The sequence below is a fragment of the Pseudomonas sp. 14P_8.1_Bac3 genome (assembly GCF_025466085.1).
Lineage (GTDB): Bacteria > Pseudomonadota > Gammaproteobacteria > Pseudomonadales > Pseudomonadaceae > Aquipseudomonas.
The window spans coordinates 1-115,343 of the sequence record NZ_JANLOD010000074.1 but is presented as its reverse complement, the minus strand read 5'-3'; the positions used below and the strand labels follow the sequence as shown (position 1 = coordinate 115,343).

The 115,343-nt window shown below is 60.8% G+C and carries 104 protein-coding genes (1 of these 104 running past the window's edge); 55 read left to right on the top strand and 49 right to left on the bottom strand.

The window, feature by feature from the left end; translation table 11 throughout:
- Nucleotides 1-877 carry the 5' portion of an iron-sulfur cluster carrier protein ApbC gene (gene apbC / locus NTD84_RS27125; protein ID WP_262172147.1) on the bottom strand. Its footprint begins 218 nt before the window's first position, so 877 of the gene's 1,095 nt are visible here — the first part of the coding sequence; it begins with the start codon at nt 875-877; its stop codon lies off the left edge, out of view.
- A 181-nt stretch (nt 878-1,058) separates the two neighbouring features.
- Between apbC and metG the strand changes: the two genes are divergently transcribed.
- The 8 genes from metG (at nt 1,059) to NTD84_RS27085 (ending at nt 7,873) form a co-directional block, all read left to right on the top strand.
- A complete protein-coding gene (metG, locus tag NTD84_RS27120) occupies nt 1,059-3,110 on the top strand; it encodes a methionine--tRNA ligase (protein WP_262172146.1) in 2,052 nt (683 codons plus the stop codon).
- Between the two features lie 128 nt (nt 3,111-3,238).
- Nucleotides 3,239-3,808: an Rnf-Nqr domain containing protein gene (locus NTD84_RS27115; protein ID WP_262172145.1), complete on the top strand. Its 570-nt coding sequence runs from the start codon at nt 3,239-3,241 to the stop codon at nt 3,806-3,808.
- The gene (gene rsxB, locus NTD84_RS27110) at nt 3,805-4,836 is read left to right on the top strand and encodes an electron transport complex subunit RsxB (RefSeq protein ID WP_262172144.1); all 1,032 of its coding nucleotides are present in this window, start codon (nt 3,805-3,807) and stop codon (nt 4,834-4,836) included. The genes NTD84_RS27115 and rsxB overlap by 4 nt, the downstream gene beginning before the upstream one ends.
- Nucleotides 4,823-5,812 carry an RnfABCDGE type electron transport complex subunit D gene (locus tag NTD84_RS27105; protein WP_262172143.1) on the top strand — a complete coding sequence of 330 codons (990 nt, stop codon included), beginning with the start codon at nt 4,823-4,825 and terminating at the stop codon, nt 5,810-5,812. Before rsxB ends, NTD84_RS27105 begins: the two co-directional genes overlap by 14 nt.
- On the top strand, nt 5,809-6,420 hold the full coding sequence (locus NTD84_RS27100; RefSeq protein ID WP_262172142.1) for an RnfABCDGE type electron transport complex subunit G: 612 nt from the start codon (nt 5,809-5,811) through the stop codon (nt 6,418-6,420). The genes NTD84_RS27105 and NTD84_RS27100 overlap by 4 nt, the downstream gene beginning before the upstream one ends.
- Nucleotides 6,413-6,922: an Rnf-Nqr domain containing protein gene (locus NTD84_RS27095; RefSeq protein WP_262172141.1), complete on the top strand. Its 510-nt coding sequence runs from the start codon at nt 6,413-6,415 to the stop codon at nt 6,920-6,922. The genes NTD84_RS27100 and NTD84_RS27095 overlap by 8 nt, the downstream gene beginning before the upstream one ends.
- A 25-nt stretch (nt 6,923-6,947) precedes the next feature.
- A complete protein-coding gene (nth, locus tag NTD84_RS27090) occupies nt 6,948-7,586 on the top strand; it encodes an endonuclease III (RefSeq protein WP_262172140.1) in 639 nt (212 codons plus the stop codon).
- A gap of 107 nt (nt 7,587-7,693) precedes the next feature.
- Nucleotides 7,694-7,873: a PA3496 family putative envelope integrity protein gene (locus NTD84_RS27085; protein ID WP_145318955.1), complete on the top strand. Its 180-nt coding sequence runs from the start codon at nt 7,694-7,696 to the stop codon at nt 7,871-7,873.
- A 90-nt stretch (nt 7,874-7,963) separates the two neighbouring features.
- Here NTD84_RS27085 and NTD84_RS27080 read toward each other — a convergent pair whose 3' ends face one another.
- Entirely contained in the window at nt 7,964-8,590 is a 627-nt protein-coding gene (locus tag NTD84_RS27080; protein ID WP_150709826.1) for a response regulator transcription factor, read from the bottom strand.
- A 481-nt stretch (nt 8,591-9,071) separates the two neighbouring features.
- Between NTD84_RS27080 and NTD84_RS27075 the strand changes: the two genes are divergently transcribed.
- Entirely contained in the window at nt 9,072-9,707 is a 636-nt protein-coding gene (locus NTD84_RS27075; RefSeq protein WP_262172139.1) for a hypothetical protein, read from the top strand.
- A 144-nt stretch (nt 9,708-9,851) separates the two neighbouring features.
- Here NTD84_RS27075 and NTD84_RS27070 read toward each other — a convergent pair whose 3' ends face one another.
- Both NTD84_RS27070 and NTD84_RS27065 read right to left on the bottom strand, forming a co-directional pair.
- Nucleotides 9,852-11,069 carry an argininosuccinate synthase gene (locus NTD84_RS27070; RefSeq protein WP_262172138.1) on the bottom strand — a complete coding sequence of 406 codons (1,218 nt, stop codon included), beginning with the start codon at nt 11,067-11,069 and terminating at the stop codon, nt 9,852-9,854.
- Nucleotides 11,070-11,198: 129 nt separating this feature from the next.
- Complete coding sequence (locus NTD84_RS27065) at nt 11,199-12,107, bottom strand: flagellar protein MotY (protein ID WP_262172137.1); 909 nt, start codon at nt 12,105-12,107, stop codon at nt 11,199-11,201.
- A gap of 159 nt (nt 12,108-12,266) precedes the next feature.
- Here NTD84_RS27065 and pyrC point away from each other — a divergent pair, with 159 nt between their 5' ends.
- Nucleotides 12,267-13,313 carry a dihydroorotase gene (pyrC, locus tag NTD84_RS27060; protein WP_262172134.1) on the top strand — a complete coding sequence of 349 codons (1,047 nt, stop codon included), beginning with the start codon at nt 12,267-12,269 and terminating at the stop codon, nt 13,311-13,313.
- Nucleotides 13,310-13,987: a ribonuclease T gene (gene rnt / locus NTD84_RS27055; RefSeq protein WP_262172131.1), complete on the top strand. Its 678-nt coding sequence runs from the start codon at nt 13,310-13,312 to the stop codon at nt 13,985-13,987. The genes pyrC and rnt overlap by 4 nt, the downstream gene beginning before the upstream one ends.
- A gap of 160 nt (nt 13,988-14,147) precedes the next feature.
- Here the strand turns inward: rnt and NTD84_RS27050 are convergent, their stop codons facing one another.
- The gene (locus tag NTD84_RS27050) at nt 14,148-14,750 is read right to left on the bottom strand and encodes a peroxiredoxin (protein ID WP_128605461.1); all 603 of its coding nucleotides are present in this window, start codon (nt 14,748-14,750) and stop codon (nt 14,148-14,150) included.
- Nucleotides 14,751-15,065: 315 nt separating this feature from the next.
- On the opposite strand from NTD84_RS27050, the gene NTD84_RS27045 reads away from it, so the two are divergent.
- Nucleotides 15,066-15,284, top strand: coding sequence for a bacterioferritin-associated ferredoxin (locus NTD84_RS27045; protein ID WP_008057530.1), 219 nt, complete (start codon nt 15,066-15,068; stop codon nt 15,282-15,284).
- Nucleotides 15,285-15,483: 199 nt separating this feature from the next.
- Complete coding sequence (bfr, locus tag NTD84_RS27040; RefSeq protein ID WP_262172125.1) at nt 15,484-15,960, top strand: bacterioferritin; 477 nt, start codon at nt 15,484-15,486, stop codon at nt 15,958-15,960.
- A gap of 94 nt (nt 15,961-16,054) precedes the next feature.
- On the opposite strand, the gene grxD is transcribed toward bfr, so the two are convergent.
- The 3 genes from grxD to NTD84_RS27025 form a co-directional block, all read right to left on the bottom strand.
- Nucleotides 16,055-16,396: a Grx4 family monothiol glutaredoxin gene (grxD, locus tag NTD84_RS27035; RefSeq protein ID WP_016773402.1), complete on the bottom strand. Its 342-nt coding sequence runs from the start codon at nt 16,394-16,396 to the stop codon at nt 16,055-16,057.
- A 97-nt stretch (nt 16,397-16,493) separates the two neighbouring features.
- Nucleotides 16,494-18,599 carry a molybdopterin oxidoreductase family protein gene (locus NTD84_RS27030; RefSeq protein ID WP_262172122.1) on the bottom strand — a complete coding sequence of 702 codons (2,106 nt, stop codon included), beginning with the start codon at nt 18,597-18,599 and terminating at the stop codon, nt 16,494-16,496.
- A 133-nt stretch (nt 18,600-18,732) separates the two neighbouring features.
- The gene (locus tag NTD84_RS27025) at nt 18,733-19,023 is read right to left on the bottom strand and encodes a hypothetical protein (RefSeq protein ID WP_262172120.1); all 291 of its coding nucleotides are present in this window, start codon (nt 19,021-19,023) and stop codon (nt 18,733-18,735) included.
- Nucleotides 19,024-19,428: 405 nt separating this feature from the next.
- Between NTD84_RS27025 and argF the strand changes: the two genes are divergently transcribed.
- Together argF and NTD84_RS27015 are read left to right on the top strand one after the other, a co-directional pair.
- Entirely contained in the window at nt 19,429-20,349 is a 921-nt protein-coding gene (gene argF, locus NTD84_RS27020; protein ID WP_262172117.1) for an ornithine carbamoyltransferase, read from the top strand.
- A complete protein-coding gene (locus NTD84_RS27015; RefSeq protein WP_262172114.1) occupies nt 20,346-21,455 on the top strand; it encodes an ABC transporter ATP-binding protein in 1,110 nt (369 codons plus the stop codon). The genes argF and NTD84_RS27015 overlap by 4 nt, the downstream gene beginning before the upstream one ends.
- A gap of 98 nt (nt 21,456-21,553) precedes the next feature.
- Here the strand turns inward: NTD84_RS27015 and NTD84_RS27010 are convergent, their stop codons facing one another.
- Nucleotides 21,554-22,336, bottom strand: coding sequence for a PhzF family phenazine biosynthesis protein (locus NTD84_RS27010; RefSeq protein ID WP_262172111.1), 783 nt, complete (start codon nt 22,334-22,336; stop codon nt 21,554-21,556).
- 15 nt (nt 22,337-22,351) lie between these two features.
- Nucleotides 22,352-22,822 (bottom strand): Cys-tRNA(Pro) deacylase, encoded by a 471-nt coding sequence (gene ybaK / locus NTD84_RS27005; RefSeq protein WP_262172108.1) that lies wholly within the window; start codon nt 22,820-22,822, stop codon nt 22,352-22,354.
- A 367-nt stretch (nt 22,823-23,189) separates the two neighbouring features.
- On the opposite strand from ybaK, the gene NTD84_RS27000 reads away from it, so the two are divergent.
- The 14 genes from NTD84_RS27000 (at nt 23,190) to NTD84_RS26935 (ending at nt 37,454) form a co-directional block, all read left to right on the top strand.
- Nucleotides 23,190-24,041, top strand: coding sequence for an MIP/aquaporin family protein (locus tag NTD84_RS27000; RefSeq protein WP_262172105.1), 852 nt, complete (start codon nt 23,190-23,192; stop codon nt 24,039-24,041).
- 76 nt (nt 24,042-24,117) lie between these two features.
- A complete protein-coding gene (glpK, locus tag NTD84_RS26995; protein WP_262172102.1) occupies nt 24,118-25,623 on the top strand; it encodes a glycerol kinase GlpK in 1,506 nt (501 codons plus the stop codon).
- Nucleotides 25,624-25,718: 95 nt separating this feature from the next.
- Entirely contained in the window at nt 25,719-26,474 is a 756-nt protein-coding gene (locus NTD84_RS26990) for a DeoR family transcriptional regulator (RefSeq protein WP_262172099.1), read from the top strand.
- A 267-nt stretch (nt 26,475-26,741) separates the two neighbouring features.
- Nucleotides 26,742-28,280, top strand: a complete 1,539-nt coding sequence (glpD, locus tag NTD84_RS26985; protein ID WP_262172096.1) for a glycerol-3-phosphate dehydrogenase — start codon at nt 26,742-26,744, stop codon at nt 28,278-28,280.
- A 360-nt stretch (nt 28,281-28,640) separates the two neighbouring features.
- The gene (locus NTD84_RS26980) at nt 28,641-29,555 is read left to right on the top strand and encodes a glutamate/aspartate ABC transporter substrate-binding protein (protein ID WP_262172093.1); all 915 of its coding nucleotides are present in this window, start codon (nt 28,641-28,643) and stop codon (nt 29,553-29,555) included.
- 192 nt (nt 29,556-29,747) lie between these two features.
- On the top strand, nt 29,748-30,494 hold the full coding sequence (locus tag NTD84_RS26975) for an amino acid ABC transporter permease (protein ID WP_262172090.1): 747 nt from the start codon (nt 29,748-29,750) through the stop codon (nt 30,492-30,494).
- Complete coding sequence (locus NTD84_RS26970; protein WP_262172087.1) at nt 30,494-31,165, top strand: amino acid ABC transporter permease; 672 nt, start codon at nt 30,494-30,496, stop codon at nt 31,163-31,165. The genes NTD84_RS26975 and NTD84_RS26970 overlap by 1 nt, the downstream gene beginning before the upstream one ends.
- Nucleotides 31,162-31,896: an amino acid ABC transporter ATP-binding protein gene (locus NTD84_RS26965; RefSeq protein WP_262172084.1), complete on the top strand. Its 735-nt coding sequence runs from the start codon at nt 31,162-31,164 to the stop codon at nt 31,894-31,896. Before NTD84_RS26970 ends, NTD84_RS26965 begins: the two co-directional genes overlap by 4 nt.
- A 159-nt stretch (nt 31,897-32,055) precedes the next feature.
- Nucleotides 32,056-33,957 carry a sensor histidine kinase gene (locus NTD84_RS26960; protein WP_262172081.1) on the top strand — a complete coding sequence of 634 codons (1,902 nt, stop codon included), beginning with the start codon at nt 32,056-32,058 and terminating at the stop codon, nt 33,955-33,957.
- Complete coding sequence (locus NTD84_RS26955) at nt 33,954-35,282, top strand: sigma-54-dependent transcriptional regulator (RefSeq protein ID WP_262172080.1); 1,329 nt, start codon at nt 33,954-33,956, stop codon at nt 35,280-35,282. The genes NTD84_RS26960 and NTD84_RS26955 overlap by 4 nt, the downstream gene beginning before the upstream one ends.
- An 8-nt stretch (nt 35,283-35,290) precedes the next feature.
- The gene (locus NTD84_RS26950) at nt 35,291-35,620 is read left to right on the top strand and encodes a GlpM family protein (protein ID WP_262172285.1); all 330 of its coding nucleotides are present in this window, start codon (nt 35,291-35,293) and stop codon (nt 35,618-35,620) included.
- A gap of 133 nt (nt 35,621-35,753) precedes the next feature.
- Nucleotides 35,754-36,674, top strand: coding sequence for an arginase (locus NTD84_RS26945; protein WP_262172077.1), 921 nt, complete (start codon nt 35,754-35,756; stop codon nt 36,672-36,674).
- Nucleotides 36,671-37,045, top strand: coding sequence for an EamA family transporter (locus NTD84_RS26940; RefSeq protein WP_262172074.1), 375 nt, complete (start codon nt 36,671-36,673; stop codon nt 37,043-37,045). Before NTD84_RS26945 ends, NTD84_RS26940 begins: the two co-directional genes overlap by 4 nt.
- 10 nt (nt 37,046-37,055) lie before the next feature.
- The gene (locus tag NTD84_RS26935) at nt 37,056-37,454 is read left to right on the top strand and encodes an EamA family transporter (protein WP_410017382.1); all 399 of its coding nucleotides are present in this window, start codon (nt 37,056-37,058) and stop codon (nt 37,452-37,454) included.
- Nucleotides 37,455-37,524: 70 nt separating this feature from the next.
- On the opposite strand, the gene NTD84_RS26930 is transcribed toward NTD84_RS26935, so the two are convergent.
- Entirely contained in the window at nt 37,525-38,286 is a 762-nt protein-coding gene (locus tag NTD84_RS26930; RefSeq protein WP_262172069.1) for a MipA/OmpV family protein, read from the bottom strand.
- Between the two features lie 218 nt (nt 38,287-38,504).
- Here NTD84_RS26930 and NTD84_RS26925 point away from each other — a divergent pair, with 218 nt between their 5' ends.
- The 6 genes from NTD84_RS26925 to NTD84_RS26900 all read left to right on the top strand — a co-directional run bounded on the left by NTD84_RS26925 (nt 38,505) and on the right by NTD84_RS26900 (nt 45,843).
- Complete coding sequence (locus tag NTD84_RS26925) at nt 38,505-39,212, top strand: HAD-IB family phosphatase (RefSeq protein ID WP_262172067.1); 708 nt, start codon at nt 38,505-38,507, stop codon at nt 39,210-39,212.
- A complete protein-coding gene (locus NTD84_RS26920; RefSeq protein WP_262172064.1) occupies nt 39,205-40,599 on the top strand; it encodes an aspartate aminotransferase family protein in 1,395 nt (464 codons plus the stop codon). Before NTD84_RS26925 ends, NTD84_RS26920 begins: the two co-directional genes overlap by 8 nt.
- Nucleotides 40,596-41,474: an alpha/beta hydrolase gene (locus NTD84_RS26915; RefSeq protein WP_262172061.1), complete on the top strand. Its 879-nt coding sequence runs from the start codon at nt 40,596-40,598 to the stop codon at nt 41,472-41,474. Before NTD84_RS26920 ends, NTD84_RS26915 begins: the two co-directional genes overlap by 4 nt.
- Nucleotides 41,475-41,568: 94 nt before the next feature.
- A complete protein-coding gene (locus NTD84_RS26910) occupies nt 41,569-42,696 on the top strand; it encodes a GNAT family N-acetyltransferase (protein ID WP_262172060.1) in 1,128 nt (375 codons plus the stop codon).
- Nucleotides 42,693-44,465 (top strand): ATP-binding protein, encoded by a 1,773-nt coding sequence (locus NTD84_RS26905; protein ID WP_262172057.1) that lies wholly within the window; start codon nt 42,693-42,695, stop codon nt 44,463-44,465. The genes NTD84_RS26910 and NTD84_RS26905 overlap by 4 nt, the downstream gene beginning before the upstream one ends.
- Nucleotides 44,455-45,843: a sigma-54-dependent transcriptional regulator gene (locus tag NTD84_RS26900; protein WP_262172054.1), complete on the top strand. Its 1,389-nt coding sequence runs from the start codon at nt 44,455-44,457 to the stop codon at nt 45,841-45,843. Before NTD84_RS26905 ends, NTD84_RS26900 begins: the two co-directional genes overlap by 11 nt.
- 49 nt (nt 45,844-45,892) lie before the next feature.
- Here NTD84_RS26900 and NTD84_RS26895 read toward each other — a convergent pair whose 3' ends face one another.
- The 4 genes from NTD84_RS26895 to NTD84_RS26880 form a co-directional block, all read right to left on the bottom strand.
- Nucleotides 45,893-46,801: a hypothetical protein gene (locus NTD84_RS26895; RefSeq protein ID WP_262172051.1), complete on the bottom strand. Its 909-nt coding sequence runs from the start codon at nt 46,799-46,801 to the stop codon at nt 45,893-45,895.
- The gene (locus tag NTD84_RS26890; protein ID WP_262172048.1) at nt 46,798-47,493 is read right to left on the bottom strand and encodes a hypothetical protein; all 696 of its coding nucleotides are present in this window, start codon (nt 47,491-47,493) and stop codon (nt 46,798-46,800) included. The genes NTD84_RS26895 and NTD84_RS26890 overlap by 4 nt, the downstream gene beginning before the upstream one ends.
- Before the next feature lie 100 nt (nt 47,494-47,593).
- On the bottom strand, nt 47,594-48,259 hold the full coding sequence (locus NTD84_RS26885) for a DsbA family oxidoreductase (RefSeq protein ID WP_262172044.1): 666 nt from the start codon (nt 48,257-48,259) through the stop codon (nt 47,594-47,596).
- A 759-nt stretch (nt 48,260-49,018) separates the two neighbouring features.
- Nucleotides 49,019-50,053, bottom strand: coding sequence for an alpha/beta fold hydrolase (locus NTD84_RS26880; protein WP_262172042.1), 1,035 nt, complete (start codon nt 50,051-50,053; stop codon nt 49,019-49,021).
- A 206-nt stretch (nt 50,054-50,259) separates the two neighbouring features.
- On the opposite strand from NTD84_RS26880, the gene NTD84_RS26875 reads away from it, so the two are divergent.
- Together NTD84_RS26875 and metR are read left to right on the top strand one after the other, a co-directional pair.
- Nucleotides 50,260-55,821: a dermonecrotic toxin domain-containing protein gene (locus tag NTD84_RS26875; protein ID WP_262172039.1), complete on the top strand. Its 5,562-nt coding sequence runs from the start codon at nt 50,260-50,262 to the stop codon at nt 55,819-55,821.
- A gap of 213 nt (nt 55,822-56,034) precedes the next feature.
- Nucleotides 56,035-56,952 carry a transcriptional regulator MetR gene (gene metR / locus NTD84_RS26870; protein WP_262172036.1) on the top strand — a complete coding sequence of 306 codons (918 nt, stop codon included), beginning with the start codon at nt 56,035-56,037 and terminating at the stop codon, nt 56,950-56,952.
- A 19-nt stretch (nt 56,953-56,971) separates the two neighbouring features.
- On the opposite strand, the gene NTD84_RS26865 is transcribed toward metR, so the two are convergent.
- Nucleotides 56,972-57,469 carry a GNAT family N-acetyltransferase gene (locus NTD84_RS26865; protein ID WP_262172033.1) on the bottom strand — a complete coding sequence of 166 codons (498 nt, stop codon included), beginning with the start codon at nt 57,467-57,469 and terminating at the stop codon, nt 56,972-56,974.
- Nucleotides 57,470-57,493: 24 nt separating this feature from the next.
- On the bottom strand, nt 57,494-57,910 hold the full coding sequence (locus tag NTD84_RS26860) for an NUDIX hydrolase (RefSeq protein ID WP_262172030.1): 417 nt from the start codon (nt 57,908-57,910) through the stop codon (nt 57,494-57,496).
- 349 nt (nt 57,911-58,259) lie between these two features.
- Between NTD84_RS26860 and NTD84_RS26855 the strand changes: the two genes are divergently transcribed.
- The 4 genes from NTD84_RS26855 to NTD84_RS26840 are packed head-to-tail and all read left to right on the top strand — an operon-like array spanning nt 58,260 to nt 65,249.
- A complete protein-coding gene (locus NTD84_RS26855) occupies nt 58,260-60,566 on the top strand; it encodes an EAL domain-containing protein (RefSeq protein ID WP_262172028.1) in 2,307 nt (768 codons plus the stop codon).
- A complete protein-coding gene (locus NTD84_RS26850) occupies nt 60,563-62,437 on the top strand; it encodes an EAL domain-containing protein (protein ID WP_262172025.1) in 1,875 nt (624 codons plus the stop codon). The genes NTD84_RS26855 and NTD84_RS26850 overlap by 4 nt, the downstream gene beginning before the upstream one ends.
- 44 nt (nt 62,438-62,481) lie before the next feature.
- A complete protein-coding gene (locus tag NTD84_RS26845; RefSeq protein ID WP_262172022.1) occupies nt 62,482-63,441 on the top strand; it encodes a cytochrome-c peroxidase in 960 nt (319 codons plus the stop codon).
- Nucleotides 63,438-65,249, top strand: coding sequence for a DAHL domain-containing protein (locus tag NTD84_RS26840; protein WP_262172019.1), 1,812 nt, complete (start codon nt 63,438-63,440; stop codon nt 65,247-65,249). Before NTD84_RS26845 ends, NTD84_RS26840 begins: the two co-directional genes overlap by 4 nt.
- Before the next feature lie 111 nt (nt 65,250-65,360).
- Here NTD84_RS26840 and NTD84_RS26835 read toward each other — a convergent pair whose 3' ends face one another.
- On the bottom strand, nt 65,361-66,686 hold the full coding sequence (locus NTD84_RS26835; RefSeq protein WP_262172016.1) for an APC family permease: 1,326 nt from the start codon (nt 66,684-66,686) through the stop codon (nt 65,361-65,363).
- A gap of 215 nt (nt 66,687-66,901) precedes the next feature.
- The gene (locus NTD84_RS26830) at nt 66,902-67,723 is read right to left on the bottom strand and encodes a carbon-nitrogen hydrolase family protein (protein ID WP_262172012.1); all 822 of its coding nucleotides are present in this window, start codon (nt 67,721-67,723) and stop codon (nt 66,902-66,904) included.
- Between the two features lie 125 nt (nt 67,724-67,848).
- Between NTD84_RS26830 and NTD84_RS26825 the strand changes: the two genes are divergently transcribed.
- Together NTD84_RS26825 and NTD84_RS26820 are read left to right on the top strand one after the other, a co-directional pair.
- The gene (locus NTD84_RS26825; RefSeq protein ID WP_262172010.1) at nt 67,849-68,649 is read left to right on the top strand and encodes a helix-turn-helix transcriptional regulator; all 801 of its coding nucleotides are present in this window, start codon (nt 67,849-67,851) and stop codon (nt 68,647-68,649) included.
- A 146-nt stretch (nt 68,650-68,795) separates the two neighbouring features.
- The gene (locus NTD84_RS26820) at nt 68,796-70,415 is read left to right on the top strand and encodes an FMN-binding glutamate synthase family protein (RefSeq protein WP_262172007.1); all 1,620 of its coding nucleotides are present in this window, start codon (nt 68,796-68,798) and stop codon (nt 70,413-70,415) included.
- A gap of 4 nt (nt 70,416-70,419) precedes the next feature.
- Here NTD84_RS26820 and NTD84_RS26815 read toward each other — a convergent pair whose 3' ends face one another.
- Nucleotides 70,420-71,928 carry a glucosyltransferase domain-containing protein gene (locus tag NTD84_RS26815; RefSeq protein WP_262172004.1) on the bottom strand — a complete coding sequence of 503 codons (1,509 nt, stop codon included), beginning with the start codon at nt 71,926-71,928 and terminating at the stop codon, nt 70,420-70,422.
- A gap of 1 nt (nt 71,929) precedes the next feature.
- Nucleotides 71,930-72,871: a glycosyltransferase family 2 protein gene (locus NTD84_RS26810; RefSeq protein ID WP_262172001.1), complete on the bottom strand. Its 942-nt coding sequence runs from the start codon at nt 72,869-72,871 to the stop codon at nt 71,930-71,932.
- Between the two features lie 240 nt (nt 72,872-73,111).
- On the opposite strand from NTD84_RS26810, the gene NTD84_RS26805 reads away from it, so the two are divergent.
- Nucleotides 73,112-74,248 carry an OpgC family protein gene (locus NTD84_RS26805; RefSeq protein WP_262171998.1) on the top strand — a complete coding sequence of 379 codons (1,137 nt, stop codon included), beginning with the start codon at nt 73,112-73,114 and terminating at the stop codon, nt 74,246-74,248.
- A 95-nt stretch (nt 74,249-74,343) separates the two neighbouring features.
- Here the strand turns inward: NTD84_RS26805 and NTD84_RS26800 are convergent, their stop codons facing one another.
- The 3 genes from NTD84_RS26800 to NTD84_RS26790 form a co-directional block, all read right to left on the bottom strand.
- Nucleotides 74,344-75,450, bottom strand: a complete 1,107-nt coding sequence (locus tag NTD84_RS26800) for an NADH:flavin oxidoreductase/NADH oxidase (RefSeq protein ID WP_262171995.1) — start codon at nt 75,448-75,450, stop codon at nt 74,344-74,346.
- Nucleotides 75,451-75,732: 282 nt separating this feature from the next.
- A complete protein-coding gene (recJ, locus tag NTD84_RS26795; protein ID WP_262171992.1) occupies nt 75,733-77,442 on the bottom strand; it encodes a single-stranded-DNA-specific exonuclease RecJ in 1,710 nt (569 codons plus the stop codon).
- Between the two features lie 48 nt (nt 77,443-77,490).
- Complete coding sequence (locus NTD84_RS26790; RefSeq protein ID WP_007944886.1) at nt 77,491-78,033, bottom strand: YaeQ family protein; 543 nt, start codon at nt 78,031-78,033, stop codon at nt 77,491-77,493.
- A 136-nt stretch (nt 78,034-78,169) separates the two neighbouring features.
- On the opposite strand from NTD84_RS26790, the gene NTD84_RS26785 reads away from it, so the two are divergent.
- Nucleotides 78,170-79,369: a CaiB/BaiF CoA transferase family protein gene (locus tag NTD84_RS26785; RefSeq protein ID WP_262171987.1), complete on the top strand. Its 1,200-nt coding sequence runs from the start codon at nt 78,170-78,172 to the stop codon at nt 79,367-79,369.
- The gene (locus tag NTD84_RS26780) at nt 79,323-80,282 is read left to right on the top strand and encodes a TIGR02285 family protein (protein WP_262171984.1); all 960 of its coding nucleotides are present in this window, start codon (nt 79,323-79,325) and stop codon (nt 80,280-80,282) included. The genes NTD84_RS26785 and NTD84_RS26780 overlap by 47 nt, the downstream gene beginning before the upstream one ends.
- Nucleotides 80,283-80,456: 174 nt before the next feature.
- Here the strand turns inward: NTD84_RS26780 and NTD84_RS26775 are convergent, their stop codons facing one another.
- The 10 genes from NTD84_RS26775 to ffh all read right to left on the bottom strand — a co-directional run bounded on the left by NTD84_RS26775 (nt 80,457) and on the right by ffh (nt 89,539).
- Nucleotides 80,457-80,741: a DUF3509 domain-containing protein gene (locus tag NTD84_RS26775; protein WP_262171983.1), complete on the bottom strand. Its 285-nt coding sequence runs from the start codon at nt 80,739-80,741 to the stop codon at nt 80,457-80,459.
- Between the two features lie 310 nt (nt 80,742-81,051).
- Nucleotides 81,052-82,461, bottom strand: coding sequence for a threonine synthase (gene thrC / locus NTD84_RS26770; RefSeq protein ID WP_262171982.1), 1,410 nt, complete (start codon nt 82,459-82,461; stop codon nt 81,052-81,054).
- A 66-nt stretch (nt 82,462-82,527) separates the two neighbouring features.
- Nucleotides 82,528-83,832, bottom strand: coding sequence for a homoserine dehydrogenase (locus tag NTD84_RS26765; protein WP_262171979.1), 1,305 nt, complete (start codon nt 83,830-83,832; stop codon nt 82,528-82,530).
- Between the two features lie 133 nt (nt 83,833-83,965).
- Nucleotides 83,966-84,697, bottom strand: coding sequence for a bifunctional protein-disulfide isomerase/oxidoreductase DsbC (dsbC, locus tag NTD84_RS26760; RefSeq protein ID WP_262171977.1), 732 nt, complete (start codon nt 84,695-84,697; stop codon nt 83,966-83,968).
- 254 nt (nt 84,698-84,951) lie between these two features.
- Nucleotides 84,952-85,848: a site-specific tyrosine recombinase XerD gene (gene xerD / locus NTD84_RS26755; RefSeq protein ID WP_084321881.1), complete on the bottom strand. Its 897-nt coding sequence runs from the start codon at nt 85,846-85,848 to the stop codon at nt 84,952-84,954.
- 100 nt (nt 85,849-85,948) lie between these two features.
- Nucleotides 85,949-86,299: a 50S ribosomal protein L19 gene (rplS, locus tag NTD84_RS26750; RefSeq protein WP_003175895.1), complete on the bottom strand. Its 351-nt coding sequence runs from the start codon at nt 86,297-86,299 to the stop codon at nt 85,949-85,951.
- Nucleotides 86,300-86,344: 45 nt separating this feature from the next.
- On the bottom strand, nt 86,345-87,097 hold the full coding sequence (trmD, locus tag NTD84_RS26745; protein ID WP_262171973.1) for a tRNA (guanosine(37)-N1)-methyltransferase TrmD: 753 nt from the start codon (nt 87,095-87,097) through the stop codon (nt 86,345-86,347).
- 2 nt (nt 87,098-87,099) lie between these two features.
- On the bottom strand, nt 87,100-87,636 hold the full coding sequence (gene rimM / locus NTD84_RS26740) for a ribosome maturation factor RimM (RefSeq protein WP_253437012.1): 537 nt from the start codon (nt 87,634-87,636) through the stop codon (nt 87,100-87,102).
- A 5-nt stretch (nt 87,637-87,641) separates the two neighbouring features.
- Nucleotides 87,642-87,893: a 30S ribosomal protein S16 gene (rpsP, locus tag NTD84_RS26735; RefSeq protein ID WP_003198088.1), complete on the bottom strand. Its 252-nt coding sequence runs from the start codon at nt 87,891-87,893 to the stop codon at nt 87,642-87,644.
- 269 nt (nt 87,894-88,162) lie between these two features.
- On the bottom strand, nt 88,163-89,539 hold the full coding sequence (gene ffh, locus NTD84_RS26730; protein WP_017340267.1) for a signal recognition particle protein: 1,377 nt from the start codon (nt 89,537-89,539) through the stop codon (nt 88,163-88,165).
- A 195-nt stretch (nt 89,540-89,734) separates the two neighbouring features.
- Here ffh and NTD84_RS26725 point away from each other — a divergent pair, with 195 nt between their 5' ends.
- From NTD84_RS26725 to NTD84_RS26715, 3 genes are all read left to right on the top strand, one after another.
- Nucleotides 89,735-90,547, top strand: a complete 813-nt coding sequence (locus NTD84_RS26725; protein ID WP_262171965.1) for an inner membrane protein YpjD — start codon at nt 89,735-89,737, stop codon at nt 90,545-90,547.
- A 12-nt stretch (nt 90,548-90,559) separates the two neighbouring features.
- On the top strand, nt 90,560-91,795 hold the full coding sequence (locus tag NTD84_RS26720) for a transporter associated domain-containing protein (RefSeq protein ID WP_262171962.1): 1,236 nt from the start codon (nt 90,560-90,562) through the stop codon (nt 91,793-91,795).
- 221 nt (nt 91,796-92,016) lie between these two features.
- On the top strand, nt 92,017-93,333 hold the full coding sequence (locus NTD84_RS26715; RefSeq protein WP_262171959.1) for an MFS transporter: 1,317 nt from the start codon (nt 92,017-92,019) through the stop codon (nt 93,331-93,333).
- 160 nt (nt 93,334-93,493) lie between these two features.
- On the opposite strand, the gene purT is transcribed toward NTD84_RS26715, so the two are convergent.
- The 5 genes from purT to NTD84_RS26690 all read right to left on the bottom strand — a co-directional run bounded on the left by purT (nt 93,494) and on the right by NTD84_RS26690 (nt 96,695).
- A complete protein-coding gene (gene purT, locus NTD84_RS26710; RefSeq protein WP_262171956.1) occupies nt 93,494-94,675 on the bottom strand; it encodes a formate-dependent phosphoribosylglycinamide formyltransferase in 1,182 nt (393 codons plus the stop codon).
- A gap of 100 nt (nt 94,676-94,775) precedes the next feature.
- A complete protein-coding gene (locus tag NTD84_RS26705) occupies nt 94,776-95,243 on the bottom strand; it encodes a VUT family protein (RefSeq protein ID WP_262171954.1) in 468 nt (155 codons plus the stop codon).
- 59 nt (nt 95,244-95,302) lie between these two features.
- Nucleotides 95,303-95,515, bottom strand: coding sequence for a DUF1289 domain-containing protein (locus NTD84_RS26700; RefSeq protein ID WP_262171951.1), 213 nt, complete (start codon nt 95,513-95,515; stop codon nt 95,303-95,305).
- The gene (locus NTD84_RS26695; protein ID WP_262171948.1) at nt 95,512-96,036 is read right to left on the bottom strand and encodes a gamma carbonic anhydrase family protein; all 525 of its coding nucleotides are present in this window, start codon (nt 96,034-96,036) and stop codon (nt 95,512-95,514) included. The genes NTD84_RS26700 and NTD84_RS26695 overlap by 4 nt, the downstream gene beginning before the upstream one ends.
- 59 nt (nt 96,037-96,095) lie before the next feature.
- Entirely contained in the window at nt 96,096-96,695 is a 600-nt protein-coding gene (locus NTD84_RS26690) for a CoA pyrophosphatase (protein ID WP_007944856.1), read from the bottom strand.
- A 158-nt stretch (nt 96,696-96,853) separates the two neighbouring features.
- Here NTD84_RS26690 and NTD84_RS26685 point away from each other — a divergent pair, with 158 nt between their 5' ends.
- A complete protein-coding gene (locus NTD84_RS26685; RefSeq protein ID WP_262171944.1) occupies nt 96,854-97,405 on the top strand; it encodes an NUDIX hydrolase in 552 nt (183 codons plus the stop codon).
- A gap of 90 nt (nt 97,406-97,495) precedes the next feature.
- The gene (locus NTD84_RS26680; RefSeq protein ID WP_262171942.1) at nt 97,496-98,002 is read left to right on the top strand and encodes a murein L,D-transpeptidase family protein; all 507 of its coding nucleotides are present in this window, start codon (nt 97,496-97,498) and stop codon (nt 98,000-98,002) included.
- 181 nt (nt 98,003-98,183) lie between these two features.
- Here NTD84_RS26680 and NTD84_RS26675 read toward each other — a convergent pair whose 3' ends face one another.
- Together NTD84_RS26675 and purL are read right to left on the bottom strand one after the other, a co-directional pair.
- Complete coding sequence (locus NTD84_RS26675) at nt 98,184-98,495, bottom strand: NGG1p interacting factor NIF3 (protein ID WP_262171940.1); 312 nt, start codon at nt 98,493-98,495, stop codon at nt 98,184-98,186.
- A 4-nt stretch (nt 98,496-98,499) separates the two neighbouring features.
- Nucleotides 98,500-102,396, bottom strand: coding sequence for a phosphoribosylformylglycinamidine synthase (purL, locus tag NTD84_RS26670; RefSeq protein ID WP_262171938.1), 3,897 nt, complete (start codon nt 102,394-102,396; stop codon nt 98,500-98,502).
- 274 nt (nt 102,397-102,670) lie between these two features.
- Here purL and mltF point away from each other — a divergent pair, with 274 nt between their 5' ends.
- On the top strand, nt 102,671-104,131 hold the full coding sequence (gene mltF, locus NTD84_RS26665; protein ID WP_262171936.1) for a membrane-bound lytic murein transglycosylase MltF: 1,461 nt from the start codon (nt 102,671-102,673) through the stop codon (nt 104,129-104,131).
- 120 nt (nt 104,132-104,251) lie between these two features.
- Here mltF and pdxJ read toward each other — a convergent pair whose 3' ends face one another.
- The 8 genes from pdxJ to lptF all read right to left on the bottom strand — a co-directional run bounded on the left by pdxJ (nt 104,252) and on the right by lptF (nt 112,651).
- Entirely contained in the window at nt 104,252-104,995 is a 744-nt protein-coding gene (gene pdxJ / locus NTD84_RS26660; RefSeq protein WP_262171933.1) for a pyridoxine 5'-phosphate synthase, read from the bottom strand.
- 47 nt (nt 104,996-105,042) lie between these two features.
- Nucleotides 105,043-105,726 (bottom strand): DNA repair protein RecO, encoded by a 684-nt coding sequence (recO, locus tag NTD84_RS26655; protein WP_262171931.1) that lies wholly within the window; start codon nt 105,724-105,726, stop codon nt 105,043-105,045.
- A 152-nt stretch (nt 105,727-105,878) separates the two neighbouring features.
- Nucleotides 105,879-106,781 (bottom strand): GTPase Era, encoded by a 903-nt coding sequence (gene era, locus NTD84_RS26650; protein ID WP_262171928.1) that lies wholly within the window; start codon nt 106,779-106,781, stop codon nt 105,879-105,881.
- Nucleotides 106,774-107,463 carry a ribonuclease III gene (gene rnc / locus NTD84_RS26645; protein ID WP_032828632.1) on the bottom strand — a complete coding sequence of 230 codons (690 nt, stop codon included), beginning with the start codon at nt 107,461-107,463 and terminating at the stop codon, nt 106,774-106,776. The genes era and rnc overlap by 8 nt, the downstream gene beginning before the upstream one ends.
- A 184-nt stretch (nt 107,464-107,647) precedes the next feature.
- A complete protein-coding gene (gene lepB / locus NTD84_RS26640; protein ID WP_262171924.1) occupies nt 107,648-108,502 on the bottom strand; it encodes a signal peptidase I in 855 nt (284 codons plus the stop codon).
- Between the two features lie 5 nt (nt 108,503-108,507).
- Nucleotides 108,508-110,307, bottom strand: a complete 1,800-nt coding sequence (lepA, locus tag NTD84_RS26635) for a translation elongation factor 4 (protein ID WP_262171921.1) — start codon at nt 110,305-110,307, stop codon at nt 108,508-108,510.
- Nucleotides 110,308-110,478: 171 nt separating this feature from the next.
- Nucleotides 110,479-111,540, bottom strand: a complete 1,062-nt coding sequence (gene lptG / locus NTD84_RS26630) for an LPS export ABC transporter permease LptG (protein ID WP_262171918.1) — start codon at nt 111,538-111,540, stop codon at nt 110,479-110,481.
- Nucleotides 111,533-112,651, bottom strand: a complete 1,119-nt coding sequence (gene lptF, locus NTD84_RS26625; RefSeq protein ID WP_262171915.1) for an LPS export ABC transporter permease LptF — start codon at nt 112,649-112,651, stop codon at nt 111,533-111,535. The genes lptG and lptF overlap by 8 nt, the downstream gene beginning before the upstream one ends.
- Before the next feature lie 294 nt (nt 112,652-112,945).
- Here lptF and NTD84_RS26620 point away from each other — a divergent pair, with 294 nt between their 5' ends.
- From NTD84_RS26620 to NTD84_RS26610, 3 genes are read left to right on the top strand one after another with little or no spacing between them, the layout of a single operon-like run.
- Nucleotides 112,946-114,436 (top strand): leucyl aminopeptidase, encoded by a 1,491-nt coding sequence (locus NTD84_RS26620; RefSeq protein WP_262171912.1) that lies wholly within the window; start codon nt 112,946-112,948, stop codon nt 114,434-114,436.
- A gap of 60 nt (nt 114,437-114,496) precedes the next feature.
- Nucleotides 114,497-114,925, top strand: coding sequence for a DNA polymerase III subunit chi (locus NTD84_RS26615; RefSeq protein ID WP_262171909.1), 429 nt, complete (start codon nt 114,497-114,499; stop codon nt 114,923-114,925).
- An 8-nt stretch (nt 114,926-114,933) separates the two neighbouring features.
- Nucleotides 114,934-115,323 (top strand): DNA polymerase III subunit chi, encoded by a 390-nt coding sequence (locus NTD84_RS26610; protein ID WP_262171906.1) that lies wholly within the window; start codon nt 114,934-114,936, stop codon nt 115,321-115,323.
- Nucleotides 115,324-115,343 lie beyond the last annotated feature (20 nt).

The window sequence follows — 115,343 nt, the reverse complement described above, 5'->3', positions numbered from 1 at the left end:
TCACACCGCCGCCCTCCCCGAACAGATGCTCGGCATGCCCGCAGTTGGAGCAAATGTGCACGGCCATGTTTTCCACCACGCCCAGCACCGGAATGTTGACCTTGCGGAACATCTCCACGCCTTTGCGCGCGTCCAGCAACGCCAGGTCTTGCGGGGTGGTCACGATCACCGCGCCGGCCACCGGGACTTTCTGCGCCAGGGTCAGCTGGATGTCGCCGGTGCCTGGCGGCATGTCGATGACCAGGTAATCCAGGTCGCCCCAGGCGGTTTGTGTCACCAGTTGCAACAGCGCACCGGAGACCATCGGCCCGCGCCAGACCATCGGCGTGTTGTCGTCGGTCAGGAAGGCCATGGACATCACTTCGACGCCGTGGGACTCGAGCGGCACGAACCATTTCTGATCCTTGACCTGCGGTCGGGTGCCCTCAGGAATGCCGAACATGATGCCCTGGCTTGGGCCATAGATGTCCGCATCCAGAATCCCGACCTTGGCGCCTTCACGGGCCAGGGCCAGCGCGAGGTTAGCGGCGGTGGTGGATTTGCCCACGCCGCCCTTGCCGGACGCCACGGCCACCACGTTCTTGACGTTGGCCAGGCCCGGAATCTGTGCCTGGGCCTTGTGCGCGGCGATCACGCTGGTGATGTCGACACGGGCACCAGAGACGCCGTCGAGGCCTTCGATGGCCATTTGCAGCATCTGCGCCCAGCCACTCTTGAACAGACCGGCGGCGTAACCCAGCTCCAGCTGGACGCTGACGCGGTCGCCCTGGATGTCGATGTTGCGCACGCACCCGGCGCTGACCGGGTCCTGGTTCAGGTAAGGGTCGGTGTATTGGCGAAGGACGGCTTCCACCGCTGCGCGATTGACGGCGCTCATGGGCAACTCCGATAGCAAGACTGGAAAATCAGGCGGGTATCCTACGCCGGACGCTCATTCGTGGCGAGGGAGCCCGATGCCGACCGGCGGTTGTCGTAACGCGAAACAGGCTCACGGGGTGAAAAATGTGCGCCGGCGCTTTATAGTGGCCGACCTCCGTTTCATCAAGTAGCCGAGCCCCATGTCCGAGCCACGCCAGATCCTCGTCACCAGCGCCCTGCCCTATGCCAATGGTTCGATCCATCTTGGCCACATGCTGGAATACATCCAGACCGATATGTGGGTGCGCTTCCAGAAGCACCGCGGCAATCAATGCATTTATGTCTGCGCCGACGACGCCCACGGTTCGGCCATCATGTTGCGTGCGGAAAAGGAAGGCATCACCCCGGAACAACTGATCGCCAACGTCCAGGCTGAACACAGCGCCGACTTTGCCGACTTCCTGGTGGACTTCGATAACTTCCACTCCACTCACGCCGAAGAAAACCGTGAGCTGTCGAGCCAGATCTACCTGAAGCTGCGCGACGCCGGGCACATCGCCACGCGTTCGATCACTCAGTATTTCGACCCGGAAAAGAAAATGTTCCTGGCCGACCGCTTCATCAAGGGCACCTGCCCGAAATGCGGCACCGAAGACCAGTACGGCGACAACTGCGAAAAATGCGGTGCGACCTACGCACCGACCGACCTGAAGGATCCGAAGTCGGCGATCTCCGGCGCCACCCCGGTGCTCAAGGATTCCCAGCACTTCTTCTTCAAACTGCCGGACTTCCAGGAGATGCTGCAAACCTGGACCCGCAGCGGCACCCTGCAAGACGCCGTGGCCAACAAGATCGCCGAGTGGCTGGATGCCGGGCTGCAGCAGTGGGACATTTCCCGTGATGCGCCGTATTTCGGCTTCGAGATTCCGGACGAGCCGGGCAAGTATTTCTACGTCTGGCTGGACGCGCCGATCGGCTACATGGCCAGCTTCAAGAACCTCTGCGACCGCACGCCTGAGCTGGATTTCGACGCGTTCTGGAACAAGGACTCCACCGCCGAGCTGTATCACTTCATCGGCAAGGACATCGTCAACTTCCACGCCCTGTTCTGGCCAGCGATGCTCGAAGGTGCCGGTTTCCGTAAACCAACCGGCATCAATGTGCACGGCTACCTGACCGTCAACGGTCAGAAAATGTCCAAGTCCCGTGGCACCTTCATCAAGGCCCGGACCTACCTGGATCACCTGTCGCCGGAATACCTGCGCTACTACTATGCGGCCAAACTGAGCCGTGGCGTTGACGACCTCGACCTGAACCTCGAAGACTTCGTGCAGAAGGTCAACTCTGACCTCGTCGGCAAAGTCGTCAACATCGCCAGCCGTTGCGCCGGGTTCATCCACAAGGGCAACGCCGGCGTGCTGGTGGCGGGTAATGCCGCGCCGGAGCTGACTGAAGCCTTCCTCGCTGCAGCGCCAGGCATCGCCGAAGCCTACGAGGCACGCGACTTCGCCCGTGCCATGCGCGAAATCATGGGCCTGGCCGACCGCGCCAACGCCTGGATCGCCGACAAGGCGCCGTGGTCGCTGAACAAACAGGAAGGCAAGCAGGACGAAGTCCAGGCAATCTGCGCACTGGGCATCAACCTGTTCCGCCAACTGGTGATCTTCCTCAAGCCGGTGCTGCCGCTGCTGGCCGCCGATGCCGAGGCGTTCCTCAACGTCGCGCCGCTGAGCTGGGACGACCACGCGACCTTGCTCAGCAACCATCAGCTGAACGAGTTCAAGCCGCTGATGACCCGTATCGACCCGGTGAAAGTGCAAGCCATGACCGACGCCTCGAAAGAAGACCTGACCGCCAGCCAGACCGACACCGGCAAAACCGCAGCGACCGGCAACGGCGAACTGGCCAAGGATCCGCTGTCGCCGGAGATCGACTTCGATGCGTTTGCCGCCATCGACCTGCGCGTCGCGCTGATCGTCAAGGCTGAACACGTGGAAGGTGCCGACAAGCTGCTGCGCCTGACGCTGGATATCGGCGACGAACAACGTAACGTGTTCTCCGGAATCAAGAGCGCTTATCCCGACCCGTCCAAGCTCGATGGTCGCCTGACCATGATGATCGCCAACCTCAAGCCACGGAAAATGAAGTTCGGCATCTCCGAGGGCATGGTGATGGCGGCCGGGCCTGGCGGTGAAGAAATCTACCTGCTGAGCCCCGACAGCGGCGCCAAGCCAGGTCAGCGCATCAAGTAAGGTTCTGCGGCAAACCGGTCCCACAGTCGTGCCTGGCGCGCCTGTGGGATTTTCATGTCTGGCCCACCCTCCGTCCTTGCCGGATAATGCCTAACCTTGTTAGACACGCCACTTTTCCCGGCACGACCATGACTCCGATTGTCCTCACGCTCATCAGCGCCGCCCTGATCAACAACTTCGTGTTGCACTGGCCGCTGGGCGTCGATCCGCTGTTAGGCACCGAGCGGCGTCAGGTTCATGCGCTGGGCATCGCGACGACGTGCCTGATGCTGATCGTCGGCCTGCTCGGCCACGCGCTCTACTATTGGCTGCTGGTGCCGCTGGGCCTGAACTCGCTGCGCCTGTTTGTGTTCTTGCCGCTGAGCGTGTTGTTGATCACGCCGCTGCTGAAGGTAGTGGCGAAGGTATTCTCGACGCTTTCGTTCGAGGGCCTCTGGCCGCTGCTGCTCGGGAATGCCGGTGTTCTGGGGTTGGTCTTGATCGACACCCAGGCAGACAAAGGTTTTTTCTACGCCATGGCCCTGAGTGTCGGTGCCGGGCTCGGTTTCTGGCTGGTGCTCGGTCTGTTCTGCGACTTGCGCCAGCGCACACTTGATAATGATGTTCCCCTGCCCTTTCGTGGCCTGCCGATCGACCTGATCGGCGCCGGATTGATTGCAGTGGCTTTTCTCGGATTCAGCGGACTGATCAAAACATGAGTCTGATTCAACGCATCGACGCCCTGTTGCCGCAGACCCAGTGCGGCAAATGCGGCCACCCCGGATGCAAGCCCTACGCCGAGGGCATCGCAAGCGGCGAGCCGATTAACAAATGCCCGCCGGGCGGCAGCGAAACCATCGCGCAGCTGGCTGAGTTATTGAAAGTACCCGTGCTGGAACTGGACGTCAGTCGCGGCTCGGCCCCGGCGCAAATCGCCTACATCCGCGAGGCCGAATGCATCGGCTGTACCAAGTGCATTCAGGCCTGTCCGGTGGACGCCATCGTCGGCGCGGCAAAATTGATGCACACGGTGATCATCGACGAATGCACCGGTTGTGACCTCTGCGTGGCGCCGTGCCCGGTGGACTGCATCGAAATGCGCCCGTTGCCCCTGGCCAAGGTGCTGCCGATCGTCGGCGGCCTGGCGCCTGGTCCCGAAGCGCAACAGGCACGCGCCGCCAAACGCAATCATGCACGGCTCCGTTTCGAACAACGCAATGCGCGCCTGCATCGAGAAGAACAACAAAAACTCGCCGAGCGTCAGGCCCGGGCCCATCGTGCGGCGCAGCAAAGCGAAGTGACGACGCTCGACCCGGTTCAGGCCGCGCTTGAAAGAGTCCGCGCGCAGAAAGCGGCGAATGCGGATGCCGCGCTAAAAAAAGCCAAGATCGATGTCGCCATGAGCCGCGCGCAACTGAACAAGTCGCTCAAGGCGTTCGGCCATCCGCCGACGTTCGAACAGCAATCGCAACTGATCATCCTGCAACAGCAATTCGAGGCGGCCGAGCACGTGCTGGCGCAGTTGGAAAGCAGCGCAGCGCCAGCCCCGACGCCCGCCGCGCCGGTCAAGGATGCCGACCTGAAACGGGCGAAGATCCAGTTGGCCATGCGCCGTGCCGAGCTCAAGAAAGCGCACAGCAGCGAGGCGCCCGCCGAGCAGATCGAAGCGCTGGAACGTGCACTCGACGACGCCGAAAAAGCGCTGCAGGCCGCCGAGCGTCAGGTGGATGCCCATGTCGCCCGTTGAACTGGTCGACGAGCGCCTGCAACAGGCGATGAAGCTGGTATTGCTGGCCACCGTGCCGGGCATGCTGGTGTTGTTCGGGTTGTATGGCTGGGGGGTGTTGATCAACCTGTTTCTCGCTGGCGCGACCGCGCTGGCCGTTGAAGCGGCGATGTTGAAGCTGCGCAGGCGCGAGCTTCAAGCGACCTTGACCGATGGCAGCGCGCTGGTCAGTGCGACGCTGCTGGCCCTGGCCTTGCCGCCGTATTGCCCATGGTGGCTGACAGTCTGCGCCGCGGCGTTCGCGCTGCTCGGAAAACAGCTGTACGGCGGCGTCGGGAAAAACCCGTTCAACCCGGCGATGCTCGGTTTCGCGTTGGTGCTGGTGACGTTTCCCCAACAAATGACCCACTGGCCGTCGTCCCACGGCATGGACCTGCTCGGCGGCTTGCAACAGGTGTTCGGTTTCAATCTCGGCCCGACGCCGGATGCCTGGGTCCAGGCCACCGCGCTGGACAGCTTGCGCATCAACAAAAGCCTGACCATGGACGAGCTTTTCGCTGGCAATCCGGCATTCGGTCACTTCGGCGCGCGCGGCATTGAATGGGTCAACCTGGCGTTTCTCGCTGGCGGCGTGTTTCTGCTGCAGCGGCGGGTGTTCAGTTGGCATGCGCCGGTCGGCATGCTGGCCAGCCTGTTTGTCATCAGCCTGCTGTGCTGGAACGGGTCGGGGTCCGATTCCCATGGCTCGCCCGTGTTTCATCTGCTCACTGGCGCGAGCATGCTGGGTGCGTTCTTTATCGTCACGGAGCCTGTGTCCGGCGCAAAAAGCCCCGGCGCCCGCCTATTGTTCGGTGTGGGGGTAGGGTTGCTGACTTACCTCATTCGCACATGGGGCGGTTATCCCGACGGCGTGGCGTTTGCGGTGTTGTTGATGAACCTCTGCGTGCCGATGCTGGACCGGTTTATCGCATCGAGGCAGGAGCGTGTTGCGCCATGAATCGAGCCTCGAGCGTGGTCATTCTGCTGGTATTGGCAGGCCTGGGTATTGGCGCGACTTACCTTGTGCAGCAGCGTAGCGCGCCGCGTATTGCCACCGAACAACGGGCGATCGACAGCCGCAATCTGCTGGATCTGCTGCCCGCCGACAGTTACGACAATCAGCCGCTGGACCAACCGCTGCGCCTCGACAATGTCGTGCTGAGCAACAGCACCTTGCTGGGCGGCTACCTGGCCACCAAGGCCGGCCAACCTGCTGGCGTTTTATTGCGCAGCCAGACCGTGGGCTACGCGGGCAGCATCGAGTTGCTGGTCGCCATCGGCGCCAACGGCAAGTTACTGGGGGTGAAAACCCTGAGGCAATCGGAGACTCAAGGATTAGGCGCGCGGATCGCCGACTGGCCCAATGCCTGGCTCGGCGGCTTTACCGGCAAGTCACGAAACGAACCGGCGGACAATGGCTGGGCGTTGAAACAGGATCAAGGCCAGTTCGACCAGATCGCCGGGGCGACGATCACTTCACGCGCGGTGATCAATGCCATCCACGATGCCTTGCGCTATTTCGATGAACACCGGCAACAGTTGATCGGGGACAACCCCCATGAATAGATCGTCGACCCTGCAGCACTCTCTGATGCTTACTCCGCTGATCGGTGCCACCGACTCATGGCTGACGGCGCTGGGCGTTTGGGTGATGTTTATCGTGGTGATCAGTGCCTATGGCGTCGGCATGGCCGTGTTGCGACCGAAGCTGGTTCCGAACGCACGATTGATTGCCGGTATTCTGCTCGCCGCCACACTGACCAGTTGCGCGGAAATGGCTGCACAAGTCTGGGCGCTTCAGTGGCATCAGCATGCGGGCATCTTTGCCGGATTGATCGCCTTGCAATGTGTCGTCCTGGACCACACCGGTTTTTTCCAGTCAGCATGGCGTGAGCGCCTGCGCCTGTGTGGGCTGTTTGGCGCACTGATGCTGGCGTTGGGCCTGCTGCGCGAATTCATCGGTTATAGCGGTCTGCACCTGGCGACATTGGTCCCGGGTGGCTTCATTCTGTTGGGGCTGCTGATCGCCGCCTGGCAGGCCTGGGCTCGCCCGAATCCCCCACACTGAACGCTTTCGAGGAAACGCACTGTCCATGAATGCTGCAAAACGTCTGGAAATTTTCCGCAGGCTGCATGAAGACAACCCTGAACCGAAGACCGAACTGGCTTATTCCACGCCGTTCGAATTGCTGATCTCGGTGATTCTGTCGGCGCAATCGACCGATGTCGGCGTGAACAAGGCAACGGCGAAGCTCTATCCGGTTGCGAATACTCCAGCGGCTATTTATGCCCTGGGTGTGGCAGGGTTGTCGGAGTACATCAAGACCATCGGCCTGTTTAACAGCAAGGCAAAAAATGTCATCGAGACCTGCCGCTTGCTGGTGGAGCGGCATGGCGGCGAAGTACCGCAGACCCGTGAAGAACTGGAAGCGCTGCCAGGTGTTGGCCGCAAGACCGCAAATGTGGTGCTCAATACGGCTTTCCGCCAGCTGACCATGGCCGTGGACACGCACATTTTTCGGGTCAGTAACCGCACCGGTATTGCGCCAGGCAAGAATGTGGTCGAGGTGGAAAATAAACTGATGAAGTTTGTGCCCAAGGAATACCTGCTCGATTCCCATCACTGGCTGATTCTGCATGGGCGCTACGTCTGCCTGGCCCGAAAGCCCCGGTGCGGCAGTTGCCGCATCGAAGACCTGTGCGAATACAAGCACAAGACTTCGGACGATTGAGGCGCTATTAGGTTTATTGATTTATCGATTGAAAAAATCTTTTTTACCCGCAGAGAGATTGTCGATATAAGGGGCGCCAAAGGCAGTCTTAGCCTGGAGTTAACCTTATGAGCACTGGCAAAGAGCAATTGGACGTAGAAGAGGACTTCATACCCGTTGAAGCCGATGACGCGGAACCGGTGGTTGAAGTGGCAAAGACCAACCTGAGCAAACGCCGCACAATCGACAACCTGCTGGAGGAGCGCCGACTGCAAAAGCAATTGGCCGATTACGATTTTGACCTATGACACCTGAAAGCCTCCCTGACCGGAGGCTTTTTTTTAAGTGCGAAACCCTGGTACCCGCCACTCACCCAGCGCCGTAAATCGTCGGTGCTGTCACACCAGCCCATTGCGTTGAGCCAGTTCGATCAGGTCCACCAGGGATCGCGCATTGAGCTTCAACAAGAGACGGGTTTTGTAAGTGCTGACGGTTTTATTGCTGAGGAACATGCCATCGGCAATTTCCTTATTGGTCTTGCCCCGGGCCAACTGTTGCAAAACCATCATTTCCCGCCCGGACAAACGATCCACCATATCGGCTTCACTGGCATTCCCTAGACTGGAACGCACGGTATGCAATGCTTGATTGGGAAAATAACTGTAGCCCGATAATACGGCCTTTATTGCACTGAGCAACTCAGTGAGGTCCTGCTGCTTGCAAACATATCCAGCAGCGCCTGATTGCATGCAACGCATCGAAAAATGCCCCGGTGCCTGGGAAGTCAATATCAGCACTTTCATTGGCATTGCTGCCGATACCAGGCGTGCTATGACTTCCAGTCCATCCAGCTTCGGTATTCCTATATCCAGGATGACAATATCCGGCATATGTTCACGAGCCAGTTGCAATGCATCCACGCCATTATCTGTTTCTGCAACGACTTCGTAGCCATGACGCTCCATTAGCATACGTACCGCAAGACGAATGACGGGGTGATCATCCACGATCAGCACTTTATTCATGGGCAAGTCCAATTTCGCTGTTCGAATTTTTAGAGCCCGCACAATAGCCTAGTCGTTTCACCCATGGCATGCCGCCCCCCCCGGCCACCCGCAGCGAGAGACATTCCCTACAAATAACGCGGAAACTTCCTACAGGAAATCTTGGAACCTTTGGCAATGGAAACGTTATGTGCCTTATGCCGCCCCACTCTTCAACAATTTTGTGTATCAATTTATAAAAAAGAAAAGCTCATAATAAATCGATAATCGAGACCCGACGTCATTCGCCAGTTGAGCTACCCTTCACAGTAACCGGCATTTGAGCCTTGCACTTCTATCCTTTCATCACACACATAAACGCTTACAGCAAAACACACCGGTTAACTCGCTCACAACAGAAACACTTAGGCCAACTATAAATACATCGTTAATATAAATACCGCACAACTAACCACCCCCACTAACCCAATGAGAAAAAGATCAACTTATATGAGTAAAAAACATGATGAAACCAAAACAAGGCATCACCAACCCCATGACAGTCATCGCAATATTCGCAACACTGTCTGAAACATCGGCCGCCGTTTCCCTGCCCTTTCTCGACGATGAGGAACGGGAGATCTATATCTGGTTCCTGATCAGCTTTCCCTTTTATTTGCTGCTGCTGTTTTTCGCCACGCTCAACTTCAATCACCGATCGCTTTACGCACCGTCCGACTTTGAGAAGGGCAAGCATTTCATCAAAGCCATGGACATCGCTGAACGGCCGGCTGCCGCGCAAGGCCCGCCCAGTGAGGACCTCGTTCGGGAAAGCGGCTCGGTCCAGCACCACATCGAGTTTCCGGAGCGATTGAAGGACCTGCACATCATCGATGCGCGCGGCATGCACGGGAAGATCGGGTTTCGCGAACTGCTGGATCGGATTCACCCCGCCAGGGGCGACACCGCACGAGTGGTCGTGTTTCTCATCACTACCGAATCAGAGAATTTGCTGAAGGAAAGCGCCCTGAAATTTTTCAGGCACGTGAAGAAACGCAGCGGCGTACCGTTTTGCATTACTTACAATTTGAGCTCACAGGACGTGACGTTCATCGATCAATCTCGCCAACCTGACACACAGCGGTCGGTCGCGTTTTAAGATCGAAAGGAGAGCAGCAGGCGGGAATGGCGTTAACAAAACAAGAAAAAAGATGAATCGCAATGTCAGAAAGAAAACCCCTATTTTCAAATTTGTGGCCTTGCCGAAAACAAGGCCACAAATTCCACTAGCGAGTCAGAACCTTCAGAACAGCTTGCGACCCTTGTTCGCTGCGATCCGCATGCGCAAGGCGTTGAGCTTGATGAAGCCCGCCGCGTCGGCCTGGTTGTAGGCGCCGCCATCTTCTTCAAATGTCGCAATGTTGGCGTCGAACAGCGATTCGTCGGACTTGCGGCCAGTGACGATCACATTACCCTTGTACAGCTTCAGGCGCACGACGCCATTTACGTGTGCCTGGGACGCATCGATCATCTGTTGCAGCATCAGACGTTCAGGACTCCACCAGTACCCGGTGTAGATCAGGCTGGCGTACTTAGGCATCAGCTCGTCTTTGAGGTGAGCCACTTCGCGGTCCAGAGTGATCGATTCGATCGCACGGTGAGCGCGCAGCATGATGGTGCCGCCCGGGGTTTCATAGCAGCCACGGGACTTCATGCCCACGTAACGGTTCTCGACGATGTCGAGACGGCCGATACCGTGTTCACCACCGATGCGGTTCAGGGTCGCCAGCACGGTGGCCGGGGACATTTCAACGCCGTCCAGTGCAACGATGTCGCCGTTACGGTAGGTCAGTTCCAGGTACTGCGGCTTGTCGGGCGCGTTCTCCGGGGAGACGGTCCAGCGCCACATGTCTTCTTCGTGTTCGGTCCAGGTGTCTTCCAGCACGCCGCCTTCATAAGAGATGTGCAGCAGGTTGGCATCCATCGAATACGGGGATTTTTTCTTGCCGTGACGCTCGATCGGGATGTTGTGCTTTTCAGCGTAATCCATCAGCTTTTCACGGGACAGCAGGTCCCATTCGCGCCACGGTGCGATCACTTTCACACCTGGCTTCAACGCGTACGCACCCAGTTCGAAACGGACCTGGTCGTTGCCCTTGCCGGTGGCGCCGTGGGAAATGGCGTCAGCGCCGGTTTCGTTGGCAATTTCGATCAGGCGCTTGGCGATCAACGGACGAGCGATGGAAGTACCCAGCAGGTACTCGCCTTCGTAAACGGTGTTGGCGCGGAACATCGGGAATACGAAGTCACGTACGAATTCTTCGCGCAGATCGTCGATGTAGATTTCTTTCACGCCCATGGCCTGTGCCTTGGCGCGGGCCGGCTCGACCTCTTCGCCCTGCCCCAGGTCAGCGGTGAAAGTCACCACTTCACAGTTATAAGTATCCTGCAGCCACTTGAGGATCACCGAAGTGTCCAGGCCGCCGGAATACGCCAGAACGACCTTGTTTACGTCCGCCATGCCATCACTCCACGGGGTTCTACGGAAAGCCGTCGAGTCTACCGGGCATGCAGAATAATTTACAGAGGCGCGACAGCTTATGACGACGAAGCGACAGATTATGTCGAGCGAGCGACGATCATCCCGATATCAGGAGGTCTTCGCCGCGCTCGCCGATACGGTGGCCTGAGGCGCTGGCGCCTCGGTGGGCGCGACCCGCGCGAGGTGCACATTGACCCGACGATTCTTCGCCCGATTGGCCGCCGTGGTGTTGGGGGCCAGCGGATAACGCTCGCCGTGAAAGCGCAGGGTGATCTGCGATTCCTGGACACCATTGGCCTTGAAGAAGTCCATGACCGCCAGGGCCCGACGTCGCGACAGATCACGATTGGTCAGGCGATTGCCGCTGTTGTCGGAGTGCCCGTCGAGCTCGATGTGATTGACCGTTGGGTCGGCCTTCATGAACTCCAGCATCACCTGCAACTGCGCCTTGGCCTGCGCATCGAGTTCGATGCCTTCGCCCGGGAAACCGATCTGCGATTGTTTGACCTGCTCGAAGTTCTTCGGCAGCAGCTTCGCCACGCAGCCCTGGTAATCGTTGAACGCTTTGCTGAACTTCACCGGCAACAGCCGCACTTCCGACACCCGGCCATCGCCGGAATAATGCCGAATGACCGGGCTGCGCCCATCCATCAGGCCACTGATCAAGCGGCCGGCCTGAACCTGTGAACTGTTGAACAGTACATTGCCGCTGCCAATCTGCACCGAACCGAGGTTGATATCACCGCGCCCCGGCTGCCACGGTGCAGCGGCCGCCAACAAGGTCGCCGAACCGCCGCCGACCATGGAGTTGTAGGCTTTCAGACGAAACGTCGCCTGCTCACCGGCGCGGCGCACGAATTCGCCCGAACCGAAATCGGTGATCGGTTGCGTCAGGCGGCATTCGAACTTGTCCCCTTCGACCGTCCACTCAATGTTCTCCAGTCGGGTCTGGAAAGTGAGCGCCATCGCGGGAAGGCTGGCAAACACACTGAACAAGGCTAAATAACGCTGGCGCACGGGAGGCTCCACTGGCTTCGACTGCAAAAAGACCGACATACACCTGATTACGGCGTACCTGTTGGATATCGGACGCTGGCGGCAAAACTTGATAGCGAGTGCCTGAGAGAGTCTTTTCCGGTAGCATTCCCCTCAGTTTGACCCGCCTGGAATCCCCTCATGTCCGACCGCCTGACCCTGCTGCGTCCCGACGACTGGCACATTCATCTTCGCGATGGTGCCGTGTTGACCAATACCGTCGCGGATGTCGCGCGCACCTTTGGTCGCGCCATCATCATGCCCAACCTGGTACCGCCGGTGCGCAACGCCGCTGAAGCCGACGGCTATCGCCAGCGGATTCTCGCTGCACGGCCGGCCGGCAGCCGCTTTGAGCCGTTGATGGTCCTTTACCTCACCGATCGCACCCAGCCCGAAGAAATTCGTGAGGCCAAGGCCAGCGGATTCGTGCACGCCGCCAAGTTGTATCCGGCCGGCGCGACCACCAACTCGGACTCTGGTGTCACCAGCATCGACAAGATTTTCCCTGCACTGGAGGCCATGGCCGAAGTCGGGATGCCCTTGCTGATTCATGGTGAAGTCACCCGCGGCGATGTCGATGTGTTCGACCGCGAAAAAATCTTCATCGATGAGCACATGCGGCGTGTGGTCGAGCGTTTCCCGACGCTCAAGGTGGTGTTCGAACACATCACCACCGCGGACGCCGTGCAGTTCGTCAACGAAGCTTCGGCCAACGTCGGCGCGACCATCACCGCGCATCACTTGCTGTACAACCGCAACCACATGCTGGTCGGCGGGATTCGGCCGCACTTCTATTGCCTGCCTATCCTCAAGCGCAATACACACCAGGAAGCCCTGCTCGACGCCGCCACCAGCGGCAGCGAGAAGTTCTTCCTCGGCACCGACTCGGCACCGCACGCCCAGCACGCCAAGGAAGCCGCCTGCGGTTGCGCCGGTTGCTACACCGCTTATGCGGCGATCGAGCTGTACGCCGAAGCGTTCGAACACCGTAACGCGCTGGACAAGCTCGAAGCCTTCGCCAGCCTCAACGGCCCGCGTTTCTACGGCCTGCCGGTGAACGCCGATCGCATCACCCTGGTCCGCGACGAGTGGACCGCCCCAACCAGCCTGCCATTTGGCGAGCTGACCGTCATCCCGCTGCGCGCCGGTGAAAAACTGCGCTGGCGCCTGCTGGAGGAACACGCGTGAGTGAAGACCATTTCGACGACGAACAGGACGGTCAAGGCGGCGGAGGGGGTTCGCGCCACCCAATGGCCGCTCGCTTCCGTGGATACCTGCCGGTTGTCGTCGACGTTGAAACCGGCGGTTTCAACTCTGCCACTGACGCTTTGCTGGAAATCGCCGCGACCACCATCGGCATGGACGAAAAAGGGTTTGTGTACCCCGATCACACCTATTTTTTCCGTGTCGAGCCTTTTGAAGGCGCCAACATCGAAGCGGCTGCGCTGGAATTCACCGGGATCAAACTCGATCACCCGCTGCGCATGGCCGTCAGCGAAGAAGCGGCACTGACCGATATTTTCCGTGGCATCCGCAAGGCCTTGAAAGCCAACGGTTGCAAACGGGCGATCCTGGTCGGGCACAACAGCAGCTTCGATCTGGGCTTCCTGAATGCGGCAGTCGCGCGCCTGGATATGAAGCGCAACCCGTTTCATCCGTTCTCCAGTTTCGACACCGCGACCCTGGCCGGTCTTGCCTACGGTCAAACCGTGCTGGCGAAGGCCTGTCAGGCGGCGGATATCGACTTCGACGGCCGTGAGGCCCACTCGGCCCGCTACGACACCGAGAAGACCGCCGAGCTGTTCTGCGGCATCGTCAATCGCTGGAAGCAGATGGGGGGTTGGGAAGATTTCGACGACTGATGTGGGAGCGAGCTGCTCGCGATGCAGGCGACGCGGTTTAACATGAAGATCGCGTCATCGTGCATCGCCAGCAAGCCGGCTCCTACAGGGACCTGCGTTTCTCCCGCGCATAAAAAAACCGGCCGCCAGGGCCGGTTTTTTTATGCCTCGAACGCGCGCCTTACAGGGCAGCAGCGTGCTCGGTCAGGTAAGCCGCGACGCCTTCGGTCGAAGCGGTCATGCCTTTGTCGCCTTTTTTCCAGTTGGCCGGGCAAACTTCGCCGTGCTCTTCGTGGAATTGCAGTGCGTCGACCAGACGAACCAGTTCTTCGATGTTACGGCCCAGCGGCAGGTCGTTGATGATCTGCGAGCGGACAACGCCCTTGTCGTCGATCAGGAACGCGCCACGGAAAGCGACGCCGCCTTCGGACTCAACGTCGTAGGCCTTGGCGATTTCGTGCTTGATGTCGGCCGCCATGGTGTAACGGACTTCGCCGATACCGCCATTGTTGACCGGGGTGTTGCGCCAAGCGTTGTGGGTGAAGTGCGAGTCGATCGAAACGGCGATCACTTCGACGTTGCGTGCCTTGAAGTCAGACATGCGGTTGTCCAGAGCGATCAGCTCGGATGGGCAAACGAAGGTGAAGTCCAGCGGGTAGAAGAACACCAGGCCGTATTTGCCTTTGATGGCCGAGGACAGGGTGAAGCTGTCGACGATTTCGCCATTGCCGAGGACGGCCGGTACGGTGAAGTCAGGGGCTTGCTTGCCTACGAGTACGCTCATTGAATATCTCCTGGTGTAAAAACGTGAAGGTCCGGGTTTGCGCCAGCCTGCCACCCTGAGGCGACAGCCCTGTGACACTCCCCCGCTTCATAAGGACCGGCCATCATACACTGCGTTTTTGAGCTGTCCTCAACGGTTTTTTGTCAGCGCGCTAAATTTGCCGCCGCCATGCTTGCTGGCAAATTGCCGTTTAGAAAACCGTTCGTCAGTCACGGCGGCTTATAACGCAAAGCTTTCAGAAACCACTTTGACAATCATTCTCGTTAACATTAAGATCCATCGCAATTGAGTCACAACCAGCGACGGTTCTCACTTATGTATGTCTGCCTCTGCACTGGCGTCACCGACGGTCAAATCCGCGATGCAATCTATGAAGGTTGCTGCAGCTACAAGGAAGTCCGTCAGGCTACCGGCGTAGCCAGCCAATGCGGTAAATGCGCCTGCCTTGCCAAGGAAGTGGTGCGTGAAACCCTGACCAAATTGCAAACAGCCCAGGCTGCGATTCCTTTCCCGGTAGAATTTACTGCCGCATAAATACCTCATTTCAAAAAACCGGACTTCATGTCCGGTTTTTTTATGCCTGAAAATCAATCGGTTACGCCCAAGACGCGGAACACAAACATTCTTATTCCGATTAATTTTCATTTAAGTTTCAATAACTTAGGTTTGACACTCTTAATTGTGCGGCTCAAACTCTGCTTTATAGACAGCTAATACAGGGCGGGACCCCATCATGAAAGGCGACATTACAGTCATCCAGCATCTCAACAAGATCCTTGCCAATGAGCTGGTCGCGATCAATCAATATTTTCTGCATGCGCGCATGTATGAAGATTGGGGCCTGAACAAGCTTGGCAAGCATGAATACCACGAGTCCATCGATGAGATGAAACACGCGGACAAGCTGATCAAGCGCATCCTGTTCCTGGAAGGCCTGCCGAACGTGCAGGACCTGGGCAAGCTGCATATCGGCGAGCACACCCAGGAAATGCTGGAGTGCGACCTGCGGATCGAACGCACTGGCCACGCTGACCTGAAAGTTGCCATCGCTCATTGCGAAACCGTTGGCGATTTCGGCAGCCGTGAACTGCTTGAAGATATTCTTGAATCCGAAGAAGAACATATCGACTGGCTGGAAACCCAACTGGGCCTGATCGATAAAATCGGTCTTGAGAACTATCTGCAATCGCAGATGGGCGACGACGAGTAAGTTAGCGTCCGTCACACTCGAGACAATAAAAAGCCCCGCTCTCTTTTACAGAGGCGGGGCTTTTTAATGCCTGCTTTAAAGCTGTAGGAGCGGATCAGGCTTCGGACTTGTTCGCAGCCGCTGCTTCTACTGCTGCCTTGATGGTGCTTTGCAGCGAACCGTCTGCGGCCATCTCGGTCATGATGTCGCTGCCGCCGACCAGCTCACCACCGACCCACAGTTGCGGGAAAGTTGGCCAGTTGGCGTATTTTGGCAGGTTGGCGCGGATTTCCGGGTTCTGCAGGATGTCCACGTACGCAAACTTTTCACCACATGCCATCACGGCCTGCGCGGCTTTCGCGGAGAAGCCACACTGCGGGGCATTCGGCGAACCTTTCATGTAAAGCAGAATGGTGTTGTTGGCAATCTGCTCTTTAATCGTTTCGATGATATCCATGAAGCACCTCGGCTGAACTTTCCGACTCAAGGGTCGGCACGGTGGCGCATTGTAACGGAAACCCGAGCGCCATGCTCGGTCTCCCCGACAGACTCCATCAAGCCGCCGCCACAGTGACCGGCACACCATTCAGCGCCGCATTACCCGACAACTCATCGAGCTGACATTCGTCAGTCAGGTCATTCGCACTGGAGCCCGGCTGGCCGCTGGCAATCGTCATCTGCACGCCGGGCCGCGAATGGCCCCAACCGTGCGGCAGGCTGACCACGCCTTTCATCATGTCCTCGCTGCCCAGCACTTCCACTTCGATCATGCCGACCCGGGAACTGACCCGCACTCGCTGCCCGTCAACAAGCCCGCGACTGGCCAGATCGTCCGGGTGCATGAGCAATTGATGACGCGGCTTGCCCTTCACCAACCGGTGATAATTGTGCATCCACGAGTTATTGCTGCGCACGTGACGACGACCAATCATCAGCAACTCATCGGCCGCGGGCGCCTGCAACGCGGCGAAGCGCGCCAGGTCGGCAAGGATCGCCGATGGGGCCGCCTGGACGTGCTGGTTAGCGGTTTTAAGGCGTTCAGCCAGGTTGGATTTGAGCGCGCCCAGGTCAACGCCATGGGGATGATCGAACAGGGTGGCCAGCGACAGCTTGTGGTCCGAGGCATCACCATACAGGCCCATGCGCAGACCCCGATCGATCATCTGTGCCGGTGGAATCGTCGGCTTCAACTCTTTGCCGGTCTTCGCCGCAAAGGCCTTGGCCAGCCCGACGAAAATTTCCCAGTCGTGCAACGCGCCTTCCGGTTTGGCCAGGATCGCGCGATTGAACCGGGTGACGTTGCGCACCGCGAACATGTTGAACGTGGTGTCGTAGTGATCGTTTTCCAGGGCCGAGGTCGATGGCAGGATGAGGTCGGCATAACGCGTGGTTTCGTTGATGTACAGGTCGATGCTGACCATGAACTCCAAGCCGTCCAGCGCCTGCTCCAGTTGCCGGCCGTTGGGCGTCGACAGCACCGGATTGCCCGCCACAGTGATCAGCGCGCGGACCTGCCCTTCCCCATCGGTGAGCATCTCTTCGGCCAGGGCCGACACCGGCAACTCGCCGGCATATTCCGGCCGCCCCGAGACACGACTCTGCCACAGATTGAAATGCCCGCCCGAGGTAGACGCCACCAGGTCCACCGCAGGCTCCGTACACAGCGCGCCGCCGACCCGGTCGAGGTTGCCGGTGACCAGATTGATCAACTGCACCACCCAGTGACACAGCGTGCCGAACGCCTGGGTCGAAACCCCCATACGCCCGTAACACACCGCGCTCGGCGCCGCCGCGAAGTCCCTGGCCAATTGGCGGATCTGCTCGGCCGGCACGGCACACAAAGGGCTCATGGCTTCGGCGGTGAACCCCGCGACCGCTTCGCGTACCTCATTCAGACCGTCCACCGGCAAATGGCTGTCGCGGGTCAGGCCTTCGGCGAACAGGGTATTGAGCAGTCCGAACAACAATGCCGCGTCGCCGCCGGGGCGCACGAACAGGTGTTGATCGGCCATCGCCGCGGTTTCGCTGCGACGTGGATCGACCACCACCACTTTGCCGCCCCTGGCCTGAACCGCTTTCAGGCGCTTTTCCACGTCCGGCACGGTCATGATGCTGCCGTTCGAGGCCAGCGGATTGCCGCCGAGAATCAGCATGAAGTCGGTGTGATCGATGTCCGGGATCGGCAGCAACAAACCATGGCCGTACATCAAATGGCTGGTCAGGTGATGCGGCAACTGGTCGACCGACGTCGCGGAAAACCGGTTGCGGGACTTCAGCAGACCCAGGAAATAGTTGCTGTGGGTCATCAGCCCATAGTTGTGCACGCTGGGGTTGCCTTGATATACCGCCACCGCATTCTGTCCGTGGCGCGCCTGAATGTCGGCCAGGCGTTCGGCGACGAGGTTGAAGGCGTCCTCCCACTCGATCGGCTGCCATTCGCTGCCGACCCGCAGCATCGGTTGGCGCAGACGGTCCGGATCGTTCTGAATGTCCTGCAAGGCGACGGCCTTGGGGCAGATGTGGCCGCGGCTGAACGTATCCTGGGCATCGCCCTTGATCGAGGTGATCTGCACCTGGCCATCGGCCTCGGTGGTCTCGATGGCCAGACCGCAAATGGCTTCACACAGGTGGCAGGCACGGTGATGGAGAGTCTTGGTCATGGCCAGTCTCTGTCTTGTTCTGGGCGGTCAATATCGACCGCGGGATCAAAACTATGGCCCGTGCCCCGCCGCCGCGCCAGCGACGTTCATCGTGTGAATCTGCGCCCATCAGCCAGCCGATGGCCGCGCGTGATCAGTTGGAGGGTAACCGCGGTGGCGCCTTCAGCTGGATTTCCTGGATGGTTTCGATCTGCTCATGGGCGACGTGCACGCCGGTGAGCTCGCCGATGATTCGCCAGTGCTCGTCGAGGCCCGAGCTGATAGTCGCCATCCGATCGATCATTCGCCGGCCGGCAGCCTTGGTCACCTCGTCGTTGCTGCGCAATAACTCAAAGGACATCGACGTCACGGAAGCCGTGAGGTGCGTCAGCGCCCGGGCCGTAAGGCCGAGCAGTTCCATGAGTTGCTGTTCTTTGGATTCCATTCAGAAGGCTTCCTGCGTCATTCGTGATGTAGTTATAACCCAGCACATTGCATTAGCAAGTGTTTCAAACGAGGCACAATGCCCTCCAATCCGCAGGATACAGCATCAGAAACCGACCACCACTCACCCATCCCCGTCCGCCTTGATTGCAAAGGCCCGCGAGCCCAGTGTACAAATGCCGGGCTGCTGTCCGGAACCCGACTTCAAACGCGCTGCTGCGGTCACCCCGTAGCCCCTCTGAAATCCTCTAAACACCGTAGCCTATTGGAAAAACGCGACATTTAATGTCAAGATCGCGCCTTCCCTATTTCGTCGCCCCGTGCGGCTTACGCCGCAGGTCTCGCCCGTTGTTCCGTTAAACAAGGCTTTGAGTATCTGCGGTCTGTTGCAAAAAGGTAGTCAATGATGAGCGCAAGGCACTTTCTCTCCCTGATGGATTGCACGCCCGAAGAGCTGGTCAGCGTGATCCGTCGAGGCGTTGAGCTCAAAGACCTGCGTAACCGCGGCGTACTGTTCGAGCCTCTGAAAAACCGCGTGCTCGGGATGATCTTCGAGAAGTCTTCGACCCGCACCCGTATCTCGTTTGAAGCCGGCATGATTCAGCTCGGCGGCCAGGCTATTTTCCTGTCGCCGCGCGATACGCAACTGGGCCGTGGCGAGCCGATCGGCGACGCCGCGATTGTCATGTCGAGCATGCTGGATGCGGTGATGATCCGTACCTTTTCCCACAGCACGCTGACCGAATTCGCTGCCAATTCGCGTGTCCCGCTGATCAACGGCCTGTCCGATGATCTGCACCCGTGCCAGTTGCTGGCTGACATGCAAACCTTCCTCGAACACCGCGGCTCGATCCAGGGCAAGACCGTGGCCTGGATCGGCGACGGCAATAACATGTGCAACAGCTATATAGAAGCGGCGATCCAGTTCGACTTCCAGTTGCGCATTGCCTGCCCTGAAGGCTATGAACCCAACCCTGAATTCGTGGCCAGGGCCGGCGACCGCGTGACCATCGTCCGCGATCCGGAAGACGCCGTGCGCGGCGCCCACCTGGTGAGCACCGACGTCTGGACCTCCATGGGCCAGGAAGAGGAAACCGCCAAGCGTCTGAAGCTGTTCGCGCCATTCCAGGTTAATCGCGCGCTGCTGGATCTGGCCGCCGAGGACGTGCTGTTCATGCATTGCCTGCCCGCCCACCGTGGCGAGGAAATCAGCCTCGACCTGCTCGATGACCCGCGCTCCGTCGCCTGGGATCAGGCAGAAAATCGTCTCCACGCACAAAAGGCCCTGCTCGAATTTCTCGTCGAGCCGGCGTACCACCACGCATGAGCCAGCCATTACTGCTTAACCTGCGCAATCTCGCCTGCGGCTATCAAGACCAGCGCGTCGTGCAGAACCTCAACCTGCATTTGAATGCCGGCGACATCGGTTGCCTGCTCGGCTCTTCCGGTTGCGGCAAAACCACCACGCTGCGGGCGATTGCCGGCTTCGAACCGGTACACGAAGGTGAAATCACCCTGGCCGGCGAGACCCTCTCCAGCGCCGGCTTCACCCTGGCACCGGAGAAACGCCGGATCGGCATGGTGTTCCAGGACTACGCGCTGTTCCCGCACTTGAGCGTGGCCGAGAACATCGCGTTCGGGATTCGCAAGCACCCGCACAAAGACCGCGTCACCGAAGAACTGCTGGAACTGGTCAACCTCAAAGGCCTCGGCAAACGCTTTCCGCATGAGCTTTCCGGAGGCCAGCAACAACGGGTGGCCCTGGCCCGCGCCCTGGCGCCGGAGCCGCAATTGCTGCTGCTCGACGAACCATTCTCCAACCTCGACGGCGAACTGCGGCGCAAGCTCAGCCACGAAGTGCGCGACATCCTCAAGGCCCGCGGCACCAGCGCGATTCTGGTGACCCATGACCAGGAAGAAGCCTTCGCGGTCAGCGATCATGTCGGCGTGTTCAAAGAGGGTCGTCTTGAACAGTGGGACACGCCGTACAACCTGTATCACGAACCTCAGACACCTTATGTCGCCAGCTTCATTGGCCAGGGTTACTTCATTCGCGGCCAACTGAGCAGCCCGGAATCGGTGCAGACCGAGCTGGGTGAACTGCGTGGCAACCGGGCCTACACCTGGCCGATGGGTGGCGCGGTGGATGTGCTGCTACGGCCGGACGACATCGTCTATGCACCGGACAGCAGTTTGAAGGCACGGATTGTCGGCAAATCGTTTCAGGGCGCATCGACGCTGTATCGCTTGCAGATGCCGACCGGCGCGCAGCTGGAATCGATTTTCCCGAGCCACATCGATCAGCAGGTCGGGGCCGAAGTCGGCATTCGGGTAGCGGCTGAACATCTGGTGTTGTTCCAGGCGTCCGGCAGCGTGGCGGCGCAGATTCCAGCGGTTGAGGCGGGTGTGCGGCGGTACAGCACGGCGGGTTGATCGACGGATCACCCTGCCCGCGATAGAGTGAGTCAGGCGCCCGTGATGTTGACTGACGTCCGCTATCGCGAGCAGGCTCGCTCCCACTTAGATCCGGGTTATCCGAGCATCAGCGTTCCGCTGGCCACCAGCGTCGCATTCCCGCCGATCTTCACCCGATCCCCTTCCAGCCGACAAAACAGCTCACCACCGCGATTCGAACATTGATAGGCCGTCAGGCTCGACTTGCCCAGACGCTTCGACCAATACGGAATCAGGCTGCAGTGGGTCGACCCGGTCACCGGATCTTCGTTGATACCGATCGCCGGCGCGAAGTACCGCGAGACAAAATCATGCTGGCTGCCCTTGGCGGTCACGATTGCGCCCAGCCACGGCAATTTCGCCAAGGCGATCATGTCCGGTTGGCAGTCCAGCACAGCCTGCTCGGACTCCAACACCACGAACAATTCATTCGAACCCAGCACATCGACCGCCTCGACGCCCAGTGCGCGCTCGACATCCAGCGTAACGCCGACTTCCGACGGTTCGATGGACGGGAAGTCCAGCCATAGCCGCTCGCCTTCGCGACTTACGCTCAGCGGACCGGACTTGCAGATGAAGTCCAGGCGTTCCGCGGGCTCTTTATAGATTTCAAACAGCACATAAGCGCTGGCCAGCGTGGCATGCCCGCACAACGGCACCTCGGTGGTCGGGGTGAACCAGCGAATGTGCCAGCCCTGCCCTTCACGCACCACAAAGGCGGTTTCGGCGAGGTTATGCTCCGCGGCGATTTTCTGCATCAACTCGTCGGCGAGCCAGGCATCGAGTCGATAAACCATTGCCGGATTGCCACTGAAGGGCCGATCGCTGAACGCATCGACCTGATGAAACTCAAGCTGCATGACTTCTCTCCTGATTCAGGCACGGCCGATGTCGGCAAACTTCGCCTGGGTATGTTCCGCCAGCACCGCGGGGGCCAGTTCCACTTCGAGGCCGCGCCGACCGGCACTGACAAAAATGCTGGCGAACGGCTGGGCCGAATGGTCGATGAATGTGCGCAAACGCTTCTTCTGCCCCAGCGGGCTAATGCCGCCCAAGAGATAACCCGTGGAACGTTGCGCGGCGGCAGGGTCGGCCATTTCGACTTTTTTCACCCCGGCTGCGTGAGCCAGGCCCTTCAAGTCGAGACTTCCGACGACCGGCACCACGGCCACCAGCAATTCACCTTTCTCGCTGGCCGCCAGCAATGTCTTGAATACTTGCGCCGGGTCGAGCCCCAGTTTCTCTGCGGCCTCCAGCCCGTAGGACGCTGCCTTCGGATCATGTTCGTAACTGTGCACGCGATGTTCGGCACGAACTTTTTTCAACAAATCCAATGCGGGGGTCATGACAACTCCAGACGGGTCGGGCAGCAAAAATACTGCGTCCGATTCTAGGTCATTGCTTGCCAAAAGGCTCTATGACGGCAGCATTTACGCTAGCTCACGCCATTACTTACCGCTCGTCAGCGTCCACATGGGCCGCCAAACAAAACGATCATTCACGTGACTAATAGTTCGAATGTGACTGACGGTTCACTTTCGACCTTTGACAGCAGTGTTTCTTGTCTATATTTTTTCGAATCTGAATACCGTTCAAAGTAACAAGCGGCACGCCGCCGTAAACCCGGAATCAGGATGGGGATCCTGCTTCGGTGAAAATCGCGCTTTGGCCATGACGAAAAAAGCGCCCGACAACAAAAACAAGAGGTTTTGAATGACAACTGCTTTACAACAACCGTCGCTCTCCAGCCAATGCATGGCCGAGTTTCTGGGCACCGCACTGCTGATCTTTTTTGGTACCGGTTGTGTTGCCGCGCTCAAGGTCGCGGGTGCCAGCTTCGGCTTGTGGGAAATCAGCATCATCTGGGGCGTCGGCGTGAGCATGGCGATCTACCTGACCGCCGGCGTTTCCGGCGCCCATCTCAATCCTGCCGTCAGCATCGCCCTTAGCATTTTCGCCGACTTCGAAAAACGTAAACTGCCTTTCTATATTTTTGCCCAGGTGGCTGGCGCCTTCTGCGGCGCGTTGTTGGTTTACACGCTGTATAGCAACCTCTTCTTCGATTACGAACAAACCCATCATATGGTTCGCGGTACTCAGGCCAGCCTCGAATTGGCCTCGGTGTTCTCCACCTTCCCCAATCCGGCCCTCTCCACTGCCCAGGCCTTCCTGGTTGAAGTGATCATCACCGCGATCTTGATGGGCGTGATCATGTCTCTGACCGACGACAACAACGGCTTGCCTAACGGGCCGATGGCGCCTTTGCTGATCGGTCTGCTGATCGCAGTGATTGGCAGTTCGATGGGGCCGTTGACCGGTTTCGCGATGAATCCAGCCCGCGACTTCGGTCCCAAGCTGATGACTTTCTTCGCTGGCTGGGGTGAAATTTCCCTCACCGGTGGACGCAATATTCCGTACTTCCTGATTCCGATTTTTGCACCGATTGTCGGTGCCTGCCTCGGTGCAGCGGCGTATCGCGGGCTGATCGCCCGCCATCTGCCAGGCACCGAACCTGCTACAAAGGACGCAACACCGGCCATTGACGGCAAACCAAGAACTTCTTGATACCGTAGGCGCGTGATCCTGCCCATTTTGGTCCCGCGCCTGACCTCACTCCCTTATTTCGTCCAAGGCAATCGACATGACCGATATTCAGAATAAGAACTACATCATTGCCCTCGATCAGGGTACGACCAGCTCCCGCGCGATCATTTTCGACCGTGACGCCAATGTGGTGTGCACCGCCCAGCGCGAATTCGCCCAGCATTACCCGCAAGCCGGCTGGGTCGAACACGACCCGATGGAAATCTTCGCCACCCAAAGCGCCGTGATGGTCGAGGCCCTGGCGCAGGCCGGTCTGCATCACGACCAGGTCGCGGCCATCGGCATCACCAACCAGCGCGAAACCACCGTGGTCTGGGACAAGACCACCGGCCGCCCGATCTACAACGCGATCGTCTGGCAGTGCCGGCGCAGCACCGAAATCTGCCAGCAACTCAAGCGTGATGGCCACGAGCAATACATCAGCGAGACCACGGGCCTGGTGACCGACCCGTACTTCTCCGGCACCAAGCTCAAGTGGATCCTCGACCACGTCGAAGGCAGCCGTGAACGGGCGCGCAAAGGTGAACTGTTGTTCGGCACCGTCGACAGCTGGCTGATTTGGAAATTTACCGGCGGCAAGGTGCACGTCACCGACTACACCAACGCCTCGCGCACGATGCTGTTCAACATCCACTCCCTGGAGTGGGATGCAAAGATGCTGGAGGTGCTGGATATTCCGCGCGAGATGCTGCCGGACGTTAAATCGTCCTCGGAAATCTACGGCCACACCAAAAGCGGTATCGCCATCGGCGGCATTGCCGGCGACCAGCAAGCCGCCCTCTTCGGCCAGATGTGCGTCGAGCCCGGCCAGGCGAAAAACACCTACGGCACCGGTTGCTTCCTGCTGATGAACACCGGCGACAAAGCGGTGAAGTCCAAACACGGCATGCTGACCACCATCGCCTGCGGCCCGCGCGGCGAGGTGGCCTACGCACTGGAAGGCGCAGTGTTCAACGGCGGTTCGACCGTCCAGTGGCTGCGCGACGAACTGAAGATCATCAACGACGCCCACGACACTGAATACTTTGCCAACAAGGTCAAGGACAGCAACGGCGTGTACCTGGTGCCGGCGTTCACCGGTCTGGGCGCGCCCTACTGGGACCCGTATGCCCGCGGCGCACTGTTCGGCCTGACCCGTGGTGTACGCGTCGACCACATCATTCGTGCCGCGCTGGAGTCGATTGCCTACCAGACCCGCGACGTGCTCGACGCCATGCAACAGGACTCTGGCGAACGCCTGAAAGCCCTGCGCGTGGATGGCGGCGCGGTCGCGAACAACTTCCTGATGCAGTTCCAGGCCGACATCCTCGGCACTCATGTGGAGCGTCCACAAATGCGTGAAACCACGGCGCTGGGCGCGGCTTACCTCGCGGGTCTGGCGTGTGGCTTCTGGGGCAGCCTGGAAGAGTTGCGCGGCAAAGCCAGAATCGAGCGCGAATTCGAGCCGACGCTGGACGAAGCCGCCAAGGAAAAACTCTACGCCGGCTGGAAAAAAGCCGTCAGCCGCACCCGTGATTGGGAACCGCACGAAGGCGCTGAATAAGCCACGCACCGGACAGGTATCCGGTTGTAACTGGTCGGGAGCGGATTCCTGCGGCATCATGGGCAAATTTTGCACGGCAGCCCAAAGGAAGCCCCATGAATCTGCCTCCCCGTCAGCAGCAAATCCTTGAACTGGTTCGCGAACGCGGCTACGTCAGCATCGAAGAAATGGCCACGCTGTTCGTCGTGACACCGCAGACCATCCGCCGCGACATCAATCAGCTCGCGGAAGCCGATTTGCTGCGTCGCTACCATGGCGGTGCAGCCTACGACTCCAGTGTCGAAAACACCGCCTACGCCATGCGCGCCGACCAGATGCGCGATGAAAAGCAGCGCATCGGCGAAGCCATCGCGGCACAGATTCCCGACCACGCCTCGCTGTTCATCAATATCGGCACCACCACCGAATCGATTGCCCGGGCGCTACTCAACCATAATCACCTGAAAATCATCACCAATAACCTGCACGTGGCCTCCATGCTCAGCGCCAAGGACGATTTCGACGTGCTGCTGACCGGTGGCAATGTGCGGCGCGACGGTGGTGTGGTCGGTCAGGCGAGCGTCGACTTCATCAATCAGTTCAAGGTCGACTTCGCCCTGGTGGGTATCAGCGGCATCGATGAAGACGGCAGCCTGCTGGACTTCGATTATCAGGAAGTGCGGGTGTCCCAGGCGATCATCGCCAATGCGCGGCAGGTGATTCTGGCGGCGGACTCCAGCAAATTCGGGCGCAACGCCATGATTCGATTGGGGCCGATCAGTTTGATCGATTGCCTGGTCACTGATCAGCCGCCGGTTCCGGCGCTGGCGCAATTGCTGAGCCAGCACAAGATTCGGCTTGAGGTCGTTTAACTGCTTTAAAACCTTCCGTGTAGGAGCTGGCTCGCTGGCGGTGGCGTAATTGAGGACGCCATCGCCAGCAACCCGGCTCCTACAGTATGTGCACCTCCGCGTTTCCTATTCCTCTTCCGCTAATGTTCGGAAATTTTCCTTTAGCCGCCCTTCGATGAGTATTTTCAATCGAAGTCAGCTGGCTGTGCGCGTGTTTATGGGCTACCATTTTCGCAAATGAACATAAATGTTCGAATTCAAATACCGAAAATGCCCCGAGGCCAGCCGATGTCCACTTCTACCTTACCTACGCCCCCTCTCGCTGAGGTCTACGACGTTGCCGTCATCGGCGGCGGGATCAACGGCGTGGGGATCGCAGCAGACGCCGCTGGCCGCGGTCTCTCGGTGTTCCTTTGCGAAAAAGACGATCTGGCCAGCCATACCTCGTCGGCCAGCAGCAAGCTGATCCACGGCGGCCTGCGCTACCTCGAACACTACGAATTTCGCCTCGTGCGCGAAGCCCTCGCCGAGCGCGAAGTGCTGCTGGCCAAGGCGCCGCACATCGTCAAGCAGATGCGCTTCGTACTGCCGCATCGCCCGCACCTGCGGCCGGCCTGGATGATCCGCGCCGGCCTGTTCCTTTATGACAACCTCGGCAAACGGGAAAAACTGGAAGGTTCGAAAAGCCTGAAGTTCGGCCCGGACAGCCCGTTGAAAAGTGAAATCACCAAAGGCTTCGAATATTCCGACTGCTGGGTCGACGATGCGCGCCTGGTGGTGCTGAACGCCATGGCCGCCCGCGAGAAAGGCGCCCATGTGCATACGCAAACCCGTTGTGTCAGCGCTCGCCGCACCAAAGGCCTGTGGCACCTGCACCTGGAACGCGCCGATGGCAGCCTGTTTTCGATCCGCGCCAAGGCGCTGGTGAATGCGGCCGGTCCCTGGGTCGCCAAGTTCATTCGGGATGACCTGAAGATGGAATCGCCGTACGGCATCCGCCTCATCCAGGGCAGCCACTTGATCGTGCCGAAACTTTACGAAGGCGAACACGCGCACATCCTGCAAAACGAAGATCAGCGCATTGTGTTCACCATTCCGTACCTGAACCACTTCACCTTGATCGGCACCACCGACCGCGAGTACACCGGTGATCCGGCCGCCGTGGCAATCACCGAAGGCGAAACCGATTACCTGCTGAAAGTGGTCAATGCCCACTTCAAGAAGCAGATCAGCCGCGACGACATCCTGCACAGCTATTCCGGGGTGCGTCCGCTGTGCAACGACGAATCCGACAATCCATCGGCCGTCACCCGTGACTACACCCTGGCCTTGTCCGGTTCCGGTGAAGAAGCGCCATTGCTGTCGGTGTTCGGCGGCAAGCTGACCACCTACCGCAAACTGGCCGAATCGGCGCTGGCGCAACTGGCCCCGTACTTCACCCACATCAAGCCAAGCTGGACCGCGACGGCGACCTTGCCCGGCGGCGAGGACATGACCACCCCACAGGCACTGAGCTCGCGGATCCGTGACCAGTTCGACTGGGTGCCGACCGAGATTGCCCGGCGCTGGGCCACCACCTACGGCAGCCGCACCTGGCGCATGCTGGACGGCGTGCAGAACCTCGATGACCTGGGCGAGCACATCGGCGGCGGTCTCTACACCCGCGAAGTCGATTACCTGTGCAGCGAGGAGTGGGCGACCAGCGCTCACGACATCCTGTGGCGGCGCAGCAAGCTGGGCTTGTTCACCACCCCGGCAGAACAGCAGAAACTCGCGGATTACCTGAGCAAGGTCGAGCAGAAGCGCAGCAAGATCGAAGCGGCCTGATCGGGAATCCGGTTGACGAAAAGCCCCTGAATCTCGCGATTCAGGGGCTTTTTGTATTCTGAGCAGCCCCCCCCTTCTCTGTGAGAGGTGTTGGCACCAGGACTTTCGTTCGGTTTTCCGAACGCGACCCGGCGGTTGATTCGGATAACCGGATACCCCGCCCGCAAAAAACCCGCCAAAAATATTTAATACCCTTATAAATCAACGACATGACTCCTACCACCTGGCCTGGCACGAGTCATGCTCTACACTCTTCGACGAATGCTTGTTACGCCAACCCTGATGGAGCCGGCAGACATTCGCAGCACAAAAGGGCCGACGAACTGGCTCCATAAAAAAAACAATGTCGAGGAAAATTTGATGCGCATCGTTCCCCATATCCTGGGCGCAGCCATTGCTGCCGCTCTGATCAGCACTCCAGTTTTCGCCGCCGAACTCACCGGCACGTTGAAGAAGATCAAAGAGTCCGGTGTCATCACCCTCGGACATCGTGACGCTTCCATTCCGTTTTCCTACATCGCCGACGCTTCGGGCAAACCGGTTGGCTACTCCCACGACCTGCAGCTGAAAATCGTCGAAGCGATCAAGAAAGACCTTGACCTGCCGAACCTTCAGGTCAAATACAACCTGGTCACCTCGCAAACCCGTATCCCGCTGGTGCAGAACGGCACCGTGGACGTCGAGTGCGGTTCCACCACCAACAACGTCGAGCGTCAGCAGCAAGTTGACTTCTCCGTTGGCATCTTCGAAATCGGTACCCGCCTGCTGTCCAAGAAAGGCTCGGCGTACAAGGACTTTGACGATCTGAAAGGCAAGAACGTCGTGACCACCGCCGGCACCACCTCCGAGCGCATCCTCAAGTCGATGAACGCTGACAAGCAGATGGGCATGAATGTCATCTCCGCCAAAGACCACGGCGAGTCCTTCCAGATGCTGGAATCGGGCCGCGCCGTCGCGTTCATGATGGACGACGCCCTGCTGGCCGGCGAAGCCGCCAAGGCCAAGAAGGCGGATGACTGGGCCGTGACCGGTACTCCACAGTCCTACGAAATCTACGGCTGCATGGTGCGCAAGGGCGACGAGCCGTTCAAGAAGGCTGTGGATGACGCGATCATCGCTACCTACAAATCCGGCGAAATCAACAAGATCTACGACAAATGGTTCATGCAGCCAATCCCGCCAAAAGGCCTGAACCTGAACTTCCCGATGAGCGACGAGCTCAAGGCCCTGATCGCCAATCCGACCGATAAAGCGGCTGACGACAAGAAATCCTGATTCCTGACTAACCTTATCTCCTGAGAGGGCCCTGCCCTTTCAGGAGTTGTCACTCCCTGCTGGCATTTTTCTGGAAACACTCGAACCGGTGGCTGTCGAGCCGCTCGTGTGTGCTCGACCATCCGGTCGGGGCGGGAACGGAGCTTCCCCAGGCGGGCACTTTGTACATCGATCGACTGAGGGGAGACCCTGATGAATTACAACTGGGACTGGAGCGTGTTCTTCAGGTCCACCGGGGTGGGCAGCGAGACTTATCTCGACTGGTACATCTCCGGTTTGGGCTGGACCATCGCCATTGCCGTCGTGGCCTGGATCATTGCCTTGATGCTGGGCTCGATTCTGGGCGTCATGCGCACCGTACCGAATCGCGTCGTATCGGGCATCGCGACCTGCTACGTCGAACTCTTCCGTAACGTGCCACTGCTGGTGCAGCTGTTCATCTGGTACTTCCTGGTGCCCGACCTGCTGCCGCAAAACCTGCAGGACTGGTACAAGCAGGACCTGAACCCGACCACGTCGGCCTACCTCAGCGTCGTCGTGTGCCTGGGTCTGTTCACCGCCGCACGGGTTTGCGAACAAGTGCGCACCGGCATCCAGGCGCTGCCCCGTGGCCAGGAAGCCGCCGCGCGCGCCATGGGCTTCAAGCTGCCGCAGATCTACTGGAACGTGCTGCTGCCCCAGGCTTACCGGATCATCATCCCGCCGCTCACCTCGGAATTCCTGAACGTGTTCAAGAACTCCTCGGTCGCCTCGCTGATCGGCCTGATGGAGCTGCTCGCGCAGACCAAACAGACCGCCGAGTTTTCCGCCAACCTGTTCGAAGCCTTCACCCTGGCAACCCTGATCTATTTCACCCTGAACATGAGCCTGATGCTGCTGATGCGCGCGGTCGAGAAGAAAGTCGCCGTACCGGGCCTGATTTCCGTAGGGGGTAAATGATGGAATTCGATTTCTCGGGCGTCATCCCGTCCCTGCCGGGTTTGTGGAACGGCATGATCATGACCCTGCAACTGATGGCGCTGGGCGTCGTCGGCGGGATCATCCTCGGCACGATTCTCGCGCTGATGCGCCTGTCCCACAGCAAGCTGCTGTCGAACATCGCCGGTGCCTACGTCAACTATTTCCGTTCGATCCCGTTGCTGCTGGTTATCACCTGGTTCTACCTGGCGGTGCCGTTCGTGCTGCGCTGGATCACCGGCGAAGACACCCCGATCGGTGCGTTCACCTCGTGCATCGTGGCGTTCATGATGTTCGAAGCCGCGTACTTCTGCGAAATCGTCCGGGCCGGCGTGCAGTCGATCCCCAAGGGCCAGATGGGTGCCGCGCAGGCCCTGGGCATGACGTATGGCCAGATGATGCGCCTGATCATCCTGCCGCAAGCGTTCCGCAAGATGACGCCGCTGTTGCTGCAGCAGAGCATCATCCTGTTCCAGGACACCTCGCTGGTCTACGCGGTCGGCCTGGTGGACTTCCTCAATGCCTCGCGCGCCAGTGGCGACATCATCGGGCGCTCCAATGAGTTCCTGATCTTCGCAGGGCTCACGTACTTCACAATCAGCTTTGCCGCCTCGCTGCTGGTCAAGCGTCTGCAAAAAAGGTTTGCCGTATGATCTCTATCAAGAATGTCAACAAGTGGTATGGCGACTTCCAGGTACTGACTGACTGCAGCACCGAAGTCAAGAAAGGCGAAGTGATTGTGGTGTGCGGGCCGTCCGGCTCCGGCAAATCCACCCTGATCAAATGCGTCAACGCGCTGGAGCCGTTCCAGAAAGGCGACGTGGTGGTCGATGGCACATCCATTGCCGACCCGAAGACCGACCTGCCGAAACTGCGTTCGCGCGTCGGCATGGTGTTCCAGCATTTCGAGCTGTTCCCGCACCTGACCATCACCGAAAACCTGACCATCGCGCAGATCAAGGTGCTGGGCCGCAGCAAGGAAGAAGCCACCAAGAAAGGTCTGCAACTGCTGGAGCGCGTTGGCCTCTCGGCACACGCACACAAGCATCCGGGGCAGCTCTCCGGTGGTCAGCAGCAGCGCGTGGCGATTGCCCGTGCGCTGGCGATGGACCCGATCGTCATGCTGTTCGACGAACCGACCTCGGCGCTGGACCCGGAGATGGTCAACGAAGTGCTCGACGTGATGGTGCAACTGGCCCACGAAGGCATGACCATGATGTGCGTGACCCACGAAATGGGCTTCGCCCGCAAAGTGGCGGACCGGGTGATCTTCATGGACGCGGGCAAGATCATCGAAGACTGCAAGAAAGAGGACTTCTTCGGCGACATCAGCCACCGCGCCGAGCGTACACAGCATTTCCTCAACAAGATTCTGCAGCACTAAGAACACCGTTCCCCAGGGTGGGAGCGGGCTTGCTCGCGAAGGCGGTGTGTCAGTCACATCAATTCTGAATGTGAGGCCGTCTTCGCGAGCAAGCCCGCTCCCACAAGGGGTCCGTGGTGAGCTTCGGATTTGTGTTGTGGTTGACCCAAGGCATCTGTGATGAAATGCGACCCCACTCTCTATCGCGCCGCGCCGCCATCACTCGCCGTGAAACCCCGTCTGATTCGCCACTTGTTCCTGCCGCCGCTGGTCATCGCCTTGATGATCGGTCTGGGTTTTGCCGGCTTCTGGATCAGCGAGCACTATGGCATCCGCAGCCTCAGCGAGAACGGCCAGCGTCAGCTCGAACTGCACGCCCGCGCCGTCGAAAGCGAAATCAGCAAATACACCTACCTGCCCAGCCTGCTGGAACTTGAATCCAGCGTATCGACGCTATTGGCCGACCCGACGCCGGAACATCGGCAGACCGTCAACGATTACCTCGAAGGCCTGAACCGGCGCAGCCGTAGTCGGGCCATTTACGTGATGGACACCACCGGCCGCGTCATGGCCACCAGCAACTGGCGCGACGTCGACAGTTACCTCGGTGAAGACCTGTCTTTCCGTGCCTATTTCCAGAACGCCGTTCGTGGCCAGCCGGGCCGCTTCTACGGTATCGGCAGCACCAACGGCGAACCCGGTTATTACCTGGCCCACGGCCTGGAAGAACACGGCAAGATCATCGGCGTCGCCGTGGTCAAAGTCCGCCTCGAAGCCCTGGAAGAACGCTGGCAGCGGGCGCGCCTGGAAGCCTTCGTCAGCGACGAAAACGGCATCATCATTCTGTCCAGCGATCCGGCACGGCGGCTGAAGTCGGTGATTCCGTTAAGCGACGAGACCAAGGAGAAACTCGCCCGCAGCCTGCAGTATTACTGGTTCCCACTGAACGAGCTGCAACCGCTGGCCCGGGAAAGACTGGCCGAAGGCGAGGAAAAACTCACCTTCCCCGCCAACAGCGAAGTGGAGTCCGACGAAGAGGACATCAGCTATCTCTCGCAGACCCGCCCGCTCAGCGACACGCCGTGGAATTTCACCCTGCTGACGCCGTTGCAGGACTTGCGCCGCGAAGCGATCAACCAAGGGATTCTGGTCGCCGTGGCGTTTGCCCTCGTGGCCTTCCTGCTGATCGCCTGGAACGAGCGGCGCAAGGTGATTGCCACCCGTCTCGCCGCCCGGGAAGCCTTGCAGGAAGCCAACAGTCAACTGGAGCGTCGGATAACCGAACGCACCACTGACCTGCGCGCCAGCAACGAACGGCTCAAGGGCCAGATCCGCGAACGCCGTCAGGCCGAAGAAACCTTGCGCCGCGCCCAGGATGAATTGGTGCAGGCTGGGAAACTGGCGGCCATCGGCCAGATGTCCACCAGCATCGCCCACGAACTGAACCAGCCACTGGCGGCGCTGCGCACTTTGTCGGGCAACACCGTGCGCTTTCTCGAGCGCGGTCAGCTGGACGTGGCCAGCACCAACCTCAAGACCATCAACGAACTGATTGACCGCATGGGCCGGATCACCGCCAGCCTGCGCTCCTTCGCCCGACGTGGCGACGACAAGGGCCAGGCCTGTCTCGGCAAAGCAGTGGATGCGGCGCTTCAATTACTGGGTGGCCGGGCCGAAAGCGTCCATCTGCAAGTGCATCGTGAGTTCACCGATGTGCAGGTGCAGATCGACCAGACACGCCTTGAACAGATTCTGGTCAACCTGATCGGCAACGCCCTCGATGCAATGCAGGCGCAACCGTTGCCGGAGCTGTGGCTGGAGGGCGAGGAGTACGATGGCAAATATCGCCTGCGGGTCCGCGACAATGGGCATGGCATCGATATCGAAGCGCGCAAGCATCTGTTCGAACCGTTTTTCACCACCAAACCTGGCGAACAGGGCCTGGGACTTGGCCTGACCCTGTCGGCGAGCCTGGCCGCCGCCACCGGCGGACACCTGGGTGTAGAACACCCGGCCAGCGGTGGTACCACCTTCGTTCTCAGTTTACCGTTGGTAAGCTCTACGCCTGCCGAGTCAATATGAACAACGACCTTAGTGTGCTGATCGTCGAAGACGACCCCCATGTGCTGCTCGGCTGCCAACAGGCGCTGACCCTGGAAGACATTCCCTGCGTGGGCGTGGGCAGCGCCGAAGAAGCGCTGGAGCGGGTCGGCGACAATTTTGCCGGCATCGTCATCAGCGACATCCGGCTGCCCGGCATCGATGGCCTCGAACTGTTGACCCGGCTCAAGGCCCGCGACCGCAGCCTGCCGGTGGTGCTGATCACCGGCCACGGCGACATCTCCATGGCCGTCGGCGCGATGCAGAAAGGCGCGTATGACTTCATGGAGAAACCCTTTTCCCCGGAGCGCCTGGTGGAGGTGGCACGCCGCGCGCTGGAGCAGCGCAGCCTGGCGCGAGAGGTGTCGTCGCTGCGCCGGCAACTGGCGGAACGGGATTCCCTCGAAGGCCGGATCATCGGTCGTTCACCGGCCATGCAAAACCTGCGGGAACTGATCGCCAACGTCGCCGACACCTCGGCCAACGTGCTGATCGAAGGCGAGACCGGCACCGGCAAGGAACTGGTCGCCCGTTGCCTGCATGATTTCAGTCGGCGCCACACCAAGCAGTTCGTTGCCCTGAACTGCGGCGGGCTGCCGGAAAACCTGTTCGAAAGCGAAATCTTCGGCCATGAAGCCAACGCTTTTACCGGCGCCGGCAAGCGGCGCATCGGCAAGATCGAGCACGCCGACGGGGGCACGCTGTTCCTCGACGAAGTGGAGAGCATGCCGCTGCCGCTGCAGATCAAATTGCTGCGGGTGCTGCAGGAACGCACCCTCGAACGCCTCGGTTCGAACCAGAGCGTGGCGGTGGATTGTCGGGTAATCGCGGCGACCAAGTCCGACCTCGACGAATCCAGCAAGGCCGGCGAATTCCGCAGCGACCTGTATTACCGCCTCAACGTAGTGACCCTGGAGCTGCCACCGTTGCGCGAACGCCGCGAAGACATTCTGCAACTGTTCGAACACTTCCTGCAGCAGTCATCCCTGCGCTTCGACCGCGCCGTGCCGGAACTGGATAACCAGACCCTGTCGAACCTGATGAGCCATGACTGGCCGGGCAACGTGCGGGAACTGCGCAACGTCGCCGAGCGTTTCGCCCTCGGCCTGCCGGCCTTCAAGAAGCCCGGCGCCAGCGGCAGCACCCAGGGCCTGGCCTTCGCTGAAGCGGTGGAAGCGTTCGAACGCAACCTGCTCGGCGATGCGTTGCAACGCAGCGGCGGCAACCTGACCCAGGCCAGCCTGGAACTGGGCATGGCCAAGACCACGCTGTTCGATAAAGTGAAAAAGTACGGGCTGAGCCACTGATGGACCTGATGCTCAAAGCCACCCTCGGCGCAGCCGTGGTGGTGATCCTCGCGGCCCTGGCCAAGACCCGAAACTATTACATCGCCGGCCTGGTACCGCTGTTCCCGACCTTTGCGCTGATTGCGCATTACATCGTCGGCAAGGGACGTTCGCTGGAGGATCTGAAGACCACGATCGTGTTCGGCATGTGGTCGATCATTCCGTACTTCATCTACCTGGCGACGTTGTACGTGATGGTCGACCGGATGCGCCTGGAGGCGTCGCTCGCGGTCGCGGCGCTGGCGTGGTTGATGGCGGCGACGGTGTTGGTCAGCGTGTGGGTGCGCCTGCACGGCTAATCACCCCATCCCCTACGCGGCGCGGCGGGAGGCTGGCCCGGCCCTTGCATTTACCCCCAAAAGCCTGCCCGGCTGGCCTTCATGATGGATGAGGCCGGTGTCGGGATGGGTCTGCCAAGGGTAATCAGCGACCTTGAACATTTTAGATCTCGATCACAGCCTGACGGCTCAGGCACCCATTGCGCGGCTGCTCGACAGCGGCCGCGCCAAGCGCCTCGACCTGCTCGATCTCGGCCCCAAACTCCGCCTCTGGTCCAGCGAACGCACCTGGCGCCGGTTTGCCGAACGCCTGGCGCAACGCCCGCGCCCTGACGGTCGGCAACCGGAAATCTACTTCGTCGGCTCCGGCGATTACCACCATCTGACGCCGGCGTTTCTCACTGACTTACCGACCAAGGTCAGCCTGATCCACTTTGACAACCACCCCGACTGGGTTCATTTCGCCCCGCGTCGGCATTGTGGCTCGTGGATCAACCAGGCGCTGAAACTGCCGAACATCGAGCGCATTGTCACGCTCGGCCCGTGCAGTGATGACCTGCAGAATCCGCAACTCAAGGGCGGCAACCTCGGCGCGCTGAAACGTGGCGTGTTGCAAGTGTTCCCGTGGCGGCATCCGCCTTCGAAGGTCTGGGGCCGGGTCGGTGACGGCGCCGGTCATCGGCAGCAGGAAAACCTGTTGCACTGGCACAACCTCGCCGATCAGGACTGGCCGGTTTTCCTTGAACAGATGATCGCCAGCCTGCCCACCGATGCCGTGTGGATTACCATCGATAAAGACGTGTTGGCCAGCGAAGACGCCGCGACCAACTGGGATCAGGGTGGCATGCGCCTCAGCCATCTGCTCCAGGCCATTCTCCAGTTGGCCGCGAGCAAACGCATCATCGGCATCGACATCTGCGGCGAGTACGCCGTCCCCGCTTTCAGCAACGCCCTGAAACGCTGGGAAGCCCGCGCCGACCAGCCGCCCGCCGAACGCTGGAGCGCCGACGATCTGCTGCGCAACTCAGCCACCAATCAGGCCCTGATCGAACTGTTCGAGACCTTGTTCCCATGACCGTTACCGTGATTTTGCTGGTGGCGTTTTCCATCGTACTGGACGTCGTTGGCCAGCTCTGCTTCAAGCTGGGCCTGGACCGCCTGCCAGAACTCGAAGGCGGGTTTCGCTTGAACGCGTTCTGGGGGCAGGTGTTCAACGCACCGCTGCTCTGGTGCGGGATCGGCGCCTACGTGATCGAGTTTTTCGTCTGGCTCGAAGCCCTGTCCCGTGCTCCGCTGAGCCTGTTGTTTCCAGCCGCTGCACTGGCGTATTGCGGTGTCGTGCTGGCCGGCAAAGTGTTCCTCGGTGAACGTGTCAGCCGTCGACGCTGGCTCGGTACATTCGTCATCACGGCGGGCGTGATGCTCGTGTGTGTCGCCCATGCATGAGGCTCAATCGATGACCGACGGCAAGCTCGGCTGGTTACACGAACGACTCGGCACGGTGGTGCTGTGGGCATTGCTGATCGGTTTTGAAAGTGCCGGCCAGATCGCCACCAAGGTCGGCGGTGATCAACTGGGACAGATGGATTTCAGCCTGAAATGGCTGATGGCCGTGGCGGTAACCCCCGGCGTGTGGCTGGCGATTGCTTGCTACATCGCGGCGTTCTTTGTGTGGATGCTGATTCTGCGACGCAGCCAGGTGTCCCAGGCATTTCCGTTGAGTTCGCTGGTGTTTGTCGGGGTCCTACTCGGGTCGTGGCTGGGGCTGGGGGAGCCTATCAGCGTGCTGCACTGGGTCGGTGTAGCGGTGATCATGGGCGGGATCGCGCTGCTCGCCGAGGGTGAAGACACCTGATCTTCAGCGAGCGTGCGCAGGCGTTGGCCCAGTCTGACGAAGCTCCCCTCAGTCGAAGCCCCCATCAGTTTCAGTCGAACTTGTAGGCAATCGCTACCTGCGCTTGCGCCTGATCGGCACGGCCGACCTCTTTGACGATACTGCTGTCCGCCGCCGAGCCCGTCAGGTGAATCCAGCTCGCGCTGGTCAGTAACGACCAGTGCGGCGCCAGGGGAAATTCGAAGCTCTGGGTCAGCGCGACGTTTTGCAAGCCACCGCCCGCGTTGTACGGACGAATCCCGGACGCCTGCGACTCGCTGGCACTGACGCCATAGAAGGTCTGCGTCTGCCGGGCATCGGCAAAATGCGCCGTCAGGTTGGTGCTGCCAATCACCCCGCCACCCACTGGATAACCGATTTCCCCACCGACCTGCCCCAACACGCCACCTTGCCCGCTGCGGCCACCGATGGCCTGGCCCATCGAGGCAAACACTCTCCAGAAATCGGCCGGGGCGTACTGCACGAACCCGCCCACCTCGCCCATGTCCGGGACGTCACGCAGGCCTTGTAGCTGGCGGTTCGAGGTTCGGCCTGGCAAGTAATTCACAAACGGCCCGGCGCTGAAACCATCGGCTTTCAACGCGCTCCAGGTCAGTCCGTCATCGGTACTCAGGCTGACATCGCCCCAGTCCAGGTCGAGGTACGGCACCGGTCGGGTCTCGTAGCGACTGCCACTGGGATCGTGCGGCTGATAGCTGATGCCGGCCCCCGCTTCACCGGTGATGCCGTCGGCAAACACATTGACTGAAACGCAGGTCAGCGCAGCAAACAGCGCAGCAGTGATGCTCGACATTAGACAGCTCCCTGATCTGGAAATACGCGCATCAATCCCCGGTTCATTCGTCCCGCGCAAGCACTGATGTTGATTGTAGCAACCTACAAAAATTGTAGCTTCATCGCGGCCGGCAGGTTCGCAATGCCCAGCCCCACTGGGCCTGAGGCGTTTGGCACAATCCCTGCTCTACCCATTGGCAAGCGCAGACAGCGCAGACCGCCCAATAGGTAACGCAGATGATTGACTGGCATATCGTGTGTGATTTCGACGGGACCATCACCCGCACCGACGTGATCGACAGCATGCTCCAACGGTTCGCCGACCCGAGCTGGGAAGTCATCGAGAACGAGTGGCTGGCAGGCAACATCGGTTCCCGTGAATGCCTCAGCCGCCAGCTCTCGCTGGTCAAGGCCACCCCTTCCGAGTTGCTCGGATTCTTCGACACCATCGAGATCGATCCGGATTTTCCTGACTTTGTCGACCACGTGATCGGCCTCGGCGCTTCATTCGAAGTGGTCAGCGACGGCATTGAGCAGGGCATTGCCCGGATCCTGGCGCGAAACTACGTCAGCCTGTTACCGATACTCGCCAATCGCTTGCGCCAGCTCGACGGCGACCGCTGGCGCATCGACTTCCCGCATGCCAGCGACGCCTGTCGCGCCGCCTCCGGCAACTGCAAATGCAAATCCACGCCTGACGCCAAACGCGTGCTGGTGATCGGCGACGGCCAGTCCGACATGTGCGTGGCCGCCACCGCCGATTTCGTGTTCGCCAAAGATCGCCTGGCCGAGCACTGCGAACTCAATGGCATTGCTTATGCGCGCTTCGACAGCTTCGCCGAACTGCCAACGCTACTGGCGTTGCTGCCAAGCGCCAATGCCACCAACGCCGCCAATGCCACCTCCTTCGACACCGAAACACAGGAACGCTTCCATCATGTCTGAGACCCGAATCGCTACCCCCGAAGACCAGATCCTTCTGGATAAAGAAGCCCGGTATTGCTCCTACGGCGACACTGTTCACTACATCGATCCGCCACGCATCTTCAGCCGTTGCGAAGGTTCCTATGTCTGGGACACCGAAGACCAGGCTTACCTCGACCTGCAAATGTGGTACTCGGCGGTCAACTTCGGCTACGCCAACCCGCGCCTGAACAATGCGCTGAAGCAACAGATCGACACCCTCCCGCAGATCGCCAGCCAATACCTGCACAAGGGCAAGATCGAGCTTTCGGAAATGATCGCCGTCGATGCCAGGAAAAAATTTGGACTCGACGGTCGCGTGCACTTCAACGTCGGCGGTTCACAATCCATCGAGGACTCCCTGAAGGTCGTGCGCAACGCCACCAACGGCAAGAGCCTGATGTTCGCCTTCGAGGGCGGTTACCACGGACGTACCCTGGGCGCCTCGTCGATCACGTCCAGCTACCGCTATCGTCGCCGCTACGGGCACTTCGGCGAGCGCGCTAACTTCATTCCCTTCCCGTACCACTTCCGCGGCCCGAAGGGCATGACCAAGGAAGAGTACGGCAGCCATTGCGTGCAGCAATTCGCCCGGCTGTTCGAGACTGAATACAACGGCGTCTGGGACCCGAAAGTCGGCCAGAGCGAATACGCCGCGTTTTACGTCGAGCCGATCCAGGGTACCGGTGGCTACGTGATCCCGCCGATGAATTTCTACAGCGAGCTCAAGCACGTGCTCGACCAGCACGGCATCCTGATGGTGGTTGATGAAATCCAGATGGGTTTTTATCGCACCGGCAAGCTGTGGTCGATCGAACACTTCGACGTCAAACCGGACGTCATTGTCTTTGGTAAAGCGTTGACCAACGGCCTCAATCCGCTGGGCGGTATCTGGGCAAGAGAAGAATTGATCAACCCGCAGGTGTTCCCGCCAGGCTCGACCCATTCGACCTTCGCTTCCAACCCCCTGGGCACCGCGGTGGGCCTGGAAATGTTCAAGATGACCAGCGAAATCGACTATGGCTCCATGGTCATGAACAAAGGCAAATATTTCCTCGAAGGCCTGCGGGATCTCCAGAAACGCTACCCGATCATTGGCGATGTCGACGGTCTGGGCCTGGCGCTGCGTTGCGAAATCTGCGGCCCTGACGGTTTCACCCCGGACAAGGCAACGCTCGACTTCATGGTTGATGAAGGCATGAAGGGCGACATCGAAATCGACGGCAGACGTCTCGGCCTGATCCTCGATGTGGGCGGCTACTACAAAAACGTGATCACCCTCGCGCCGTCGCTGGAAATCAGCTACCCGGAAATCGACCTGGGCATTGCCTTGCTCGACCGTCTGCTTGACCGAGCCATGAAACGATGAATGCCGAAGAGATCGACATGGGCGAAGGCAGCGCCGGTTTCGTTCTCGGCAGCGGGCCGGTCGCGGTGCTGTTGATCCACGGCCTTACCGGCACCCCCACTGAGTTGCGGCGGGTGGCCATCGGCCTGGCCAAGGCGGGATGTACGGTGTACGTGCCGACCCTGGCCGGGCACTGCGGGAACAACGCCGACCTCCAGGCCACCGGCTGGCGCGACTGGTACGAGAGCGCACGCAATACGTTTGTCGGCGTGCGGAGGAAACATGAGCATGTGTTCGTCGGTGGCTTGTCGATGGGCGCGGTCCTGTCGATGTACCTCGCCGCCGAGCACCCGGGGCAGATCGAAGGCTTGTTGTTGTATTCGACCACCCTGCGCTACGACGGCTGGAACATGCCGTGGGTCGCGAAACTGAGTGGCCTGGTGATGTCGATTCCGTTTGGCGTGCACCTGTGCCGCTTTAACGAAAAATCCCCGTTCGGTATCAAGGACCAACGCCTGCGCGCGATCATCGAGCGGCAGATGAAAGCCGGCGAAAGCAGCAATGCCGGGCTGCTGACCATGTCCGGGGTGAGTGTCCGGGAACTGCATCGATTGGTGGCGGCTGTTAAGAAACGTATGCCGACCATCACCACCCAGGCGCTGGTCCTGCATTCGCGGGAAGACGACATCACCAGTCAATGGAACGCCGACTATGTGGAACGCAAATTGGGCGGCCCGGTGGTCAAGGTGCTGCTGGACGACTGCTACCACATGATTACCGTCGACCTGCAATACCGTCGCGTCGTGGAACTGAGCGCAGACTTCATTCAGCACCGTTTCATGGAACAACGCACCACGGCGCCGCCGTTCCGTCGGGAATACCGGCAACTGGCCTGACCCGCGCCTGTCGCCGCGGCAGCCGCGCTCGTAACGGCGGGCAGGAGCAGGGCGCGGCGATGACCGCCATGGTGAGATTTTTTAAGGAAATGATGTGATCACAGCCCTTGCCTTCTCGACGATCGAGGCGATCGACCGCGCCGCCTGGAACGACTGCTTTCCCGCCGAGCTTGAAGACTGGGATTATTACCGGGCCGTTGAACAGGCCGGGCTGTCCGGATTTCAATGGCGTTACCTGGCGCTGTACGAGGACGACGCGTTGATCGCGGCGGCCGCAGCATTTACCACGGCCTATTCGCTGGACACCACGCTGCAGGGCCAAGGCAAGCGCCTCAGCGAACAAGTGCGTCGATGGTGGCCGGGTCTGTTCGACGTGCCACTTTACGCCCTCGGTTCCCCCGTCACGGAGCAGTGTCACGTCGGTACGGCGCGGCACATAGAATCAGCCCGGCGCAGCGATCTGCTGCGCCAGCTATTGCGTCTGGCGCGACGTGATGCCGATCAGGCCGGGATCGGTTTGCTCGCGGTAAAAGATGCGTCTCACCGTGACTCGCAGTGGTTGCAGGTTTGTCAGGCGGCCGGTTTGCAAAGCATGCCCGGACTGCCCAGCGCCGAATTACCGATCACCTTTGGATCGATCGACGCCTACCTCGGCACCCTCGGCAAATCCACCCGGAAAGACCTGCGTCGCACGCTGCGGGCTCCGGGACCGCGAATCGAGTGGCGGCGCTCCGTCGAAGGCTTGTTGCCACGCATGATGCAGCTTTACGACGCCACCCTGAGTCGCAGCGACCTGACCTTCGAACGCCTGTCACCCGACTATTTCCGCCAGGTGCTGAAAAACCTGGATGACCGCGCCGCGTGCGTTCTGTATTGGGTCGGCGAAGAACTGGTGGCGTTCAACCTGCTGCTGCTCGACGAACAACGGCTGGTGGACAAGTTTTTCGCCCACGACCTCGCCCGGACCCGCGAACACAGCCTGTATGTGCGCAGCTGGCTGGCCAATGTCGACTATTGTATTGAGCACGGCATCCCGATCTACGCGTGCGGCCAGGCCGGTTATGCCAGTAAGCTGCGCCTGGGTTGCTCGTTCATAGGCAATACGCTGTTCTTCCGCCATCGCAACCGGCTGCTCGACGGCCTGCTGCGCGTGGTGAAAACGTTCATCCGACCGGACCGTTCCGACTCCGCCATGGCAGCTGCGATAAGCGAAGCAAGATGATCAAAGACTCACGCACCACCCACCGACCTTTCGCCCTCTCCGGCTGGAGCCTGCAGCGCAAACTGGTGCTGGCGTTCTGGCTGGTCAGCGTGATCCCCACGATGATTGCCGCCGAGCTGGCGGCTGCCACGCTGTCGCAGATTTTCGACAACAACGTACGGATCTGGCTCCAGGAATCAACCAAGATCGTCGAGGACGAGATCAGCGAAATCCTTCGCGATAACGCCCGGGTCGCGCAGTTATTCCTGCGCTACACCCGCGCGCCCATCGATCGCCTTTCGTCGAAGAATGACAAGCTGACCAACGACATCGCCGACGCCATCGGCATCGACGTGGTCGCGCTGGTGCGCAACAGCGATCACAAAGTGGTGTTCAGCAACGCCGCCGACGACATCGTCCGCCAGATCAGCACCGCCACGAAAGCCGTGCTGCAAACCCTGCAGGTCGGCGGCGTAGCCACCGGGACGGTGGTCTCTACCTTCGAAACCGAACAGGACGGCGTCGATTACAAACTGGTGATTGGCACTTACCTCGACAGCAGCTTCCTCACCAGCGTGGCCGATGTGCATTCCCTGGACCTGCGCCTTTACCTGGCCAAGGCCAATGTTTTCTCGGAGATTTTTTCCACCCAGCGCTTCGAGGATCACCCGGCGGCCGTGCCGGAGAAAATCGAACAGATCCTGCGCAGCACCAAACAGCCGATCGAGCAATTCACCAACCGTTACAGCGGTATCTATCGGCCGATCTTCAACGAAAACGGCGAACTGCAGGGGGTGATCTTCAGTGGCCTGCTGCGCCACAGCAGCCTGGTCGGCCTGGTCAATCAGAGCAGCCTGTTCATGCTGATTTTCCTGCTGAGTTCGGCGGCCTCCCTGGCCGCGGGCTGGCTGGTATCGCAGCGCTTGACCAAGCCATTGCGCGGCCTGTCCAAAGGCGTACAAGCGGTGATCGCCGGAGATTATCGCCAGCGCCTGCCGGTGGCCGGGGGCGATGAGCTGGCCGAACTGAGCAGCACCTTCAACCACATGAGCGAACGTCTTGGCGAATTGCAGCATCTGGAATCACAGCTGCGCCGGCGTGACCGCCTGCACGCGCTGGGTGAGGTGGCCATGGGACTGGCCCACGAAATCCGCAACCCGCTGGGCATCATCAAAACCGCCACGCAGTTGCTGCACCGGCGCGCGGATCTGCCCGAAAACGACAAGCGACACCTGGAATACGTCGTCAGCGAAGTCAGCCGGATCAACGACCTGATCACTGAATTCCTTGATTTCGCCAAACCCGGTGAACCGATGCGCTCGACGCAACTCGCGCGCCCCCTGGTGGATGAGCTGGCCGGCTTCTGCACACCGGAACTGGCCAGCCATAACATCGATTTGCGCATCGACGATCAGGCGCCTGGCATCACCCTGTATGCCGACCCGCGACAAATCAAGCAGGCCGGCCTGAACCTGATCGTCAACGCAATCGACGCCATGCCCGACGGCGGACGGCTGACCCTGGGGATCCACAGTGATCCGCCTTACACGGTCATCAGCGTCAGCGACACCGGCCAGGGTATCGAACCGGACATGCTTGAGCGCATCTTCACGCCGTTCGTCACCACCAAGGCCTCCGGCACCGGACTGGGCCTGGCGAAGGTCTTCTCGATCATGGAAAGTCATGACGGGCGCATCGAATGCGTCAGTGAAAAAGATGCCGGGGCCACATTCAATCTGTACCTTCCAGCCAACGGTGAAGATTTCGACGAGAGCAGCGATGACACATAACGTACTGGTGGTCGACGACGAGCCGAAGCTTTGCGACCTGCTGTCCTCCGCCCTGAGTCAGAACGGTCTCCAGGTGTTCACCGCCGGTAATGGCCTGCACGCGCTGAAAGTGCTGGAGTCCGAGGACATCGACCTGGTCATCAGCGACTGGCGCATGCCGGGCATGGACGGCCCGCAACTGCTGGCGGAAATCAAAAACCGTTTTCCGCACTTGCCGGTGATCGTCATGACCGCCTATAGCACGGTGAAAAACGCCGTGCAGTCTATGCGCAATGGCGCCTTCGATTACATCGCCAAGCCGTTCGACATTGATGAGCTCGACATCACTGTCAGCAAGGCCCTGCAATTTCGCGACATCCTCAAAGACAACCAGCGCATGCGCGCCGAACTCGATGAACACCAGCAGATCGACAGCCTGATCGGTGACAGCCCGAGTTTTCGTCGGGTGCTGCACGCCATCGACTCAGTGCGCGAAAGCAACGCAACGATTCTGCTGACCGGCGAAAGCGGCACCGGCAAGGAGATGGTCGCCAGGGCGATCCACCAGCACGGTCACCGCGCCGACCGCCCTTTCGTCGCGGTGAATTGCGCGGCGATCCCCGAAGGGCTGCTGGAAAGCGAAATGTTCGGCCATCGCAAGGGGGCATTTACCGGCGCCGTGGCGGATCGAATCGGACGTTTCATGCAGGCCGACAAAGGCACGCTGTTCCTCGATGAAATCGGCGAAATGCCGTTGGCCCTGCAGGCGAAAATTCTTCGTGCCCTGCAGGAACGGGTGATCGAGCCAGTGGGTGATTCCCGCGAACGCAAGGTCGATGTGCGGGTGATCGCCGCCACCAATAAAAACCTGCTGGACGCCGTGGCCAACAAGGAGTTTCGCGAGGACCTCTATTATCGCCTCAACGTGTTCCCCATTCCTTTGCCTGCCCTGCGCGAGCGGGTCGAAGATATTGCGCCGCTGGCCCGGCATTTCGCCCATACGCTGGGCGCCACGGCGGGAAAACGCTTTACCGGTTTCAGCGCGCAAGCCCTGCAAGCCATGGCCCGGTATTCCTGGCCGGGCAATATCCGCGAGCTGCAGAACTGTGTGGAACGGGCAACCATCGTCGCCTCAGGCGCGGTGATCGAGGAAGAAGATTTGCCGGCTTACCTGTTTGCTTCACGTCCTGCCGATAGCGGCGCCCTGATCACCGAGGGTAACGTGCCGTCGAACCTCGACGCGGCGCTGGCCGAGGTCGAGAAAGATTATATTTTGGCGGCGTTGGCGCAGAGTAACGGCGTGCAGGCAGCGGCAGCGCAACTGATCGGGATCTCCGAGCGCAGTTTCTGGTATCGACTGAAAAAACTGGGGATTCACGTCGACAAGATTGTGCGCTAAGTAGCGCTCCCCTCCTGCAGCGTGCTGCGCCTGCCGCAGAGGGGAATGATCAGGGTGCGTAGACTTTCTGCAGCTGCGCCTGCGTCAACGCATCTTCAAACGGCACCGGCACCGATTTCACCGCCCCGTACAGGTTGCGGTAACGCCAGTAGCTGCCGTTATTCGCCAACTGATAACCGCGCTCGACCACGCGCTGACCATCCAGCACGTAGCGCAAGGTTTCCTGGGCAGCCTCCGGCGGTGCCGGTTGCATCAGGTCGGTGGCCAGCACGCGCATGGACTCGTCGATGCACTCGTCGAGCACGGCCGTGACTTTCGCCAGATCCAGCGCGCCGTCGTCGATGCATTGTTTGCCGCAGCGCCGAATCGGCTGGCTGGTCACTTCGATGCGCATGCGGTACAGCGCCGAGCCGGCGATGTCCTGGACCTGCACCTGATTGACCAGCACGAAGCTACCGCGATCGGGGGTGAGCATCAGCTTGGGCTCGATCACCAGACGCGCGGTGACCGGCCCCTCCCCTTGTTTGAGCCCGGCCACTTGCGACGCCTGTTGATAACGCTGTTGCAGACGCTCCTGCAACGGCACGCCGGCGAGTAGATCGGCCATCGGCCGCGCGTCCTTCAGCGCGGTGTTTTCCGCATCGCGCTGCAGACTGCCGCTGCCCATCTGGGTGTTGATCAGGCTCGCCACCAGCAGACCGGCCAGCCCGGCGGTGTTGCCCGAGCTGGCGATCAGGTTATGGCTCGACTCCGCCGCACTCTGCGCTGCCTTGGCGTCAATCACCGTGCTCGCACCGACAAACGCTTGCGGCAGTTGCATGTCGACTTTCAGCCCGTGGGCCTGGACGTAGGACGCCGCACTCTGGGAGCGGAAACCGGCTTCCGGCGCCGGTTTCTGCGCACAGCCGGCCAGCATTGACAGGGCCAGCGCACTGGCCCCCACGATCGAGCGCTTCATTGTTCGAACGGCGTGATCATTTGCTGACGGCTGTTGTCCATGGCTTGGTAGAAGGCGTTGGACAAGTTGGTGTAGGTCGGTTCATCCCACTCGCCCTGGGCCGCTTGCACGGCGGCGAAGGGTTTGAACCACAGCAGCTTGTTGTCGGCGAGGTCGACCACCAGGCCCTGCCCGCTCACTTGCGCCATCGGCACGCTGGTCGGCACGAAGCCGTAATAGCTGCGGGTGGCGCCGGTGGCGAAGACGTTCACCAACAGCAGGCGATCAACGCCGTAGGTGGCCTTGAGCGGCGTCAGGTCGCGACCGTTGTAGCCTTCGCGAAAACTGATTTCCTTATAGACCTTCAGGTCCACCGGCTCGTTGATCCGCTTGACCTTGTAACCCTTGGCCTGCAGCTTGGCGACGATGACGTCCGGCAAGGTGTTGAGGTCGCGCACTTGCCATTTTTCAACGTTGTCGCTGAGCTTGCTGTTCACGCCGCGGTTGATGGCGTAATCGAGAATCCCCTGGTTACCGGTCAGCGCCAGCACAGGCGGCGGCACGACGGTGATCGCCACGCCGATGGTCGGCTCCTTGGCATCCCAGAATTGTTTGTCCAGCGGGACGGGGGGTTGAACGTGGGCGCAGCCGGTGAGGGTCAGGCAGGCGAGCAAAGTGAGCGCAGCCCATGTGCGAAAAGCGTGAAGTGTCATGGATCAAATCCCTATGATTGAAAACGTCGATGTCTGTATCGGCAGCGACGGCGAAAAACCATAGTGGCACATTGATATATTTTTTTTCAACCGAGAAACGTCAACTGACGGTGCCGCCCTTCGCCTCGCTGATGATCTGCCGAATCGCCCCGACGAAGGTGTCCACCGGTTGCCCGCCGGTGACTGCGTACTGCCCGTTGAACACCACCGTCGGCACCGAACTCACGCCGCGAGACAGCCACAATTGCTCCTCCTCACGGACCTCTTCGGCGAACTCGTCCGACGCCAGAATCGCCTCGGCCCGCTGCCGGTCCAGGCCAACGCTTTGCGCGATCTGCGCCAACTGAGCGTGATCGGAAGGATTGCCGCAGTCGGTGAAATAAGCCTTGAACAGCGCCTCTTTCAGATTGAACTGCAACCCCTCCAGCCCTGCCCAGAACAGCAACCGATGCGCATCGAAGGTGTTGTAGATGCGGCTGTTACCGTCCGTGCGAAAAGCAAACCCGACCTCGGCGCCACGGGCCCGAATCATCTCGCGGTTCTTCTGCGATTGCTCGGGGGTCGAACCGTATTTCTCGGTGATGTGTTCCGTGATGTTCTGCCCTTCGGGGCTCATCTTCGGGTTCAGTTCGAACGGCTGGAAACGAATCTCGGCCTGCACTTCATCGCCCAGCAAATCCAGCGCGCGAGTCAGACCATACAGACCGACGACGCACCAGGGGCAGGACACATCGCTGACGAAATCGATTTTCAGGGGAGCACTCATCACAGACCTCGGTGGCTGAATACGGACGGTAAAGGACAGACGATACACCTGTGGAGGCAGGTATGTGTGGGCGAGAAACGGGACATCCGCGGGAGAAGAGTCGCCTGATGGGCCGCTATCGCTGGCAGGCCAGCTCCCACAGGGATTGAGTTTATCTATGAAATCAGATCCAACCGCCACCGATACCCCTGTAGGAGCGAGCTTGCTCGCGAAGAACGCCCAGCCAACACGGGCTTCCAGACAGCCAGCGTCATCGTTCACGACCATCGTCGGAACGCCGCCCGGAGCATGCTCGCTCCTACAGTAGAGCGCCGCCCACCACCCATCCACGAGGCCGAGCGTTAGCTCGCCTTGCGTTTTTGATTTTGATCTGCCCGCCCCTTCGGGAGGCTGAGTGGAGGTGTTCATCCGGGGAGTGGCGCGCAGCGCCGTTCGACGCAGTCGAACACGCTGCATGCAGGTCGTCGCGAAGCAGACCGGAGGGCAGTGTCCCCGGATGAATACCGCAGCGAAGGAACGCCGAGCCCCAGCGAGGGGCCGGACGCTCGGGGCGAGCCTTTTTTGCTTACTTTTTTTGGCGTTTGAAAAAAAGTGAGTCGCCGTAAGGGCGAAACCCTAAGCGGCCGTTACCGCAGGAATGGATATGTACTCGATCAAGACAAATAGGTCGGCAGGCAGGCCGCCTTCGCGAGCAAGCCCGCTCCCACAAGGTTCACCGTACATCCGGATAGGCGGCCGCCTTCGCCGACAGGCCCGCGCCTACAGGAGATTGTGCTCAACGATGGGATCAATCTGCGCCCAGTGCGAAGTGTCTTCACGATGCGCCTGCAAATACGGCAACACCGCCGCCAGCAACGGCGCTTTGAACGCCTCCTGAAACCGATGCGCCAACCCCGGAATCAAGCGCAACTGACTGCCCTGGATATGCGCCGCCAAATGCACCCCGTGCATCACCGGCAACAACGGATCCGCCGTCCCGTGCACCACCAGCGTCGGCACCCGCAGTTGATTGAGCAAGGCCACCCGGCTCGGCTCCGCGAGAATCGCCATGATCTGCCGCTTCACCCCTTCCGGATTGAAAGCGCGGTCATAGGACAGCGCCGCCTGGTGCAGCAACACCTGCCGGTCATCACTCACCGTCGGACTGCCCAGCGCCGCCAGCAAATCAGCCTGCTGCTCCAGCGCCACCTCGCGATTCGGCGCCCCCCGGCGCGACAACAACTGCACCAGCGCCGCACTCGGCGCCGGCAAGCCCTCGGCACCGGACGTGGTCATGATCAACGTCAGACTCTCCACCCGCTGCGGCGCCATGGCCGCCATGTGCTGGGCAATCATCCCGCCCATGCTCGCGCCCAGCACGTGAAACTGCTCGATATGCAGCGCCGCCATCAACCCCAGCGCATCGTCAGCCATGTCCGTCAGGGAATACGGCGCCGCAACCGGCAAACCGAGCTTGTAGCGCAACACCTCGAACGTCAGGTTGGCCTCGACCGGCGCCTGGCGCCAGGTCGACAGCCCCACATCGCGATTGTCGTAGCGAATCACCCGAAAGCCTTGCTGACACAGCGCGACCACCACCTCGTCCGGCCAGTGAATCAACTGCCCACCCAGGCCCATCACCAGCAGCAATGCCGGGTCCGAGGCACGACCGATGCTCTGATACGCCAGGCTTACCTGCGCCAGATCGACCCGTTCGGTGGGAACATTGACATCGCATCGAGACGCCGCAAAAGACGGCAGGCCGAACAGCAACGCGGCCAGAAAAACCGCTGTGGATAAAAATCGTGCACACATGAAGAAACACCGAAACGCAGAACCCCAGTAGAGCGCGAGTCTGATGAAGTTTGTTCAAGCGCGCTGCCACAGTTGCGTGACAGTTTGATGAATATTGCCGAGCGGTCGGGGCGGTAACTATGTAGTGCCAATAACACTCGAGAGTTTTCTTAAATGGCTCGCACAAGAAGTGGACGACCCGCTTCCTCGCATCGAGCCATGTTCCCATGACCGAAAGATCTCTACCCGACCTGCCCGCCCCCGCGACCCTCGTCATACCGACCGTCTCAGCCCTGCCGAATCCTCACGACGAAAGCCTGATGCTCAGCGCTTCGGCCCGATGGCGTGACAGCAGCGCAGGCTTGCGCGAGCTGTTCGCCAGCACTCCGACCACCCGCGAGACGCTCAACGGTTTGCTCAGGCAACAGCTGGATCTGGACGGCTCCCTGACTGGTCTGCAATTCCCCGCCAGCGATGAACGCCCCGCACGTTTCGTTCCGCTCACGGAGGCCTGCGCCTTTGTCGTCCAGCACCCGGAGCTGGAAAGCACGCTGAACCAGCGCTGCCGGATCAGCGGGGTGAATCAGGCACATCCACTGTTCGCCCTGACGCCCCTGCAGATGCTCGATCGATTGAAGAAGCTCAACCCGGAACAGGCCCACAACCAGCGCTGGCAAACCTTCTGGAGCGCGCGCGCCCCCGGTACCGCGGTGTCGCGACAGGAGCGGGCGATCGAGCTTTACCGCCAGCATTTCGAAGCCGCGGTCCAGTTGGCTTACGCCCGGAACAGCCTGACGGCGGAACAGCTGAAAACGCTGCAGTTACTCATCGATCCACCTGCTGGCGCGCCGCCGATGAACACCCCGACCATCCACACCGAGCAACTGGCGCTGGTGTTGAGCAACGGCAGCAAGGTGAAAGTCAGCGGGGCATGGGTCATCAATTCCAAGGCAACCGACGCCAACCCGATGCTGTATCTGCCCAGCCGCCCCGTCGCCCTCCAGGCGTTCAAACAGCGCAGCGACATGGAGGCCTGGCTGTCCGGCCAGGCCCTCGTCCCGAAAGGCTTGCCCACCGACCGCCTGACGTTTGAATACACCGCCGTCACCGACCCGATGATCGTAGGCACCAGCGATCTGTTTGCCGCTCATCAGATGGCCCAGATCAGCGCATTGCGCAACGGCACCCGCGGCAAATCCGGGATCGCGGAGCACGGCGCGCAGGCCCTCGACCAGGCCGACGAAGTGGATCGCCAGCGCGGCAACAGCGCCGTTTTCGCGTCACCGCCCAGGCCTGAAGCCGGCAAGGCAGGGGTCGAGGACGATGAACAACCGCTGTTCGGCAGCCTGTATGCCGACATCCCCTGGTCCTTGCGCCAGGTGGCACTGAACAGGCAACGCGACGCACTCGATGCCCTGATCAGAGAGGTCGGCGATGGGCCGGGACTGCAATCCTTCCGGGACTCGCTCAGCGCATTGGAAGCAGCCGAAGAGGACGCCCACAAGGCAGCGTTGGCGTTGCTGTACCGGCCGCGAACCCTCGATGTGACCACGTTCCAGCGTGAATTCAATGCGCTGCACGGCGCCCACAAGGCCGGCCTGAAAGCCGAAGCTGCGCTGCAATTGGCCCTCAAGCAACTCAGTGACGATGAATACACTCTGCTCACCGCCCTGCTCGACGCCACCGGCGATACCCCGGCGGCCGCCAGCCTGACGCTATCGAAGACCGAACAGGTCGACGGCAAAACCACGATCACCACCCATGAACTGAACGGCGTATTCCTGGTGACCCAGGCCGAAGCGCTCACCGATCCCGGCTCGACCCACAGCGTCCTTCTTTACTGGCCTGGCACTGGCGGTGGCCTGCAACGGTTCGCCAACCGCCAAGAACTCGAACGTCGGGTATTCAAGGTTGATCCGCAGAACAAGCACCTGACCGTACAACTGAACCGCATCACCGGCGACGCCCTCGAATACGGTCTGAATCAACTGATCAGCGACTTCGAAGAACAGGTCGGCGTCATTCAACGGCGTCATCCCGAACCGACCGAGGCCGCGCAACGTGCCGAGCAACTGGAAACGTTGCGCAACGGCGTGCTTGCCACCTTGCAGGCGCCGGTGCACGCCGCCAGATCCCTGGCGTTTTCCCATCTGCTGGAGCAGGACCGCAGCGGTGCGCTGGCGACTCACCTCCCCGACTGGCTCGACAAACTGACAGCGGCTGATCGCAACGGGCTCAAGGGCCTGATCGAGGCCTATATCCCGGCGATGCAACGCAGTCACGCGCTCATGACCCTCGCCCTCGAACCCCGCGCGGCCTTCACCCGCAAACACTTGCAGGCGCGCTTGCGCAAAGATTTCGCGCTCACGGGTCACTTCGATGTGCAGGTGGATCTGCCCGATTCCGTCACCTGGGAAAAACGCTATTCCGCCGGACCGACCGGGCCGGTGCCAACGACCGTCATGGTGCCCGGCGCCAAGCGCAGCACGATGTCCCTGGAACAACTCGCGCAGCTCAACATCGACAACACCCAGTCGGTGCAGCAGGATCCGCTGTCCCAGCGGCTGGTCTTCCTGCGCCTGGACGCCAGCGTCGACGATCCCAAGGACGGCACGCGCCTGCGCAACGGCATCAACGTGACCTACCTGCGCAAAGTCCTGCCGGAGCTGGACCTGCCCAAGGCCTACGAGCAACAGATTCTCGACGCCTTCAAAGGGGCGGCCGGCGAACCGGTGTTCGTCAGGGAGCATCGCCGCGAATGCCTGGTCGAGCCCTGGCGCCTGATGCTCAGGTTGCAGGGTGAATGTGCGCGCCTGCAAAAGCAGATCAACAGCGACGAACTGCAGATTCTGAACACCGCCATCGACGCCGCTACCCCGGCCGCCTGGCGTGCTGGCGGCAAGCGTATCGTCCTGCTACCGGTGCGCCTGAGCGCGGGGGGCAAGGACACGCCGGGCGAAGGTCCAAGCACCTTGTCCGGCGTGACTTTCATTGAAGAACAGGTCAGCGGATTGACCCTGCTGTACCTGCCCGACGGCCCGGATGGCCGGTTCCTGCGCCGCTACGACAACCTGGAGGCCGCCCGTAAGGGGCTGTTCAATCTGTGCCAGCAAGATTCGATGATCCGCTACCTGGCCGGACGGGCGTTACAGGGCGATGTCCGCGCCCATGAACGACGCCTCAACGAAGCCGTGGGCAAACACTTCGACGGCATGATCGAAGTCGGTACACCCTGGCCGGCATCCACATCGATGGCTACACACTTGCTTGATGCGCACATGGGCCGCCTGATCATCGCCCACCGCGACACCTCCCGCTCCAACGCCGCGCTGTACCTGGAGCGCTACGCATTGGAAGGCCCGCGCGCGTTCAACTACATCAAAATGGCGTTGGGGATGATGCCTTTCGTCGGCACCGCCATTGCCCTCTACGATGCGTGGACTGCGGCGAATCAGGCCGTCGCGGCGTTCCTGCGCGGCGATACCGGCGACGGCCTGGCAGAGTTGCAAACGGTATTGCTGTGCCTGATCGACGCCGCCATGGACTTGCTCCCCGGCGAGGCGGCCAGCTCCTCACTCGCCCCGACCGCGCGCCAGTTGACCCGCACCCGCCAGCTGCGTGCGCTGACCGCCAGTGCGGCCGCCTTGCAACTCCCCACCATGCGCCAGGCCCGGCATGTCGTCGCGCGTTTCGCCGGTTACGAATACGAACACCCCATTGCCCTGGCCGGGCTGCAACCGGCGACCCACGGCATCTACCGCAACGTTTACCGGCATGCCGACGGCGACTTCATCGTTCGCCAGGGCCGAATTTTCCAGGTGGAATTGAGCAAAGACTCGCGCCAGTGGCGGTTGTTCGGCAACAGCCGCAAAACCTACAAGCAGCCGATTGCACTGGATGAAGCTGGTCACTGGGACACCTGGTTCGGTGTCTACGGGACCACCTTCGAGGGCGGTGGCCTTGGTGGCGGTGGCGTGCTCGGGCACATGGCCGACGTGCTGGACCCGATCTGGCCCGACGCCATTCGACAACGGCTGCCGCGCTGGTGGGTGGACGAAGCGTTCCGTCGCACCCATGCCTTGACCGAAGCCGCCGATGACATCGCCTTGCGAATCGATGCACAGGTCAGGTTGACCGAGGCCGCGCTGGCTGCTTACAACGCTGACCCCAACGTACGTCTTCCTGCGCTGATGCTCGCCGCAAAAAAAGCCTGTATCGCCGATATCGAACTGGCCCGCCAGCACTATCAGACACTCACCGACCTGCTGCCGCTCACCCACGGCAACAAGCGCCGCGTGACCCTGGAATTTCAGAGCAATGGCGCCTTGTTGATCACTGATCGATACAAGCATCGGCTGTTCATCGACCATCATCAGGTGGACCCGCTGATTAACCGCATCGATGCGCTACTGGAAACCCTGGACACCGTTCCCGTCACAGAGGTCACGAAGCGTTTGGGACTGCTGGAGGACATCCGGAAGCTGCGCCTGGAAATACTCAAGGCATTCGACGTGTTCGAGGACCACATGCGCGAGATCAATCACTGGTATCAACGCATTACCCTGAGCACCGACAGAACCAGAATTGCCCGGGAAGTCAGCGAGCTGAACGCGCGCCTCAGCGAGGCCAGAATGCTCTACCTCAGAACGCTCCATTTGCTGGACACCGTGACACGCTATGACGCCGTCACCGATCTGTCGTGGTTCCTGCTGCAAAGCCAGGTGAGAGCCAGAAGAGTCCACCTCGACCGAGCCTTGCTCATGCACTACAGCCTGCCGGAAGCGACCGCCACCAGGGCGCAGCGCAACCAGATTCTTCAGGACTGCATTGAACAATACAGTCGGTTCCGTCGAGACATGCACGCCTGGACCGCCAGCTACCCGCAGCATTTTCATCTGGACGCGGTGCCGGCCATGCTCGACGGGATCGAGAAGATGGCCGAACGAGCGCGCAAGGGCATCGCGATTGCACCCCCCGCCGCCGCACCCGGGCAACGTACGAAAAAAGTATTCCTGACCGAGGACGACCAGCTGCTGATCGGCGAGGAACGTACGGTAGCGGTTGGGGCAAAACCGCAATACAGCGTGACCGGTCCCGGTGGCTACAAGGAAATCTGGGAACTCGCGGCGAATGGAAAGTCCCGACTGTTGAACCCGCGAAACCGGCCGGCTCCTGGCGGGGAAAGGAGCCTTGAATCGTTGGTCGCGGAGGCGCGGCAACGCCTGAATTCACAAGAGGCCTACCAGACTCGGGTGCAGGCCTACGCGGCGCAAAACATGCTGCCGGTGGACCTGGAACACATGATGCTCAGCGAAGCGAATGAATTGACCCACCGTGCACGCGGCATCGAAGAGCTGGCCCCGGATAACGCAATCATTGCCCAACTGCGGAGCAAGGCCACGGAGCTGACGGCCGTCGGGCGCACGATGCGAACCCGCCAGTCGCTGCAGATCGGCAAGCCCACCGACGGTATGCTGGAGGACCTCATCAGCCAGAACGCCGTGGAAATCCGCAAGGTCAGCGAGATGAAAAACCTTGGCAAGCGCCGGGATGGCCGCAACGATTTCCTGCAGGAATATGAAATCTGGGACCTGACGCAAGAGCCGGCGAAAGTGCTGTGGTATGCGCACTTTCACTACGCCAAGGCTTCAGCGGCATTGGGTGGGTTTGAGAAGGCGCATTTGAAGCTGCCGGAACACCGTTTTCTGACCCATGCCGACAACGCCGATTTGCCTTACGCCGACATCGGCAAAAAATCGGCGGTGCTGCCGCATTTCGAAAACCTCTAAACGGTTCGCTCCCCTGTAGGAGCGAGCTCGCTCGCGATGGACGTTAACGCTGACGAGTATCCGCTGGATAAACGCGGTGTTCTGCAGTCCATCGCGAGCAAGCTCGCTCCTACAGGGACTTTGCGAAAACACCTGACGTGTTTACAGCCCCACAAACATGAGACAGACTCACCCCTTTCGCAATCATCACAAATTTTCCTCATGAGGCCCCCGGTGCTTGAAATCCGTCACCTGAAGACCCTGCACGCCTTGCGCGAAGCCGACAGCCTGGTGGATGCAGCCGACCGCCTGCACCTGACGCAGTCCGCCTTGTCCCACCAGTTCAAGGAACTGGAAGAGCGCATGGGCATGCCGCTGTTCGTGCGCAAGACCAAACCCGTACGTTTCACCAGCGCCGGTTTGCGCCTGCTGCAACTGGCCGACGCCACCCTGCCGCTGCTGCGCGGCGCCGAGCGTGACATCGCGCGGCTGGCCGGTGGCACGGCGGGGCGGTTGCACATGGCGATCGAATGCCACAGCTGCTTCCAGTGGCTGATGCCGACCATCGACCAGTTCCGCGACGCCTGGCCGGAAGTCGAGCTGGACCTGGCCTCGGGCTTCTCCTTTGCACCGCTGCCGGCCCTTGCCCGTGGCGATCTGGACCTGGTGGTGACCTCCGATCCGCTGGACATCGCCGGCATCACCTATGTGCCGCTGTTCACCTATGAAGCGATGCTCGCGGTGGCCAACCAGCACCGTCTGGCGAACAAGGCGTACATCGTCCCTGAAGATCTGCTCAGCGAAACCCTGATCACTTACCCGGTGGAGCGCGATCGGCTGGATATCTTCACCCGCTTCCTGGAGCCGGCCGACGTCGAACCGGCGCAGGTCCGTACCTCGGAACTGACGGTGATGATGATGCAGCTCGTGGCCAGCGGGCGTGGCGTGTGCGGCATGCCGCACTGGGCGCTGCATGAATACAGCTCGCGAGGTTACGTGAAGGCCAAGCGACTCGGTGAGAAGGGCTTGTTTGCCACGTTGTACGCGGGAATTCGCGCAGACATGCTGGATGCGCCGTACATGCGCGATTTTCTGCTGACGGCCAAGGACACGTCGTTTTCGACCCTCGACGGGGTCAGCGCCGTCAAATAGCCACGCCGTCTCTGCGAGTTTAAATTTCGCGCCACATGTGGATTTTGTCGAAATAGTCCTCGCCCACCCGCACGGCCAACGGCTCAAGCCCGTACTGGATAAAGCCGCAACGCTGATACAGGTTGAACGCCGCGGCGTTGCCCGCCGTGACGGTCAGCTGGATCAGCCGCAGACCTTGATGGCTCTGCGCTTCATCCAGCGCCGCCTGCACCAGTGCGTAACCCAGGCCGCGCTGGCGAACCTGGCCGGACACGTACATGCCAAACAGCGTGGCCTTGTGTCGGGCTTTTTCACGAGGCTCGAAAGCAAGGCCGACAATGCCCGCCAGCCTCCCCTCCGCAAAGGCGCCGAACACCACATCGAGCTTGCCGGTCAGGCGCGACTCCCACCAACTCAACGGCATCCCCGCGCGCTCGCGCACGCTGGAGGTGAACGCCTGGGGATGCAGGTCATAGGCTTCAAGCATCAATGCCCGGTAGTCGAGGGCATGGCTGGCATCAAGCCGCTCAATCCACATGGCGCAGCCCTTGTCTGTGATTGATCAATCGATCGTGGTCAGCGAGGCTCGATAAAACGGCAGGATCAGGTCCCGTGTCAATGGCGCCAGCGTGACATTGCCGTCGGTGGCCGGGTCGATCCAGCACACCTCTTCGATCTCCGCGGCCGGGGAGACGTCGGCGTCGATGCTCAGTTGAAACAGCTCGGCCTGTACGACACACCCCGGCTCGTTGGCGGCAGGCGCGGAGAATTGGCCCAGGTAAGCAGCGTGCGCGGGATCGATGGTCAGACCCAGCTCTTCCTCCAGCTCCCGGGCCAGGGCGTGGACCGGTTGCTCATGGGCTTCGATCTTGCCACCCGGTTGCATGAAAGCTTGCGTGCCGCGCTTGCGGACCAGCAGGGTGCGACCGTCGGGACCGATCAACAGGGCGGCGGCGATGCGAATGAGGGGGGATGTCATGGTTCAGCGATGGCCTTGGCGACAAAGGCGCAAGAATCCCACGTGCGCCCGCTCCTGCAAAGCATCCCTCACTGTAGGAGCGAGCTCGCTCGCGATGGACGTCAACGATAACGCTTGCATCCTGATACCCAGCGGCGTTCTCAGGTTCATCGTCGGAACGCCGCCCGGAGCATGCTCGCTCCTACAGAAGTTGTCGCCGCAACGAATCGTTTCAGTCGGCTGCGCGAAGTCCCCTGCGGGCGACTATGCTCATTCCACTCGGATCCATACTCTGTACGTTCGGCCAGGTGGTCAGGGAAAAGGATGCCCCTATGCACGCACTGCACCGCACCGCTGCCGGTTCCGGCACATGTCGATGAATACGCTGCTGGCGCGGACCAACCGGCGGATTCTGATCGTCGATGACACGGCGTCGATCCATGAGGACTTTTTCAAGATCCTCAGCCCGCCCTCGCGCGATGACGAACGCCTGACCAGCGCCGAACAGACGCTGTTCGGCAGCACCGCCGCGGCGACACTGCAAAGCTTCGTGCTCGACTCGGCGTTCCAGGGCCTTGAAGCGCTGAACAAGGTCGAAACCGCCCTGGCCAACGACCTGCCCTACGCCATGGCGTTCATCGACATGCGCATGCCACCGGGCTGGGACGGCCTGGAAACCATCGAACGGCTGTGGCAGGTCGATCCCAAACTGCAAGTGGCGCTGTGCACCGCCTATTCCGACTACTCCTGGGAAGACATGGACGAACGTCTGGAACTGGGTGATCGCTTGCTGATTCTGAAGAAGCCCTTCGATGCCATCGAAATCCGCCAACTGGCCAGCGCACTGACCGCCAAGTGGCAGATGACCGAAGACGCGGCACTGAAAATGTCGCTGCTGGAACACGCCGTCGAAGAGCGCACCCGAGAGCTGTCCGACGCCAACATCATTGTGCAGAACAGCCCGACTATCCTCTATCGGCTGCGGGGCGAGCCCTCGTTTCCGTTGATGTACATCTCGCACAACATCACCAAGTACGGGCATATCGCGGCGAACCTGGTGGCGTCGGCCGACTGGGCCCGTGAGCTGGTCCACCCCGACGATCAAGACCAGGTCGACAGCGCCATGGCCCGGGTGCTGGACCGCCACGCGGCCGGCGCGTCCATCGAATTTCGCCTGCGCACCGGCCTCGGCACCTGGCGCTGGGTGGAAAACCGCTACATCCCGGTACGGGACGACGACGGCCGGCTGCTGGAAGTCGAGGGCATCATCATCGACATCACCGAGCGCAAGCTGGCCGAGGAGAAAATCGCCCTGCTGGCACGCACCGACGGACTGACCGGGCTGGCCAACCGCGCAACTCTGATCGAGCGCTTGCACCAGGCGTTCGCTGCCGCAAGGCGCGGCGCCTCGACATTTGCCATGTTTTACCTGGACCTGGATCACTTCAAGCGCATCAACGACACCCTCGGTCACCCGATCGGCGATCAGTTGCTGCAGGAGGTTGCTCGGCGCATCAAGGCCTGCGTGCGCGAGAACGATGTGGTGGCCCGACTCGGCGGCGACGAGTTCGCGATCCTGCAACTGGACGTCAGCGACCCCACCCATTCCGCAGCCCTGGCCGCCAAGGTCCGCGATGCGCTGGTGCTGCCCTACTCCCTGGCCGGCAACGCGGTGCGAGTGTCGGTCAGCATCGGCATCAGCAGCTACAGCCCGACCATCGCCACCGCCGATGGCCTGCTGACCCAGGCCGACATGGCGCTGTATCGCTCGAAGGAAAAGGGCCGCAACCAGTACCACTTCCATTCCGAAGAGATCAATCAGGAGGTGGTCGAACGCATGGCCATCGCCAGCGACTTGCGGAACGCCATCGAGCACGACGAACTCGTCCTGCATTACTGGCCGGAAGTGGACTTGGGCACTGGCAAAATCCTCGGCATGGAAGCGGTGGTCAGCTGGAACCACCCCGAGCGCGGTTTGCTGGAAGGCCCGGCGTTCCTGCCCGCCGCCGAAAAGACCGGCACGATCATCGCCCTCGGTCATTGGGTGCTGGACCGGGCCTGCCGGCAGATGCGCCAGTGGCGGGACGAAGGTGTCGCGCCGCCGGTGATTGCGATCAAGCTGTCCCTGGCCCAGCTCAAGAGCGGCCCCGAGCTGATCTACGAGGTGCTGCGCACCACCGCGCGCTGGGAACTCTGCGCCTGGGACCTGCGGTTCGACGTTACCGAAGCGACCCTGGCCCAGACCAAATGGACCCACAACGACGTGCTGCCGCGCTTGCGTGAGCTGGGGGTGAAGATCGCCATCGACGATTTCGGCACCGAATATTCCTCGTTCGATTACCTCAAGACCTACCAGGTCAATCACCTGAAACTGGCCCAGACCTTCATCAGTACCGCCGCCCGCGACCCGTCCAGCGCCAACACATTGCGGGCGATTATCAATTTCGCCCGAGATGTAGGGATCGGAATCATTGCCGAAGGTGTCGAAACCCAGGAACAGCGAAGTTCGCTGATGGCCACCGGCTCACCGATGAACGCCCAGGGTTATTACTTCAGCAAAGCCGTCAGCAGCCAGCAGGCCGCCGAATTGCTGAAGGCCGGGAGCATCCTGCCGCCGAGCCATGATATCGGGCCGATCCGCGACAACCCGCAACGGTCCACGGAGGACAAGGGATGAAGACACCTTTCGTGCGGACCAACCGGCGCATCCTGATCGTCGATGACACGCCTTCGATTCATGACGACTTTCGCAAGATCCTCGGAGAAGACACCGAGGACGAACAGTCATTGGCCGGCACCGAAGAAATGCTGTTCGGCACCCCCAAAGTCGAGCGACAGACGTTCCTGCTCGATTCGGCCTATCAGGGTCAGGAAGCGCTGGAACTGGTGAAGCGTGCCAAGGCCGAAGGCCGGCCCTACGCCCTGGTGTTCACCGACATGCGCATGCCGCCCGGCTGGGACGGGCTGGAGACCATCGAACAACTGTGGAAGGCCGATCCGCACCTGCAAATCGCCCTGTGCACCGCGTATTCCGATTACACCTGGGAAGCCATGGCCGAACGGCTGGAATTCGGCGACCAGTTGCTGGTGCTGAAAAAGCCGTTCGACAGCCTGGAAATCCGCCAGATGGCCAGTGCCCTGACCTGGAAATGGCAGATGGCGCAGGACGCGGCGATGAAAGTGCTGAGCCTGGAGCAGACCATCGAAGCGCGGGTCCATGAGTTGCTCAAGGTCTCGCATCTGTTGCAGTACGACGTCCTCACCGAGTTGCCCAACAGCACCTTGCTCGGTGACCGGCTGAACCAGTCGCTGGCATTGTCCCGCCGCCATGACAAACAACTGGCGGTGATGTTCCTCGGCCTGGATCGCTTCAAGCGCATCAACAATGCCCTCGGCCATCCGGCCGGTGACGAGATGCTCAAGCAGGTGGGCCGCAATCTGGTGGCCACGGTGCGCGAGTCCGACTCGGTGTTTCGCTACGGCTCCGATGAATTCGTGGTGATCCTCGCCGACATCCGCCACCCCCAGCAGACCCGTGGCATCGCTGAGAAACTGCTGAACGCGATCCGCGCGCCGCAACACATCGCCGGCCACGACCTGAGCGTGACCGCGAGCCTGGGCATCAGCATCTACCCCGATGACGGCTACGACGCCATCGAGCTGATCAAGAAAGCCGAAACGGCGATGCGCAACATCAAGGAAATCGGCCCGAACGACTTCAGTTTTTTCATCGATGAAATGAACCAGCGCGCCCGGGATCAGCAAAGCATCGAGACCGGCATCCGCCTGGGGCTGGAGCGCAATGAATTCGTCCTGCATTACCAACCGAAACTGGACCTGGGCAGCGGCCAGGTGGTCGGCGCCGAGGCGTTGATCCGCTGGCAGAAACCGGGGCAAGAGCTGGTCTACCCGTCGGACTTCATCAGTGTCGCCGAAGACAGCGGCCTGATCGTGCCGTTGAGCAAATGGGTGCTCGCCGAAGCCTGCCGGCAAGCCTGCGCCTGGCAAGCCGACGGGCTGCCGAAACTGTGCATGTCGGTGAACATGTCGGCCATCGATTTCCGCCAGCGCGACTTTGTCGACGGCATCGAACAGATCCTCGAACAGACCGGCCTGGAACCTGCGTTGCTGGAACTGGAAATCACTGAAGGCGTGCTGATGCAAAACATCGAGACCACCGTCACCTCGTTGAACCGGCTCAAGGCGATGGGCGTGCGGTTGGCCATCGATGACTTCGGCACCGGTTATTCCAGCCTGAGTTATTTGCGACGTTTTCCCATCGATGTGTTGAAAATCGACCAGTCGTTCATTCGCGGTTTGAGCAACGACAGCAGCGACGCCGCCCTGGTCAGCGCCATCATCAGCCTGGGCCGCAGCCTCAAGCTGACCATCATCGCCGAAGGGGTGGAAACCCTGGAGCAACTGGATTTTCTCAAGGCCCATCAATGTGAAGAAGGCCAGGGTTACTACTTCAGCAAAGCCGTCGAACCGGACGCCTTCGCCCGCTACCTGGAGTCGGTAAAACCCGCTCCATTTGCCGCTACGTGAACAATGCGCAACGGCACACGGGCTATCGGCCAGGGCATCAGCGTATGTCGTCATTCAGCCACCGGCTGCTGCTGGCGCCGCTGCTCGGATTCTGCCTGAGCGTGGGCGCCGCACCGCTGGATGAGCCGCTCAAACCGCTGCCGGACGTACCCCGGCAGGATCCGCAGCGGGTCGAGCTCGGTCGCCAGTTGTTCAATGAGCCGCGCCTGTCGATCAACAACACGCTGGCCTGTGCCAGTTGCCATCAGCTGCAAAAAGGCGGGGCCGATAATCGAGCGTTTTCCATCGGTTTCGACGGTCAGCCGGTGTCGATCAATACGCCCAGTGTGTTCAACGCCAGCCTGAATTTCCGCCAGTTCTGGAACGGCCGCGCTGACTCCCTGGAAAGCCAGGTCCAGGAAGTGATGAAAAGCCCCAGCGAAATGGGCAGCAACTGGCAACACGTGGTGGACGTGCTGTCCGCCAATCCCGGTTACCGCCGCGCATTTGGCAATGCCTACCCGGACGGCGTGACCATGACCAATGTGCAGAATGCCCTGGCCACCTACGAACGCACGCTGATCAGCAGCAACTCGCGGTTTGACCAATACCTGCGGGGCGACACCGACATCCTCAGCACCGATGAAAAATACGGCTACCAGCGCTTCAAGGACTACGGCTGCATTGCCTGCCATCAAGGTGTGAACATCGGCGGCAACATGTTCCAGAAGCTCGGGATCATGGGCGATTACTTCAAGGTGCGCGGCCATCCCACCGAGACCGACCTGGGGCGCTACCTGGTGACCCGGGACGAAGAGGACCGCAACGTGTTCAAGGTGCCAAGCCTGCGCAACGTGGCGGTGACCGCACCGTACTTCCACGACGGTTCGGCCGTCACCCTCGAAGACGCGCTGGACGTGATGTTCACTTTCCAGCTCGGGCGCGTCCCCTCCACCGAGGACAAGACTCTGATCATCAAATTCCTCAAGACCCTGACCGGTGAATGGGAAGGCAAACCCTTATGAAAATGTCCCGTCGTCGCAGCCTGGCGTTGCTGGGTGTCGTCGCCTTGCTGCTAGCCTCGACACTGCTGTTCCTGTACCTCAAGTCGAATTCGAACCAGACCTCGGACTACGCCGAATCCCGCGCCCTCATCGGGCGGATCAAGCAGCTGAACGCGCAATGGGAAACCGAAATCCTCAAGGCCAGGATCGCCACCCTTCACAACTACGATCCGCTGGTCGCGCCGCTGACCGAGATGACGCAGCTGTGGGAGCGGTTCGACACCACGGAATCGGCTCACGGTCGCAACCATTCGCCGGTCTGGCGCGCCAGCCATGATGCGTACCTGAACGCGATCCAGGAAAAGACCCGGCTGGTCGAACAGTTCAAATCGCATAACGCGGTACTGCGCAATTCGCTGGCGTTCCTGCCCACCGCCGAGGACGAGATTCAGGAGCAGCTGGCGCAACGGGTCGATGGCGATAAATTGCAGTTGCAGAACATCGCCACCGACACCTACGACTTGCTGCTCAGCAGCCTGGAGTTTTCCCAGGTGGCCTCCGACGAAAAGGCCGCCGACATTCTGCTCGGGCTCAACAAAATGCAAGTCAACAAACTGCGATTGCCCGAGCAGTTCCACAGCCCGATCGACATTCTGAGCAATCACATTTCCTTGATCCTGCGCGAACAACCGGTGGTCAACCGCCTGCTGGAAAACATCGAAGCGATTCCCGTGGCCGAGCGCCTGGACGACATCAACAGCCTGCTGAACACGGACCAGCAACAAACCGACGCCGTCGACCAGCGCTATCACTTCTACATGCTGGTGTTCTCGGTGTTGCTGGTCCTGCTGCTGGTGTACCTGGCGATTCACCTGATGCGCAGCTTCACCGTCATCAATCGCGTGAACAAAGCCCTTAAATCCGCCAACGATGACCTGGAACTGCGGGTGGAAGAACGCACCCGCGAACTCAAGGACACCCAGAGCGAATTGATTGACACCGCGCGCCAGGCCGGGATGGCCGAGATCGCTACCAATGTCTTGCACAACGTCGGCAACGTGCTCAACAGCGTCAACATCTCCGCCGACCTGGTCAGCCGCAAACTGCGCGCCAGCAAGGCCCAGGGGCTGGGCAAGGCGATGCAACTGATCAACGAACACCCCGGCGACCTCGGCGTCTTCCTGACCCAGGACGAGAAAGGCAAGTTACTGCCCGGTTACCTCAATCAACTGGTGGAAGCCATCGCGCTCGAACAGCAGAGCATGACAGACGAACTGGCGCAGTTGAGCAAGAGCGTCGACCACATCAAGGACATCGTCTCCACCCAGCAATCCTATGCCGGTGCCAACAACCTGATGGAGCCGCTGCACATCAGTGAATTGCTCGAGGACGCCCTGCGCATGAACGCCGGAGCACTGACCCGGCATCACGTCACGGTGGTCAAGGAGTACGACGAGGTGCCGCAGGTCATGGGCGACAAGCACCGGCTGCTGCTGATCCTGATCAACCTGATCAGCAACGCCAAATACGCCATGTCCGACCTCAGCAACCGCCCGCGAAAGATGACCCTTGGGATCAGGATCGTCGACGACACGACCCTGCAAGTCAGCGTCAAGGACGACGGCGAGGGCATCGCCGTGGAAAACATGACGCGCATCTTTGCCCACGGTTTTACCACCCGCAAGGAAGGCCACGGCTTCGGCCTGCACAGTTGCGCGCTGGCCGCCATCGAGATGAATGGCCACCTCAGCGCCCACAGCGACGGGCCGGGCAAGGGCGCGCAGTTCACCTTGCAGATCCCGTTGAAACGCGTCCCTGAAGACATTTGAACTGTAGGAGCGAGCTTGCTCGCGATGCTCGTCAACGCTGACGCTGGCTGCCTGACACCCAGCGGTGTTCTCGAGTTCATCGCGAGCAAGCTCGCTCCTACAGGTTCCGGGTCAGGTGGCTTCCTGGAAATCCATCTCCGGTGGCTGGCGACGGAAGCCGCCGGTCAGCACCGCCAGGTACACCACACCAATCGCCAGCCAGCACACGCCCAGGTAGATCGCCAGGTGATCGAGGCTGACCATCAGCCACAAGTCCGCGGCCAGGCCGATGAACGGGAACAGCAGGAACAGCACGAACTCGCGCAGCCCTTTCTTCTCGCCGCCGATCCAGTAGTGAAAGATCACCGACAGGTTCACCAGGCTGAAGGCAAGAAACGCACCGAAGTTGATGAACGAAGTCGAGGTGGTGACGTCCAGCTTCAGCGCCAGCAACGCGACGACGGCGCACAACAGGATGCTGTTGACCGGCGTACCGAAGCGTTCATGCAAGGCGCCGAAGAAAGATTTCGGCAACACACCGTCGCGGCCCATGGCAAACAACAGGCGCGAGCCACTGGCCTGCGCCGACAGGCCCGAGGCGAACTGACCAACGATCAGGCCGATCAGGAAGATCGACACGAACAGGTCGCCACCGATGTTGCGGGCAATCTCGTAAGCCGCCGAATCGACGTTGTCGAACTGGAACGACGGATGAGCGATCTGCACAAAGTACGACACCCCGACGAAGATCAGCCCGCCGATCAGGGTAATCAGCATGATCGCTCGCGGGATGGTGCGGCGCGGGTCGCGGGTTTCTTCGGTCAGGGTGCTGACCGCGTCGAACCCGAGGAACGAGTAACAGGCGATCGCCGCACCGCTCATGATCAGCGGCATCTGCATGTCGCCGTTGAAGAACGGTTTCACCGACCACAATGGCGTGCTCGCATCGCCACCCACGTAATGCACGCACAGCGCGACGAAGGCGATAAGCACCAGGAACTGCACCAGCATCAGCAAGGCGTTGATGCCATTGGCGAGTTTCAGGCCGACGATATTGATCGCGCTGGTGATGCCGATGAACGCCAGCACCCAGATCCATTGAGGCACCGCCGGGAACGCGGAGTTGAGGTACGCCGCGCCGATCAGCCAGATCGCCATCGGCAGGAACAGGTAATCGAGCAGCACCGCCCAACCGGCAATGAAGCCGAGCTTGGGGCTGATCGCCTTGCGCACATAGCTGTAGGCCGAACCGGCCACCGGGAAGGCCGAGGCCATGCGGCCGTAGCTCATGGCCGTGAAGAACATCGCCACCAGCGCCGCGAGGTACGCGGCCGGCACCATGCCGGCGGTGGATTGAGCGAGGATGCCAAAGGTGCCGAGCACAATGATCGGCGTCATGTAGGCGATGCCAAACAGCACCACCGAGCCTAATGACAAGGTGCGTTGCAAACGAGCCATGAGCGACTACTCCGAATTTTATTGGATTTATGGCAGAGCCGAGTTCGGCGCAAGTTACGGGTGTTGCGTTGTTGTTTTGGTCAAACAGGTGTGTCGTCTGTAACGGCCTCTTCGCGGGCAAGCCCGCTCCCACATTTGATCTCGGGCGTTCACAAAACCACTGTGGGAGCGGGCTTGCTCGCGAAAGCGTCAGCACCAACAACACAAAATCCGGATCAGCCCTTGGGAATCAGCAGCTCCCGCACCCCATTCGCATGCTCAACCCTCTCCCCCGGCAGCTTCAGCCGCTGATCATCCAGGTAACGATAATCCTGTCGCGCCGCCGTCAGCCGGTTCAGGTCCAGTTCCACCGCAAACTGCCCCTCATCGCGCCCCGCTTCGAACAGCAGCGTGCCCAGCGGATCCACCAGCGCACTGCCGCCGGCAAACAACAACCCGCCGTCGCCCGCTTCCACGCGGTTGACCATCAGGGCAAACGCCTGGTTTTCCTGGGCGCGGGCCATGATCGCGGTGCGGTGGGTCGGGCCGTAAGGGTCCATGTTGCCGTTGGTGACGATCAGCAGTTCAGCGCCCAGTTGCGCCAGGGCGCGGGCGGTCTCGGGGAATTCAATGTCGTAGCAGATCAGCAAGCCGACCCGCACGCCGTTCCACAGACACGTGGCGTAGCGGTCGCCGGCCTCGTACACACCGCGATCCGACGCCCACAGGTGGGTCTTGCGGTAGGTCAGCGCGATGCCTTGCGGGGTAATCAGCAGGGTGGTGTTGAAGAAGCGGCCGTTGTCGCTCTCGGCCGTGCCGATCACCACGGCGATATTGCGCTCGCGAGCAGCGGCGACAATCGCGCTGACGGTCGGGCCGCTCAGGGGCTCGGCAACCGCGGCGACAGTCTCGGCGGACGGAAAGCCCATCAGGTGGCTTTCCGGAAACATGATCAGCTGCGTGTCGGCCCTGCAGGCGGCAATCGCCGCCAATGCGCGTTCGAGGTTGTAAGCCGTGTCGTTGTCACGGCCCGCAAGTTGGGCGAGTTCGACCTTCATGGGTATTCCTTGTTCTGGTGACCGGCGGCAGAAAGATTGCCCGGCCGTTGTCTGTGCGCCAGTATGCGCAGCAAGCAACCGGCCAGGGAATTACGCGGCCGGGGTAACCCGATAGGGGTAGAGCCATGACACTCTCGTTAGACGACATCGCCTGGCACCGTTCGGTCGGGCAACTGATCGACGCCCTGGACAAGCCCAATTTCTGGACGCAACTGGTGCGCCTGCTGGATCAGTACGTCACCTTCGACAGTTGGGTGGCACTGCTTTTCAGCCCCGATCAACACCCGCTGGTGTTCGCCGAATGCCCCGGTGAGGACGGCAGCCCTGATCAGTTGTTCCAGGATTACCTGCGCGGCCTGTACCTGCTCGACCCGTTCTACATCGCCTGCCGCGAGCAATCGCGCACCGGGCTCTATCGCCTGTCGGAAGTGGCGCCGGAGCACTTTGAGCTGACCGAGTACTACCAGCGCTACTTTCGTCTGAATGTGGTGGCAGACGAAATCCAGTTCAATTGCCAGCTGGAAGGCGAGCGCACGCTGTGCCTGTCGCTGGGCAGCAAGCAGCGCTTCAGCGGTCAGCAGATTGCCTTGCTGTCGCTGATCCAGCCGTGGGTGCTCGGCCTGTTGCGCCAGCGCCTGCCCTATGAAATCAACGAAGTCGTGGCCCTCGCGCCGGCGCCGGTCCAGGGTGACTGGCGGGTGCAACTGGAAGCCTCGGTGCAGCAACTCAAAGGCGCGCAACTGACCGCCCGGGAGCTGGATGTCGGGCGCTTGATGCTCAGCGGTTGCTCCAGTAAAGAAATCGCCCGTAAGCTGGAAATCTCTGTGGAAACCGTGAAAGTCCATAAGAAACACATGTACAGCAAGCTGGGGATCAAATCCCAGTCCGAGTTGTTTTCGATTTTTCTTCAGGCGCAGAATGCCTGATCGTTTCTCTGTGGGAGCGAGCCTGCTCGCGATGGCGGTTTAACCTCAGCCTTGAGGTTGACTGACCCACCGCCATCGCGAGCAGGCTCGCTCCCACAGTGTTCTGTGTTTAGTCAACAATTTGAGTCCGAACCCAAGGAAACCGTATGAGCCTGTCCCTCCTGAGCCGCTACGCCTTCTTTGCCGCGTGCGTGATCTTCACCCTCGCCAGCCTGCCGTTCCTCGAACACGACTGGCTCTGGCCGACCACCGCCACCACTGGCGTGCTCAGCCTGATCGGCCTGTTCGATCTGCTGCAAAGCCCCCACGCCGTGCGTCGCAACTACCCGATCCTCGGCAACATTCGCTACCTGGTGGAGGCCATTCGTCCGGAAATCCGCCAGTATCTGCTCGAATCCGACAGTGACGCCCTGCCCTTTTCCCGGGCCCAGCGGTCGCTGGTCTATTCCCGCGCCAAGAATGAAAGCGCCGACAAACCCTTCGGCACCTTGATCGACGTGTATCAGGCCGGTTTCGAATTCATCGGCCACTCCATGCGCCCGGCGCCGTTGAGCGATCCGAGCGGTTTTCGCGTCATCGTCGGCGGCCCGCAGTGCACGCAACCGTACTCCGCCTCAGTGTTCAACATCTCGGCGATGAGTTTCGGCTCGCTCAGCGCCAACGCCATCCGTGCGTTGAACCAGGGCGCCAAGCTCGGCAACTTCGCCCACGACACCGGCGAAGGCAGCATCAGCCCGTACCACCGGGAGAACGGCGGTGACCTGACCTGGGAACTCGGCAGCGGCTACTTCGGCTGCCGCACCGCCGACGGGCGCTTCGACCCGGAACGCTTCGCCGCACAAGCGCAAACGCCGCAAGTGCGAATGATCGAAATCAAGATGAGCCAAGGCGCCAAACCCGGCCACGGCGGGATTCTGCCCAAGCACAAGGTCACCCGGGAAATCGCCGAAACCCGCGGCATCATGATGGGTGAAGACTGCATCTCGCCGTCGCGGCACAGCGCGTTTAACACGCCGATCGAAATGATGCACTTCATCCAGCAACTGCGTGAACTGTCCGGCGGCAAACCGGTGGGCTTCAAGTTCTGCCTCGGTCATCCGTGGGAATTCATGGGCATCGCCAAGGCCATGCTGGAAACCGGAATCCTCCCGGACTTCATCGTCGTCGACGGCAAGGAAGGTGGCACCGGCGCAGCACCCGTGGAGTTCACCGACCACATCGGCGTGCCGATGCGCGAAGGCCTGCTGTTCGTGCACAACACCTTGGTGGGCCTGAACCTGCGGGACAAGATCAAGCTCGGCGCCAGCGGCAAGATCGTCAGCGCCTTCGACATCGCCAGCGTCCTGGCCATCGGCGCCGACTGGGCCAACTCGGCGCGCGGCTTCATGTTCGCTATCGGCTGCATCCAGTCGCAAAGCTGCCACACCAACAAATGCCCGACCGGCGTCGCCACCCAGGACACCTTGCGCCAGCGCGCCCTGGTGGTCCCGGACAAGGCCCAGCGGGTGTTCAATTTCCACCGCAACACCCTCAAGGCCCTGGCGGAAATGCTCGCCGCCGCCGGCCTCGAGCACCCGTCGCAATTGTCGGCCAAGCACCTGGTGCGACGCATGTCGGCGACAGAGGTCAAGCTGTTTTCGCAGCTGCATGTCTTCCTGAAACCGGGAGAATTGCTGACCGGTGAGGTCAATGGCGAGTTCTATTCACGGATGTGGCAGATGGCGCGGGCCGACAGTTTCGAGCCCCATGAAGTGTCCGCCGCGTGACGGTTCACCATTGCAGCGTTTTGACCGGGAGCGGCTCTTTGAAAACGATGAAACCGTAGTCGCCCACCAGGTAAATCCGGTAGTAAGCCTTGTCCACCAACGCCGGGAAATGCTGCAGCCCCACCCTCGTCGCGTTGCGCCGCTCACGCTCTGCGACGACGTTGGTGATGCCCACCGTCGGCAGGTTTTCCGCCAGTTGGTAGAAGTTGACGTTCAGCAAATAGCGCAATACCGGCATCTGCCGGAACGACCCTGAGGCCCCCACCAGCCAGTGATCCGAGTAGGTCACCGCGAGGTAGATCCGCTTGGCGTCGCGCAGCGCCGGATGGGCGGAAATGTCTTGCTGAAGACTGATCAGCGCGCTGGTGGCGAAGGTTTTCTGCACCGTCAGCACGCGCCCGTAGGCGTAGGACAGCGACAGCATCGCCAGTAATGGAATCGCCAGCAGCAACCCCAGCCGCTCATGAACGCGCGCCAGCGCCAGGCGGCTCAAATAAAACAGCAACATCAACAGCACGGCAAAGCCCATCAGGGTCCGCGCGCCTTCGTTGAAGTCGCGGAACAACAGCAGCATTCCCGAGACCAGCAGTACCACCGTCGGCAGCGTCAGCACGCAGGCGAGGCCGATCAGGATTTTTTCCCGCCGACTCCCCTGCCGCGTACACAGATTGCGCCCGAGCTGAATCGCTCCGGCCAGGGCACACAGCAACAAGCCGACGGCTACCCAGACGAAGCCGCCGTGAAACAGCAACACCACCTTTTCCAGGACCCGGCCGATATTGATCTGCAGCTGCAGCAACGGTGCTGCCGTCCAGTTAAGCAGCTCGGTGCGATTCTGATCGGTGAACGGGTAGGCCGTCATCAGGTAGATCCCACCGCCGAGGGCGACCTGGGCGACCTTCCAGCCGATCAAGCCCCGCCACTGCGGCCAGGCCCGTTTATCGTTGGCCGCCCGCAATACTTCCAGGCAACACAAGCCCAGAAACACATTCAAACTCACCTGATACAAACCCAGCGCGAGGGCAATCAGAAAGGCCGGCACCAGCCATTGCAGAATCCGCGAGGGGTGACGGTAGGTGATCGCGTAAATGACCGCCACCAGGCTCAGGGCCATGGTGGGGCCATCGTATTGATAGGACAGGTTTTGCAGGAAAAACGGGTTGTACCAGAGCGGCAATACCACCAGGCAACAGGCCAGCGTCGGCTGCGAGTAGTAATGAAATGTCAGGCGGGTCAACGCGCCGGCCATGGCCAGCGTGGCGATCAACAGGGGCAGCGGGAAAATGTTCGGCGCGCCGGTGCCAAAGGTCAACACGTTGTAGAACACCTCGGCAAACAACCGCCCCTGCCGGGACCAGGCCATTCCCGCCGACAGGGCCCGCCAGTTGTCGTCGATATAGGGAAAGTCCGCGAGGATCAGCGGCAGGACGTACAACAGGGTGGCGAGCAGGAAAAACAGCCAGACCTGCCGGCCTCCGAGTTCGTCATTGAAAAAGCGGCTGACCCTGCCCACGCTAAAGCCCGGTCCGGTCTTTGCCGCCTACGATGTCCTTCACCACATAGCGCGGCCGATGCTTGGCTTCGATGTAGATCCGCCCGACGTACTCACCGAGGATGCCGATACCGATCAGTTGCACGCCGCCGAGAAACAGAATGGCCGTCATCAGCGACGGATACCCGGGCACGTTATTGCCGAAGAGAATCTTGTCAAACACCATGTACGCCGCGTAGAGCACCGCGAAGAGCGAGATGCCGCCGCCGATATAAGTCCACAGTCGCAGCGGCACGGTGCTGAACGACGTCACGCCTTCCAGCGCCAGATTCCACAGTTTCCAGCCGTTGAATTTACTGGTCCCGGCCACCCGCCCGGCGCGCTCGTACTCGACCACAGTCGTGGTGAACCCGGCCCAGGACAGCACACCTTTCATGAACAGCTGATGCTCGGGCAGTGCGCGGATCACATTGACTACCTTGCGATCCATGAGTCGGAAATCGCCGACGTTTTCTTCGATGCGGGTGTAAGCGATGCGGTTGAGCACGTGATAGAACAATGCCGCGCTGTGGCGTTTCAAGTAACCGTCGGCGGCACGGTTGCGGCGTTTGGCGAGCACCACGTCGGCGCCTCGCCGCCATTCGTCGATCAGCAGCGGTATGACGCTGATCGGATCCTGCAGGTCGACATCCATGGGAATCACTGCGTCGCCGCTCGCGTATTCCAGCCCGGCGAACAGCGCCGGCTCCTTGCCGAAGTTGCGCGAAAAGTTGATCAGCAGCACCTGCTCGTCGACCCGTGCCAGTGCCCTGACTTCTTCGACAGTCCGATCGGAGCTGCCATCGTTGATGAAGACGATCTCGACCTCGCAGTCGGCAAGCCTCAACTCCCCCCGCACTGCCTGGTAAAACAGGGCGATGGACTGCTCTTCGTTGAACACCGGAACGATCAGCGACACCTTCACGTCTCACGCTCTTGAGAAATACTGTGTAAAGGTTCGACAGGCGCTGACAGCCGTTGTTCTGGCATGTCATCAGCCTGCCAGACCGATGGACGAGCGCACCGCAAAGGCGAGCAACTGAGACATTCAGTAATATCGGGGCTTTGCAATTGCGGGCGAATCAAGCCACCCTGCGCGCCGCCGATGTGCGGCGCGAAACCTTTGCTCACTCCTTACTTGAACACCGTTCACGAGCCTGCTGTCATGACGTTTGAACGCGATCACCGAATCGACTTTTTCCGCGGCCTGGCGCTGATCTTCATTTTCTGGGATCACGTGCCCCAAAACCCCCTCGGCCTGATTACCCCGCGCAACTTCGGTTTCAGCGACGCCGCCGAGATCTTCGTGTTCCTGGCCGGTTATGCCGCCGTCCTCGCCTATGGGAAAATCCTGCAGCGCGACGGTTACCTGATTGCCTGCGTGAAAATTCTGCGCCGCGCCTGGGTGCTCTACGTCGTGCATATTTTTCTGCTGGCGATGCTGATGGGCATCGTGTTCTTCGCCAACAGCCACCTGGAAACCCGCGACCTGGTGGAAGAAATGGGCATGCACCACTTCATCACTGAGCCGCAGCAAGCCTTGGTGGATGAACTGCTGCTGCGCTTCAAACCGAACCTGATGGACCCGCTGCCGCTGTACATCGTGTTGCTGGCAGGGTTGCCGCTGGTGCTGCCGATGCTGGTGCGCAGGGCCTGGGCGGTGGTGGCGCTGTCGTTGGCGGTGTACCTGGCGGCGCCGTGGTTCGGCTGGAACCTGGCGGCAATCAAGGATGGCGTGTGGTACTTCAATCCGGTGGTCTGGCAGTTGTTGTTTGTGCTCGGCGGCGCGGCGGCGACCTATGGGCGGCGACCGCGTCGGCCCGACACGCGTTCGCTGACCCGCCAGCCGTTGTTTGTCGGTGCGGCGTTGTATGTCGTGGTCACCGGGGTGATTACCGTGTCCTGGCGCTGGCCGGAGATTCATGATGCGGTGATGCCGGGGTGGCTGAGCCATTGGCTGTATCCGATCAGCAAGACCGACTTGTCGCCGGTGCGGTTGCTGCATTTTCTGGCACTGGCGTATGTCACGGCGAAGCTGCTGCCGAATACCGGCTGGACGCAGAACTGGTGGGCGCAACAGTCCTGTCGTATGGGCCGTTATTCGTTGGAGATCTTTTGTCTCGGCGTGTTGCTGGCGCCATTGGCGGATATGGTCAATGCCATGGCCGAGGATGCCGTTGCCATGCAGGTGTTTACTGCGCTGGTGGGGGCTGGGTTGATGGGGTTGTTGGGGGCTTGGCTGGATTTCAACAAGCATTTGAATCGGCCGCAGGTGGTGGCTCGCTCCGGCCCTGCTCCGTAGGCCAACCGCTCGGAAGCTGATGTACGCCAACCCCTGTAGGAGCTTGCTCCTACAGGGGTTGGCGTGCGGCGATCGTTTGATCTTGATCTGCCTCCTCAATCCCGCAAATCCGATTCATGAATCGGCTGATCGCGGTGCGTCGCTCGCTGATACTGGGCCGGCCAGATCGCCTTGCGCCCTCCCAGATCATCATCCGCGTGCAGCGGCCAATACGGATCACGCAGCAGCTCGCGGGCGAGAAAAATGATGTCAGCCTGACACGTACGCAAAATGTGCTCGGCCTGGGCCGGCTCGGTGATCATCCCCACCGTGCCCGTCGCAATGCCCGACTCCTTACGCACACGCTCGGCAAATCGCGTCTGATACCCAGGCCCCGTAGGGATCTCGGCATTGGCCGCCGTCCCACCCGACGACACATCGATCAGGTCCACCCCCAGTCCTTTCAAGCGACGCGCCAACTCCACGGTTTCATCCGGATTCCACCCGTCCTCCACCCAATCAGTCGCCGACACCCGCACAAACAAGGGCAACTCTTCAGGCCACACCGCCCGCACCGCTTCGGTCACTTGCAGCACCAGGCGAATCCGGTTTTCGAACGAGCCACCATACTGGTCGCGCCGCTGATTGCTCAGCGGTGACAGAAACTGATGCAGCAGGTAACCGTGAGCGGCATGAACCTCTACGACCTTGAAACCGGCGGTCAGCGCCCGTTTCGCTGCGTCAACGAACGCCTGAATGACCTCGGCGATCTCGCCCTCATCCAGCTGCTTCGGCGGGGTGTGCTGCGGGTCGAAGGCAATCGGCGATGGGCCGACCGGGACCCAGCCACCGTCGTCAGGCTTGACGCTACCGTGCTTGCCGATCCACGGCCGATGCGTGCTGGCCTTGCGTCCGGCGTGGGCCAGTTGAATGCCCGCGACGGCCCCTTGCGAGGCGATAAAGCGCGTGATGCGTTGCAGCGGTTCGATCTGTTCGTCATTCCACAAACCGAGGTCTTCCGCCGTGATGCGTCCGTCGGCAGTAACCGCCGTGGCCTCGGTAAAAATCAGCCCGGCGCCGCCGACAGCTCGACTGCCAAGGTGTACCAGGTGCCAGTCATTGGCCAGGCCATCGACGCTGGAATACTGGCACATCGGGGACACCGCGATGCGGTTGAGCAGGGTCAGTTGGCGCAGGGTATAGGGTTCAAGCAGCAGACTCATGGGGCACCTCTCGAATCAGTGGGCAGGCTCCAGGGTTCTGTTTGAAAAGTCGACGAGTGACAGGAAACAGGTAAGGCACGCACCCGCCCCCGCGGGTAAGAAATTCGACAAGACGTCACAAGGCCAATCAAGCAGTGCTTAGAGCCTAGTCGACAATGCGCGATGGCGCCCCTGGTAGGAGCGAGCTTGCTCGCGATGGTGGTCAACGATAACGCCGGGCGCCTGATACCCCGCGGTGTACGTGCCTCCATCGCGAGCAAGCTCGCTCCTACAGGTTGAGAGTCAACGCGGTTCGATGTGGGCAATCATCAACTGCACGGTCTCATTGCCGCGAAATTCGTTGAGGTCGAGCTTATAGGCCAGTTCCACCCATTTGATGGTCGGGTTCGGCCAGATATCGCGGTCGATGCCGAACGCGATGCCGTCCAATTTCACCGAACCGCATTCGCTTTTCAGCACCACCTTGAGGTGCCGCTCGCCCACCACGCGCTGTTCTACCAACTGGAACACCCCGTGAAACAAGGGCTCCGGAAAGTGCTGCCCCCAAGGCCCGGCATGCCGCAAGGCGCGGGCCAGTTCGAGGTGGAATTCTTCAACCGCCAACGTCCCGTCCGACAGCAGCCGCCCGGTCAGGTCTTCTTCGCGCAATTGCCTACGCACTTCGGCGTCAAAGGCTTCGGCAAACAACGGAAAATTCGCTTCCGGCAAGGTCAGGCCGGCCGCCATCGCATGGCCACCGTACTTGCTGATCAGGTTCGGATGCTGCGCCGCTACCACGCTCAAGGCGTCACGAATATGGAACCCCTGGACTGAACGCCCGGAGCCCTTGAGCAGGCCATCACCGGCGTCGGCAAACGCGATGGTCGGACGGAAATAGCGCTCTTTCATTCGCGAGGCGAGGATGCCGATGACGCCCTGGTGCCACTCGGGATCGAACAGGCACAAGCCAAACGGCATCGATTCCACCGGTAAATCCTTGAGCTGGGCCAGCGCCTCGCGCTGCATGCCCTGCTCGATGGATTTGCGGTCCTGGTTCATGCTGTCGAGCTGAGCGGCCATTTCCCGGGCAAGCGCGGCGTCTTCAGTGAGCAGGCATTCGATGCCCAGGCTCATGTCATCCAGCCGGCCGGCCGCGTTCAAACGCGGGCCGACGATAAAACCCAAATCGGTGGAAGTGATGCGCGCGTGGTCACGCTTGGCCACTTCGAGGATCGCCTTGATTCCCGGCCGCGCACGCCCGGCGCGAATGCGCTCCAGGCCCTGATGCACCAGAATCCGGTTGTTGGCGTCCAGCGGCACCACGTCGGCAACGCTGCCCAGGGCCACCAGGTCCAGCAGCTCGCCGATGTTGGGTTGTGGCCTGCTTTCGTACCAGCCGAGGCTGCGCAAGCGCGCCCGCAACGCCATCAATACGTAGAAAATCACCCCGACACCGGCCAGTGCCTTGCTCGGAAAGCCGCAGCCCGGCTGGTTCGGGTTGACGATGGCATCGGCCAGCGGCAGTTCATCGCCGGGCAAGTGGTGGTCTGTGACCAGCACCTGCAGCCCGGCCTTTTTCGCCGCCGCCACGCCTTCGACGCTGGAAATGCCGTTGTCCACGGTGATCAGCAGCTGCGGCGTGCGGGTCAGCGCGACGTCGACGATTTCTGGGGTCAGGCCGTAGCCGTACTCGAAACGGTTCGGCACCAGATAGTCAACGTGCGCCGCGCCCAACAGGCGCAAGCCCAGCACGCCCACGGTGCTGGCCGTCGCACCGTCAGCGTCGAAGTCGCCGACGATCAGAATCCGCTGACGCTGCTCCAGGGCGGTCACCAGCAGGTCCACCGCGGCATCGATGCCCTTGAGCTGCTGGAACGGAATCAACCGCGCCAGGCTCTTGTCCAGTTCAGCCTCGGACAGTACGCCCCGCGCCGCGTACAGACGCGTCAGCAGTGGCGGCAGATCACCGAGGAATGGCAGGGTGTCGGGCAACAGGCGAGGTTCGATGCGCATGGGGTGACAGGGACTTCTCTTGGATACGTAGGATCGATGGGGTGAAAATCAGCCGCGTTCGCCGCTCAGCCACTGCAACTGGACTTCGTGCTGACCACGGTCGTCGGTGACGAAAATCGTCCCTTCGCTGATCATCACGTCCCACTTGATCACCCGCGGCATGTCTTTGGCCAGGGTTTCCAGGACTTCCTGGGGCACCGCGGCGATGTGCACATTCTTCAGGTTCTTGATCGCCGGGATCACTTTGGTCTCCCAGACGCGCAGGCTGCCGTAGGCCAGCAGGCTGGTGCGCTCGGTGCGACGGGAGCACCAGGTCAGGCGATCGGCATCTGGCTGGCCGACTTCGATCCAGTGCAGGACGCGATCGTCCAGGCTCTTTTCCCACAGCGCCGGCTCATCCACGTCCGACAGACCACGGCCAAACGACAGCTGTTCGTTGTACCAGAAGGCGTAGGCCAACAACCGCACGGTCATGCGCTCTTCGGTTTCCGACGGGTGACGGGCGATCGTCTGCTTCACCGTCTCGTAGACGCTACGGTCGAGGTCGGTGAGGTTCAGTTCAAACTTGTAGGTCGTGGACGGCTGGGCCATGAACGGGCTTCTTGATACGTGGAAAGGCGGCAAGTCTAACCGATGCGGCAGGCTTCGCGGCCATCAACCTTGAGCGACTGACAGCGGGCTGTGCTAAAACGCTCTATCAGCCAGCCTTTGTCCTACAGGATCCAGCATGCCGTTCACCGCCAAACCCCTCGCAGGTCTGAAAGTCATCGAATTGGGCACATTGATCGCCGGGCCGTTTGCCTCGCGCATCTGCGGCGAGTTCGGTGCCGATGTGATCAAGATCGAATCCCCGGACGGCGGCGATCCGTTGCGCAAATGGCGGAAGTTGTACGAAGGCACGTCGTTGTGGTGGTTCGTGCAGGCACGCAATAAAAAGTCCCTGACGCTCAACCTGAAACACCCGGACGGCCTGGCGATCCTGAAAAAACTGCTCAGCGAAGCCGACATCCTGATCGAGAATTTTCGCCCCGGCGTGCTGGAAAAACTTGGCCTGGGCTGGGACGTCCTGCACGCCCTGAACCCGAAACTGGTGATGGTACGCCTGTCGGGTTTCGGCCAGACCGGACCGATGAAGGACCAGCCAGGTTTTGGCGCCGTCGGCGAATCCATGGGCGGCCTGCGCTACATCACCGGTTTCGAGGACCGGCCACCGGTGCGCACCGGGATCTCCATCGGCGACTCGATTGCCGCGCTCTGGGGTGTGATCGGCGCGCTGATGGCGCTGCGTCATCGCGAGGTCAACGGCGGTCAGGGGCAAGTGGTGGACGTGGCGCTCTACGAAGCGATCTTCGCCATGATGGAAAGCATGGTCCCGGAGTTCGACGTGTTCGGCTTCATCCGCGAACGCACCGGCAATATCATGCCCGGCATCACGCCCTCCTCGATCCACACCAGCGCCGACGGCAAGCACGTGCAGATCGGCGCCAATGGCGATGCGATCTTCAAGCGTTTCATGCTGATCATCGGCCGCGAAGACCTGGCCAGCGATCCGGCACTGGCCAGTAACGACGGACGCGACAGTCGCCGCGACGAGATCTATGGGGTGATTGATCGCTGGGTCAATTCGCTGCCGCTCGACACCGTCATCGAACAGTTGAATCAGGCCGACGTCCCGGCCAGCCGGATCTTCAGCGCCGAAGACATGTTCAACGATCCGCAGTACCTGGCACGGGAAATGTTTTTGAAAGCGAAGCTACCGGACGGCAAAGATTTCAAGATGCCGGGCATCGTGCCGAAACTCTCAGAGACACCCGGCAGTTCGGAATGGGTCGGGCCGCAGTTGGGCGAACACAATGCGCAGGTACTCCACGATCTTGGCTATGACAGGGAACAGATCGCACAGCTGCGTCAAGACGGGGCCATCTAAGCTGAAGCGCCTGTTTGCGCCGCTCACCCCACACGCCCGGTTGAACCGCGCGACGCTGGCTTGCGCGCTCGCGGCTTTGCTCCTGTGCGCTGCCCCCGCGATGGCGCAACCCAAGGACACCATGATCTGGCTGTTGCGGGACCTGCCCCCACTGACGATTTTCGAAGGTCCGGAAAAGGGCCAGGGCGTCATCGATCAACTGTTACCGCTGCTGATCGACGGCATGCCGCAATACCGGCATGCCTTGATGCGGGTCAATCGCGCCCGAGCCTTGCAAATGCTCCATGAGCCCTCCCTCACGTGCGATGCGGCACTGAACAAGAGCAAGGAACGCGAACGCTGGATCGCCTTTTCCATTCCGGTGTTTCGCGCCATGAGCAATGGTCTGGCCGTACGCCGCGTCGACCATGAAGTGATTGCGCCCTTCCTGCACGACGGCGAGGTGGACCTGGCGGCCTTGTTGGCCAGCGGCCACGAGCAATTGGGTATCGTCGCCGAGCGCAATTACGGCGAGTACCTCGACGCACTGCTCAAACAGGCGCCGCGGGATGCCCTGACCCTCCACTACGGCAACGACGCCTTGGGCAGCCTGCTGCAGATGCAGCGCCTGGGGCGCTTGCGGTTCCTGTTGGGCTACCGTCCGGAAATCCGCTACCAAGCCGAGCAGCAAGGGATCGCCGAGGATGAATTGCAGTTCTACCCGATTCGCGGTGCGGAGAAATTCCTGTCGGGCTACATCGGCTGCAGTGATACGCCCCAGGGTCGGCAGGCCATCGCCGAGATCAACGCGCTGCTGCGCAAACTGCCCCGTGAACGCTTGAGCGAGGCCTACGCCGCGTGGCTGGACCCGGAAAGTCGCGACGCCTACCTGAAAGAATCCAGAACGTATTTCGAGCAGCAGGTGCAGCCCTGACAAATCGCAGGCAAAAAGAAACCCCGAGAAGTGGGGAGACGACTCGGGGTTAAACGTGGCCTACCTAAAGACCAGTAACAACAAGCTACAAGCACCGGAGCACAATGCTTGATCCTGCTGTTACAACCTCTGACTGACCGGGGCCCCGTAAGGTTCCCATAAAAAAAAATTCACTTATCCCCGACCCAGGACCTTGTCCTGTGCCGCATTGCGCAACGCCGCGATCACGCAGGGTTCCAGGCGTCCTTCGGCAATCATCAGATCGCGATGCAAACCGTCGACCACGTCCGTGAGCTGACGTTTGTCGCTCAATTGCGCCTGATTGAATGCGCGCTCGACCACGATAGCGCCGGTTGCGCTCTTCAATGTCACCAGGCATTCGCCCTGCGCGCCCGACGGGGTCAACGTCACCTGATAAGGGCTCAGCGCCTCACCGAGCAATAGGCTGATACTTTCCATCTCGATCACCACTCAATAGTCCGAAAACAAAGTGCCTGGGGCGTGTCTACAGTAAGTGACCACCGGCCCGAGAAGAAAGTTCTGGATACAAAGCGCTAAGCTGCGTCTTTGGTCTTGAGAGAATGCAGGGGAAATGTGACAGGGGAAAAACAGCGGCGTGGCGCTGGTCGGGATGGGTCCTGTAGGAGCGAGCAGGCTCCGGGCGGCGCTCCGACGATGGACGTCAACGATAACGCGGGATACCTGAATGCCCGCGTTGTCTGGGCGTTTTTCGCGAGCGTGCTCGCTCCTACAGGGGATAGAGCGTTTCTTACAACGGCTTGCCGCGATTGCCGTGCTGGCTGACGAACGCTTGCACAGCCTTCAGGTCATTCGGCAGAACAGTGCAACGCTCATCCCGCTCCAACAAATCAGCCAGGTGCACAGGCAATTCCAACGCCCTGCCGACGCCCGCCTTCTCCACCGCATCCGGGAACTTGACCGGGTGGGCGGTGCCAAGGATCACCATCGGAATATCCAGGCTGCGACGGCATTCACGCGCAGCCTTCACGCCGATCGCTGTGTGCGGATCCAGCACCTCTCCAGTCTGCTCGTACACCTCGGCAATCGTTTCGCACGTCTGCGCGTCGTCCACCGCCAGGGAATCGAACAACTTGCGGGCCTCGGTCCAGCGCTCCTGTTCAACGCTGAAACCGCCGCCCTGCCTGAAGCTGTCCATCAACGCGGCAATCGCCGCGCCGTTACGACCGTGCAGATCAAACAGCAGGCGCTCGAAGTTCGACGACACCATGATGTCCATCGACGGCGACAGCGTGGCGTGCAGGGTTTCCTTGACGTAGTGATTGCCGCTCATGAAGCGGTGCAGGATGTCGTTGCGGTTGGTGGCGACGATCAACTGGTTGATCGGCAGGCCCATGTTGCGCGCCAGGTAACCGGCGAAGATGTCGCCGAAATTGCCGGTCGGCACCGAGAACGACACCGAACGCGCCGGCCCGCCCAGCTGCAGGGCCGCATGGAAGTAGTAAACGATCTGGGCCATGATTCGCGCCCAGTTGATCGAGTTCACCGCGACCAGACGTGTACCTTTCAGGAAGCTCTGGTCGGCAAAGCTCGCCTTGACCATTTCCTGGCAGTCATCGAAGTTGCCTTCGATGGCGATGTTGTGGATATTCTCGCCGAAGAGCGTGGTCATCTGCCGACGCTGCACTTCGGAAACGCGGTTGTGCGGGTGCAGGATGAAGATGTCGACGTTTTCGCAGTGCTTGCAGCCTTCGATGGCGGCCGAACCGGTATCACCGGACGTGGCGCCAACGATCACCACGCGCTCACCGCGTTTTTCCAGCACGTAGTCGAGCAGGCGACCAAGCAGTTGCAGGGCGAAATCCTTGAACGCCAGGGTCGGGCCGTGGAACAGCTCGAGCACCCATTCGTTGCCGTTCAACTGCCGCAACGGTGCCACGGCGTTGTGGGAAAACACGCCGTAGGTCTCTTCCAGAATCTTTTTGAAATCGGCATCGGGAATGCTGCCGGTGACGAACGGGCGCATCACCCGGAAGGCCAGTTCGTGATACGGCAGGCCGGCCCAGGAAGCGATTTCTTCCTGGGTGAAACGTGGCAGGTTTTCCGGGACGTACAGACCGCCGTCGGTGGCGAGACCCGCCAGCAGGACGTCTTCGAAATTCAGGGCCGGTGCCTGGCCGCGGGTGCTGATATAACGCATGACTGACTCCAATGGACAGTGTTCGCAAAGCCGGGCCCGCAGGCGGGCCCGGTGAACGATAACGGCTTAGTTCAGGTGCTCGACGCGGATCCGTACGACCGGACCGACCACGCCCGCCAGGGCTTCCAGGGCGGCGATCGCGTCGTTGATGTGCTGCTCCAGCACGCGGTGGGTCAGCAGGATCATCGGCACCAGACCGTCATGCTCTTCGACCTCTTTCTGCATGATCGATTCGATGTTGATGCCGCGCTCCGACAGGATGCTCGCCACCTGGGCCAGTACGCCCGGATGGTCCTTGGCCTGGATGCGCAGGTAGTAGGCGCTTTCGCAGGCTTCGATCGGCAGGATCGGATGGGCCGACAGCGAATCCGGCTGGAAGGCCAGGTGCGGCACACGGTTTTCCGGGTCGGAGGTCATGGCGCGAACCACGTCCACCAGGTCGGCGATCACCGACGAAGCGGTTGGCTCCATGCCGGCGCCGGCGCCGTAGAACAGCGTCGAACCGGCCGCATCGCCATTGACCATCACTGCGTTCATCACGCCGTTGACGTTGGCGATCAGGCGATCGGCAGGAATCAGCGTCGGGTGCACACGCAACTCGATACCGGCCGCAGTGCTGCGCGCGACGCCGAGGTGCTTGATGCGATAACCCAGCGCTTCGGCGTAGTTCACGTCGGCGGTGGTCAGTTTGGTGATGCCTTCGGTGTAGGCCTTGTCGAATTGCAACGGAATACCGAACGCGATGGATGCGAGGATCGTCAGCTTGTGGGCCGCGTCGATGCCTTCAACGTCGAAGGTCGGATCGGCTTCGGCATAACCCAGGGCTTGCGCTTCGGCGAGTACGTCTTCGAAGGTGCGGCCCTTCTCACGCATTTCGGTGAGGATGAAGTTGCCGGTGCCGTTGATGATGCCGGCCACCCAGTTGATGCGGTTGGCCGACAAGCCTTCGCGAATCGCCTTGATCACCGGAATGCCGCCAGCCACGGCCGCTTCGAACGCCACGATCACGCCTTTCTCGCGCGCCTTGGCGAAAATTTCATTACCGTGAACGGCGATCAGCGCCTTGTTCGCGGTTACCACATGTTTTCCGTTCTCGATCGCTTTGAGTACCAGCTCACGGGCAACGGTGTAGCCGCCCACCAGCTCTATGACGATGTCGATCTCAGGGTTCGTGGCCACTTCGAAGACATCGTTGGTAATCGCAATACCGGTCGTCTGGAACTGAGGCTTTGGCGTGCGCGTGGCAATTTGCGCCACTTCGATTCCACGCCCGGCACGACGAGCAATTTCCTCGGCGTTGCGCTGAAGTACGTTGAAGGTTCCGCCACCGACGGTCCCTAACCCACAGATGCCTACTTTGACCGGTTTCACTGTGAACTCCCCATAAAACGGCCGACTCGAGGCCGGCCGTGGAAACAGCCGCATGCACGCGGCTCTCTATTGATGGCCCGGCACAGGTTGCCGCCGGGCCATGATCGTCACAGGCTGACCGTGACGATACGAATTACTTCGCGTCCAGCGCCAGTTTGGCGACTTGTGGCGCAGGCTGGTAGCCCGGAATGACCTGACCGTCGGCCAGAACGATGGCCGGCGTGCCGTTCACGCCGATCGACTGACCGAGGGCGAACTGTTTGGAAACCGGGTTATCGCACTTGGCGGCCTTGATTTCCTTGCCATCGACCATTTTGTCCATGGCCGCTTTCTTGTCTTTCGAGCACCAGACCGCCTGCAGCTGTTCGTCACCCGGCGAGCCCAGGCCCTGGCGCGGGAACGCCACGTAGCGCACTTCGATCCCGCGCTTGTTCAGCTCGGGCACTTCGGCGTGCAGTTTGTGGCAGTACGGGCAGGTGGTGTCGGTGAACACCGTGATATGCGATTTGGTTTCGCCGATGGCCGGGTAGACCACGGTTTCCGCGACCGGAATTTCGTTGATCAGCTTGGAAATGCCCAGGCGTTCGGTCTTCTCGGTCAGGTTGACCGGCTTGCCGTCCTTGAGCTGGAACATGTAGCCCTGAACCACGTATTGGCCGTCGGCACTGGCATAGAGCACGCGGCTGCCTTTGAGTTTAACCTCGTAAAGGCCGGGCAACGGACTGGCGGTAATGGTTTCTACCGGCACCTCGAGCTGGAGGTTTTCGAGGCTTTTACGGATGGCTTTGTCGGCCGCGTCATCGGCGACGGCAAAGGTGCTGACCAACGCAATGGCTGCGGCGGCGAAAATCTGGGTCAGACGCATGAGAACTCCTGAAGGCGGACAAATGGGACGATCAGAACGCCCGTGCCGAAACACCGGGTCATAACCGCCCATCGTGCAAACCGGCAAAGCCTACCACATAAGGCCCGCGGGGCCGAATGCCAGGTGACGAGACAAACTGCGCCCCTGTAGGAGCGAGCTTGCTCGCGATGGAGTCACGTCCACCGTTGGGTGTCAGACTGCCAGCGTCATCGTTAACGACCATCGCGAGCAAGCTCGCTCCTACAAGTGGGGATTCACCCGCGAGGATGGTGTTTGGCGTGCAGGTCTTGCAAGCGGGCGCGGGCGACGTGGGTGTAGATCTGAGTGGTGGAGAGGTCGCTGTGGCCCAGCAGCATCTGCACCACCCGCAAGTCGGCGCCATGGTTAAGCAAGTGCGTAGCAAAGGCATGACGCAAGGTGTGCGGCGACAGCGACTTGCCGATCCCGGCGACCTTGGCCTGGTGCTTGATGCGATGCCAGAAGGTCTGGCGCGTCATCTGCTCCCCGCGCTGACTGGGGAACAGCACATCACTCGGACGTCCGCCGAGCAACTCGCCACGAGCGTCGCGCATGTAGCGCTCAACCCAGACAATCGCCTCTTCGCCCATCGGCACCAGGCGTTCCTTGCTGCCCTTGCCCATCACCCGCAGCACGCCCTGGCGCAGGTTGACCTGTTCCAGCGTCAGACTGATCAATTCCGTCACCCGCAAACCGCAGGCGTAAAGCACTTCGAGCATGGCGCGATCGCGCTGGCCGATGGCTTCGCTCAGGTCCGGCGCCTTCAGCAGCGCTTCCACATCCGCTTCCGACAACGATTTAGGCAGCGGCCTACCCAGTTGCGGCATATCGACGCGTAACGTCGGATCGACGGCAATCAACTTTTCCCGCAACAAATAGCGATAGAAGCCACGCACGCCGGAGAGAAATCGTGCCGTGGAGCGAGGCTTGTAGTTTTGCTCCAGGCGCCAGGCCAGGTGATCGAGGATCAACTCACGCCCGGCGTTGATCAGCTCCAGCCCTTTGTCCTGCAGCCAGCCGTTGAACAGCGCGAGGTCGCTGCGATAGGCATCACGGGTGTTGTCGGAAAGACCTTTCTCCAGCCAAAGGGCATCGAGAAACTGGTCTATCAGAGGATGATCGATGGCAGGCATAAAGGCTCAGGCAGGACAGGCAATACGGCCATGGAAGATAAATCGCGGGCAACAAAAAAGCAGCCCTTAGGCTGCTTTTTTCTGCATCGGGAAGCTGGACTTAAGCCAGTTTTTCCTTGATGCGAGCTGCTTTACCGGACAGGTCACGCAGGTAGTACAGCTTGGCTTTACGTACGTCACCGCGACGTTTAACGGCCATGCTGTCGATTTGCGGGCTGTAGGTCTGGAAAGTACGCTCTACGCCAACACCGTTGGAGATTTTACGAACGGTGAAAGCACTGTTTACGCCGCGGTTACGCTTGGCGATAACAACACCTTCGAACGCTTGCAGACGCGAACGGTCGCCTTCCTTCACTTTCACCTGAACGACAATGGTGTCGCCCGGGGCAAAGGTAGGGATCTCTTTGGTCATCTGCTCTGCTTCGAGTGCAAGGATGATTTTGTTAGTCATGCTGTGCTCCTAAGGTAAATCGTCGGATCTACCATCGATACGTTGTTAACTATCGTCCCGCTCGCGGATGTATTCCTCGAGCAGCTTCTTCTCTTCTCCAGAAAGCGAGCGGCTTTCCAGAAGATCGGCGCGTCGTTCAAAGGTCCTACCAAGGGACTGCTGTAAACGCCAACGCCGGATGTGCGCGTGATTGCCACTTAGCAATACGTCGGGAACACGCTGATCCGCATACACCTCCGGTCGGGTGTAGTGCGGGCAATCCAGCAAACCATCCGTAAAGGAATCTTCCTCGGCGGAGTCCGCATGCCCTAAAGCTCCAGGCAGCAGTCGTGTAACCGCATCGATCAGGACCATCGCCGGCAGCTCGCCGCCAGACAGTACATAGTCGCCAATCGACCACTCTTCATCGACATGAGCTTCAATGAAACGCTCGTCAATGCCTTCATAACGGCCGGCAATCAGGATCAATGCATCCAGATTCGCCAACTTGCGTACCGCCGACTGAGTCAGTTGACGGCCTTGGGGGGACAGGTAAATCACCTTCGCCGCCTCCCCGGCTGCTGCCTTGGCCTGAACCAGAGCATCTTCCAGGGGCTTGATCTTCATCACCATGCCCGGACCACCGCCAAATGGGCGATCGTCCACAGTGTGATGTCGATCCGTCGTGTAGTCTCGCGGATTCCAACAGGTGAGCTGCAACAGCCCCTGTTTCACCGCCCGACTGGTGATGCCGTACTCGCTGATGGCGGAGAACATCTCGGGAAACAAACTGATCACTTCTACGCGCAAGTTAGCCACGCTTAGAAATCCGCGTCCCAATCCACCTTCATCTCGCCTGCGGCAAGGTCGACGGCCAACACGCATTGCTCCGTATAGGGCAACAGGCGTTCGCGATCATCCAGGCTGCCAGCGCAAGGCTTGACCACCATGACATCGTTCGAGCCAGTCTCTAACAGGTGATCGATCTTCCCGAACAGTTGCCCGAGGGTATCGATGACCTTGAGACCTTCCAGCTGGTACCAGTAGTACTCGCCGTCGGTCAGTTCAGGGAACAGGTTGCGTGGCACACAGATCTCATAACCGGCCAGAAGACGAGCTTCTTCACGATCATCGAGGTCCTTGAGCTTCGCGACCAGGAATTTGTCATTCCCGCGTCCGCTGACCAGCTCTACCTGCTTTACATTGCCGTCACGCTTGAGCGTCCAGGTTTTGTAGTCCAGCAGGTTCTTGATTGGATCAGTAAAGGAATACACCTTCACTTCGCCGCGAACGCCATGAACAGAATAAATTTTGCCAATAACGATCAAATCATCGGCAACAGCTGGCGTCGCGTTCATATTGCTCAGGCCGCAGCCTTAGCAGATTCCTTCAACAACTGAGCAACGCGCTCAGAAGGTTGTGCACCAACGCTCAGCCAGTAGGCTACGCGCTCTTGGTTCACGGACAGACGAACTTCCTGACCACGAGCAACAGGGTTGAAGAAACCAACCTGTTCCTTGTGCGAACCGTCGCGCGGGTTGCGGCTGTCGGTTACGGTCAAGTGGTAAAACGGGCGCTTTTTGGAGCCGCCAAGGGCAAGACGGATTGTTAGCATGTGAACATCGTTCCTGTAGTCGGTGCTGCAAATCTAAAGGCACAGCGGGCATAGGTGCCCGAAAGGCCGCATATTCTAAGGAATATCCGGACTTTTGCAAATGACTTTTTCCGGCGGTCTATCGGCCGCCATCCAGATTTGCTATAGAGCCGTCGTTGAAAACGGCCAGTCAGCTCCCGCCATGTGCGGGTTTGCTGGAGATCCCGCTTCCCTGCGGGTCTGCGCCGGTGCGATGACCGGCGCGGATTCTGCTGCCCTGTGACAGGGCATTACATCTTCGGCATGCCGCCGCCGGGCAACATACCGCCCATGCCGCGCATCATTTTGGCCATTCCGCCTTTCGCGGAGAATTTCTTCATCATCTTCTGCATCTGCTTGTGCTGCTTGATCAAGCGGCCGATGTCCTGCACCTGGGTGCCGGACCCCATGGCGATCCGGCGTTTGCGCGAACCGCTGATCAGCTCAGGGTCGCGGCGCTCGGCCGGAGTCATGGAATTGATGATGGCTTCCATCTGTTTGAATTGCTTCTCTGCCGCGCCCTGGGCGTTGCCCATCTGCGCCAGGTTCACGCCGCCGATGTTCGGCAGTTTGTCCATGAGGCCGCCGAGGCCGCCCATGTTCTTCATCTGTTGCAACTGATCGCGGAAGTCTTCGAGGTCGAAGCCCTTGCCCTTCTTCAGTTTCTTGGCCAGTTTGTCGGCCTTGTCCTTGTCGAGGGTGGCTTCGGCCTGTTCGATCAGGCTGAGCACGTCGCCCATGCCGAGGATGCGCGAAGCGATTCGTTCAGGGTGGAACGGCTCGAGCGCTTCGCTCTTCTCGCCCATACCGATGAACTTGATCGGCTTGCCGGTAATGGCGCGGACCGACAGTGCGGCACCGCCACGGGCATCGCCGTCGACCTTGGTCAGGATCACGCCGGTCAGCGGCAGTGCATCGCCGAAGGCCTTGGCCGTGTTGGCGGCGTCCTGGCCGGTCATGGCGTCCACCACGAACAGGGTCTCGACCGGGTTGATCGCAGCGTGCAAGGCCTTGATCTCGCCCATCATCTCTTCATCGATGTGCAGACGACCGGCGGTGTCGACGATGACCACGTCGATGAATTTCAGCTTGGCTTCTTTAATAGCCGCTTGCGCAATCTCGACCGGCTTCTGGCTCAGGTCGGACGGGAAGAAGGTGACACCGACTTCGCCTGCGAGCATTTCCAGCTGCTTGATCGCCGCCGGACGGTAAACGTCCGCGGACACGACCATGACCGACTTCTTCTTGCGCTCTTTAAGGAAGCGCGCGAGTTTGCCGGCGGTGGTGGTTTTACCGGCGCCCTGCAAACCGGCCATCAACACGACAGCAGGTGGAACGGCGCTCAGGTTCAGGTCTTCGTTGGCCGCGCCCATCAGGCTTTCGAGTTCGGCCTGGACGATCTTCACGAAGGCCTGGCCCGGCGTCAGGCTGCGCGACACCTCGGTGCCGACAGCGCGTTCCTTGACCGAATTGACGAAGTCCTTCACCACCGGCAAGGCGACGTCGGCTTCGAGCAACGCCATGCGCACTTCGCGCAGGGTGTCTTTGATGTTGTCCTCGGTCAGCTTGGCCTTGCCGGTGACATGGCGCAGCGTCTGCGAGAGACGGTCGGTTAAGTTTTCAAACATTGCGCGATCCTTTCAGGCCCTGTGTAGACCGGGATAATGGCGGCCCAGACCGGAATCAACATGTGCTCGGCGAGCCTGCGGCGTGGGCAGGTCGCGGATTATAGCGAAGACTGCGTCTGGCGGACACCTCGCACTTTCGTGCCGCGTGGGTTCTATGCCAAACTCAGCGCCTTTCGGGCTTGCCTAACAGGATTTATGCTCCCCTTGTCACCCAGTTTGCTCACCACTCTCGCCGCCGCCTGCTTGTATGCCGCTGCGACTATCTACCAAGGCACCCGCCTGGCCTCCGGCGCCAAGGCGAACAAGCGCCTGCTGGTCACGCTCGGCGTGCTGGCCGTCCTGGCTCACAGCGCCAGCCTGTTCACTCACCTGTTGACGCCGATCGGCCTGGGCCTGGACTTCTTCAGTGCCGCCAGCCTGATTGCTGCAGCGGTCATCGCCCTGACCCTGCTGGCCTGCTCGCGGATTCCGGTGGAGAACCTGCTGGTATTGCTGTTCCCGCTGGGCCTGGCGACCGTGCTGTTGGCGCAGTTCGCCCCCGCCGGCACCGTGCAGATCATCGATGAAGAACCGGGCATTCTCGCCCACATCCTGCTGTCGATCCTCGCCTATGGCATGTTCACCATCGCGGTGTTCCAGGCCTTGCTGCTGCTGGTCCAGGACCATCAGCTCAAGCACAAGCATCCGTCCGGCCTGATCAAGAATTTCCCGCCGCTGCAAACCATGGAAAGCCTGCTGTTCGGCTTCCTCTGGGCCGGCTGGACCCTGTTGTCGTTGTCGTTGATTTCCGGCTGGCTGTTCGTCGACAACCTGTTCGCCCAGCACCTGGTGCACAAGACCCTGCTGGCGTGCCTGGCCTGGATCGTCTTCAGCGTGCTGCTCTGGGGCCGTAACCACCTCGGCTGGCGCGGACACAAGGCCATTCGCTGGACCCTCGCCGGTTTCTGCCTGCTGATGCTGGCGTATTTCGGCAGCAAGCTGGTCCGTGAATACATCCTGCACATCTGACGGGCGGCATCAATGGACGACTTGCCCATAGGGCCGATGCTCGCCGTAATGGCCCTGCTGATTCTTTGGTCAGGGCTGTTTACCGCCATTGAAACGGCGCAACAGCATCTGCTGGCCCAACGCACCGCCTCGCGCTCAGGCGACAAGCCGGTGGCGAAGCTGAATTTCCCGCTGCATAGCCTGATCTTCTGCAACACCTTGTGTCGGGCCCTGGTGGTGGTCATCAGCACCTTGCTGGCGATTTTCACCTGGGCCGAAAATGGCCCGTGGGCGGCATGCGTTGGGGCCGGCGCGATCCTGCTGGTGTTCGCCGACTACCTGCCGCGCACCCTGGCTACGCGCTATCCCGATGCAGTCATGGCCCTGGGCAATACCCTGCTCGGCGTGCCGCTGAAAATCATCTACCCCGCCGCCTGGCTGCTCAATGGCATCAGTCAGTTGCTGACGCGACCGTTCGCCCGCAAACCCAACGTGGTGCAGCAAAGCGAAGACGAGACGCCAAAGGATCGCCACGACGACCAGGACCATCCGGTCTGCCGGCCGCACCCGCTGTCGGGCATCCACGCGCTGGACAACATCACGGTCAATGACATCCTGGTGCCACGCAGCGATGTCGACGGGATCAACCTGGACGACCCGATCGCAGACATTCTCGAGCAACTGCGTGCCAACCGACGCACGCGCCTGCCGGTGTTCCACAGCGACATCAATCAGGTCGAGGCGGTGCTCAATACCCGGCAGATCCGCCATCTGCTGCCTGAGGGCAACCTGACTCGCGAAGCGCTGCTGGCCGCGTGTCACGACCCGTACTTCGTGCCGGAAAGCACCCCGCTGCAACTGCAACTGCTGAACTTCCACAAGCAGCAGCGACGTCTGGGCATGGTGGTCGACGAGTACGGCGAAGTGCTCGGCATCGTCACGCTGGAAGACATCCTCGAAGAAATCGTCGGCGAATTCGAAAGCCAGCACAGCCTGGACAATCCGCACATCCATCCACAGGCCGACGGGCGCCTGGTGATCGATGGCGCGGCATCGATTCGCGAACTGAACAAAAGCCTCGGCTGGCACCTGCCCAGTGACGGCCCGAAAACCCTCAACGGGCTGGTGACCGAGGCGTTGGAAACGATCCCGGACAGCGCGGTGTGCCTGAAGATCGGCCGTTATCGGCTGGAGATACTCGAGACCGAGGACAATCGCGTGACTCGCGTACTGATCTGGCATACCGCCGCACTGCCCGCCCCCGTCTGACATCCGGCCCTGTAGGACCCGGCTTGCTGGCGATGCGCTCCAAACAGAAGGCCGCCCGGCCGCACCTACAAATCGCGACAACGACCGTGGCATAATCGATTCCGCTTACCCAAGCCCTGCCCCACCCCGTGCTACCCGCACCCCGCGTTAAACCCACATCCCTGGGTGTTCGACCATAAAAACTCGCTCCACTGGGGCATATGACTGTCAGGGATAACCGCATGACGACCAGCTCGACCTATACCGAAACCACGCCTGCGCAACCGACGAACTCCGCCACCCGCGTGGCGACCGCGAGTTTCATCGGCACCGCCATCGAGTTCTACGACTTCTACGTGTACGCCACGGCCGCGGCGCTGGTGATCGGTCCGGTGTTCTTTCCGCAGACTTCCGGCACCGCCCAGATGCTCTCGGCGTTTCTCACGTTTGGTATCGCGTTCCTCGCCCGGCCACTGGGCTCGGCGTTGTTTGGTCACTTCGGTGACCGCATCGGACGTAAATCGACGCTGGTCGCCTCGCTGCTGCTGATGGGCGTCTGCACCACGCTGATCGGCGTGCTACCGGGTTATGACGCCATTGGCGCCTGGGCGCCGATCCTGCTTTGCGTGTTGCGTTTCGGCCAAGGCCTGGGCCTGGGCGGCGAATGGGGCGGCGCGGCTTTGCTGGCGACGGAAAATGCGCCCAAGGGCAAACGCGCCTGGTTCGGCATGTTCCCGCAGCTCGGTCCTTCGATTGGTTTCCTCGCTGCCAACGGCCTGTTTCTGACACTGGCGATGACGCTGGATGACCAGCAGTTTCGCTCGTGGGGCTGGCGCATCCCGTTCCTGCTCAGCGCGGTGCTGGTGATGGTCGGTTTGTATGTACGCTTGAAACTTCACGAAACCCCCGTCTTCGCCAACGCCATGGCGCGCCAGGAACGCGTGAAGATTCCTCTGGTCGAGCTGTTCAGCCAATACTGGGCGCCCGTTTTGCTGGGGGCCGGGTCGATGGTGGTGTGCTATGCGCTGTTCTACATCTCGACCGTGTTTTCCCTGAGTTACGGCGTTTCGACGCTTGGCTACACCCGCGAAACCTTCCTCGGCCTGCTGTGCTTCGCGGTGCTGTTCATGGCCGCCGCCACGCCGCTATCGGCGTGGGCCAGTGACCGTTACGGGCGTAAACCGGTGCTGATCATCGGTGGCGTGCTGGCGATTCTGTCCGGTTTCTTGATGGAGCCGCTGCTGACCCAGGGTTCAACCTGGAGCGTGGCGCTGTTCCTGTGCATCGAGCTGTTTCTGATGGGCGTGACGTTCGCCCCGATGGGGGCACTGCTGCCGGAGCTGTTTCCGACGCACGTGCGTTACACCGGCGCGTCAGCGGCCTACAACCTGGGCGGCATTGTCGGCGCCTCGGCGGCGCCGTTCTTCGCGCAGAAGCTGGTGGCGATGGGCGGTTTGAGTTATGTCGGCGGGTATGTGTCGGGGGCGGCGGTGTTGAGCCTGATCGCAGTGCTGTGCCTGAAAGAGACGCGGCATAACGATCTGAATCGGGTGGCCTGACAAATCGCCATCGCTGGCAAGCCAGCTCCCACAGGTACAGCGTGACCACCCTGTAGGAGCGGACTTGTCCGCGATGGGCGTTAACGATGACGCTGGCCGTCAGACACCCCGCGGTGTCTGATCCACCATCGCGAGCATGCTCGCTCCTACAGATACATCGTTACAGCTCGACTACGACCGCCTTCGAAGCACGGGTCGCCTTTGCGCGAGCCGCTTCAATCGACTCATCCCGCGCCAACGCCACGCCCATCCGACGCTGACCGTTCACTTCAGGCTTGCCGAACAGGCGCAACGCCGTGTCCGGTTCGCTCAACGCAGCGCCCAGGTTGGCGAACGCCGTCTGGGTCGACTGCCCTTCCACCAGAATCACCGCCGAGGCCGACGGCCCGAACTGGCGAATCAGCGGAATCGGCAGGCCGAGGATCGCCCGCGCGTGCAGCGCAAACTGCGAAAGGTCTTGGGAAATCAGGGTCACCAGACCCGTGTCATGCGGGCGCGGCGAGACTTCGCTGAACCACACCTGATCGCCTTTGATAAATAACTCGACACCAAACAGACCGCGACCGCCCAGCGCCTCGGTGACCGCTTTGGCCACCCGCTCGGATTCCGCCAGGGCAACCGGGCTCATGGCTTGTGGCTGCCAGGATTCCTGGTAGTCGCCCTTCTCCTGACGGTGACCGACCGGCGCGCAGAACGTCGTGCCGCCAGCGTGGCGCACGGTGAGCAAGGTGATTTCGTAATCGAAGTCGATGAAGCCCTCGACGATTACCCGACCTTTACCGGCGCGCCCGCCTTCCTGCGCGTAATCCCACGCGGCTTTCACCTCGTCGGCGCTGCGCAGCAGGCTCTGGCCTTTGCCCGAAGAACTCATCACCGGCTTGACCACGCACGGGAAACCCAGGTCCTCGACGGCTTTGCTGTAGTCCTCGAAGGTGTCGGCGAAATGGTAGGGCGAGGTCGGCAGGTCCAGCTCTTCGGCGGCCAGGCGACGGATGCCTTCACGGTTCATGGTCAGTTGCGTGGCCCGCGCGGTCGGGATCACGGTGAAGCCTTCGGCTTCCAGCTCGACCAGGGTCGCGGTCGCGATGGCTTCGATCTCCGGCACGATGAAGTGCGGCTTTTCGGCTTCGATCACTGCACGCAGGGCCGCGCCGTCGAGCATGTTGATCACGTGGCTGCGATGGGCAACCTGCATGGCCGGCGCGTTGGCGTAGCGATCCACGGCAATCACTTCAACGCCCAGGCGTTGCAGCTCGATCACCACTTCCTTGCCCAACTCACCACAGCCACACATCAATACGCGGGTCGCGGTTGGCGACAATGGAGTTCCGATACGGGTCATCTCAGGTCCTCAAAGGAGCGGATCATCTCGGGTTGCGACGGCTCGCGCGCTTCCCATGGGGAGAAAGCGCGGCATTTTACATGAACCGCAGGGTTTGGCTTCAGCTGGCGACGGCCTGTTTGCGCAAGCGCCAAACCATGATCAGCCAGACGGCCGTTACACCGGCGAACTTCGAGGCCATGGCGGTGAGGATCACTGCCGGGGTGAACGCGTCGATCATGCCAAAGAAGATGAAGGTATCGAGGGGAATGCTCAGGGCCGAACTTATCCACAGGCGGTCGTGCAGCGGACGCCTGGTGACGCTGAAGACCAGCCAGTCGATGCACTCGGAGACCGCGAACGCCGTGGCGCTGGCCAGGGCGATGGAGGGATCGGAGGTGACATACGACAGCACCAGCGCCGCCAGCATCGCCGCGATCGCGCCATGGCCGAAGCGGGTTTGCACCATGTCGCGCAGCACAAACACCAATCCGCCCCAGGCGGACCAGATGATGTCCAGGTGCGGCGCGGTGGAGAAAGCGAAGTTGATCAGCACGACGCTGCTGATGTAGGCGATCAGGAAAAGCATAGGTTTGGAGACTTGGAAATAGGGTGTGCAGGGTACTTCAGGCTCGCTCCCACAGGTGTTTACCTGCCTTTGGCTTCCACCATCCACAGCAACCCGCTGGACTTGGCCCGTTCGTGACACAAGCCCAACACTTTGCGCCGCTCATCATTGTCCATCCGGCTCCAGCCGGTGATTTCTGCCACCGTGCGCTGGCACCCGGTGCAGATATCATCGTCGTCCAGCGCGCAGATGTTCACACAGGGCGAGCGAACCGGGGGTTCGGGCGCGGTCATTGTTCCTGCTCGGCCAGATCCCGGGCATAACGCTGCGAGTTATGCACGTAGTGAGCGGCACTGGCTTCGAGCATTTTCTTCTGCGGCTCGGTCAGTTCACGCACGACCTTGCCGGGCGAGCCCATGACCAGCGAGCCGTCGGGAATTTCCTTGCCTTCGCCGATCAGCGAGTTGGCGCCGATGATGCAGTTCTTGCCGATTTTTGCGCCGTTGAGGATGACCGCGTTGATGCCGATCAGACTGTAATCACCGACGGTGCAGCCGTGGAGCATGGCGTTGTGGCCGATGGTCACGCCGGTGCCGATGGTCAGCGGGTAGCCCATGTCGGTGTGCATCACCGTGCCGTCCTGGACGTTGCTGTTCTTGCCGATCAGGATCAGTTCGTTGTCGCCACGCAGCACGGCGTTGAACCAGACGTTGGCGCCCTCTTCCAGTTTGACCTTGCCCACCAGCACGGCATTGGGTGCGACCCAGCTCTGCGGATGGGTTTCGACGCGGGCGTCGCCCAGGCGGTATTTCATCTTATTGTCCTCAAGGCCAGGCCGGCTCACTTGCAAAACGCGCCATACGAGCGATGGCTTCAGGTGTTGATAAAACTCTTGGGCGGCTGATGCAGGCTGATTTTGGCGTCGTAGAGCAGGTTGATCAACTCGACGATCATGATCGCGGTCAGGCCCCAGATCTTGTACTCGCCGTAACGGTAACTCGGCACGTACCAACTGCGGCCCTGATAATCGATGCGATGGGTGTGCTCACGCGGATCCTTGCGAAAAAACTCCAGCGGCACGCTGAACACCGCGGCAATTTCGGCATCGTTGGCCCGGTACTCGACGAAATCAGGGATCACGCCCACATACGGGGTGACCTTGATCCCGTGCAGCGAGATCAGCGGACTCAGCGGGCCGATCACCTCGACCAGCCCCGGGGGCAAGCCGATTTCTTCCTCGGCTTCGCGCAGCGCGGTGAAAATCAGGTCCGGGTCCTCGGGATCGCGCCGCCCTCCGGGAAAGGCGACTTCGCCGCCATGGGTCGAGAGCCCGCTGGCGCGCAGGGTCAGGACCAGTTCCGGTTCATCACTGCGGGTGATGGGCACCAGGACCGCGGCCTCAGGGAAACGCTTGTCGGTTTCCAGTGTGCGTGGGGTGTGGTTGCTTACTCGATGCAGTAGCTCGTCCAGCATGAGTCTTCTCGATTTGTTCGCTACCTCGCATCATGCACCAATCACACCGACCGCCCAACCCCCGAACTGCCGCGTGTCGCTAAACGACAACTTGCCGACTGATACCGTCGCACGCCAAGATGCACGCAAAGATAGACGCGGCACCCAGGAACCCAAGCATGAAATTCTGCAGTCAGTGCGGCAAGCCCGTCACCCAGCGCATTCCCGAAGGCGACTCGCGCCTGCGATTTGTCTGTGACAGCTGTCAGACGATTCACTACCAGAACCCCAATATCGTTGCCGGCTGCGTGGCGACCTGGGGCTCGAAAGTGTTGCTGTGCCGCCGCGCCATCGAGCCGCGACTCGGTTACTGGACCCTGCCCGCCGGCTTCATGGAAAACGGTGAAACCATCGAGCAGGCGGCCGTTCGCGAAACGGCTGAAGAGGCCTGCGCCCGGGTGCGCAACCTGAGCATCTACACGTTGATCGATGTCCCGCACATCAGTCAGGTGCACGTGTTCTTCCGCGCCGAACTGGTGGACCTGGATTTTTCCGCCGGGCCCGAAAGCCTGGAAGTAGCGCTTTTCGACGAAGTCGATATTCCATGGTCCGACCTGGCTTTCCGCACGGTGGGCCGTACCTTAGAATGCTTCTTCGCTGATCGGCGGACCGAGGCCTACCCCGTGCGCTCCGAGTCGATCCCGCCGCTGACTCAGCCTGCCATTACCTGATTTGAATTCGTAAGCTGCGCAAGCCGCAAAAAGATCGCAGCCTGCAGCAGCGCCTACAAAACATGCGACACCTCTAGGGATATCGTTTCAATGCGCTGGTTGCTTGCCCTGTTCTGCTTGACGTTCGTCGCTGTCTCCCAGGCTTCCGCCTTGGGCACCTATGACGGCAAAGTCATCGAAAAAATCCTGGTTCTCAAATCCGCCCACCAATTGCAACTGATCAATGACGGCAAGCCGCTCAAGACCTATCGCATCTCCCTGGGCAAAGGGGCGAAAAAGGGCCCGAAGCTGATAGAAGGCGACAAACGCACCCCGGAAGGCTTCTATTGGCTGGATTGGCGCAAGACCAGCGACAAATTCAACCTGGCGATGCACATCTCCTACCCGAACATCAGCGACTCCGCGCGCGCCCGCCGTGAAGGCGTGGAACCCGGTGGCATGATCATGATCCACGGCACACCGGACTCCGAGGAGACTCCCGAAGACCTGTTCCACACCCTGGACTGGACCGACGGCTGCATTGCCCTGCGCAATGCCGACATGCGCGAAGTGTGGAATCTGGTGCCGGACGGCACGATGATCGAGATTCGACCTTAGTCCGGATGGCGTTCGCCAGGGCCTCTTCGCGAGCAGGCTCGCTCCCACAGTAGATTTCTGTACAGCGAACCATTGTGGAAGTGAGCCTGCTCGCGAAGAGGCCTCATCGACCTCACAAATCCCGGACAAAAAAAACCCGCTGAAATCGCTTTCAGCGGGTTTTTCATATCTGCAGCAGGGATCAGAAATCCTCCAACCGCCACACCTCATAGGCCGGTGTCTCATAGGGATGGCTGAGTTTCAACGCGGCCACCACGGCCACGATCAATTCCTCCGCCACCACCAGCTCAACCTTCCATTCTTCAACCACTTCCACCTGCCCCACCTGACCGATAAACGGCTGGCTGCCATCCAGCGCGCGGAACTGGCCCTGGCCCAGCACTTGCCAGGCACAGTGGTCGTAGTCGCCGATACGCCCGCCACCCGCTTCGAAGACGGCGGTTTTCACCGTCTCGACGTGGCTGTCGGGCACAAAGAAGCTGAGCTTGTACACCGCCTCAGTTCACCCAAACGCGAGCGTTGCGGAACATGCGCATCCATGGCGCGTCTTCGTTCCAGTCTTCCGAACGCCACGAGTTCTGCACGGCGCGGAACACCCGCTCCGGGTGCGGCATCATGATCGTCACGCGACCGTCGCGGCTGGTCAAACCAGTAATCCCGCGCGGCGAACCGTTCGGGTTGGCCGGGTAGTTTTCGGTGACCTTGCCGTGGTTGTCGACGAAACGCAGGGCCACACAACCCGACAGATCGGCTTCCAGCAATGCTTCTTCGCTTTCGAACTCGGCATGACCTTCGCCGTGAGCAATGGCGATCGGCATGCGCGAACCGGCCATGCCTTGCAGGAAGATCGAGTTGGACTCCTGAACCTGGACCATCGCCACGCGGGCTTCGAACTGCTCGGAACGGTTACGCACGAAGTGCGGCCAGAACTCGCTGCCCGGGATCAGCTCGTGCAGGTTGGACATCATCTGGCAACCGTTGCACACGCCGAGGGTGAAGCTGTCGTTACGCTCGAAGAAACCCTGGAACGCATCGCGGGCGCGGCTGTTGAACAAGGCCGACTTGGCCCAGCCTTCGCCGGCACCCAGCACGTCGCCGTAGGAGAAACCACCGCACGCCACCAGGCCCTTGAACTCGTTCAGGTCGACACGGCCGGCCAGAATGTCGCTCATGTGTACGTCGATCGCGTTGAAACCGGCGCGGTCGAACGCCGCCGCCATTTCCACCTGACCGTTGACGCCCTGCTCACGCAGCACGGCCACCTGTGGGCGGATGCCTTTCTTGATGTAAGGCGCAGCGACGTCCTGGTTGACGTCGTAGCTCAGCTTGACGCTCAGGCCCGGATTGTCTTCTTCCAGCAGCACGTCGAATTCTTGCTCGGCGCAATCGGCGTTGTCACGCAGGCGCTGGATCTGGAAGCTGGTCTCGGCCCACTGGCGTTGCAGCAGACGCCGCTGGCCTTCGAACACGGTTTCGCCGTTGAAGGCGATGTTGATCTGGCCATTGTTGATTGGCTGACCGATCACCGACACGCACTCACCGAGACCCGCCGCGCTGAATTGCGCGAGGATGTCCGGGGTGGCGTCCTGACGAACCTGGATCACCGCACCCAGCTCTTCGTTGAACAGGATCGCGGCGATGTCGGCGGAGGTTTCCGCCAGACCGTCGAGGTTCAGGCTCAGCCCGCAGTGGCCGGCGAAGGCCATTTCCACGGCGCTGGTCAGCAGGCCACCGTCGGAACGGTCGTGGTACGCCAGCAGGTGACCGTCGGCATTCAGGCCCTGGATCACCGCGAAGAACGCCTTCAGGTCTTCGGCATCATCGACGTCCGGCGCTTGCGAGCCGAGCTTGCCGTGCACCTGGGCGAGGATCGAGGCGCCCATGCGGTTCTGGCCACGGCCCAGGTCGATCAGGATCAGGTCAGTGGTGCCCTTGTCCATGCGCAGTTCCGGCGTCAGGGTCTGACGGATGTCAGCCACGGGCGCGAAACCGGTCACGATCAGGGACATTGGAGAAGTAACGGTCTTGTCGACGCCTTCGTCGTTCCAGCGTGTGGCCATGGACATGGAGTCCTTGCCCACCGGAATGGTAATGCCCAACTCCGGGCACAGTTCCATGCCGACCGCTTTCACGGTGTCGTACAGGCGCGCGTCTTCGCCGGGGTGACCGGCCGCCGACATCCAGTTCGCCGACAGCTTGATGTCGGAGATCTTGTTGATGCGCGAGGCGGCGATGTTGGTCAGGGTTTCGCCGATGGCCATGCGGCCCGACGCAGGAGCGTCCAGCAGGGCCAGCGGAGTGCGCTCGCCCATGGCCATCGCTTCACCGGTGTAGACGTCGAAGCTGGTGGCGGTGACGGCAACGTCGGCCACCGGGACCTGCCAAGGGCCGACCATCTGGTCACGGGCCACGAGGCCGGTGATGGTGCGGTCGCCGATGGTGATCAGGAAGCTTTTGCTGGCCACGGCCGGGTGATGCAGAACGCGCTCGACGCAGTCGGCAATCGTCAGGGTCGACGGATCGAAATCGTCGCCCAGCTCGTTTTCCCGCAAGGCTGAACGGTGCATGCGCGGGGCCTTGCCCAGCAGTACTTCCAGCGGCATGTCGACCGGGCTGTTGCCGAAGTGACTGTCGGTGACCGTCAGTTGCGGCTCGGCAGTGGCTTCGCCGACCACGGCGAACGGGCAGCGCTCGCGTTCGCAGATGGCCTGGAAGCGTTCGAAGTCGGCCGGGCCGACGGCCAGAACATAACGTTCCTGGGATTCGTTACTCCAGATTTCGTGCGGGGCCATGCCCGGCTCGTCGTTTGGAATGTTGCGCAGTTCGAAGCGACCGCCACGGTTGCCGTCGTTGACCAGTTCCGGGAAGGCATTGGACAGGCCGCCCGCGCCGACGTCGTGGATGAAGCTGATCGGGTTCTTGTCACCCAATTGCCAGCAACGGTCGATGACTTCCTGGCAGCGACGCTCCATTTCCGGGTTTTCGCGCTGTACCGAAGCGAAATCCAGGTCCGCCGAGCTGGTGCCGGTGGCCATGGAGGACGCCGCACCGCCGCCCAGGCCGATCAACATCGCCGGGCCGCCGAGCACGATCAGCTTGGAACCGACGGTGATCTCGCCTTTCTGCACGTGTTCGGCACGAATGTTACCCATGCCGCCAGCCAGCATGATCGGCTTGTGGTAACCGCGAACTTCGTCGCCACGGGGGGTGGTGATCGACTGTTCGAAGGTACGGAAATAGCCGGTCAGGGCCGGACGACCGAATTCGTTGTTGAACGCAGCGCCACCCAACGGGCCTTCGATCATGATGTCCAGCGCAGTGACGATGCGCTCGGGCTTGCCGTACGGCACTTCCCACGGTTGTTCGAAGCCCGGGATCTGCAGGTTGGAAACGGTGAAACCGGTCAGGCCGGCCTTTGGCTTGGCGCCGCGACCGGTGGCACCTTCGTCACGAATCTCGCCGCCACTGCCGGTGGATGCGCCCGGAAACGGGGCAATCGCGGTCGGGTGGTTGTGGGTCTCGACTTTCATCAGGATGTGCACCGGCTCCTGCACCGCGCCGTACTGGCGGGTTTCAGGGTCCGGGAAGAAACGGCCGGCCACGTTACCGACGATCACCGAAGCGTTGTCCTTATAAGCGGACAGGACGCCTTCGCTGTGCATCTGGTAAGTGTTCTTGATCATGCCGAACAGGCTTTTTTCCTGGCTCTGGCCGTCGATGTCCCAACTGGCGTTGAAGATCTTGTGACGGCAGTGCTCGGAGTTCGCCTGGGCGAACATCATCAGCTCGATGTCGTGCGGGTTGCGTTTCAGGCCGATGAAGGCGTTGACCAGGTAGTCGATCTCGTCTTCGGCCAGGGCCAGGCCCAGCTCGGTGTTGGCTTTTTCCAGCGCGGCGCGGCCGCCACCGAGCACGTCGATCGCGGTCAGCGGCTTGGGTTCGGCGTGGCTGAACAGGCCGGCGGCTTGCTCAAGGTTGCCGAGGACGATCTGGGTCATGCGGTCGTGCAAGGCATCGGCGATCAGCTGCGCGTCGGCGTCGCTGAACTGGCCGGCCACATAGAACGCGATGCCGCGCTCCAGGCGCTGGATCTTGCTCAGGCCGCAGTTGCGAGCGATGTCGCTGGCCTTGCTGGACCACGGCGAGATGGTGCCGAAACGCGGCAACACCAGGAACAGGCGACCGGTCGGCTCCTGTACCGGAACGCTTGGACCGTACTTCAGAAGGCGCGCGAGCACCTGCTGTTCGTCGCCGGTCAGGACGCCGGTAACTTCGGCGAAGTGAGCGAATTCAGCATACAGGCCACTGACAGCCGGAACCTTCTGGCTCAGTTGCTCAAGGAGTTTGCTGTGGCGAAAGGCAGAAAGGGCAGGAGCGCCGCGCAGGATCAACATCTTCGGGACAGCCTCGGGAAGGGGTGTGCTTTGAGGCCGTGCATTCTAGCCTAAACAGCCCGCCACATCACCCGAAACGGTACGCACGACCGTACCCGAACGTCGGGCCGGGTATTTGCACCGGAAACGGCGGTCTGCCGAGGGTTATTTTTACTGTCACATATTGTGGTCCGGGCCCATTCCTGCGGGCTCCAGAGCGGTTTTTCAGCCTCTAGCAGACAAGGCCGTCGCTGTCGAGATATGGCGCTCGTGGTCCTTTGCGTATACTGCGCAGATGTTTTCCCCAACGGCTTTGCGTCCGCGATACGCCAAATGGCTGATCGCAACCGGACTCTTCCTGATGCTCAGTGGCTGTGTTGATAAACCCAACACGCTGGAGCGCGTAAAGGAGGATGGCGTGCTGCGGGTGGTTACCCGAAACAGCCCCGCCACCTACTTTCAGGATCGCAACGGTGAAACCGGCTTCGAATACGAGCTGGTGAAGCGCTTCGCCGACGATCTGGGGGTCGAACTGAAGATCGAGACCGCCGACAACCTCGACGACCTGTTCAATCAGGTCGGCAAGCCCAACGGACCGGTGATCGCCGCGGCCGGCCTGGTCAGCAGCGAACAGCGCAAGAAACAGGTGCGGTTCTCCCACTCCTACCTCGAAGTCACTCCGCAGGTCATCTACCGTAACGGCCAGTCGCGGCCGACCGATGCGAAGGACCTGGTCGGCAAGAAGATCATGGTGCTCAAGGGCAGTACCCACGCCGAGCAAATGGCGGAGCTGAAACGCACCGTTCCCGGTATCGAATACGAAGAGTCCGACGCGGTCGAAGTCGTCGACCTGCTGCGCATGGTGGATGAAGGCCAGATCGACCTGACGCTGGTCGACTCCAACGAAGTCGCGATGAACCAGGTGTACTTCACCAACATCCGGGTGGCCTTCGACCTCGGCGACGCCAGCAACCAAAGCTGGGCCGTGGCAGCTGGCGAAGACAACAGCCTGCTCAACGAGATCAACGCCTACCTCGACAAGGTGAAGAAGAACGGCACCCTGCAACGCTTGAAAGACCGTTATTACGGGCATGTCGATGTACTGGGCTACATGGGCGCCACGACGTTTGCCCAGCACCTGCAGCAACGGCTGCCCAAGTACGAGCAGCACTTCAAGGCGTACGCCAAGAAAGAAAAAGTCGATTGGCGCCTGCTGGCGGCGATCGGCTATCAGGAGTCCCTGTGGCAGGCGGCCGTCACCTCGAAGACCGGCGTGCGCGGCCTGATGATGCTGACCCAGAACACCGCGCAGGCGATGGGCGTGTCCAATCGCCTGGACCCCAAGCAAAGCATCATGGGCGGCGCCAAGTACCTCGCCTACATGAAGGACCAACTGGACGAATCGATCCAGGAGCCGGATCGCACCTGGTTTGCCCTGGCCGCCTACAACGTTGGCAGCGGTCACCTGGATGACGCGCGCAAGCTGGCGGCGAAGGAAGGGTTGAACCCGGACAAGTGGCTGGACGTGAAGAAAATCCTGCCACGCCTGTCGCAGAAGCAGTGGTACAGCAAGACCCGCTACGGCTACGCCCGCGGCGGAGAACCGGTGCATTTCGTGGCGAACATCCGGCGCTACTACGACATCCTGACCTGGGTGACGCAACCGCAGCTGGAAGGCAATCAGGTCGCCGAAGGCAATCTGCATGTGCCGGGGGTCGACAAGACCAAGCCGAATCAGGAAACCCCGCCGCTCTAAACCCCGCCCTCGGTCAAATGTGGGAGCGGGCTTGCTCGCGATAGCGGTGTATCAGCCACATCACCCTTGACTGATACACCGCTTTCGCGAGCAAGCCCGCTCCCACATTCTGGTTTTGGCTCAGGCTTTTGCGGCGGCCAGGATCAACGCTTTCATCTCCGACACCGCCGACTTGAACCCGACAAACAACGCATGCGCCACCAGCGCATGGCCAATGTTCAGTTCATTGATGCCCTTGATCGCCGCAACCGCTTCAACGTTGTGATAGTGCAAGCCGTGACCGGCATTGACGATCAGGCCCTGGGCCAGGCCAAACGCCACGCCATCGGCCACACGCTTGAGTTCTTCCGCCACGTCCGTCGGGGTTTCGGCATCCGCGTAGCGACCGGTGTGCAACTCGACGGCCGGCGCACCGACGCGGCGCGAGGCTTCGATCTGCCGCTCGTCCGCATCGATGAACAGCGACACTTCGCAACCGATCTTCGCCAGGCGATCCACCGCCGCCTTGATCCGCGCCTCCTGCCCCGCCACGTCCAGTCCGCCTTCTGTGGTCAGCTCCTGACGGGTTTCCGGGACCAGGCAAATGTGCGCCGGACGAATGCGCTCGGCGAACGCCATCATTTCTTCGGTCACGCCCATTTCGAAATTCATGCGGGTTTGCAGCACGTCCTTGAGCAGCAGCACGTCGCGCTCCTGAATGTGCCGACGGTCTTCGCGCAGGTGCACGGTGATGCCGTCAGCGCCCGCCTCTTCCGCGTCCAGTGCGGCCTTGACCGGATCCGGGTAGCGAGTGCCCCGGGCCTGACGCAGGGTGGCAACGTGGTCGATGTTCACGCCGAGAAGAATGCGATTGCTGGTGGTCACGGAAGCGCTCCTGAATTGAAAGATTCGGCGCACAGCATACGGGGAGACTACGGCTTTCGAAACAACTCGCGACTGACTAAAGGACGACCGCCCAGATGAACGGCCAGCGCCTGACGCATCAAGCGCTTGGCCGCGGACAACGCCCCCGGGGCGGACCAGTCGGCCTCGGCCATGGCCAGCAACTCGGTGCCGTTGAACAGGCCGGGTTGCAGCAGGTAGACCTGCTCCAGGCCCGCATCCACCTGTAGGCGGTACAGACCGTTCGGCGCGATGGGCTCGCCGTGGATGTCGGTGGACAGCGCAAAACCGTAGCCAAGATCGTCGAGCAGACGCCATTCGAAAGAGCGCAGCAACGGCTCCAGCGGACGACCTTCGGCCAGGGCGAGCAGCGTTGCGGCGTAGTGATCGAAGACGCCGGGATGAGGATCTTCCGACGGCAACAGGCGAATCAGCAGTTCATTGAGGTAAAGACCGCTGAACAGCGCTTCACCGTTGAGCCAGGTCGAGACGCCGGCGCTTTCCATGCGCCCGACATTTTTCAGCTCGCCCCGCCCACGGAACTCGACTTCCAGCGGCACGAACGGCCGGGCCAGCGTCCCCGCCTTGCCCCGCGCACTGCGCAGCACTGCCCGCAGCCGACCTTGCGGCGTGAGGAAATCCACCAGCGCACTGCTTTCGCGGTAGGCGCGGGAGTGGAGCACGTAGGCGGGCTGGCCGATGGGCTGGGACATGGAACTCTCAATGAAAGGATACGGCTTTTCACACCACCCGAAACCAATGTGAGAGCGGGCTTGCTCGCGAAAGCGGTGTAACCGTCAACATCACTGCTGAATGTTACATCGTCTTCGCGAGCAAGCCCGCTCCCACAGTGATCGATGTTGCTTTACAGGTCGCCGTAGCCCAGCGAACGCAACGCGCGCTCGTCATCGGACCAGCCGCCCTTAACCTTGACCCACAGGTTGAGCATGATCTTGGAGTCGAACAGCAACTCCATGTCCTTGCGCGCCTCAGTGCCGATGCGCTTGATGCGCTCGCCCTTGTCGCCAATGATGATTTTCTTCTGACCGTCACGCTCGACGAGGATCAAGGCATGGATGTGCAGGGTTTTCCCCTGCTGCTTGAACTCTTCGATTTCCACGGTGATCTGGTACGGCAGCTCGGCGCCCATCTGGCGCATGATTTTCTCGCGCACCAGTTCGGCGGCGAGGAAACGGCTGCTGCGGTCGGTGATCTGGTCTTCCGGGAAGAAGTGATCGTTTTCCGGCAGATGCTCGGCGATCACACGCTCCAGGGTGTCGAGGTTATGCCCGTGCTGGGCCGAGATCGGCATGATCTGCGCGTTCGGCAGTTGTTCCTGCAACCAGGTCAGGTGCGGCATCAGCTCGGATTTGTCTTCGATGCGGTCGGTCTTGTTCAGCGCCACGATCAGCGGGCCAGTCACGTACTGCACGCGCTCGAGGACCATCTGGTCTTCGTCGGTCCACTTGGTGCGATCCACCACGAAGATCACCACGTCGACGTCTTTCAACGCCGCCGAAGCGGTCTTGTTCATGTAGCGGTTCAGGGCCTTTTCGCCGCCCTTGTGCATGCCCGGGGTATCGACATAGATCGCCTGCACGGCGCCTTCGGTCTTGATGCCCAGCATGTTGTGACGGGTGGTCTGCGGCTTGCGCGAAGTGATCGCGAGCTTCTGGCCGAGGATGTGGTTCAGCAGCGTGGACTTGCCCACGTTGGGACGGCCGACGATGGCAACATAGCCACAGCGTGTTGCGGTTGTATCAGTCATTGCCATTCTCCACACCCAGGGCAATCAGTGCTGCGGCGGCCGCTACCTGTTCGGCAATACGACGACTCACACCCTGACCTCGGCTTTTTTCGTTCAGTAAGGTGATTTCACATTCGACGAAGAACGTCCGGCAATGCGGCTCACCCTGGATATCCACCACTTCGTAACGCGGCAGCTCACAACCCCGGGATTGCAGGAATTCCTGCAGGCGGGTTTTTGGATCTTTGTTCGTGTCGACCAGCGTCAGGCCTTCGAACTCGCCGGCCAGCCAGGCCAGCACCCGCTCGCGCGCCACGTCCATGCCGGCGTCCAGGTAGATTGCACCGATCAGTGCTTCCAGGGCATCGGCCAGAATCGACTCGCGGCGGAAGCCGCCGCTTTTCAACTCGCCGGAACCCAGACGCAGGTAGTCGCCCAGGTCGAAACCGCGGGCCAGTACGGCCAGGGTCTCACCTTTCACCAGGCGTGCGCGCAATCGCGACAATTGGCCTTCGCGGGCCAGCGGGAAACGATCGAACAGCGCCTCGCCAGCGACGAAGTTGAGGATGGCATCACCGAGGAACTCCAGGCGTTCGTTGTTGCGCCCGGCAAAGCTGCGGTGAGTCAGGGCCAGGACCATCAGTTCCTGGTCCTTGAAGGTGTAGCCGAGCTGACGCTCTAGACGGCTTAAGGAGACGCTCACGGTTTACCCACGCTGAGTTCGTGGCTGGATTCCACCGCCATCGCCGACGTGCGGCGCAGGCTTGGGACAATTAACGCTGTGTTCAAAAATTACGTCCTGAATATCATTGTTTTCATGCCGCTGGCGCCGATTGTGGCTGATCCAGAAAAGCATTCGGCGCTGTGTTCAACAGCGCCGTGTGTGATTACTTGATCAGGCCAACCCGCGAGAAATTCGGCAGGTGACTGAGTTTGGGTTCCGGCCAGCTCATCCAGACTGCGAAGGCCTTGCCGACAATATTCTTGTCGGGAACCATGCCCAGCAGATCCTTTGGAATGGTCGGATCATCCCAGTAGCGACTGTCGTTCGAATTGTCGCGGTTGTCGCCCATCATGAAGTAGTGCCCGGCCGGCACGGTCCACGTATGGTCCGGCGAAGCGCGATAGCGGCTCATTTCCTTGCGGATCAGGTGCTCGGCGGCGCCGAGTTTTTCCTTGTAGAGCTCGGCGCTGCCAAGCGTGCCCGGCTCGGAGCCGACCAGTTGCTCGGCGACCGACTCACCGTTGACGAACAGACGCTTGTCAGCGGTGTAACGAATCTGGTCACCCGGCAGGCCAACCACACGCTTGATGTAATTGACGTTCGGATCGCTCGGATAGCGGAACACCATGACATCGCCGCGCTGCGGATCACCGACTTCGATGACTTTCTTGTCGATGACCGGCAGGCGAATCCCGTAGGAAAACTTGTTCACCAGAATGAAGTCGCCAACGTCCAGCGTCGGTTTCATCGAGCCGGAAGGAATCTGGAACGGTTCCACCAGGAACGAACGCAGGACCAGCACGATGAACAACACCGGGAAGAACGACTTGCCGTACTCGACCAGCAACGGCTCTTTGTTCAGTTTTTCGACCACCACCCCATCAGGCTGGCTGACGCTGCCCTGATAGGAGGCAATGGCAGCACGCCGACGCGGCGCGAGGAAAACCAGATCGAGCAACGCCAAAAGGCCGCAGACGAACACGGCGATGACCAGCAACAGCGGGAAATTTAGTGACATAGGACCTAACTATCCAACCTGAGCACTGCAAGGAAGGCTTCTTGTGGAATCTCCACGTTGCCGACTTGCTTCATGCGTTTTTTACCGGCCTTTTGCTTTTCCAGCAGCTTTTTCTTACGACTGACGTCACCGCCGTAGCATTTGGCCAATACGTTCTTTCTGAGCGCCTTGACGGTTGTACGCGCCACAATCTGCCCGCCAATGGCGGCCTGGATTGCCACGTCGAACATCTGCCGCGGAATCAGTTCTTTCATCTTCTCGGTCAACTGGCGACCTTTGTAGTTCGCATTGTCGCGATGCACGATCAACGCCAGGGCGTCGACCTTGTCACCGTTGATCAGCACATCCAGTTTCACCAGATTAGCCGATTGATAACGATCGAAATGGTAATCCAGCGAAGCATAGCCGCGACTGGTGGATTTCAGACGATCGAAGAAGTCCAGGACCACCTCGTTCATCGGCAAATCGTAGGTCACCTGGACCTGGGTACCGAGGAACAGCATGTCGTGCTGCACGCCACGCTTCTCGATGCACAGGGTAATGACGTTGCCCAGGTGCTCTTGCGGCACAAGAATATTGGCGCGCACGATCGGTTCACGCATGTCCTCGATCGACGACAGGTCCGGAAGCTTCGACGGGTTGTCGACGTAAATCGTTTCACCGGTTTTCAGCAACAGCTCAAAAATAACCGTGGGTGCGGTGGTAATCAGGTCCAGGTCGTATTCGCGCTCCAGGCGCTCCTGGATGATTTCCATGTGCAACATGCCGAGGAACCCGCAACGGAAACCGAAGCCCAGGGCGTCGGAGCTTTCCGGGGTGTACTGCAGCGATGAGTCGTTGAGCGTGAGCTTTTGCAAGGCTTCACGGAAATCTTCGAAGTCGTCGGAGCTGACCGGGAACAGACCGGCGTAGACCTGCGGCTGGATGCGCTTGAAGCCTGGCAGCACATCGACGTCCGGCGTCGAGCTCAAGGTCAGGGTGTCACCGACCGGTGCCCCGTGAATGTCCTTGATACCGGCAATGATGAAGCCCACTTCACCGGCCTTCAGGTCAGTGGTGGCAGTGTGTTTCGGGTTGAAGACACCGACGCTGTCCACCAGGTGGATCTTGCCGGTGGATTTGACCAGGATCTTGTCGCCCTTCTTCACGCGACCGTGACGCACGCGCACCAGGGAAACGACGCCCAGGTAGTTGTCGAACCAGGAGTCGATGATCAACGCTTGCAGCGGATCTTCGATGTTGCCGGTCGGCGCGGGAATGGTTTGAACCAGACGTTCGAGCACTTCATCGACGCCCAGGCCGGTCTTGGCCGAGCACTCGACCGCGTCGGTGGCGTCGATACCGATGATTTTTTCGATTTCTTCTTTGACACGCTCAGGATCGGCCTGTGGCAGGTCGATCTTGTTCAGGACCGGCATGACTTCCAGGCCCTGCTCGATCGCCGTGTAGCAGTTGGCGACCGATTGCGCTTCCACGCCCTGACCCGCGTCAACCACCAGCAATGCACCTTCACAAGCCGCCAGAGACCGGCTGACTTCGTAGGTGAAGTCAACGTGGCCCGGGGTGTCAATGAAGTTCAGCTGGTACTTGATGCCGTCGCGAGCGGTGTAATACAGGGTGACGCTGTGGGCCTTGATGGTGATCCCGCGTTCACGTTCCAGGTCCATGGAGTCCAGCACCTGGGCTTCCATTTCGCGCTCGGCAAGGCCGCCGCACATCTGGATGAAGCGGTCGGCCAGCGTCGACTTGCCATGGTCAATGTGGGCGATGATGGAGAAATTGCGGATATGACTCAAATCACTCACGGATCAACACTCAAAAAGGCTGCAGGCATAGCCCGCCGAAAAATAGCCGGGAATTGTACCTGATCCACGGCGCAAGCGTCACGTTCGCAGGTCAGACGGCACCTACAAAAACGCCCCGGTCTTGCGACAGGGGCGTTTTTTATCAACCGCGAAGTCAGGAAACCGGCGATATCACCCGGCGCGGCGCAGCAACCAGACCCCGGCCAAGGCGCAGACGCCCGCCGGCACCAGCACCGCGAACAGCGGCGAGAAACCGAACACCAGGCTCGAAGGCCCCAGCAGGTCCTGGACGATGCGGAAGGTGAAACCCACCAGCACGCCAGTGAACACCCGCTGACCGAGGGTCACCGAGCGCAACGGGCCGAAGATGAAGGAAATAGCCATCAGCACCAGCGCGGCCGTGACCAGTGGCTGCAACACCTTGACCCAAAATGCCAGCCAGTAACGGCCGTTGTTCAGCCCCTGATCAGCAAGGTAGTGGATGTAACCCCACAGACCGGAAATCGACAGCGATTCGGGGGCCATCACCACAGTGCTCAGCAGTTGCGGGCTCAGCGCCACGTTCCAGCGCTCGACTGGCGTGTTGACCACCTCGGTGCTGCGCTCATGGAACAGCGTGGTGGTGACGTCACTGAGCTGCCAGTGATCCTTGTCGAACTCGGCACGCTTGGAAAAGCTTGCCGACAACATGTGCCGTTCCTTGTCGAAGTGATAACGCGTCACTCCGTACAGGATGCCGTTGGGCTGCACCGAGTTGACGTGAATGAACTCGTCGCCCTGACGGTGCCACATGCCGTGCTTGGCGCTCTGCGCGTCGCCACTGCCCTGGGCCAGCGAACGATTGGCCTGGGCCGTGCTTTCGGTCGCCGGCGCGATGTACTCGCCAATCAGCACCCCGGCCAGCATCAGTACCAGCATCGGCTTCATCACCGCCCAGACGATCCGGCCGATCGACACGCCCGCGGCGCGCATGATGGTCAGTTCACTGTTGCTGGCCAGGCTGCCGAGGCCGATCAGGCAACCGATCAGCGCGGCCATCGGCAGCATGTCGTACAAACGACGCGGCGCGGTCAGCAAAACGTAGCTGAGAATATCGAGGAGCGTGTAGGTATCGCTGGCATCGCTCATCTCATCGATGAACGCAAACAAGGTCGCCAGGCCGAGAATGATCCCCAGTACCCCAAGGATCGCGATGAAGACGCTGCTGCCGATGTAGCGATCGAGTTTAACCACGGGCCACCTCCAGCGCGCTGCGGCGACTCGCCCGCTTCAACTTCAGGGGTTCCCAGTACAACAGGCCCAGGCCGATGGCCAGGAATATCCCGTGCACCCACCACAACCCCATTGCAGCCGGGATCTTGCCCTTTTCGAGGGCGCCGCGTGCAGCAATCAGGATGGTGAGGTAAGCCATATAAAGAAGAATCGCCGGCAGCAGCTTGAGGAAACGACCTTGTCGTGGATTCACCCGCGACAGCGGCACCGCCATCAGGGTCACGATGAACACCAGCAACGGCAACGACAGGCGCCATTGCAGCTCGGTGCGAGAACGGGGGTCGTCGCTGCCCAACAGGGCGCTGGTCGGCATCGCATCACGGTCGGTGACTTCGTCGCTGACGTCCGGCTTAGGCAGCAACACGCCGTACTCGTCGTACTTGATCGCCCGGTAGTCGGCCTGCCCCGGGTTACCGTCGTAGCGATAGCCATTGTCGAGGATCAGGTAGCGGTTACCGTCCTCGCGGATTTCCTGGCGGCCCTTCTCGGCCACCAGTACGGAAATCCCGCGATCCTTGTTGTCGGACGAGAGGTTTTTTTGCGAAATGAACACGCTGCCGAGATGGATGCGGTCATCCGTCAGGGTTTCGGTGTAGGTCACCCGGGTGCCATCGCGCAATGCCTGGAAGCGGCCCGGCTCGAGGGTATCGAATTCGGTCAGGGCGTCCTGCTTGTTCAGCAACAACTGGAACTGATTGGCCCCTTGCGGCGCCAGGCTCAGGCTCAACCATGCCACCACCAGCGCCACCAGGGCCGCCGGAAACAGGGTGATGGTGAACAGGCGTTGCTGGCTCATGCCCGTGGCCGACAGCACGGTCATTTCACTTTCGAGGTACAGGCGACCGTAGGCCAGCAGGATCCCGAGAAACAGGCCCAGCGGCAGGATCAGCTGCAGAAAACCCGGCAGGCGAAAGCCCATGATCAGGAACAACGAGCTCGGGTCCAGCAGACCGGAAGCCGCCTGGGCGAGGTATTTGATGAAGCGCCCGCTCATGATGATGACCAGCAGCACGGCGCTGACGGCGCTCAAGGTCAACAGGACTTCGCGGGACAGATAACGGAAGACAATCAAACCAGACACTCCAGGGTTGTCAGGCGTAGGCAGCCGGACAAGCGAACCTATCAGGCAGCCCACAAGACCGGGCCGCCGAAAAATTTGGCGCATTATCCTGTGATTGGACGCGCCTGTCACTGCGCAATGCTCGGAATCCCTTGTAGGAGCGAGGGGGGCGCCTACAGTTAGAATCGCGTTGCCCAGGGTTGTCGGCGCAGGCAGCGAGGTTCAAACTGCGCCTCTTTCCTTATAAGCAGGCTCGCGCACACGTCCGAGCCCTTGCCTACCCACCTATCACTCAGGGAACCGGACATGGAACTGGTTGTAAAAAGCGTTAACCCCGAAACGTTGAAAACCGCCACCCTGGTGGTCGCCGTCGGCGAAGGCCGCAAGCTCGGCGCCGCTGCCAATCAAATCGACGCCCTGAGCGGCGGCGCCATCAGCGCAGTGCTCAAGCGCGGCGACCTGGCCGGCAAAGTCGGTCAAAGCCTGCTGCTGCACAGCCTGCCGAACCTGAAAGCCGAGCGCGTACTGCTCGTGGGCGTGGGCAAGGACGAAGAACTGGGCGACCGTCCATTCCGCAAAATCATTGCCGGTGTCCTTAATACCCTCAAAGGCCTGGGCGGCGCCGATGCGGTGCTGGCCCTCGACGAAATCGTGGTCAAGGGCCGCGACAGCTACGGCAAGACCCGCCTGCTGGCCGAAACCCTGGTAGACGGCGGATACACCTTCGATCAGTTCAAGAGCCAGAAAGCCGAGCCTCGCGCCCTGAAGAAAGTCACCCTGGTGACCATCAAGGCCGCCCAGGCTGAAGTCGAGCGCGCCGTGGCCCACGCCACCGCGATCGCCAACGGCATGGCGTTCACCCGCAACCTCGGCAATCTGCCGCCGAACATCTGCCACCCGACGTTCCTCGGCGAGCAAGCCAAGAACCTCGGTAAAGAATTCAAGACCCTTAAAGTCGAAGTCCTTGATGAGAAGAAGATCAAGGACCTGGGCATGGGCTCGTTCTACGCCGTCGGCCAGGGCAGCGCCCAGCCACCGCGCCTGATCGTCATGCAATACAACGGCGGCAAGAAATCCGAGAAGCCGTATGCACTGGTCGGCAAGGGCATCACCTTCGACACCGGCGGTATCAGCCTCAAGCCTGGCCTGGGCATGGACGAAATGAAGTACGACATGGGCGGCGCGGCCAGCGTCTTCGGCACCCTGCGGGCCGTGCTCGAACTGAAACTGCCGATCAACCTGGTGTGCATCCTCGCCTGCGCCGAAAACATGCCGAGCGGCAATGCCTCGCGTCCGGGCGACATCGTCACCACCATGAGCGGCCAGACCGTGGAAATCCTCAACACCGACGCCGAAGGCCGTCTGGTGCTGTGCGACGCCCTCACCTACTCCGAACGCTTCAAGCCGCAAGCGGTGATCGACATCGCCACCCTGACTGGCGCTTGCGTCGTCGCCCTGGGCGCGCACACTTCGGGCCTGCTGGGCAACAACGACGAACTGATCGGCCAGTTGCTGAGCGCCGGCAAGGCTGCCGACGACCGCGCCTGGCAACTGCCGCTGTTCGATGAGTACCAGGAGCAGCTGGACAGCCCGTTCGCCGACATCGCCAACATCGGCGGCCCGAAAGCCGGGACCATCACCGCTGCCTGCTTCCTGTCGCGCTTCACCAAGAACCTGAACTGGGCGCACCTGGACATCGCCGGTACCGCCTGGACCAGCGGCGGCAAGGACAAGGGCGCCACTGGCCGCCCGGTGCCGTTGTTGACGCAATACCTGCTGGACCGCGCCAAAGCCTGAAAACGATGACCTTGAGCAGCGTCCTTGATAAAGGGCGCTGTTAATGGCTCAGGAACCGCAATGACCAAAGTCGACTTCTATATCCTGCCCAGCGCCGATCCCTCGGCACGGCTGGATTTTGCCTGCAAGCTCACCGAAAAAGCCTGGCGCATGGGTCACCGCATCTACCTGCATTGCAGCGATGCCGCCCAGCGCAATGACCTCGATGCGCGGTTGTGGGCCTTCAAGGGCGAAAGCTTCGTGCCCCATGGTTGCGCCGAAAGTGAACCGGACAGCCTGATCGTGCTGGGGCTGGGAGATAACTGCGGTCAACACCAGGATCTGCTGGTCAACCTGGACCTGAAAGTCCCGGCCTTCGCCAAACAATTCGCCCGCGTGGCGGAAGTGGTGGTAGAAGATCCAACGATTCGCGCGGCCGCGCGGGAGAGTTTCCGTTTCTACCGCGAACAGGGCTATCCTCTGCAAGATCACCGTTTACAGCGACTCTGAGCATTCCGATGGACACTCCAAAACCGCTGCAAAAGTCCGCGCACCTGCTGGACGACCTTGAGTCGATCCGCCAACTGCTCGGCGATGACGACCTGCAACCGCCGCTGTTGACCGACACGGTCGAGGACGGTGACCAGGAACAGATTCCGATGCTGTTCGACACGGTCAGCGCCAGCCAGCCCACCGTCGCACCGCCCCCACCCGCCGCCGTCGCCCGCCCGGAACCCGCCATCAGCAAGGGCCCCGACGACCTGCTGCACCTGGACAGCGAACTGCGCGCCGCCGCGCAATTGATCATGCAAGATGTGATCGACGACTTCGCCCCGCACATCGAAACCGAAATCAAACGCCGCCTGAGCGCGCGGCTGGAGCGGTTGCTCAGTCAGTACAACGACTAGGCCGAAACACAATCCCAATG

What these genes read in the sequence shown, in the direction of transcription:
- metG (WP_262172146.1), top strand. Translation starts at nt 1,059, where the DNA reads ATGTCCGAGCCACGCCAGATCCTCGTCACCAGCGCCCTGCCCTATGCC.
- NTD84_RS27115 (WP_262172145.1), top strand. Translation starts at nt 3,239, where the DNA reads ATGACTCCGATTGTCCTCACGCTCATCAGCGCCGCCCTGATCAACAAC.
- rsxB (WP_262172144.1), top strand. Translation starts at nt 3,805, where the DNA reads ATGAGTCTGATTCAACGCATCGACGCCCTGTTGCCGCAGACCCAGTGC.
- NTD84_RS27105 (WP_262172143.1), top strand. Translation starts at nt 4,823, where the DNA reads ATGTCGCCCGTTGAACTGGTCGACGAGCGCCTGCAACAGGCGATGAAG.
- NTD84_RS27100 (WP_262172142.1), top strand. Translation starts at nt 5,809, where the DNA reads ATGAATCGAGCCTCGAGCGTGGTCATTCTGCTGGTATTGGCAGGCCTG.
- NTD84_RS27095 (WP_262172141.1), top strand. Translation starts at nt 6,413, where the DNA reads ATGAATAGATCGTCGACCCTGCAGCACTCTCTGATGCTTACTCCGCTG.
- nth (WP_262172140.1), top strand. Translation starts at nt 6,948, where the DNA reads ATGAATGCTGCAAAACGTCTGGAAATTTTCCGCAGGCTGCATGAAGAC.
- NTD84_RS27085 (WP_145318955.1), top strand. Translation starts at nt 7,694, where the DNA reads ATGAGCACTGGCAAAGAGCAATTGGACGTAGAAGAGGACTTCATACCC.
- NTD84_RS27080 (WP_150709826.1), bottom strand. Translation starts at nt 8,590, where the DNA reads ATGAATAAAGTGCTGATCGTGGATGATCACCCCGTCATTCGTCTTGCG.
- NTD84_RS27075 (WP_262172139.1), top strand. Translation starts at nt 9,072, where the DNA reads ATGATGAAACCAAAACAAGGCATCACCAACCCCATGACAGTCATCGCA.
- NTD84_RS27070 (WP_262172138.1), bottom strand. Translation starts at nt 11,069, where the DNA reads ATGGCGGACGTAAACAAGGTCGTTCTGGCGTATTCCGGCGGCCTGGAC.
- pyrC (WP_262172134.1), top strand. Translation starts at nt 12,267, where the DNA reads ATGTCCGACCGCCTGACCCTGCTGCGTCCCGACGACTGGCACATTCAT.
- NTD84_RS27050 (WP_128605461.1), bottom strand. Translation starts at nt 14,750, where the DNA reads ATGAGCGTACTCGTAGGCAAGCAAGCCCCTGACTTCACCGTACCGGCC.
- NTD84_RS27045 (WP_008057530.1), top strand. Translation starts at nt 15,066, where the DNA reads ATGTATGTCTGCCTCTGCACTGGCGTCACCGACGGTCAAATCCGCGAT.
- bfr (WP_262172125.1), top strand. Translation starts at nt 15,484, where the DNA reads ATGAAAGGCGACATTACAGTCATCCAGCATCTCAACAAGATCCTTGCC.
- grxD (WP_016773402.1), bottom strand. Translation starts at nt 16,396, where the DNA reads ATGGATATCATCGAAACGATTAAAGAGCAGATTGCCAACAACACCATT.
- NTD84_RS27030 (WP_262172122.1), bottom strand. Translation starts at nt 18,599, where the DNA reads ATGACCAAGACTCTCCATCACCGTGCCTGCCACCTGTGTGAAGCCATT.
- NTD84_RS27025 (WP_262172120.1), bottom strand. Translation starts at nt 19,023, where the DNA reads ATGGAATCCAAAGAACAGCAACTCATGGAACTGCTCGGCCTTACGGCC.
- argF (WP_262172117.1), top strand. Translation starts at nt 19,429, where the DNA reads ATGAGCGCAAGGCACTTTCTCTCCCTGATGGATTGCACGCCCGAAGAG.
- NTD84_RS27015 (WP_262172114.1), top strand. Translation starts at nt 20,346, where the DNA reads ATGAGCCAGCCATTACTGCTTAACCTGCGCAATCTCGCCTGCGGCTAT.
- NTD84_RS27010 (WP_262172111.1), bottom strand. Translation starts at nt 22,336, where the DNA reads ATGCAGCTTGAGTTTCATCAGGTCGATGCGTTCAGCGATCGGCCCTTC.
- ybaK (WP_262172108.1), bottom strand. Translation starts at nt 22,822, where the DNA reads ATGACCCCCGCATTGGATTTGTTGAAAAAAGTTCGTGCCGAACATCGC.
- NTD84_RS27000 (WP_262172105.1), top strand. Translation starts at nt 23,190, where the DNA reads ATGACAACTGCTTTACAACAACCGTCGCTCTCCAGCCAATGCATGGCC.
- glpK (WP_262172102.1), top strand. Translation starts at nt 24,118, where the DNA reads ATGACCGATATTCAGAATAAGAACTACATCATTGCCCTCGATCAGGGT.
- NTD84_RS26990 (WP_262172099.1), top strand. Translation starts at nt 25,719, where the DNA reads ATGAATCTGCCTCCCCGTCAGCAGCAAATCCTTGAACTGGTTCGCGAA.
- glpD (WP_262172096.1), top strand. Translation starts at nt 26,742, where the DNA reads ATGTCCACTTCTACCTTACCTACGCCCCCTCTCGCTGAGGTCTACGAC.
- NTD84_RS26980 (WP_262172093.1), top strand. Translation starts at nt 28,641, where the DNA reads ATGCGCATCGTTCCCCATATCCTGGGCGCAGCCATTGCTGCCGCTCTG.
- NTD84_RS26975 (WP_262172090.1), top strand. Translation starts at nt 29,748, where the DNA reads ATGAATTACAACTGGGACTGGAGCGTGTTCTTCAGGTCCACCGGGGTG.
- NTD84_RS26970 (WP_262172087.1), top strand. Translation starts at nt 30,494, where the DNA reads ATGGAATTCGATTTCTCGGGCGTCATCCCGTCCCTGCCGGGTTTGTGG.
- NTD84_RS26965 (WP_262172084.1), top strand. Translation starts at nt 31,162, where the DNA reads ATGATCTCTATCAAGAATGTCAACAAGTGGTATGGCGACTTCCAGGTA.
- NTD84_RS26960 (WP_262172081.1), top strand. Translation starts at nt 32,056, where the DNA reads ATGAAATGCGACCCCACTCTCTATCGCGCCGCGCCGCCATCACTCGCC.
- NTD84_RS26955 (WP_262172080.1), top strand. Translation starts at nt 33,954, where the DNA reads ATGAACAACGACCTTAGTGTGCTGATCGTCGAAGACGACCCCCATGTG.
- NTD84_RS26950 (WP_262172285.1), top strand. Translation starts at nt 35,291, where the DNA reads ATGCTCAAAGCCACCCTCGGCGCAGCCGTGGTGGTGATCCTCGCGGCC.
- NTD84_RS26940 (WP_262172074.1), top strand. Translation starts at nt 36,671, where the DNA reads ATGACCGTTACCGTGATTTTGCTGGTGGCGTTTTCCATCGTACTGGAC.
- NTD84_RS26935 (WP_410017382.1), top strand. Translation starts at nt 37,056, where the DNA reads ATGACCGACGGCAAGCTCGGCTGGTTACACGAACGACTCGGCACGGTG.
- NTD84_RS26930 (WP_262172069.1), bottom strand. Translation starts at nt 38,286, where the DNA reads ATGTCGAGCATCACTGCTGCGCTGTTTGCTGCGCTGACCTGCGTTTCA.
- NTD84_RS26925 (WP_262172067.1), top strand. Translation starts at nt 38,505, where the DNA reads ATGATTGACTGGCATATCGTGTGTGATTTCGACGGGACCATCACCCGC.
- NTD84_RS26920 (WP_262172064.1), top strand. Translation starts at nt 39,205, where the DNA reads ATGTCTGAGACCCGAATCGCTACCCCCGAAGACCAGATCCTTCTGGAT.
- NTD84_RS26915 (WP_262172061.1), top strand. Translation starts at nt 40,596, where the DNA reads ATGAATGCCGAAGAGATCGACATGGGCGAAGGCAGCGCCGGTTTCGTT.
- NTD84_RS26905 (WP_262172057.1), top strand. Translation starts at nt 42,693, where the DNA reads ATGATCAAAGACTCACGCACCACCCACCGACCTTTCGCCCTCTCCGGC.
- NTD84_RS26900 (WP_262172054.1), top strand. Translation starts at nt 44,455, where the DNA reads ATGACACATAACGTACTGGTGGTCGACGACGAGCCGAAGCTTTGCGAC.
- NTD84_RS26895 (WP_262172051.1), bottom strand. Translation starts at nt 46,801, where the DNA reads ATGAAGCGCTCGATCGTGGGGGCCAGTGCGCTGGCCCTGTCAATGCTG.
- NTD84_RS26890 (WP_262172048.1), bottom strand. Translation starts at nt 47,493, where the DNA reads ATGACACTTCACGCTTTTCGCACATGGGCTGCGCTCACTTTGCTCGCC.
- NTD84_RS26885 (WP_262172044.1), bottom strand. Translation starts at nt 48,259, where the DNA reads ATGAGTGCTCCCCTGAAAATCGATTTCGTCAGCGATGTGTCCTGCCCC.
- NTD84_RS26880 (WP_262172042.1), bottom strand. Translation starts at nt 50,053, where the DNA reads ATGTGTGCACGATTTTTATCCACAGCGGTTTTTCTGGCCGCGTTGCTG.
- NTD84_RS26875 (WP_262172039.1), top strand. Translation starts at nt 50,260, where the DNA reads ATGACCGAAAGATCTCTACCCGACCTGCCCGCCCCCGCGACCCTCGTC.
- NTD84_RS26865 (WP_262172033.1), bottom strand. Translation starts at nt 57,469, where the DNA reads ATGTGGATTGAGCGGCTTGATGCCAGCCATGCCCTCGACTACCGGGCA.
- NTD84_RS26860 (WP_262172030.1), bottom strand. Translation starts at nt 57,910, where the DNA reads ATGACATCCCCCCTCATTCGCATCGCCGCCGCCCTGTTGATCGGTCCC.
- NTD84_RS26855 (WP_262172028.1), top strand. Translation starts at nt 58,260, where the DNA reads ATGTCGATGAATACGCTGCTGGCGCGGACCAACCGGCGGATTCTGATC.
- NTD84_RS26850 (WP_262172025.1), top strand. Translation starts at nt 60,563, where the DNA reads ATGAAGACACCTTTCGTGCGGACCAACCGGCGCATCCTGATCGTCGAT.
- NTD84_RS26845 (WP_262172022.1), top strand. Translation starts at nt 62,482, where the DNA reads ATGTCGTCATTCAGCCACCGGCTGCTGCTGGCGCCGCTGCTCGGATTC.
- NTD84_RS26840 (WP_262172019.1), top strand. Translation starts at nt 63,438, where the DNA reads ATGAAAATGTCCCGTCGTCGCAGCCTGGCGTTGCTGGGTGTCGTCGCC.
- NTD84_RS26835 (WP_262172016.1), bottom strand. Translation starts at nt 66,686, where the DNA reads ATGGCTCGTTTGCAACGCACCTTGTCATTAGGCTCGGTGGTGCTGTTT.
- NTD84_RS26830 (WP_262172012.1), bottom strand. Translation starts at nt 67,723, where the DNA reads ATGAAGGTCGAACTCGCCCAACTTGCGGGCCGTGACAACGACACGGCT.
- NTD84_RS26825 (WP_262172010.1), top strand. Translation starts at nt 67,849, where the DNA reads ATGACACTCTCGTTAGACGACATCGCCTGGCACCGTTCGGTCGGGCAA.
- NTD84_RS26820 (WP_262172007.1), top strand. Translation starts at nt 68,796, where the DNA reads ATGAGCCTGTCCCTCCTGAGCCGCTACGCCTTCTTTGCCGCGTGCGTG.
- NTD84_RS26805 (WP_262171998.1), top strand. Translation starts at nt 73,112, where the DNA reads ATGACGTTTGAACGCGATCACCGAATCGACTTTTTCCGCGGCCTGGCG.
- NTD84_RS26800 (WP_262171995.1), bottom strand. Translation starts at nt 75,450, where the DNA reads ATGAGTCTGCTGCTTGAACCCTATACCCTGCGCCAACTGACCCTGCTC.
- recJ (WP_262171992.1), bottom strand. Translation starts at nt 77,442, where the DNA reads ATGCGCATCGAACCTCGCCTGTTGCCCGACACCCTGCCATTCCTCGGT.
- NTD84_RS26790 (WP_007944886.1), bottom strand. Translation starts at nt 78,033, where the DNA reads ATGGCCCAGCCGTCCACGACCTACAAGTTTGAACTGAACCTCACCGAC.
- NTD84_RS26785 (WP_262171987.1), top strand. Translation starts at nt 78,170, where the DNA reads ATGCCGTTCACCGCCAAACCCCTCGCAGGTCTGAAAGTCATCGAATTG.
- NTD84_RS26780 (WP_262171984.1), top strand. Translation starts at nt 79,323, where the DNA reads ATGACAGGGAACAGATCGCACAGCTGCGTCAAGACGGGGCCATCTAAG.
- NTD84_RS26775 (WP_262171983.1), bottom strand. Translation starts at nt 80,741, where the DNA reads ATGGAAAGTATCAGCCTATTGCTCGGTGAGGCGCTGAGCCCTTATCAG.
- thrC (WP_262171982.1), bottom strand. Translation starts at nt 82,461, where the DNA reads ATGCGTTATATCAGCACCCGCGGCCAGGCACCGGCCCTGAATTTCGAA.
- dsbC (WP_262171977.1), bottom strand. Translation starts at nt 84,697, where the DNA reads ATGCGTCTGACCCAGATTTTCGCCGCCGCAGCCATTGCGTTGGTCAGC.
- xerD (WP_084321881.1), bottom strand. Translation starts at nt 85,848, where the DNA reads ATGCCTGCCATCGATCATCCTCTGATAGACCAGTTTCTCGATGCCCTT.
- rplS (WP_003175895.1), bottom strand. Translation starts at nt 86,299, where the DNA reads ATGACTAACAAAATCATCCTTGCACTCGAAGCAGAGCAGATGACCAAA.
- rimM (WP_253437012.1), bottom strand. Translation starts at nt 87,636, where the DNA reads ATGAACGCGACGCCAGCTGTTGCCGATGATTTGATCGTTATTGGCAAA.
- rpsP (WP_003198088.1), bottom strand. Translation starts at nt 87,893, where the DNA reads ATGCTAACAATCCGTCTTGCCCTTGGCGGCTCCAAAAAGCGCCCGTTT.
- ffh (WP_017340267.1), bottom strand. Translation starts at nt 89,539, where the DNA reads ATGTTTGAAAACTTAACCGACCGTCTCTCGCAGACGCTGCGCCATGTC.
- NTD84_RS26725 (WP_262171965.1), top strand. Translation starts at nt 89,735, where the DNA reads ATGCTCCCCTTGTCACCCAGTTTGCTCACCACTCTCGCCGCCGCCTGC.
- NTD84_RS26720 (WP_262171962.1), top strand. Translation starts at nt 90,560, where the DNA reads ATGGACGACTTGCCCATAGGGCCGATGCTCGCCGTAATGGCCCTGCTG.
- NTD84_RS26715 (WP_262171959.1), top strand. Translation starts at nt 92,017, where the DNA reads ATGACGACCAGCTCGACCTATACCGAAACCACGCCTGCGCAACCGACG.
- purT (WP_262171956.1), bottom strand. Translation starts at nt 94,675, where the DNA reads ATGACCCGTATCGGAACTCCATTGTCGCCAACCGCGACCCGCGTATTG.
- NTD84_RS26705 (WP_262171954.1), bottom strand. Translation starts at nt 95,243, where the DNA reads ATGCTTTTCCTGATCGCCTACATCAGCAGCGTCGTGCTGATCAACTTC.
- NTD84_RS26700 (WP_262171951.1), bottom strand. Translation starts at nt 95,515, where the DNA reads ATGACCGCGCCCGAACCCCCGGTTCGCTCGCCCTGTGTGAACATCTGC.
- NTD84_RS26695 (WP_262171948.1), bottom strand. Translation starts at nt 96,036, where the DNA reads ATGAAATACCGCCTGGGCGACGCCCGCGTCGAAACCCATCCGCAGAGC.
- NTD84_RS26690 (WP_007944856.1), bottom strand. Translation starts at nt 96,695, where the DNA reads ATGCTGGACGAGCTACTGCATCGAGTAAGCAACCACACCCCACGCACA.
- NTD84_RS26685 (WP_262171944.1), top strand. Translation starts at nt 96,854, where the DNA reads ATGAAATTCTGCAGTCAGTGCGGCAAGCCCGTCACCCAGCGCATTCCC.
- NTD84_RS26680 (WP_262171942.1), top strand. Translation starts at nt 97,496, where the DNA reads ATGCGCTGGTTGCTTGCCCTGTTCTGCTTGACGTTCGTCGCTGTCTCC.
- purL (WP_262171938.1), bottom strand. Translation starts at nt 102,396, where the DNA reads ATGTTGATCCTGCGCGGCGCTCCTGCCCTTTCTGCCTTTCGCCACAGC.
- mltF (WP_262171936.1), top strand. Translation starts at nt 102,671, where the DNA reads ATGTTTTCCCCAACGGCTTTGCGTCCGCGATACGCCAAATGGCTGATC.
- recO (WP_262171931.1), bottom strand. Translation starts at nt 105,726, where the DNA reads ATGTCCCAGCCCATCGGCCAGCCCGCCTACGTGCTCCACTCCCGCGCC.
- era (WP_262171928.1), bottom strand. Translation starts at nt 106,781, where the DNA reads ATGACTGATACAACCGCAACACGCTGTGGCTATGTTGCCATCGTCGGC.
- lepB (WP_262171924.1), bottom strand. Translation starts at nt 108,502, where the DNA reads ATGTCACTAAATTTCCCGCTGTTGCTGGTCATCGCCGTGTTCGTCTGC.
- NTD84_RS26620 (WP_262171912.1), top strand. Translation starts at nt 112,946, where the DNA reads ATGGAACTGGTTGTAAAAAGCGTTAACCCCGAAACGTTGAAAACCGCC.
- NTD84_RS26615 (WP_262171909.1), top strand. Translation starts at nt 114,497, where the DNA reads ATGACCAAAGTCGACTTCTATATCCTGCCCAGCGCCGATCCCTCGGCA.
- NTD84_RS26610 (WP_262171906.1), top strand. Translation starts at nt 114,934, where the DNA reads ATGGACACTCCAAAACCGCTGCAAAAGTCCGCGCACCTGCTGGACGAC.